This is a genomic window from Modestobacter sp. VKM Ac-2984 (assembly GCF_026967985.1).
Taxonomy (GTDB): Bacteria; Actinomycetota; Actinomycetes; order Mycobacteriales; family Geodermatophilaceae; genus Modestobacter.
The window spans coordinates 1-112,556 of record NZ_JAPVBJ010000012.1 but is presented as its reverse complement, the minus strand read 5'-3'; the positions used below and the strand labels follow the sequence as shown (position 1 = coordinate 112,556).

Genomic DNA, 112,556 nt, shown 5'->3' with positions numbered 1-112,556 from the left:
GGTCGGTGACGGGGCGGCCGTGCCGGACGGCGTCGTCGCCGCGGCGGGGGAGTCCGCGGAGGACCTGGAGACCATCGACGTCTTCACCGTCCACGAGCCGGTCGCCGCCGAGGAGCTGCACGAGGTGCTGCCCGGCCGGATCCGGCAGACGATCTCCGGGCACGTCCACCAGCAGAACGACAGCAGCGAGATCCAGGACGAGGACGGGGCCATCGACCTCGTCGAGGGCACGACGGGCGCGGGTGGTCTGGACAACATCGTGCGCGGCAGCGGCCGCCCGCCGATCGAGTTCAGCATCGTGTCGGTCGGGACCGACTGCCAGTTCACCCGGGTCATCCGCTTCTCGATCGAGTCGACGCAGCCCGTGCTGGTCGCTCCGCCCGAGGCGGACTCCCCACAGGACTTCGGCAACGACGTCACCTCCTCGACGGTCTACTTCCGCCCGCAGGACATCGAGCCCGACCGCAGCTGCGGCACCGAGCTCGGGATCAGCGACGAGCGCCCCTGGCCGCTGCCGGAGTGACCCTCCGCTGAGGCGCGCCCGCCCCGGCGGTCCCCCGGAAGGGTGGACTCCGGTGCCCTGAGCCGTCCCGGGCACCGTCCGGGCTCCCCGCGACCGGCCACGCCACTGATCATGATCGGTGCCGTACCGGTCCCGGTGCGGCCGGGACAGGAGGTGGTCGGTCGGTGTCCGCAGGCACCCTGCAGCGTGTCCAGGTGCGCGGCGAGCCCGCACCCACCCGGCGGTCCTGGCCCCGGCGGCTGGCGCGCCGCCTCGGTGCGCTGGCCGCGGTGCTGGTGGTCCTCGGCGTGGCCGTGGTCGGCGTCGGCTGGGCGCGCACGCCGTCGGTCGACGACGCTGCGGCCCGCGTCGCGGCGCACCTGGCCGAGAACGGCGCGCCCGCGTTGCAGGTGGAACCCGCACCGGCCTTCGTGCAGGCCCTGCTCGCCACCGAGGACGCCGGCTTCGCCAGCCACCCCGGGGTGAGCCCGACCGGTGCCGTCCGCGCGTTCTGGGGGCTGCTCTCCGGCACCGACCAGGGTGGGTCGACGCTGGTGCAGCAACTGGCCAAGAACGTGTACCTGGACGGCGAGAACGGCCCGGTGCAGAAGGCCGAGGCAGTCCTCCTCGCACTCGAGCTGGACGCCACGTACAGCAAGGACGAACTGCTGCGGATGTACCTCGACAACGGGTACTACGGGCACGGCTTCGTCGGGCTGCCCGAGGCCACCGAGGGCTACTTCGGGGTGCCGCCCGACCAGCTGAGCTGGGCGCAGGCGACGCTGCTCGCCGGCCTGTTCCAGGCGCCCACCGCCTACGACCCGCTGGTGCACCCCGACCGCGCCGCCCAGCGGCAGGCCCACGTGCTGGACCGGCTGGTCGACGAGGGCGCGCTCAGCCGCGACCAGGCCGACGAGGTCGCCGCCGACGACTGGGGTCTGGTCAGCAGCTGACGGGTCCTTCTTCAGTCGCCCTTGACGTTGACGACCTGCCGCAGCGTGTGCCGGACCTCCACCAGGTCGGCCGCGTCGGCCATGACCTGGTCGATCGGCTTGTAGGCGTCCGGGTGTTCGTCCAGGAACGCGTCGGAGTGCCCCCAGGCGATCCCGGTCATCCGCTGCTCCAGGTCCGCCCGGCTGAACAGCCGGCGGGCGGCGGTTCGCGAGTGGTTGCGACCCGCGCCGTGCGGGGCCGACATCAGCGCGGCCGGGTTGCCCAGCCCGGAGACGACGTAGGACGCCGTCCCCATCGAGCCGGGGATCAGCCCGGCCTGCCCCTTCCGGGCGCTGATCGCGCCCTTGCGGGACAGCCACACGTCACGCCCGTCGTGGTGCTCGCGCTCGGTGTAGTTGTGGTGACAGTTCACCGTCTCCAGCCGCTGGACGTCGTCGCCGAGGAACCGGCCCAGCTGGTCGGCGAGCCGGTCCATCATCTCCTCACGGTTGAGGAAGGCGAACCGCTGCGCCCAGCGCAGGGCCTCGAGGTAGGCGTCGAACTCCGGCGTCCCCTCCTCCAGGTACGCCAGGTCGCGGTCGGCCAGCTCGATGCCGAGTGCGCGGCACCGTTCCTGGGCCCGGCGGATGTGCACCGAGGCGAGCTTGTTGCCGACGCCGCGTGAGCCGGAGTGCAGGAACAGCCAGACCCGGTCCTGCTCGTCCAGCGACACCTCGATGAAGTGGTTGCCCGAGCCGAGCGACCCCAGCTGCAGCGGCCACGTGCTGGCGGCGCCGTCGGCCTGGGCGACGCCGGGCAGCGCCCGGAGCTCCGCCACCCGTGGCTCGGCGGTGGGCCGCACCGCCTTGTTGTACCGACCGGCCGACAGCGGCACCGAGCGGGAGATCTGCCCGTGCAGCACGGACAGGTCCCGGCCGGTCAGGTCGGCGGCGTCGAACTGGGTGCGCACGGCCATCATCCCGCAACCGATGTCGACCCCGACCGCTGCCGGGATGATGGCGCCGTCGGTCGGGATGACCGAGCCCACGGTCGCGCCCTTGCCGAGGTGGGCGTCCGGCATCAGGGCCAGGTACGGGTGGACGAACGGCATCGCCGCGGTCCGCTCGGCCTGTTCACGGGTGCTCGGCTCGAGGATGGACGCCCAGCTGAGCAGGCGTCCGCTGATGGTCTCCATGGTCCCTTCCGTCTCGTCGACCCCGGCAGGGATCGAGGTCGTGATCTCCGCCCCGGGTGGGGCCGGCTGGTGCCGCGCGGCCGGTGCAGTCAACGCCGCGACGGGGGTCGGCCGCACCCGGATTACCCGGCCCGGCGCATGGCACGCTGCTCGACGTGCCAGTCACGAGGAGCGCCGGGGTGCTGCTGTACCGGGTCGCCGGGGACGGCGGCGTCGAGGTGCTGCTCGGGCACATGGGCGGTCCGTTCTGGGCGAGGAAGGACGCCGGTGGGTGGTCGATCCCCAAGGGCGAGCACGGGCCGGGGGAGGAACCGCTGGACGTGGCCCGCCGGGAGTTCGCCGAGGAGCTGGGCTCGCCGGTGCCCGCGAGGCAGTTCCTCGACCTCGGTGAGCTGCGGGTGACCAGCGGCAAGCTGCTCACCGTCTTCGCCGGGGAGGGCGACCTGGATGCAGCGGCCTGCACCAGCAACACCTTCGACCTGGAGTGGCCGCCCCGGTCGGGCCGGGTCCAGCAGTTCCCCGAGATCGACCGGGCCGGGTGGTTCCCGGTCGCGGAGGCGCGGGCCAAGCTGGTCACCGGCCAGGTGTCGTTCCTGGACCGGCTGCTCGCGCGGCTGACCGTCCCGGGCTGACCCGGGTCCACCTGGGAGCGGAGGGTCTGGTCCTCCCCTGGGTGCAGGGGGGACGGCGAAGATCATCGCGCGGGCCGACGCGTGCCGGGGGCCCGCCACGGTCGACTGGGGGAGCACCGACCCCGGCCGAGGAGCACCCGATGTCCACACCGCACACCCCGACGTCCGCCCGTGGGCCGGCGTGGTGACGACGGCGTCCCGGCCGGGCCGGCTGCGCCCTGGGACACCGGGACCGCCTCCCCCGCAGAGGTCCCGGTGGCGCCGGGCGCTGCGCCGCGCCGGGCGGGCCGTGCTCGCGCTCGTCGTCGCGGGTCTGCTGTTCCTCGTCGCAGCCTGGCAGCTGACCCCCGACGTCGACGACGCCCGGGACCGGGTGGACGCCCGGCTGGCGGCCGCCGCTGCCCCGGCGTTGTCCGGCCCGCTCCCGGGGCGCTTGTCGGCGGCCGTGCTGGCCACCGAGGACAGCCACTTCCACGGCCACCCCGGCGTCGACCCGCGCGGTGTGGTGCGCGCGGCCCGGGGCGCGCTGACCGGCGTCGACCTGGGCGGGTCGACGCTGCACCAGCAGCTGGCCAAGAACCTCTACGAGAACGGGGCGAACGGGTTCACCGACCGCGTCTCCGCGGTGGTGCTGGCGCTCAAGCTGGACCGCGCCTGGAGCGAGGAGGAGGTGCTCCGGATGTACCTGGACGACGCGTACTTCGGGCACGGCTTCACCGGCGCCACGGCGGCGGCGCAGGGGTACTTCGGTGTGCCGCCCGGCGAGCTCGACTGGGCGCAGGCCGCGCTGCTGGCCGGCCTGCTGCAGGCGCCGAGCGCCTACGACCCGGTGCAGCACCCCGACCGGGCGGCCGCCCGGCAGGAGCACGTGCTGGACCGGCTGGTCGACGTCGGTGCGCTGACCCGCGCCCAGGCCGACGAGGTGGCCGCCGACCCCTGGGGACTGGTCGCCGGCTGACCGGCCGGTTTCCGGTGTCGAGCTCCCGGGCACCGCCGTCAGGAACGCACGCGACGACGGAGGGACATTCCATGCAGGTCGGCTACAAGCTCGCCACCGAGGCCTTCAGCCCCATGCAGATCGTCGAGCAGACGGTGGCAGCCGAGGAGGCCGGCTTCGACTTCGTCGAGCTCAGCGACCACTACCACCCGTGGCTGGAGGAGCAGGGCCACAGCGGGTTCACCTGGTCGATGCTCGGCAGCATGGCGGCGAAGACCGAGCGGATCGGCCTGGCCACCGGGGTGACCTGCCCGATCATCCGGTACCACCCGGCGGTCATCGCCCAGGCGGCGGCGACGGTGCAGCTCTTGTCGGGCAACCGGTTCACCCTGGGCATCGGGGCCGGGGAGCGGCTCAACGAGCACGTCGTCGGCGGCGGCTGGCCGGCGGTGCGGATCCGCCATCACATGCTGCGGGAGGCGCTGGAGATCATCAACCTGCTGTGGCAGGGCGGCTACCAGTCCTACGAGGGGACGTACCTCACGCTCGAGGACGCCCGCGTGTTCGACCTGCCCGACCAGCTGCCGGTGATCGCCGTCGCCAGCGGCGGTCCGGGGGCCTCCAAGCTCGCGGCCCAGTACGGCAGCGGGCTCTTCGCCACCGAGCCCAAGCCCGAGCTGGTCCAGGCCTACGCCGAGCACGGTGGCAGCGGGCCGAAGTACTGCGAGGTGCCGATGGCCTGGGCGCCGGACGAGGACGCCGCCGCGCAGGAGGCGCTGAAGACCAGCCGCTGGGCGCTGTCCGGCTGGAAGGTGATGAGCGAGCTGCCGAACCCGGTCAACTTCGACGCCGCCAGCAGCACGGTCACCGCCGAGGACATCAAGGGCCAGTTCTCCTGCGGCCCCGACCTCGACCGGCACGTGCAGCAGGCGCAGCCCTACGTCGACGCCGGCTTCGACCACATCGTCTTCCAGAACGCAGGTCCGGACCCCGACGGGTTCCTCGAGGTCTGCAAGAGCGAGCTCATCGATCGGGTGCGTTCGCTGACCCCGTCGTCCTGATCGCTGTGCGAGGTGCGCCGTGAGCCGGGAGGAGCGGTGGGAACGCCGTCTGGCGCTCCCGGTCCTGGTCGCGGCGCTGGCCTCGGTGCCGGCGATGTTCCTGACCTTCGCCGGCGGGCCGCTGGGCACCGCCGGCCGGTGGGTGGACATCGCCAGCGGTTTCGTGCTGGTCGGCGAGGCAGTGGTGCTGCTGGTGGTGGCCGAGGACAAGCGCGCCTGGATCCGCGGGCACGTGGGGTTGTTGGCGCTCAGCTTCGCCGTTTTGGTGGCGATCGTGCTCGCCGTCGGACCGGTCCAGCTGCTCCGGCTGGTCCGGGCGGTGGGCGCGCTCCGGGTGCTGCGGGCCGGCCGGATCGTGCGGGCCGCCCGGGAGCTCGCCGCCCGCCTGGGCTGGACGGGCCGGGCCTCCGGCGTCTTCGCGGCCGGCGCCGGCGTGTTGGCCGCGGTGTTCGTGGGGGTGGTGCTGGCTGACCCGACCTCGCGTTCCCGCTCGCTGCTCACCTGGGCGCTCGGGCCGGTCAGCCCACCGGTCGTCGTGGTCCTGTCGGTGATCGCCGGCGCGCTGCTGGGCGGGGCGACCTACCTGCTGGCCCGGGACAGCGGTCTGGGGGACGCGCCGGACGACGAGGACGAGGAGGAGGAGGAGGACGAGGACGGGGACTCTGACGCCCGGGACGCAGACGAGGGCCGGTCGGCGCCCAGCTGAACGAGACCGCCCGGGACCGGTTGAGCGCGCGCTGGGCGGGCAACGACAGAGGAACGCCTGTCGGACGAGAACAAGGAGAACACCATGGGACTGATGAGCAAGCTCACCAAGGGCGCTGTCGCCAAGAAGGCCATGACGGAGGCGAAGAAGCCGCAGAACCAGGCCAAGATCAAGAACGCCATCTCCTCGATGCGCGGCAAGAAGAGCGGCGGCACCGGCACCACCCGGCGCGGCTGACCCGGCGCATCCCCCCGTCGGAGCGGGGTCAGGGCCCGTACGGGTTCGGACCGACGTCACCGACGTTGCGGCTGATCGAGCTCAGCAGCTCGATCAGCCGCGCGCGGTCGGCCTGGCTCAGGTCCCCGACCGTGCGCCGCTCGAGTTCAGCCCAGATCTGCTCGACCCGCGGCCGCAGTGCCCGACCGCTCGCGATCAGCGACACGAGCACCACCCGCCGGTCGTCGGCTGACCGCGTGCGCCGGACGGAACCGGCCTCTTCCAGCCTGGACCAGGGCGACCTCGCCGCCGGCCGGGCGCTGGCGCCGGACCTGCACGACCTGCTCGGCTGGCTGCAGGCCACCGGCTGGGCGCCGGCCGGTGACCGGACGCGGCGGATCCCGCCGGTGATCGCGGGGTTCCTGCCACGTCGCGCCGCGTAGGGGACGAGGGGCGCGGTCGGCGGCCAGACTGCCGTCCGTGCCCCTCGACGACCTCGTCCCCGACAGCCCCGCCGCCGCCTCCGCGCTGCAGGTGGCCCGGCAGTTCCACTCGCCGGTGTTGCTGAACCACTGCCTGCGCGCCCACCTCTGGGCCGCCTCGTACGGCCGGGCACGGGGGATCGCCTTCGACGCCGAGCTGCTCTACGTCGCGGCGATGCTGCACGACATCGGGCTGGTGCCGGTGTTCGACAGCGCGACCGTGCCGTTCGAGGAGGCCGGCGGCGCGGTCGCCTGGGTCTTCGGCGCCGGCGCCGGGTGGGACGCCGACCGGTGCCGGCGCACCGCCGAGGTCATCGTCGCGCACATGGCCCCGGAGGTCGACGTCGCCGCCGACCCGGAGGGTCACCTGCTGGAGCTGGCCACCGGGCTGGACGTCTCCGGCCGCCGTCCCGACGACTGGCCGGCGGACGTCCGCGCGGAGGTGCTCGAGGCGTTCCCGCGGCTCGGGCTGGCCGAGGAGTTCCTCGGCTGCTTCACCGAGCAGGCGCGGCGCAAACCGTCGTCCCTGGCGGGCCAGTTCGTCGCCGGCGGCTTCGCCGACCGGGTCCGGGCCAACCCGCTGGACCGGCCGGCCGTCACCGGGCGTTGACCGGGGCGGCGGGGACGGGGCCCCGCCGCCCCGGGATCAGACGGTGATCCGGCCGGACGGCTGCTCGGTGAGCCGCCCGCTGGCCAGCGCGCCGGTCAGGACGGCGTCCAGCAGCGGCACCAGGGCGGCGGTGCGCCGGCGGTGACCGAAGACCTCGAGCGTCCGCAGCTGCAGCTCGTCGCGGGACAGGCCGTTGCGGGCCCGGCAGAGCGCCACCATGGCGTTGGCGATCTCCTGCGGCGCCACCTGGTCCAGCGGCCGGTCGGTGCTGCTGTCCTGACGGCGGAACCAGCTCCACGTCTCCCGATCGATCGAGGCCGGCCACAGGAAGTCGCCGTCGACGGCGGTGGCCGGCAGCAGCGCCAGCACCGCGTCCCGCCGGGCCTCGGTCACCCGGGACAGCCCGAACGCCGCCGCGGTGAGCCGGGTCAGCCGGTCCCGGTGCACCGGGCCCTCCGCCTTGATGCCCGCGGTGAGCACCCGGCGCACCAGCCGAGCGACGGTGGGATCGGTCAACCGGTCCAGCTGCCGCTTGTCGCCGGCCTGCCTCGGCGCCCAGGGGATGAACGGCTGCTCCTCGTCCAGTGGCGTGGTGGCCGCGCGGGTGACCCGGGCCGGCGCCTTCGGCGTCGGCCTGCCGACGGGCCTGGTCGGTGCTGCCGCAGCGGCCTCCGCCGGCTGCGGGGCCACCGGCTCGGCGACGGCTGCCGCCTCCACGACGGGTGCGGGCTCGACCACCACCGGCTCGACCGCGAGGGACTCGGGCTCGGCCAGGACGGGAGCGGGCTCGGGCTCGACCACGACGGGCTCGGGCTCGGGCTCCGCCACGACGGGCTCGGGCTCGACCGCCACGGGCTCGGGGGCGGGTTCGGGCTTGGGGACCAGGGCCGGCCGGGGCGCGAGCGGGCGGAGCGGGATGACGTCGGCGAGCGGGCCGTCGTAGGGCTCCTCCACCTCCTCCGGCGTCGCCGGCTCGGCCGCGGACGGCGCCGGGGAGGCCGCCTCCACCGCCGCCTCCAAGGCGGTGAGCACGGTCTCGCGGTCGGCCAGCCAGGTCGGCAGCCACACCCGCTCCACCGCCGGCCAGTGCATCAGTCCACCCAGCACCTCGACCGGGAGGCCGTCGCGGTCCCCGACCGTGCGGCGCCGCGCCCACTCCGGGCCGTCGAGCAGGACCGCCAGCACCGGGGCGTCCGGCGTCGTCCCGTGGGCGACGGTCAGGTCGATGCGGAAGTCCGACAGCCCGACGTCCGTGCGCACCACCATGCCGCGGGCACGCAACTCGGCGGCCACCTCGTCGCGGTGGGCGTCGTGCAGCTCCGCGGACCGGTCGGTGCGGGGGAGGGCGTCGGTGCCCCGGGCGGCCAGGTCGAGGTAGGCGCGCAGGCGCTGGACCCCCACCGATGCGGTCTGCCCGGCGGGCAGCTGTTCGGGGGCGAAGGAGCTGAAGACGACGACCTGCCGGCGGGCGCGGGTGACGGCCACGTTGAGCCGGCGTTCCCCGCCGCTGCGGCTCAGCGGCCCGAGGTCCAGCGGGACCCGGCCGCGCACGTCCGCGCTGAACCCGAGGGAGAGCAGGACGACGTCCCGCTCGTCACCCTGCACGTGGCCGACGTCCTTCACGACGAGCCCGTCGCCGGAGTCCAGCGCCTCGACCACGCGCTCGTCCCCGGAGTCGCGCAGCAGCTCCTCGATCAGCGTCCGCTGCGGTGCGTTCACGGTGATCACCGCGATCGACGGGATCGCCGTCGCGGCCAGGGAGAAGCGGCGCAGCACCTCGGCGACGACGGCACGGGCCTCCACCGGGTTCGTGTGCACGCCGGGGCCGAAGCGCAGGAACGTGCCGGCGACCTGCACCAGGGAGATGCCGTGGCCGTCCGGGGCGGCGGAGGCTGGGGTGTGCACCGGTGCCGGGAAGGAGGACAGCCGGTTGCCGTAGTGGTGGGCGTTGCTGAAGGCGATCAGCGACTCGTCCTGGCTGCGGTAGTGCCAGGACAGCCACTGCCGCGGCACCCCGGCCTGCACGCAGGCGGAGAGGATGCTCTCCTCGGCGCGGCTCTCGTCGGCGACCTGGCCCTCCTCGGCGATGCCGGCCGGATCGCCGGGGGACGCCGGCGGCAGCTGCTCGCTGTCCCCGACCACCACCGCCGCCCGGGCCCGGCCCAGTGCACCGACGGCGTCGGCGAGCCGGAGCTGGGACGCCTCGTCGAAGACGACCAGGTCGAACTGGCCGGCGACCGCGGGGAAGAAGCGCGCCACCGACTCCGGGCTGGCCAGCACGCACGGCAGGACCGCGGTGATCAGGTCGCCGTAGGTCGTCAGCAGCCCGCGCACGCCCAGGCCGCGGCCCTGCTCGGCCAGCTCACGCCGCAGGGCACCGACCTGGCCGTCGGCCGCAGCCGCGTCGAACGACCGGGCCGCCAGCACGCCGGCGGGCACGGCATCGACCAGGTGCGACCGCACGGCCCGCGAGGCCGCGGCGAACCGGGCGACGGTGCGCTCGTGCAGCCCGGCGTCGAACGCGTCCAGCCCCGTGGCCTGTTGCCGCTCGCCGACCGAGGCCTCGGCCAGTCCGCGGTCGAAGGCGTGGACCGCGTCGTCGGCGGGCACGGCACCGTGCAGCAGCTGCAGCCGGGCCTCGCTCAGCCCGGCCAGCCGGAGCGGCTCCAGGGTGTCCAGCAGGCTGACCCACCGGCGCAGCGACATCGGGTGCACGTACTCGACGCCCCGCTCGGGCCGGGTCATGGTCCAGCGCAGCACCAAGCCGTCCTCACCGCTCCAGGCGGCCAGTCGGGCCGAGTCGCTGGAGCAGACCGTCAGCAGCTGGCGGAGGGCGTCGCGCAGCCGGGCCACGGTGCGGGCGCCGGCCGCGTCGGCCACCGGGCCGGCGGTGAGGAACCGGCGCACCGCCGCCGGGAAGCCGGTGGCCCCGTCCACGGTGGCCGCGGCGCGGCGCAGCCAGCGCACCTCGGCGTCGAACACCGACCGGCCGGGCTCGGTGAAGGGGTTCCAGCCGGGCGGCACCTGCAGCCCCGGGATGCCGGCGGCCCGGGCGGCCAGGCCCTGGACGGCGGTCTGCAGCCGGCGCAGCGCGGCGGTCAGCTCGGGCACCTCACCGGGCTTGATGGAGCTCCCCGGGCGCGCCACCGGGGTCAGCTGGTCCCGGACGGCGGTCAGCTTGCCGCGCCGGGCCACCCAGCTCGCCGCCGCGGCCTCCTGGGCCTGCACGAACAGGTCGGCCAGCGGCAGGTCGAGGGCGGCCGGGGTGACGGCGTCCAGGCCGGGGTGCGGTGCGGCGACCAGGGCGGCGATCTCGCCGAGCAGGTCGTCGGTGGCCGCCGACCAGCGCGGCGTGCGCACCTCGTCGAGCACCGCCAGGCTGATCCGGGGGCCGCCGAGCAGGTGCACCAGGGCGTCCAGGTCCTCCGGGGTGCCGGTGGCGCGCAGCACCGCGGCCAGCCCACCCTCGCCCGGCAGCTCCCGGATCGCCGAGTCGACGGCGACCGCGGCCTGCTGGACCTCGGTGATGTCCACCTCGATGGTGTCGATGAACGCCCAGGCGTGCCCGGCCGACGGGCGGGCCAGCCCGGCGATGTCGGGCAGCAGCGCCAGCGCCCGGCGCACCTCGGTGACCACCTCGGCGGTGGCCCGGGCCGCGAAGCGGACGGTCACCGGCAGCGGGTCGACGCCGGATCCGGCAGCCAGCACGGCGGTGCGGGCGGAGTAACAGGACAGCCCGGCCGGGTTGTCGGCGTGCAGCTGCTCCGCGTAGCGCTGCAGGCTGCGCCGCGCGGACCGCAGTTCCTCCGCGTCGGCCGCCAGGCCCGCGGCGTCGACGTCCACCGCATGCTCCAGCGCGGCCCGGATCTGTGCCCGGACGACGGCGGGCCGGCTGCCCTTGTCGTGCAGGTCTAGCGCGAACGGGCCCATCCCGACCGCGTCGAGCCGGCGGGCGAGGACGTCGAGCGCGGCGCGCTTGCCGGCGACGACCAGCACCCGCTTGCCCTCGGCGACGGCCCGGGTCACCAGGTTGGCGATGGTCTGGGACTTGCCGGTGCCGGGCGGGCCCTCGAGCACGAACGTCCCTCCGGCGGCCGCCTCGGCGACCGCACGCAGCTGGGCGGCATCGCTCGGCAGCGGGCACTGCGCGGCGAGCTCGTCGAGGTCGATCGGGTCGGCGGGGGCGGGTGCCGGGTCGGCGAAGGCCTCGGTCGGGGAGTGCGCCAGGTGGGCGAGGAGAGGGCTGGACGCGAACTCGGCCCAGTGCTCGTCGAGGTCGCGCCACAGCCGGTGCGCCGCGACCGGCAGGACGGCCAGGTCCGCGGTCGCCTCGACCCGGTGGGGGAGCGCGGCGGCGGCCAACGCCTCACCGAGCGCCTGCAGCGTGGTGGCCAGGTCGACGTCAGCGCCGTCCTCGGCCGCAGCGGCCAGCCCCGGCACGGTCAGCCCGTGCACCCGGCGGAGCTGTTCCAGCAGACAGGCGTTCGGCACGCTGTTCCCGGTCTCGTCGACCGTGAGCCGGTACCCCCCGTCCGGGCCGGCCGGGGTGAGCAGGACCGGGACGAGCACCACCGGTGACCGCAGCGGGCGGCCGTCGACCTCCCAGACCAGGCTGCCCAGGGCCAGGTACAGGGCGTTGGCGCCGGTCTCCTCGACCACCGTCCGCGCCCGGTGGTCGAGGGCGCGCAGTCGGGACGGGTGGTCGGCACGGGGGACGTCGACGTGCACCGACCGGTGCTCGGTGAGCAGTTGCTGCGGCGGCAGGTCCCGGGCCACGCGCACCCCGCGCTCGGCGTGCGCCCCGGCGGTCCCGCCGTTGGGCAGCAGGGTCAGCGTCGCCCCGCTGGTGACCAGGTCCGCCAGCGCGGTCAGCGCATCGTGCGGCACCGCCAGCGGCAGCCCGGAGCCCTCGGTGAGGTCGAGCAGCCGGTTGCGCGGGCTCAGGTCGAGCAGCGCGTCCGTCCACTGCTGCACCCGCGGCGGCACGGGCGGGGAGTCGTCGGTCGCGGACGCCGCGGGCTCGTCGGTCGGCGCCGGGACCTCGGCCGGGTGCTGCGTGGGCTCCTGCTGCGTGCCGCCGTCCCCGCCGGTGCGACCTGCCAGCGGCCGGATCCCGTCGAGGCGGGCACGGTGGACGTCGGTGACGCCGAGGACCCGGGAGAGGTCGCCGGACAGCCAGGCGGTGTAGGCCGGACCGTGCAGGTCGGGGGTGGTGTTGCCGCGGTCGGTCAGCAGGGTGGTCTCGACCAGGCCGATCAGGCCCCGGTCGACCTGGTCGACCAGGGCCGTGACCTCCGTCGTCGCAGCCGTCTCGGCACTCCGCTCCTCCCGCCAGTAGCCCAGGAAGGCGTGCCCCTCCACCACCCAGAGCAGCGGGCGGAGGTGGGCGTGCTCGAGCGCAGCCGCGAGGGTGACGACGGTGTCCAGGCAGGTGCCGGCCCGGCCGTCGAGGACCTCGCCGGGGTCGCGGACCTGGTGGCCGGACGCCGTCCAGCCGGCCGACGGCTGGCGGTGCCGGACCTCGCGGCGGCGCACCGCCCAGGTGATCGCCTCGACCACCTCGTCGACCCGCTCGGGCCCGTCGGCGTAGCCGGTCAGGCTGTCGCTGCCGGTGCCCTCCTCGAGGAGGGCGGCAGCTTCGGCCACCAGGGTGTGGACCGCCGGGTGCTGCGGCTGCACGTGGGCGGCGAGCACCTCCAGGGCCGTCGGCAGGGGAGCAGCCAGCCACTGGGCGGCGCCCAGGACCGTCACCGGCACCCGGTGCTCGGCCAGCACCTGGTCCGCGGCTGCCAGCTCCACGTGCACCCAGCCCGGCCGGCTCTCCTGGCCCTGGCACAGGGTGGCCGGGTCCAGGGTGAGGCCGACGTCGTCGAGCACGGTGCTGCGGCCGGCCTCGAGGTCGACCAGCCGCTCGACGGTGGGGCCGAGGTCGCCCTGGGCGTCCCGCACGGAGAGCCGGAGGACCCCACCACGGAGGGTGGACGCGCTGCCGGCGAGGACGAGTCGGGAGACGACCGGCACGGCGTGGGCGGCGAGGGCGTAGCTGACCACCGGGCTGACCGTGAGCTCGACGGAGACCGACGGTGAGGACGCCGCCGCCGGGCCCTCGGTGCTCACCTGGAGGTCGGCAGCGATGCGCATGGAGTCTGTGTACCTGGTCGGACGGACCGTTCCGCTCAGGCGGGCCACACCCGTGGGACGGGTGTGACAGCAGTTGCCGGTCCGTGACGGAACACCCGTCAGCCGGGGTCCGGCGAGCCGGCGGAGCCCGGTCCGAGCTGGGCGCCGACGAGCGGCGTCAGAGCCGGGCGAGGGTGCTGCAGTCCGAGCAGAGGTCGTCGCAGAGCCCAGGCTCCGGCGGCCACGGCACCTGCTCGTCCCGGGCGACGTAGGCGCCGCAGAGAGCCGTGCGACCGCGGGCACCGCTGAGCCCCAGGGTGGCGTGCGCCGGTCCGATCAGCCGGGCTGTCTGGCCGGCCGGGTCGTTCAGCGACCCGACCATCATCACGGCGCGGGCCGTGCGGTACGGGAAGGCCATGGCGCCACGATCTGAGACGGTGGCGGCTCCGACGCGCGCAACACGCGCACCGTGTCCGCGGTGTCACCTCACCAGCCCCAGCGGCCCCGGACGCAGCAGCACCGCCACCGTCGGCCTCTCCCAGGCCGACGATGGCGGTACGGGACGTGCTGCGTGCGCGGACCAGTTGCCCGGTCCGGGGCGGTCAGGCGGTGAAGCCCGCCCGGTCCACCTTGCGGTGGTAGCGCTCGCCCAGCTTGCCACCGAGCACGGCCCCGAGCAGCGTGACCACCAGGACGGCGACCAGGGCGATGATGCCGGCGGTGGTGAGGGTGCCCTCGTCGATCGGGATGCGCGGCAGGTCCAGCTCGGAGAGCACGTTGTACTGCGAGCCGAGGACCGCGCCGGCGATGGCCAGGGCCAGCACCACCAGGAGGCCGATCACCCACACCGCGATGCCCTGCCGGGCACCGTCGAAGCGGGCCATCCGCCCGGCGACGTAGCCGCCGGCCAGGTAGGCCAGGAAGAGGATGACGAGCAGCGCGATGCCGCCGCCGACCCCGATGCCGCCGGCGTTGTCGGTGGCCTCCTCGACGGACGCGACGGTCTCGGTGAGGCCGACGGCCACCCCGGCGGCGGAGACGATGGCGATGAGCAGGACGGCGAGGCCGTTGGCGGACAGCCAGCCGAAGAAGGCGGCACCCCACTTGATGCCGCCGAAACGGTCGTGCTGACGGTCGACGGCGTCGCGGGCCACGCCCCGGCTGGCGCGGGCGCCGGTGTCGGGGGTCACCTCGTTGTTGCGGAAGCTGGTCGTCCGGTCGCCGAGCGAGGTGCCGCGGTCGGCCGGGTCGGAGGGAGTGGTGCTGCCGGTCATGGGGGCTCCAGGGAGGAGGTCGTCACGATCGGCGGGCGAGCAGCCGCGCGCCGATCGTGACGAGTGCAGGGCGACGGGCGGGCCGGCCCGGTCGCGGGGGTGGTGCGGGGGGTGCGGGAGCGACGGGGTGGTCCGCCGGGTGGGCGGACCACCCCGGTGGGTCACCGGCGGTCGGTGCCCCGGACGGCGTCGACGCCCTCGGTCTCGATCTGCTCCTTGCGGACCGTGTCGGTCACGGTCTCCTGCTCGGTGACCGTCTCGGTGTCCAGGCGCACGCGCTCGACCGGCACGGCCTCCTTGGCCACCACCGGGCGCTCGGCGTGCAGCACGACCTCGTGCTCCTCCTCCGAGATCGTCGGGCCGGCCAGCGCCTCGTCCCGGTTGGCGTCGGTGATCGGCTCGCGCTCGATCCGGACCTCCTCGTGGGAGACCGGGACGGTCGTCGTCACGTCCTCGGTGACGACGAACTTGCGCAGCCGGGCCTTGCCGGTCTCGACCCGCTCGGTGCCGACCCGGATCTGCTCCTCGGAGCGGGTCATCGCGTCGTCGGTCGTCGGGCCGGAGGTGTCGTGGCCCACGGTGTCGCGGCGGTCGGTGTCGCGGCGGTCGGTGTCGACGCGGGCAGTGTCCACGCGGCCGGTGTCGACCCGGGCGGTCTCGGTGCCGACGCCCACGCCGTAGTAGCGGTAGAGCTCGGTCTCCTCCTCCGGGCTGAGGTGACCCTGGTCGGCGTCGATCCGGGGAGCGTCCTTGACCTTGGACTTCTGGTAGGGGACGCGCAGGATCCCGTCGGCGACCGAGGCGTCGGCCAGTGGGACGAAGGTCTCCGAGGTGCCGAACATGCCGGTGCTGACCGTGGCCCACTCCGGGCTGCCGGTCTGGTCGTCGAGGTAGACCTGGCCGACCTTGCCCAGCTTGTCGCCGTCGGTGTCCACGGCGTTGGTGCCGATGATGGTGGTGATGTCCTGCTGGGTGATCACGCGTGCCTCCGGGGCTGGGTGGACTGGGGCGACCACGGTGGGGTTGCCGCCGGGAGCCTGTGTGCCCTGCCGTTTACGGCGTAAACGACTGCAGGCCAGATTCCGTGACCGGGCCGGAGCGCCCGTGCGCGATCAGAGGTCGCCGACGTCGCCGCCGGAGTTCCTCGCCTCGTGCAGCACCCGTTCCAGCCGGTCCAGGAGGTTCTCCAGGGACTCCTCGAACTCGGCCGCCGACCTGTCCTGGCCGAGCAGCGACTCGGTCCGCGCCAGGTTCGGGTACTCGCTCATGTCGGTCTCCTGCTGGGCCTGTTCGTCGCCCTCGGGCTGGTCCAGCAGGCTCACCTGGGCACCGATCTGGGTGACCTCGAGCAGCAGGTGGCCGAGCAGGAAGCTGGAGTAGGCCCGGTAGGCGGCCACGGCGGCCTGGTCGGAGAAGCCGCCCTCGCGCAGGGTGCCGAGGAAGGACTCGACCAGCCGGAGGCTCCGCAGCGGCGGGCGCACCCAGGGGGCGGCCGGGGGACGGCTGACCACGAGGGGGAACACCGCCGGGTGGGCGAGGGCGATGCGGCGCATGCCGTGGGCCAACCGGACCAGGTAGTCCTGCCAGCCGGAGTGGTCGACGATGTGGATGTCGTCGCCGTCCCGGTCGTCCCACAGCGTCTCGACGACCCGGTCGACGACCCCGTCGAGCAGGTCCTCCCGGCCGGGCACGTAGCGGTAGAGCGCCATCGCCTCGACGCCGAGGGAGGAGCCCAGCCGGCGCATGGTGAGGGCGGCCAGGCCCTGCTCGTCGATGAAGTCGATGGCGGCCTGCAGGATCTTCTCCCGGTCCAGACCGGCCGGGCGGGTCAGTTCCCCGGCTGCCTCGGGGCCCTCCTGCACGGCCACCAGGTCGGGATCACGCACGTCGTCGCTCGTCTGTTCGCTGATCGTGGGCACCGTCCACCTCCTCGTGTCGCCCTCCACTGTCCTCGCCGCCGCCCAGCTCCCGTGCGGCTGGCCCGGGCGGGTGGGTCACTGCGCGCGCCGATGTGCCGGCCGGCACTGCGGGCTCCTCGCCCGGCGTCGTCCGCATCCGAGTTGTACGGGACAGGGCGCAGGGGGGCAGCTCGGGCACGTGCTGCGTGTGGCCGACCACCGTGTGCGAGGCCACTCGGCTGTACACGAGACAATGGTCACGATCGCGTTACAGCCGCCCGGGTTCGGGAAATGCTGGTCCTCATGACCACTGTGCCTGAGGTCGCCACCACCCCCGAGGTGCTGGAGAGCGAGTTCTCGCTCACGACCGCCGTGACCCGGCTGGACTTCCTGAGCCGGCGCGACAACGTCGCCATCGACGGCCCGAACGACCGGTCGGACGACGCCGACGACTGGGCCAGCTTCAAGACCCTCGGCACTTCGCTGGACGTCGACGAGGCCCTGGAGCTGCTCGCCCTCGGCGAGGTCGTCGCCCGCAAGGCCCACGCCCACCGCCAGCTCGGCATCCGTGCTGCGCTGCGCGGCGGGGCCGACTGGGAGCAGATCGGCCGGGCGCTCGGCACCTCGCCGCGGGCCGCCTGGGAGCGCCACGTCAGCTGGCTGGACGGCCAGGAGAAGGCGCGCCGAGCGGGGGACGTCGACGCCCTCGACGCCGACGCCCTCGCCGCGGCCCGCGGCCTCGTCGGCCGCCGTCCCGCCTGACCCGCTACTCGAAGTACCGCCGGGGCACCTGGACCAGCATCTGGTCCAGGTGCCCTTCGCTCGCCCCGCGCTCGCGCAGCATCGGCAGCACGTCCTGCGGCACGTGGGTGAAGTTCCAGTTCGGCATCGCCTGGGTCATCGCGGTGCGCGCCTCGCCGGGGAACCAGTCGATGTAGCAGCTGGCGTCCTGGCTGAGCACCATCCGGTCGGCGTACCCCTGCTCGGCCAGCGCGACGATCGTGTCCACCCGCGCGCTGGTCGGGTTGTAGAGGTCCAGCCCGAACCGGTCCATGCCGAGGATGCAGCCGGCGTCGGCGAGCTCCTTGAGGTGGTCGAGGTCGTTGCTGTCGCCGGCGTGCCCGATGACCACCTTGGTCAGGTCGGCGCCCTCCTCGCGGAGCACCTGGACCGCGAGCCGGCCGGTCTGCGCGGCCGCCGAGGTGTGCACCGTGATCGGTGCCCCGGTCTCCCGGTGGGTGGCGGCGACGGCCCGCAGGGTGCGCTCGACGCCGGGGGTGAGCCCCTTGGTCTCGACGGCGCACTTGAGGAAGGCGGCGTACACGCCGGTGTCGGCGATGCCGTCGCGGACGTCCCGGGTGAAGTCGTCGACCATCGGGTCGGTCGGGGTCTCGATGAGGGTGCCCGGCCCGCGGTGGGCGTACTGGTGCGGCAGCTCGTCGTAGGTGTAGAGGCCGGTGGCCACGATGATGTTCAGCTCGGTCTGCGCCGCCACCCGCTGCACCCGCGGCAGGTAGCGGCCCAGCCCCCACACCGTCGGGTCGACGATCGTGTCGATCCCCAGGCCCTTCAGCTCGTTCAGCTTGGTGACGGCGTCGGCGACCCGTTCCTCCTCGTCCCACCAGTCGCCGGTGCCGTAGTTCTGCTGGTGCTCGGTGGAGAGCACGAAGACGTGCTCGTGCATGAGGGTGCGGCCGAGGTCGGCGGTGTCGATCGGGCCGCGGACGGTGTGCACGGTGGGCATGCGAGCTCCCTTGCTCGACGCGGGTCAGGTCACCGGTGCAGCACCGCGAACGTGGCGACGGCGTGTACCAGGCTGCGGCCATCCTGCTCGACGTCGGCCTCGCACACCGTCAGGTGCTGGCCCTGCTTGCTGACCCGGCCGGTGACCTGGAGGGTGCCGGGCCCGCCCGGGCGCAGGTAGGTGACGGTCAGCTGGCTGGTGGCCGGGACGCCGTCCTCCCCGGTGCGGCTGCGCACGGCGTGGCCCATGGCGGTGTCGACGAGGGTGGCCAGCACCCCGCCGTGCAGCGTGCCCGCCTCGTTGAGGTGTCGGTCGGTGATGTCCAGCCGCAGCTGCGCCGTGCCGTCCTCCGCCGTCCGGCCGTACACGCCCAGGGTCTCCACGAAGCTCGTGTCGCTCATCCACCGCCGCTACCCGGGGCGGGCGGCGGCACACGGTCGTCCGGTGGGATGGGCGGTCAGGTGGTCTGATGGGGCACCCGGCTCCAGGAGGACGACGTGCAGCAGGTGACGCTCGCCTACGGGCGCGGGGGGCTCCCCGTCGAGCTCCCGGACGACGCAGCGGTGATCACCCCCGTGCAGCACCCGGCCGCCCCGGACGTCGCCGCCGAGCTGCGCCGGGCGTTGCGCGAGCCGGTGAGCGGGCTGCCGCTGCGCGAGCGGGTGCGGCCGGGGCAGACGGTGGCGATCTCGGCCTGCGACGGCACCCGCGCCCAGCCCCGGCACCTGATGATCCCGGCGGTGCTGGAGGAGCTCGACGGCATCGTCCGGCTGGAGGACGTCGTCGTCCTGGTCGCCACCGGCACCCACCGGGCCAACACCGACGCCGAGCTGCGCGCGATGTTCGGCGACGAGGTCGTGGACACCGTGCGGATCGTCAACCACGACTCCCGGGCGAGCGACACGCACCGCTGGATGGGCACCTTCGGCGACGGCGTGCCGGTCTGGCTGAACGAGCAGTGGGTGGACGCCGACGTCCGGCTGACCACCGGCTTCGTCGAACCGCACTTCTTCGCCGGGTTCTCCGGCGGCCCGAAGATGGTCGCCCCCGGCCTGGCCGCCCTGGACACGGTGCTCGTCCTGCACGACGCGAAGCGGATCGGTGACCCGCGGGCGACCTGGGGCGTCACCCAGGGCAACCCGGTGCACGACGACGTCCGGGCGATCACCGCCGGCACCGACGTCACCTACTCCTTCGACGTCGTGCTCAACACCCGCCAGGAGGTCATCGCCGCGTTCGGCGGGGACACCCTGGAGATGCACGCGGTCGCGATCGAGCGGGCCCGCGAGGTGGCGATGGCGCCGGTGGACGCGCCGTTCGACGTCGTCGTCACCACCGGCTCGGGGTTCCCGCTGGACCAGAACCTCTACCAGTCGGTGAAGGGCATGTCGGCGGCCGCGCAGGTCACCCGGCCCGACGGGCTGATCGTCTGCGCCGCCGCCTGCGAGGACGGCTTCCCCGATCACGGCTCCTACCGGGAGGTGCTCACCTCGGCGGCGTCACCGGAGGCGCTGCTGGAGCTGATCTCCGCCCGCGAGCAGACCGTGCCCGACCAGTGGCAGGTGCAGATCCAGGCGCGCATCCAGTCGGCCCACCGGGTGGTCATGCACACCGACCACCTCACCGACGCCCAGCTGGCCGAGGCGCACCTGGCGCAGACCACGGACATCGCGGCCACCGTCGCGGAGGCGGTCGCCGCCGCAGGCCCCGGCGCCCGGGTCTGTGCGCTGCCCGAGGGGCCGCAGACCATCCCCTACGTCCGCAGCTGAGCCGTCCCCCTCCGGCGGGGGTCAGGGGGAGGGCAGGAGCAGGGCCCGGTCGGGGTAGCACCAGGCCCAGTGCTCGCGCGCCTCGGCGGAGGCGACCACCGGGTGCGCGGTGGCGGTGGCGTGCGCGGTGGCGTGCCGGTGCGGCGAGGAGTCGCAGCACGCCACGTGGTCGCAGCTCAGACAGCGCCGCAGGTGCACCCACTGCCCGCCGATCGGCAGGCAGTCCGCGCACGCCTCGGCCGGGCCGGACGCCGCCGGCAGCCCGGCGGCGTGCCCGCAGACGGCACCGGTCTCCACCCGCCAGCCGGGGGCGGCGCTCGCGGGCACGGGGACCTCCGGTCGCTGCCGTCGACGGGGACCGCCGGTGGGCGGCCGGCGGGGGCAGGCCCATCCAACCGGGCGGACGGGGACGGCGGTAGTCCCGACCGCCAGCTCTGGCACACCGGCGTGCGGCGCGGCAGGGTGGCGACATGGACGCCCCGCACACGACCACCGGAACCCGCCGATGACCGCCCCGGTCGAGACGCTCGGCTGGTGGGAGGACGGCGAGCGACTCCTCGGGACGGCGCTGGGCCGGCTGACCGACGAGGAGCTGGACGCGCCCTCGCTGCTGGCCGGCTGGACCCGGCGGCACCTCCTGGCGCACCTGGCCGCGAACGCCGACGCGCTGGTCAACCTGCTCACCTGGGCGCGTACCGGGGTGGAGACGCCGATGTACGCCTCGACCGAGGCGCGGGACGCCCAGATCGACGAGGCGGCGCAGCTGCCGGCGCCCGAACTGCGCGCGGCGGTGGTCGCGGCGACCGGCCGCTTGGCGGCCGCCATCCGGGGTATGCCCGAGGAGGCCTGGGCTGCGCAGGTGCGCACCGCCCAGGGGCGCCAGGTGCCGGCCGCGGAGGTGCCCTGGATGCGCTGCCGGGAGGTGTGGGTGCACGCCGTCGACCTCGACGAGGGAGTCGCCTTCACAGACCTCCCGGACGACGTGCTGGCCGCGCTGGTCGACGACGTGTTCCGGATGTGGGACCGCCGCGACACCGTGCCCGACGTCGCCCTGTTCGCCGGTGACCGTGAGTGGGGCACCGGTGCCCTGGCCGTCGCCGGCCCGCTGCCGGCGGTCGCGGCGTGGGTCACCGGACGCAGCACGGGGGAGGAGCTGCAGGCCGACGGGCCGGTGCCGACCCTGGCCGCCTGGCTCTGACCCGCCGGGGGACCCGCCGCGGGACCGGTCCGGGCCGGTCGGCAGGCTGAGCCCGTGGGGAGCGTGCAGGTCTGGGCGGTGAGCGCGGCCGGCGCTGCTGTGCTGCTCGTGGTGCTGCGGGACGTCTTCCACACCCTGTGGCACCCCAGCGGGCGGGGACAGCTGAGCCGGCGGGTGATGGCGGTCGTGTGGTGGGCCGGGCGGCGGCCCCGGGCACGAGGTCGGGCCAGCGTGCTGGCCGGGCCCCTGGCCCTGGTGGTCGTCGTCTTCGCCTGGGTGGCGCTGACGGCGGTGGGCTTCGCGCTGGTCTACTGGCCGCACCTGGCCGACGGTTTCGCGCTGGAGGGCGCACTGGAGCCGCAGCAGCGGCGCGGGTTCCTGGACGCGCTCTACGTCTCGCTGGTGACGCTGGTGACGCTGGGGACGCTGGGCTTCGGTGACATCGTGCCGACGGCGGACTGGCTGCGGATCGTCGTCCCGGTCCAGGCGCTGCTCGGCTTCGCGCTGCTCACCGCGGCGGTCAGCTGGGTGCTGCAGATCCATCCTGCGCTGGTCCGCCGCCGTGCCCTGGCGCTGCGGCTGTCCCTGCTGCGCCGGGTCGACTCCGCCGCGCTGCTCACCGATCCGCAGGGGCAGCTGGCCGCCCCGGTGCTGGCGGACCTGGCCGCTGACCTCGCGCAGGCCCGGATCGACCTCACCCAGTACGCCGAGACCTACTACTTCCGCGACAGCGAGACGGAGTCCTCGCTGCCGGCCGTGATCGAGGTCGCGGTCCTGCTCAGCGCCACCGCGCGCACGGCCCCACGAGCCGACGTGCGGGTGGGTGGCGAGCTCCTGGCGCACGCCGTCGCCGACTTCAGCCGGGTCGTGGACGCGCACTTCCTCAACGGCGGCGGCGGTTCCGTGGCCGACGTCCTGGCCGCCTACGCGGCCGACCACGGTCATGGGACGGCGCACCGCCGCTGACGGCGGCTCAGCTGGCCGGGCGCTCCCGTGGCATCGCCAGCGCAGCGAGCAGCGCCGCACCCAACACGGCCGCGCTGACGGCGAAGGCGACCTGGTAGGAGAAGGTGTCGGTGAGCCAGCCGGCGGCCAGCGGCCCGACCACCGCGCCCAGGTCGGCGACCATCTGGAAGACCGCCACCACCCGCCCGCCCCGGGCGGGGCTGACGTCACCGACCACCGCGGCCGGCACGCTGGCCAGCAGGGAGGCGCCCAGCCCGAAGGTGGCCATCGAGAGCAGGAACGCCGCGGTCGTCGGCGGCAGCGCCAGGACGGCGATCGCCGCGGTTGCCAGCCCCGACCCCAGCAGGAGCGAGGGCCGGCGGCCCCAGGTGTCCGACAGCCGCCCCGCCCGCAGCAGCCCGACGGCCTGGGCCACCGACCCGGCCAGCAGCCCGGCGCCGGCCCAGGCCACCGTCTTGCCCAGCTCCTCGGTCACGTAGAGCGGCACCAGCGAGTTGCGGACGCCGAACAGCACCCAGCCCACGCCGAGGTTGGCCACCAGCGCCGCGACGTAGGCCCGGGACCGCAGCGCCGCGCGCAGCCCCCCGCCGTCGGCACCCGCCGGGGGCACGGCCGCGGTCGAGGGCCCGCCGGCGTTGACCTGGTCGAGGGACGGCGGCACGCCGGTCGCCACCCCGGTCACCGGGGGCAGCGCGGACGGCCGCAGCAGGACCAGCGCGACGACCCCGGCGATCAGCAGGAAGCCGCCGTAGACGAAGAACGGCAGCCGCGGCGAGATCTCGGCCAGGAACCCACCGGCTGCCGGGCCGGCGATGCCGCCGAGGATGAAACCGCCCTGGTAGGTGGCCGCCGCCCGGCCGCGCTGCGCCGCAGGTGCCGTGCGCAGCAGCAGCGAGAGGGCGGCCACGGTGAACATCGCGCTGCCCACCCCGCCGGCGGCGCGCAGGGCGACGAAGAGCGGGAAGTTGCCGGCCAGGGCCGCCGCGGCGGTGGCGACCGCGACGATCGCCAGCCCGGCGGCGAGCACCGCCCGCTCGCCGATCCGCTCGACCAGCGACCCCCCGGCGAAGGCGGAGATGAACCGGAAGAAGGCGAAGGCGCTGATGGCGAACCCGACGGCCGTGGTGCCGACCCCGTAGTCGCGGACGAACAGCGGGATCGCCGGGGCGACGATGCCGAAGCCGAGCGCGACGACGAAGGCGACGATCGCCAGGACGCCGACCTCCCGGGGGAGGGGGGTGTCCTTGCCGCGTGGTCGCACGAGCGCTGATCCTCACACGCCGCCCGGCGCGCGACTGCGGGGCGTCAGGGGACGAGCACGAGCCGGCCCGCGACGTCCCCGGCGCGCAGCCGGTCCAGCGCCTCGTTGACCTCGGTCAGCGGCATCCGGCCGGCCACCGGCGGTGCGAGCTGCCCCGCTGCGGCCAGGGACACCGCCTGCTCCAGCTCGGCCAGCGTGCTGCCCACGCTGGCGATCACCCGTTGCTCGGCGACCACCATCCCCAGCGGGCTCACCGTCAGTGCGTCGGCGCTGTAGCCGACCAGCACCAGCCGGCCGCGGCGGCCGAGCACCGCCGTCGCCAGCTCCAGGGTCGCCGTCACCCCGGCGAGCTCGACGACGACGTCGGCGCCCTGCCCGCCGGGCAGCCGGGCCACCGTCTCGGCGAGCTCGGCGGGGGAGACCGCGGCCACGGCCCCGGCAGACCGGGCGGCCGACCGGCGGGCGTCGTCCCGGCTGACGGCCACGACCACGCCGCCGCGTCGCCGGGCCTCCTGCACCGCGGCCAGGCCCACGCCGCCGGCGCCGAGCACGACCACCACGTCACCGGGCTCGACCCCGGCCTCGGTCAGTGCGTGCACCGCGGTGGTGCCGGCGCAGCACAGCGGTGCGGCCGCCTCGAAGGAGAGCTCGTCGGGCAACCGGACCAGGCAGTGCGCCGGCACCACGAGCTGCTCGGCGAAGGCGCCGTCCGCGGCGAAGGCGAGCACGCCGCGCGGGGCCAGGCACAGGTTCTGCCGGCCGCGCAGGCACCAGCGGCAGCTGCCGCAGAACAGGTAGTAGTAGACGGCGACCCGGTCGCCCTCGGCCCAGCCGGTGACCGCGGAACCGACCGCGTCGACCGTGCCGGCCGCCTCGTGGCCCAGGGTCATCGGCGTCCGGGACGGGGCGTACAGGCCGTCGGTGAAGTGCAGCTCGGTGCCGCAGACCCCGGCCGCGCGCACCCGCACCCGCACCTCGTCGGGGGCCGGCTCGGGCACCGGGACGTCGTCCAGGGCCAGGGGTCGACCGGGTGCGTGGAATCGAGCAGCGAGCATCGAGCAGCTCCCTCCGCCGGCATGAACCGGATCAGGTGTGGACGGTCGGCGGTGGTCGTCCGCCTTCTCAGCCCGCGCCCGGGCTCCCGTGTGCGCCGCTGAAGCTACCGCAGGGGGGTGACCGGCTCGACGCGGCGCAGGAACGACCTGATCGCCAGGTGGTGCGAGAGCTGCTCGCGGTGCGCCTCGCACGCGGTCCAGGTCTTCTCCCGGTCGGGCGTGTGCACCTTCGGGTTGTTCCACACCAGGACGACGGACGCCGGCTCCCGGCAGCCCTTCGCCGAACAGATCACGCCGGCGTTCCCGGCCGGCCCGGTGTCCTCGGTCATGGGTCGAGTCTGAGCCGACGCACAGGAAACCGTCAGCAGGGGGTGCCAGGGTGCTCCCTGGCCGCGCTCCCTGACCCCGGGTGCGGCCACCAGCACCGGGGATCGGACGCCGGCGAACCGAAAAGGTGGTCGCCGGCGGGTGAGGTCCGGCTGGAGCCGGGTACCGCGCGGGCATGACTGACACCACGCCGACCACGCCGCTCGCCCTGGTGACCGGGGCGTCCAGCGGGATCGGCTTCGAGCTCGCCAAGCAGTTCGCCCAGCACGGCTTCGACCTGGTGATCGACGCCGAGGACGCCGGCATCGACACCGCGGCGGCGAAGCTGCGCGGCGAGGGCACCGAGGTGATCGCCGTCCAGGCCGACCTGCGCACCCCTGAGGGGATCGAGCAGCTGTGGGACCGGGTGCTGGGCCTCGGCCGGCCGCTGGACGCCGCCGCGCTCAACGCCGGCGTGGGCCGTGGGGGTGCGTTCGTCGACACCGACTGGGCCGAGGACCTGGCGGTCATGCAGCTCAACGTGGTCTCCACCGCCGCACTGCTGAAGCTCGTGCTCGTGCAGATGACCGGCCGCAACGCCGGGCGGGTGCTGGTGACCTCCTCGGTCGCGGCGACCATGCCCGGGGCCTACCAGCCGGTCTACAACGCCTCCAAGTCCTTCGTCCAGTCGCTGACCGAGGCCGTGCAGCAGGAGCTCAAGGACTCCGCCGTCACGATCACCTCGCTGATGCCCGGCCCCACGGACACCGACTTCTTCCCCCGGGCGGACCTGGAGGACACGGCCATGGGCGAGGGGCCCAAGGACGACCCGGCCAAGGTCGCCGCGCAGGGCTTCGAGGGGCTCATGGCCGGGAAGAAGGAGGTCCTCGCCGGCTCGCTGATGACCCGGGCGCAGGAGGCGATGAGCAAGGTCCTGCCCGACTCGGTGAAGTCCTCCGTGCACGAGGTGATCGCGAAGCCGCGCGACTGACACCCCGACGGCGTCGGCTCCCGGCCAGCAGCCGGTCCCACTGCCCGTGCGCGGCCGGGAGCTGGCAGAGTCGGGGCATGGACGACGTCGTCATCTGCTCCCCGGTCCGCACGCCCGTCGGTCGATTCGGCGGGGTCTTCGCCGGTCTGTCCGCCAACGAGCTCGCCGCCACCGCGCTGCGTGGGCTGGTCGAGAGAACCGGGCTGGGGGAGGGCGAGGTCGACGACGTCATCCTCGGCAACTGCAGCCCGAGCGGTGAGAACCCGGCGATCGGCCGGATCGCCGCGCTGGACGCCGGCCTGGGCGTGCAGGTCCCCGGCCTGCAGATCGACCGGCGGTGCGGCTCGGGCCTCCAGGCGGTGATCTACGCCGCGATGCAGGTGGCGGCCGGCGCCGGCAAGGTGGTCGTGGCCGGTGGTGTGGAGTCGATGAGCAACGTCGAGCACTACGCGCTGGGGCTGCGCACCGGCGCGAAGGGCGACGGCGTCATGCTGCACGACCGGCTGGCCCGGGCCCGCGAGACCGCCGGCGGCCTGCACCACCCGGTGCCCGGCGGCATGCTGGAGACCGCGGAGAACGTGCGGCGGGAGTACTCGGTCGACCGGCTCGAGCAGGACGCCTGGGCGCTGCGCTCCCAGCAGGCCGCCGGCGCCGCCATCCGCGAGGGCCGGTTCGCCGACGAGATCATCGGCGTCGAGGTGCCCGGCACCCGGAAGACGCCGGCCCGCACGGTCACCGAGGACGAGCACCCCCGCCCCGACACGACCATGGAGGACCTGGCCGGTCTGCGGCCGGTCATGGGCCGGGTCGACCCGGAGGCGACGGTGACCGCCGGGAACGCCTCCGGCCAGAACGACGGCGCCGCCGTCTGCGTGGTGACCACCCGTGCCGAGGCCGATCGCCGCGGCTGGCAGCCCTTCGTCCGGCTGACCGGTTGGGCCGTGGCGGGCGTGCCGCCGGAGACGATGGGCATCGGCCCGGTCCCGGCCACTGCCGCGGTGCTGAAGCAGACCGGGCTGACGCTGGCCGACATGGACCTCATCGAGCTCAACGAGGCGTTCGCCAGCCAGGTGCTGGCCTGCCTGGGGGAGTGGGGCCTGGGCGCGGACGACCGCGAACGGGTGAACGTCAACGGGTCCGGCATCTCCCTGGGACACCCGGTGGGCGCGACCGGTGCCCGGATCCTGGCCACGCTCGCCCATGAGATGCGCCGCCGGGAGGCCCGCTACGCACTGGAGACGATGTGCATCGGCGGCGGGCAGGGGCTCGCCGCGGTGTTCGAGCGGGTGGGCTGACCGCCCTCCGGCGGGTACCGCGAACGGTGCCGACTACTTAGGTAAGGCTGCCCTCATGTAAGAAGAGCGCATGCCCCCATCCCGTTCGCGCATGCGACGCACGTCCGCCACCTCGCTGGCCCTTCCCGTCCTCGCGGTCGCCGTCCTGGCCGGCTGTTCGTCGGAGTCCGACGAACAGCCGGCCGCGGCCGCCACCGGCTCGGCCGGTGACTCCGCCTTCCCGGTCATCATCGAGCACGCCTACGGGACGACGGAGATCCCCGAGGAGCCCGAGCGCGTGGTCTCCCTCGGCTACACCGAGCAGGACGCGATCCTCGCCTTCGGCGTCGTCCCGGTCGCCGTCCGGTACGCCTTCGGCCCCGAGGACGACGTCTTCTTCCCGTGGGCCGACGAGGCGGCCGGGGACGCCGACCCGGAGATCCTGCCGCGCGCCGAGGTCGACCCGGAGCAGATCGCCGCGCTCGACCCGGACCTGATCATGGCCGTCACCGCCGGCCTGACCGAGGACGAGTACGAGACGCTGAGCGCGATCGCCCCGACGGTCGTGCAGCCGGAGGAGTTCATCGCCTTCGGCACCCCGTGGCAGGAGCAGACCAGGATCACCGGCGAGGCGCTCGGCCAGCCCGACCGCGCCGAGGAGCTCATCGCCGACGTCGAGGAGCAGATCGCGGCGGCGCGGGCCGAGCACCCGGAGCTGGAGGGGAAGACGGTCACCCTGTCCGGCCCGGCCTACGAGGGCGAGTACCCCTTCCACACCTCCGCCGACACGCGCACCCGGTTCTTCCTGGACCTGGGCATGGTCGTCGACCCGGCCCTGGACGCCGCGGCGCAGAGCGAGTTCTACGGGACGGTCAGCCGGGAGGAGGCCCGGATGCTCGACGCCGACGTGCTGGTCTTCCAGTCCGGCTCCGACACCGAGCGCGCGGGGATCGAGGGCGACCCGGTGCTGTCCGGGCTCCCCGCCGTCGCCGAGGGCCGGTCGATCTTCATCGAGGGCGAGGACTACGCGGCCCTGCAGTTCGCCAGCGCCCTGAGCCTGCCCTACCTGCTGGACGGCTTCGCCCCGGAGCTGTCCGAGGTGGTCGGCTGAGCTGGTCGCACCACCGGGCCGCCGTGGTCACTTCCCCGCGGCGGCCCGATGGTGGGTCAGGCCGGCGGTGCGGTCGTCCCCCGCTCGACGAGCACCGGCGGCACGACCTCGGCCCGGGGCGCCGGCTCGGCTGACCTGCCAGCGGTCAGCTGGGCGAGCAGCAGGCCGGCGGCGCAGGTGGCCAGCTGCTCGGCGCGGTTGTCCACGGTGGTGACCGGCGGGGACCACCACAGGTAGAACGGCTCGTCCTCCGTGCAGATCACCGACAGCTGGTCGGGCACCACCAGGTGGCTGTCCCCGACCACCGGCAGTGCGCCGAACGACGCCTCGTGGTTGGTCACCAGCAGGGCCGTCGGCGGTTCGGCCAGGTCGAGCAGCTGCCTGGCGGCCCACCGGCCGAAGTCAGGTGTGAAGGGCCCCCGGCAGACCAGTTCGTCGCGGACCGGGACGCCGGCGGTGGCCATCGCGGCCAGGAAGCCGGCGTGGTGCAGCCGGCCGGAGGTCACCTCCGGTCGGCCCTCGATCGCGGCGATCCGGGTGTGCCCCAGCTGGAGCAGGTGGTCGGTGGCCATCCGGGCGGCGGTCTCGTAGGCCGACATCACCGACGGGGCCAGCGAGCCCGGTACCTCGCGGTTCATCGTCACGACCGCACGGCCCTCCTGCACCAGGACGTTGACCAGGTCGGTGTTCGCGCCGGAACCGGCGATCACCACGCCGTCGAAGTGGTGCTGGCGGGCCATCTGCAGGAACGCCGCCTCACGCGCCGGGTCGCCGCCGGTGGTGCAGACCAGCACCTGGTAGTCGTGTTCGGCGGCCCAGCCCTGCAGGGTCTCGGCGATCGTGTGGAACGTCGCCGTCCGCAGGCTGTTGACGACCAGTCCGATCAGCCCCGTGCGCCGGGTGCGCAGGGCGCTGGCGGTGCGGTTGGGTTGGTACTGGAGGGCAGCGGCGGCCGCCTCCACCCGGGCGCGCGTGCTGGGCAGCACGGCCGGGTGGCCGGAGAGGGCGCGACTCGCGGTGCTGGTGCTGACCCCCGCGGCCGCGGCCACGGAGTTCAGCGTCGCGGGCACAGCGCGCTTTCTACCGAAGTGGAGAAAGGGTGAAACCGCTGCCCCAGGCGCAGGCGGCAGGTGTAGGTGTGCAGGAGGCGAGGACACATCCAAACATGTGTCTTTCGATGTAGGCGGCGATGTGTCCTCGCTGGGTGTCCTGGTCTGGCCCCTCGTGGAGCCCAGGACGTCGAATCCCCGGCGTGCCGCACGAGGAGAGCAGCACGCGGCTCGTCGCCGGGCTGCCCGGTTGCCCCGCCGGCCTGCGGGCTGTGTGATGGGCATCACGTCCAGTACGCCCGGATGGACCATCGCGTGACCGCCAGCGTGTCGAGACGAGGAGCCCTCGTGTGCCAGCTCCGCACCACCCCACCACGGTCAGTCCAGCTCGGCCCGAGGAGTACGACGTGAGCGGCCCCGTGCGCTCGTCCGGGCAGGGCATCGCACGGTCCGTACCGGTGGCGGCGTCGACCACCGGCGGCGATCCCGATGCCGAGCCGGAGCGGATCGCCGAATCGGCTACCGGGCTGGACATGATCCTGACCGACGCTGCGCTCGGGCCGCTGCGCCGGTTGGTACCACCGGTCAGCAGCAGTCTCCGCTTCACCGCGGCGCTCGCCCGCCGTCCGCGCACCGTGCTCGGCCACACCGGCCGGCTCGTCGGGGAGTGGGGTCGCATCGGGCTCGGCCGTTCCGAGGTGGCGCCGAACGCCAAGGACAAGCGTTACGTCGACCCCGCATGGTCCGGCAACCCGGTGCTGAAGCGGGCCATGCAGGCGCACCTGGTGACGGCGCAGACGGCGGCCCGACTGGTCGACGACGCAGCCCTGCCCTGGGCCCACGACGAGCGGATCCGGTTCTCCGTGACCAACATCGTCGAGGCCCTGGCGCCCAGCAACAACCCGGCGTTGAACCCCTCGGCGTGGAAGACGGCGATCGACACGGGCGGGCGCAGCGCGGTGTCCGGCACCAGGCGGCTGGTCCGTGACCTGTCCTCGGCGCCCCGGGTGCCCTCGATGGTCGAGCCGGACGCCTTCGAGGTGGGTAAGGACCTGGCGCGCACCCCCGGCGTCGTCGTGTTGCGGACGCCGGTCTTCGAGCTGATCCAGTACCGGCCCACCACGCCGACGGTGCACGCCGTCCCACTGGTGATGGTGCCGCCGACGATCAACAAGTTCTACATCGCCGACCTCGCCGAGGGTCGCAGCATCGTCGAGCACGTCGTCGGCGGTGGGCAGCAGGTCTTCATGATGTCCTGGCGCAACCCCGACGCCAGGCACGCCGACTGGGGCCTGGACACCTACGGGCAGGCGGTGCTGGACGCCATGGCCGCGGCCGAGCGGATCGCCGGTGCGGAGCAGACCGGCCTGATGTCCTTCTGCTCCGGCGGCATCATCACCGCCATGGTGCTCGGCCACCTGGCTGCCGTCGGCCAGCAGGACCGCGTCGCGTCGGCCACTTTCGCGGTGACCGTGCTCGACCAGGCCCGGGGCGGCACGGTGGGGGCGTTCCTGGACGAGAAGTCCGCCGAGGCGGCCACCCGGGCGTCGGCGAAGAAGGGGTACCTGGACGGCGCGACGCTGGCGGAGGTCTTCGCCTGGCTGCGGCCCAACGACCTGATCTGGAACTACTGGGTCAACAACTACCTGCAGGGCAAGCCGCCGGCCGCGTTCGACATCCTCTTCTGGAACGCCGACACGACCCGGATGACCGCGGCGCTGCACCAGGGCTTCCTGGAGATGGCCGTGAGCAACTCCCTGACGAAGCCGGGGGCCGCCACCATGCTCGGCACGCCGGTCGACCTGTCCGCGGTCACCGTCGACGCCTACGTGGTCGCCGGGATCGCCGACCACCTCTGCCCCTGGCAGTCCTGCTACGCGACCACCCAGCTGCTCGGCGGCGACAGCCGCTTCGTGCTCTCCACCAGCGGGCACATCGCCTCGTTGGTGAACCCGCCCACCAACCCCAAGTCGACCTGGCGGACGGCCTCGCCCAACGTCCCGGACGCCGACGAGTGGCTCGCCTCGGCACAGACCGAGAAAGGGTCGTGGTGGACGGACTACACCCGGTGGGTGGCGGAGCGGTCCGGCGAGGAGGTCCCCGCCCCGACGGAGCTCGGCGGCGGGCGGCCCACCCTGGGCACAGCACCCGGCACGTACGTGTTCGACAAGTGAGCGGGGGACCGGAGCTGCGCACCTTCACCGTCGGGGGCCGGACGCTGCGCGTCTCGGTCCGGCCCGGCGACGGCACCCTGACGCCGCTGTTGCTGCTGAACGGCATCGGCGCCAGCCTGGAGGTCCTGCAGCCCTTCGTCGACGCGCTCGACCCGCGGCGTGAGGTGATCCGCTTCGACGTCCCGGGCGTGGGTGGCTCCCCGAAGCCGGTCCTGCCCTACACGATGATGACGTTCGCGCCGGTCGTCGCAGGGTTGCTCTCCCAGTTGGGCCACCGGGAGGCCGTCGACGTCCTCGGCTTCTCCTGGGGTGGCGGCCTGGCACAGCAGTTCGCCGTGCAGCACCGGCGGCGTTGTCGGCGGCTGGTGCTCGCCGCCACCGGGACGGGATCGCTCATGGTGCCGGCGCACCCACGGGTGCTGTCCAAGATGCTCACCCCGCGGCGGCACCGCGACCCCGACTACGCCCGCGACATCGCGGGGGAGATCTACGGCGGCACGATGCGGCAGCACCCCGAGCGTGCCGCCGAGGCGCTGCACGCCCAGTCGCGGCTGGGTCCGCGGCGCGGCTACTACTACCAGCTGGCGGCCGGCGCCGGCTGGACGAGCTTGCCGCTGCTCCGCATGATCCAGCAGCCGACGCTGGTCCTGGCCGGGGACGACGACCCGATCATCCCCGAGGTGAACCCCCGCCTGATGGCCCGGCTGATCCCGGGTGCGGAGCTGCACCTCTACCGCGGCGGACACCTCGCCCTGGTCACCGAGGCACCGGAGCTGGCGCCGGTCGTGGACCGCTTCCTGAGCTGACCCGGGGGCTGGGACCGGGTCTGGTCGGCGCCTCCGCCGTCGTGTCGTACCCCCGCCGTACGGTCGCGGCAGCTCCTCCACCCGGGGGAGGGGACGGGGGCAACGGTGTACGAGTCCGACGGCGCGCTGGTGGTCAGTGCCAGTGACCTGACCGGCTTCATCGAGTGCGAGCACCTCACCCGGCTCTCCCTCGAGGTCGCCCGCGGTTCCCGGAGCCGGCCGCCGGCGGTCGACCCGATGACCGAGCTGGTCGCCGCCCACGGCATGGCGCACGAGGAGCGGCACGTGCAGCGCCTGCGGGACCGGGGCCTGTCGGTCGTGGAGGTCACCGGGCCGTCGGGGAAGGACGCCGCCGGCCTGCACCGGGCCCAGGCCGAGACGCTCGCCGCGATGCGCGCCGGCGCGGACGTCGTCTACCAGGCCACCTTCTTCGACGGCACCTGGCGCGGGCACGCCGACTTCCTGCTCAAGCGCACCGACCGGGTCAGTGACCTGGGGGCCTGGGCCTACGACGTCGCCGACACCAAGCTGGCCCGCCGGATCAAGGTGCCGGCCCTGCTGCAGATGGCGCTGTACGGCGACCTGCTGGCCGGGCTGCAGGGCGTGCCGCCCGAGCTGCTCACGGTGGTCACCGGCGACCAGCAGGAGCTGGTGTTCCGGTACTCCGACGCGGAGGCCTACACCCGGGCCGCCCGCACCCGGTTCCTCGCCCGGCTCGCTGACGGGGAGCTGGCGCCGCCGTACCCGAACGCGCACTGCGGCGTCTGCCCCTGGCGGGAGACCTGCACCGCGCGCTGGCGCGAGGAGGACTCGCTGTCCCTCGTGGCCTTCATGCGCCGCGACCACGCGACCGCGCTGGTCGAGGCCGGTGTCCCGACCGTCACCGCGCTGGCCACCCGCACCCCCGACGAGCTGCCCGACGCCATCGGCCGCAGCTCGCGGGAGCGGCTCACCCAGCAGGCCCGGCTGCAGGTGCAGGAGCGCGAGTCCGGGCTGCCCACCTACGAGTTCCTGCCGCGCGAGCCGGGGCGCGGCTTCGAGCTGCTGCCGCCGCCGAGCGCCGGCGACCTGTTCTTCGACATCGAGGGCGATCCCTTCGCCGGCGACGCCGGGCTGGAGTACCTGTGGGGGGTCCTGGACACCGCCGGGGAGTTCACCGCCTTCTGGGGCTGCGACCCGGCCGCTGACGACCAGTCCGCTGCCGAGCGTCTCGCGTTCGAAGCGCTGGTCGACCACCTGACCGCAGCCCACGCCGCGGACCCGGCGATGCACGTCTTCCACTACGCGCCCTACGAGCCGACCCGGCTCAAGACGCTGTCGGCCCGGTTGCAGACCCGGGAGGCCGAGGTCGACCGGCTGCTGCGGGCCGACGTCCTCGTCGACCTCTACGCAGTGGTGCGCCAGGGGCTGCGGCTGAGCAAGGAGTCGTACTCGATCAAGCAGGTGGAGGACTACTACCGCGGGCACACCCGCGTGCACGGCGCCGACGTGTCGGACGCCGGGGAGAGCATCGTCGCCTTCGAACGCTGGCTCGCCACCCGCGACCAGGCGCTGCTCGACCAGATCGAGGCCTACAACCGCGACGACTGCGTCTCCACCCGGGAGCTGCGCGACTGGCTGGAGGCCCGGCGCACCGAGCTGCTCGCCTCCGGTGCGCGGCTGGTCCGGCCGGAGGACGGCGACCCGGACGGCTCCGCGGAGAACGCCGCGGCTCAGGAGCTGCGCGAGGAGCTGGAGCTCCGGCTGACCGCCGGGCTGCCCGACACCGACCGGACCCCGGAGCAGGAGGCCACCTGGCTGCTGGCCCAGCAGCTGGGCTGGCACGCCCGGGAGGCTCGCTCGGCCTGGTGGGAGTACTTCCGGCTGCGTGACCTGGCCGCGGACGACCTGGAGCGGGAGACCCCGGCGCTGGGCCCGCTGGAGGCGCCCGAGCTGGTCGGTGCGGCGCAGCGGTCACAGCACTGGCGCTACCGGTTCCCGCCGCAGGAGACCAAGGTGTCGGCCGGCAACCGGTACGAGCACCTGCTGCCCGCCGCGGACGGGAAGCGGCTCACCAGCTCGGTCGTCGACATCGACCCGACCGCCGGCTGGGTGGTGCTGGCGCGCGGCGCGGCCGCCGCCCTCGAGCACCCGACCGGTCTGCTGCCCACCTCGCCGCCGAGCGACAAGCTCTTCCGGGCCGCGCTCACCGACCTCGGCGAGCAGGTGGCGGGCAGCGGCATCGACGCCCCGGGTCCCGTCCGATCGGCCCGTGACCTGCTGCTGCGCCGGCCGCCACGGCTGCTCGCCGGGGCACCGCAGCGGGAGCCCGGGGAGGAGTCGGCGGCCGCGGTGCGCCGGCTGGCCGGGCTGCTCGACGGCGGAGTGCTGGCGGTCCAGGGCCCGCCGGGAGCGGGGAAGACGTACACCGGCGCCCGCGCCGTCGTCGACCTGGTCCGCGCCGGCAAGCGGGTGGGCGTGACCGCCTCCAGCCACAAGGTGATCGGCAACCTGCTCGACGCGGTGATGGCGGCCGCCCGGGAGGCCGGGGTGCCGGTCCGGGCGCTGCAGAAGGCCGATGAGCTGCAGCGGTGCCGCGACGCCGACGTGCAGTGCGTCGGCTCCAACGGCCAGGTCGTCGACGCCCTCGACGGTGGGGACGTCGACCTGGTGGCCGGGACGTCGTGGCTGTTCGCCCGTCCGGAGCTGGCCGGCCGGCTGGACGTGCTGGTCGTCGACGAGGCCGGGCAGCTGTCCCTGGCCAACACGCTGGCGGTGAGCCGGGCCGCGACCAACCTGGTGCTGCTCGGTGACCCGCAGCAGCTGCGCCAGCCCGGCCGGGGCATCCACCCCGACGGCGCCGACGTCTCCGCACTGCAGCACGTACTGGGCGAGCAGGAGGTGCTCACCGCCGACCGGGGGGTGTTCCTGGACCGCAGCTGGCGGATGGCGCCGGCGCTGTGCCGGGTGGTCTCCGGGCTGTCCTACGGCGGGGAGCTGCAGCCGGCGCCGGTCACGGCCGACAACGAGCTCGACGCCCCGGCCCGGTGGGCGGCACCGGCCGGGATCGGCTGGGTGCCGGTGGTGCACGAGGGCAACGGCTCCGCCTCCCCGGAGGAGGCGGCCGTCGTCGCCGAGCTCGTCGCCGGGCTGATGGGCCGGAGCTGGCGGACCGGCGGGGTCGAGCGGGTGATGGGGCCGGCCGACGTCCTGGTCGTCACGCCGTACAACGCGCAGGTCAACCAGGTGCGCAGCGCACTCGCCGCGGTCGGGCTGGGTGAGGTGGAGGTCGGCACGGTGGACAAGTTCCAGGGCCGGGAGGCGGCGGTGGCCGTCTTCACCCTGGCCGCCTCCAGTGGTGCCCACGTGCCCCGGCGGCTGGACTTCCTGCTCGACCGGCACCGGCTGAACGTGGCGCTGTCCCGCGCCAAGACCGTCGCCTACCTGGTCGGCAGCCCGGCGCTGCTCACCTCACCGGTGCAGACGCCGGAGCAGCTGCGGCTGGTCAACGGCCTGTGCCGGCTCGTCGAGATCGCCACCGCGGCGGCCCGGCCCGCACCGCAGGCCCCGGCCGTCGCCCAGGTGTGAGTGCGGCGGGGGTCGACCTCCGGCGCGCCCCGGACCCCTCGTCAGCTCCGGTGCGGGCCCGCTTCCGCCGGCGCGGCCGGCGGGACACCGCGCCGGAGCTCGCCGTCCGCCGGCGCCTGCACGCCCGAGGCGTCCGCTACCGAGTCGACGTCCGGCCCTGCCGGGAGACCCGCGCCCGCGGTGACCTGGTGTGGAAGGGCCGGCGCCTCGTCGTCTTCATCGACGGATGAAGGACCTCTCTGCCCCCACCGCTCGCAAGCTCGCGGCGGGCCCCTGCAGAGAGGCCGGGTGGGCGGCGAAGTTGACCGCCAACCTCGTCCGGGACCGGCGCACCGACGCGGTGCTGACCGAGCTGGGGTGGCGGGTCCTCCGGTTCTGGGAGCACGAGGACCCGGAGTCGGTCGCGGACGTCATCTGCGCCGCGCTGGGGCGGGCGCCGCACACCCGGTGAGCCGCTCCGTGCCGCCGATCTCTGTCGAGACGTTCCCTCGGCAGCCTGGTTAGGCTAGCCTCACCATTGTCCGGCTGCGCACGAGTCGGTCACGACGAGCACGGGAGAAGCGATGTCCACGGCGATGCCCGGACGTGCCGGAACGGCGGTTCTCGAGAGCCCGGCCGAGCCGCAACCGGTGGTCCAGCAGCCGGTCACCGCGCCGGAGTACCGCTTCTTCGCCGTCACGGTGCAGCGCGTCGAGCGGCTGAGCCCCAGCTTCCTGCGGATCACCCTCACCGGCCCGGAGCTCACCGGCTTCGGTGCGGCAGGCGCCGACCAGCGGATCAAGCTGGTGCTCTCCCGGGACGGCGCCCCGGTGACCGACCTGCTCACCGACGGCCCGGGCTGGTACGCGGACTACTGCGCCCTCCCCGACGACCGCCGCCCGTACCTGCGCACCTACACCGTGCGCGCCGCCCGCCCCCAGCTCGGCGAGCTGGACGTCGACGTCGTCCTGCACGGGGTCGAGGACGGGCACCCCGGCCCGGCCGCCAGCTGGGCCGCCGCCGCCGTCCCGGGCGACCCGATCGTGGTGCTCGGCCCCGACCGGCCCGGTCCGGGCGGGGCGGCCTCCGGCCGGCCCTGGGGCGTCGAGTGGGCCCCGCCGGCCGACGGCACCCTGTTCCTCGCCGGGGACGAGACCGCCGTCCCGGCGATCAGCGCGATCGTGGAGTCGCTGCCCGCCGGCCGGCGCACCGTCGCCGTGCTTGAGGTCCCCGAGGCCGGGGACGTGCTGTCGCTCACGGTGCCGCCGGGGGTCGAGGTCCGCTGGCTGGTCCGCGGCGGACGCGCCCGCGGCGAGGCGCTCGGCCCGGCCGTGCACGCTGCGCTCTGCGAGCTCGGCGTCGCCGCGCGCACCGCAGGGCAGGACCCCGAGGACGTCGACCTGGAGGGCGGCATCCTCTGGGAGGTGCCCGAGCGCCGGCCCGACGGCTGCTACGCCTGGCTGGCCGGGGAGGCGGGCATGGTCAAGAAGCTGCGCCGCCGGCTGGTCCGCGACCTCGGCGTCCCGCGCACCGCGGTGGCCTTCATGGGCTACTGGCGGCTGGGGGCGGCAGAGGGCAGCTGACCTCGCTACGGTCGGTGCTGTGCTCCGTCTCCTGCTCCTGCTGCTCCTCGTCTGGGTCGCCGTGACCGTGATCGGGATGGTCGTGGAGGGCCTGTTCTGGCTGGCCATCGTCGGGCTGCTCTTCTTCGTCGCCACCGCGGTGCTCGGCGCCTCACGACGCCGATGACGGTTCTGCTGGTCGACGTCGCCAACACCGTCGGGTCCCGGCCCGACGGCTGGTGGCGCGACCGGGCCGGCGCCACCGCCCGGCTGCTGGAGCAGCTGGCCGCGCTGCCCGGCCGGGACCTGGCCGGCCCGGACGGCGAACCGGTCCTGGTGACCGCGCTGGTCGCGGTGGTCGAGGGCCAGGCCCGGGAGGTCGAGGCCCCGGCCGGACTCCGGCTGGTCCGGGCGCCCGGGAGCGGCGACGACGCGCTGGCCGCGACCGCCGCCGACCTCGCCGACGGCGACGACGACCTGCTGGTGGTCACCGCGGACCGGGGACTGCGGGAGCGGCTCCCGGACACCGCCCGGGTCTCGGGACCCGGCTGGCTGCTGGCCGCGGCCGAGGAGTCCGGCCCGGCGACCTGAGCCGCGCGACCGCCGCGCCGGGACCGGGCAGGCTGGGGCCATGACCTTCCCCCTCAGCCCGCCGGCCGCGGTGCGTGCCGCCTCGGGCCTGGCCGCGAGCGCGCTCGCCGCCGTCCGCCCCGATCAGCTCACCGCACCCACGCCGTGCGGCGACTACGACGTCCGCGCGCTGGTCGACCACCTGGCCTGGGCCGCCCTGCTGTCCCAGCGCGCCGCAACCGGGATGCCGCTGGAGCACGACGGGAGCAGCCTGCGGCCGGCCCCGTTCCTGGACGGCGTCCCGGTCGAGCAGTGGGCCGGCGCCGTCCCCGTCGAACTGGACACCGCGGCCGACGCCTGGGCCGACCCCGCCGCCTGGGAGGGGGAGACGCTGCTGGGCGCCACCCCGATGCCCGCCGGCGTCGTCGGCCCGCTGATGCTCGCCGAGTTCGCGCTGCACGGCTGGGACCTGGCCCGGGCGGTCGGCGCGGGCTACGGGGTCCCGGCCGAGCTGGGGGAGGCGGTGCTGGCGGCGGTCGCGCCGCTGGCGCCGATGGGCCGGGACGGCGGCTGGTACGGACCCGCGGTCGCGGTACCGGCCGACGCCCCGGCCTTCGACCGGGCGCTCGGGCTCACCGGCCGCGACCCCGGCTGGCGAGCCTGACCGATCAGTCGAGGACCTTGACCACGCGCAGCCGGGTGGAGCGCCGGCGTCCGGGCAGGCAGGCGGCGAGGGCCAGGAGCACGGCCACGCCGTCCTCGATCAGCGCGGCCTGCCAGTCCGGCATCAGGTCCGCTGCCCAGCGCCGCCAGGCCAGGCCGCCGAAGGACCCGGCGGCGGCACCGGCGGCCCCGGCCAGCACCGGCAGCGCCGCGTTCTGCCCCTGACGCCGGGCCAGGAGCCCCGCGCCGCCGGCCCCGCTGGCCAGGCGTGAGGGGAGGACCGCAGGACTGGTCCGCGGCGGGATGCCCGGCTGCTTGTCGGCGTAGACCTCGCCGCCCACGGAGAGCAGGGAGCCCAGCTTCTTGACGACGCCGGTGTCGGCGGCGGTGAGCGTCGGCGCGGCCAGCCCGAGGGAGCTGCGGCACCCGGCCGCCGTACCGAGCAGCAGTGACCGCGCGACCAGCCCGGCCGACGCGCGCTGCTTCACCAGGACCCGCTCCTTGCGCGTCGGCAGCCCGGAGACGACGGCCTGCACCGCGGCGCCGTACGCGAGGTGGGGCACCGCGTCGGCCGCCCACTCCGAGGCCGTCCAGGTGCGCGGATCGGTCACGCCCAGCGCCGCCGTCGGGCCGTCGGTGGCCGCCATCGCGGCAGCACCGGTGACGACCGCGCCGACCGGTCCGGGCATCCGCACCCCGCCGGCGCGGGCCAGGCTGGCCAGCAGGCCGACGCCGAGGCCGTTGCCGATCCCCAACAGCGCACCGAGGCCACTGGTCCGGGCCTCCCGCGCCGCGCCCCTGCCGGGCACGTCCACCCCGGCGGCGGAGGCGAGCGCAGCGGCGGTCCGGTCCGGCACGCTGCTGGCCGGACGGCCGCGACGCAGCATGTCGACGTAGGTGACGGCGTTGAGGGCGGTGGTGCCGGCGGCGCCGGCGAGCAGCCCACGAGCGAAGGTCCCGGTCATGTCCTGACCCTCGGTCCCCGGCGCTGGTCCGGCAACCGCAGGGGCGGTCGGGACGTGCGTTGCGACACCGTGCGCGCTCTCACGCCGGCTGGACACCGGATGGACACGCATTGCGCACATCCGAGTGGCACCGTGGAACCCAGCGCCCGAGGTCGTGTGCTCCCCGACCCCCGCCAGCCGTTCCGCGGTGCTGCGCGCCCACTCCCCGAAGGTCTCCCATGGTCATCTCTGTGCCCTCGCGTCCCCCTGCCCAGGCTCCGGGTCTGCTCCGTTCGGCGTTCGCCCGGGCGCTCCCACCGACCGCCCCACCCTCGCTGCGCCGGCTGCGGGTCGCCGTCGCCCTCCTCTTCGGTCTCGACGGCTTCGTGTTCGGCAGCTGGGCCGCCCGGGTCCCCGACGTCAGCGCCGCCACCGGCGCCGGTCACACCGCCCTGGGCATCGCGCTGCTGTGCCTGTCGCTCGGCGCACTCGCCTGCATGCAGGCCACCGGCGCGCTGTGCGCCCGGTTCGGCACCGGACGGCTGGCGGCGCTGGCCGGCGTGGCGGCGAGCGTGAGCGCCGTCCTGCCCGGGCTGGCCGGCACCGTCCCGGCGCTGTGCGCCGGGCTGTTCCTGTTCGGCGCCGTCACCGGTGCGGTGAACGTCGCCGCCAACAGCGTCGGCGTGGAGGTCGAGGCCCGCGCCGGGCGGCCGCTGCTGTCCGGCCTGCACGCCGCGTTCAGCGGCGGCGGCCTGGTGGGTGCCCTGGTCGGCGGGCTGGCCTCCGCCGTGATGGGGGTCGCGCCGCACCTGGCGGGCGTGGCGATCGTCGGCCTGGTCGCGATGGCCTGGGCCGGGCCGGTGCTCGTCCGCGGCGATGCGCCCCGGCCCCTGCCGGCGGCCGACCCGCTCGCCCCGGACACCGGCGGTGCACCTCCTGGCCCCCGTCCCACGGGCGTCCTGGTGCTGCTGGGTGCGGTCGCCGGGGCGACCGCGTACGGCGAGGGCGCGCTGAGCGACTGGGGTGCACTGCACCTGCGCGAGCAGCTGGCCGCCGCCCCCGCCCTGGCGGCGGCCGGGTACGCCGGCTTCTCCTCGGCGATGGCCGCCGGCCGGCTGGCCGGTGGGCGGCTGGTCCTCGCCCTGGGTGAGCGGCGGCTGCTGGTCGGCGGGTCACTGCTGGCCGCGGCCGGCGCGCTGACCGCGGTGACGACGACGTCGCTGCCGGTCGCGCTGGCCGGCTTCGTGCTCGTCGGTCTCGGGCTGGCCAACGTCTTCCCGCTGGCCATCGCCCGGGCCGGTGCCCTCGGTGGGCCCTCGGGCGTCGCGCTGTCCACCACGGTCGGGTACACCGGCCTGCTCGGTGGTCCGCCGGTGATCGGCTTCCTCGCCGAGCACGCCGGGCTGCCCGCCGCGCTGGGCACGGTGGCGTTGATGGCGGTGCTGGCCGCGGTGCTGGTGCTCGGCATCGAGGGCGAGCAGGTGCGGCGCCCGGTGCTGCCCCGCCGGGGATGGACCTACCCGGTGCTGTTCGGCCGGCGTCCGGTGGCGGTCGTGCTGCGCCCGGTGGGCGTGGTGCTCCGCCCGGCCGCGGCCCGGGTGAACGTCGGCGCCTGCAGCTACGTGCGCGACCTGCAGCTGCTCGAGGTCGGCTGACCGCAGCCAGGTCACGGGGGCCCCGCGGGGCCGGGTGTGAACAACGTGTTCCAGCACGTCGCACCCCGTTGACCGGCGGGGGCGAGGGGGACACGCTGGCCGCGCCTGATGCTCCCGCCTGATGCGGGGGCCATGAGCCGGAGGCCTGCAGATGACCGTCGAACCCGCGCCCGCCCGAGCAGCACACGGACCGGGGCGGGGGGTCGAGGCGGAGGCGGTCGACGTCGGCTACCTGGAGAAGCGGCAGCTCCGCGGCGGCACCGCCGGTTGGGTGCTGCTGGCCGGCCTCGGCGTCGCCGCGGTCATCTCCGGCGACTACGCCGGCTGGAACTTCGGGCTGGCCGAGGGCGGCTTCGGCGGGCTGCTGATCGCCGTCGTCCTGATGGCGGTCATGTACTCGGCGATGGTCTTCGGCCTGGCTGAGCTGGGCTCGGCGCTGCCGACCGCCGGGGGCGGCTACACGTTCGCCCGGCGGGCGCTGGGCCCGTGGGGCGGCTACGCGACCGGCGTCGCCGTGCTCATCGAGTACGCGATCGCCCCCGCGGCCATCGCCACCTTCATCGGCGCCTACGTCGAGTCGCTCGGCCTGTTCGGCATCACCGACGGCTGGTGGGTGTACCTCGCGGCCTACGGCCTGTTCATCGGCATCCACCTGCTGGGCGTCGGTGAGGCGCTGAAGGTGATGCTGGTGATCGCCGCGGTCGCCGTCGCCGGCCTGGTGCTCTACCTGGTCGGGGCCGTCCCCGCCTTCGACGCGGCCAACCTGACCGACATCGCGCCCACCGACGCAGCCGGTGCCTCGGAGTTCCTGCCGTTCGGCGTGATGGGCGTCTGGGCGGCCTTCCCGTTCGCCATCTGGTTCTTCCTCGCGGTGGAGTGCGTGCCGCTGGCGTCGGAGGAGGCCAAGGACCCGGCCCGGAGCATGCCCCGGGGGATCGTCGCCGCGATGGGCCTGCTGCTGGTCCTGGCGGTGCTGATGCTGGTGTTCACCGCCGGTGCCGGGGGGTCGGAGGCGATGTCGGCCAGCGGGAACCCGCCGGTGGAGGCGCTCGAGGTCGCGGGGGCCTCCAGCGGGCTCACGACGGTGATCAACTACGCCGGGCTGGTCGGCCTGGTCGCCAGCTTCTTCTCGATCATCTACGCCTACTCCCGGCAGACGTTCGCGCTCTCCCGCGCCGGCTACCTGCCTCGCGCCCTGTCGGTGACCAACTCCCGCAAGGCGCCGACGCTGGCCCTGCTGGTGCCCGGCGCCATCGGCTTCGCGCTCTCGCTGACCGGCCAGGGCGCGATGCTGCTGAACATGGCGGTCTTCGGGGCCACGGTCTCCTACGTGCTGATGATGGTGAGCCACATCGTGCTGCGCCGCCGCGAGCCGGAGCTGCACCGGCCGTACCGCACGCCCGGCGGCACGGTCACCACCGGCGTGGCCCTGGTGCTCGCCGCCGCGGCGGTGCTGGCGACCTTCCTGGTCGACCCGGTCGCCGCGGGCTGGACGTTGGCGGCGTACGCGGTGTTCCTCGGGTACTTCGCCCTCTACAGCCGCCACCACCTGGTCGCCTCGGCACCGGAGGAGGAGTTCGCGCTGCTGGCCGCCGCGGAGGAGGACGTGCGATGACCGTCCGCCGGACGACGCTGGGCGGGCACACCCACGAGTTCCGCTCGCTGACCGACGTGCTGGCGAAGGCGACGCCGGCCCGCTCCGGTGACGTGCTCGCCGGGGTGGCGGCGGAGTCGCAGGCCCAGCGGGTCGCCGCCCAGCACGTGCTGGCCGACGTCCCGCTGACCACCTTCCTGACCGAGCCGGTGGTCGGCTACGACGAGGACGACGTCACCCGGCTGATCCTGGACACCCACGACCCGGCCGCCTTCGCCCCGGTCGCCGCGCTCACGGTCGGCGGGTTCCGCGACTGGCTGCTGGCTCGGGCGGCCGAGCGGGACGAGGTGGCGATCTCCTCCCTGGCCCGCGGGCTCACCCCGGAGATGGTGGCGGCGGTGTCCAAGGTGATGCGCAACGCCGACCTGATCGCGGTCGCCCGCCGGACCAGGGTGGTCACCGGCCTGCGCAGCACGCTCGGGCTGCCCGGCCGGCTGGCGTCCCGGCTGCAGCCCAACCACCCCACCGACGACGCCGTCGGGGTGACCGCCTCGATCCTGGACGGGCTGCTGCATGGCTGCGGGGACGCCGTCATCGGGATCAACCCGGCCACCGACTCCCCGGCGCAGACGATCGCGCTGCTGGAGCTGGTCGACGCGGTGATCAGCCGCTACGAGATCCCCACCCAGTCCTGCGTCCTCGCGCACGTGACCACCACGCTGCGGGCGCTGGAGGCCGGGGCGCCGGTCGACCTGGTCTTCCAGTCCGTCGCCGGCACCCAGGCCGGCAACCGCGGCTTCGGCGTCACCCTCGACCTGCTCGCCGAGGCCCGGGCGGGCGCGCTGGAGCTGGGCCGGGGCACGGTGGGCAGCAACGTGACCTACTTCGAGACCGGGCAGGGCTCGGCGCTGTCGGCCGACGCGCACCACGGCGTCGACGGCCCGGTCGACCAGCAGACCCTGGAGTGCCGCGCCTACGGGGTGGCCCGGCACTTCGACCCGCTGCTGGTCAACACCGTCGTCGGGTTCATCGGGCCGGAGTACCTCTACGACGGCAAGCAGGTGATCCGGGCCGGGCTGGAGGACCACTTCTGCGGCAAGCTGCTGGGCCTGCCGATGGGCGTGGACGTCTGCTACACCAACCACACCGACGTCGACGGCGACGACACCGACACCCTCACCCTGCTGCTGGGCGCGGCGGGCTGCTCGTTCGTCATCGCCGTCCCGGGCTCGGACGACGTGATGCTGCACTACCAGTCGCTGTCGTTCACCGACGTGCTCACCGCCCGGTCGGTGCTCGACCTGCGGCCGGCCCCGGAGTTCGAGGCGTGGCTGGCGATGATGGACCTGCTCGACGACGCCGGCCACGTCCGCGAGCTGACCCCCGAGGCGCCCGCGGCCCGCGCCCTGCTCGCCGCCGCCCGTCCATGACCGACCTCCAGGGCCGGAGTCGCGACTTCGGCCCCTCGGACGACCCGTGGGCGGTGTTGCGGGACGCGACCCGGGCCCGGGTGGCGCTGGGCCGGGCCGGGGACGGGCTGCCGACGTCCCGGGAGCTGGAGTTCCGCGCCGCGCACGCGGCCGCCCGCGACGCCGTGCACACCGCCCTGGACGCCGACCGGGTGCGCGCGGCGCTGACCGGGGCCCGGGTCGGGCTCGACGTGCTGGAGGTGCACAGCCAGGCACCCGACCGGGCCACCTACCTGCAGCGCCCGGACCTGGGCCGGCGGCTCGCCCCGGACACCGAGCTGCCCGGCGGCGCGTACGACCTGGCGCTGGTGCTGGCCGACGGGCTGTCCCCGCGGGCCGTGCACGAGCACGCGGCCGGCACGGTGGCGGCGGTGCTGGACCGGCTGCCCGGGTGGTCGGTCGCCCCGCTGGTCCTCGCGCACCAGGCGCGGGTGGCCCTCGGCGACCCGGTGGGCGAGGCGCTGGGCGCGGGGATCGTCGTCGTCGCCGTGGGGGAGCGGCCGGGGCTGAGCTCCGCGGACAGCCTCGGTCTGTACCTCACCCACGGGCCGCGGCCCGGGCGGGCGGACTCCGAGCGCAACTGCATCTCCAACGTCCGGCCACCGCACGGCCTCGGCTACGCCCAGGCCGCCGACACCCTGGTCGCGCTGCTCCAGGCCTCCCGCCAGCTGGGCGCCTCCGGCGTCGTCCTCAAGGACGAGGGGACGACGCTCCCCCCGGGCGCGGGCTGAAGGACCCTCTCTCCCCCCACCCCTCGCGAGCTCGGGGCGGGCCCCTGAGAGAGGGCCGTCAGAAGCGGCGGAGGGGCCCGACCCGCATCACCGTGCTGAGCAGCGCCTCCATCGGGTGGCGCTGCGGCCGCTCGACCTCGGCCGGCCAGTCCGGGACGAGGTCCGGGTCGGCGTCGGCGGTCGCGACCTCCGCCACCCGGCCCTGCAGCCGGGCGCGCACCTCCTCCGGCGTGTAGGACCGGCGGTGGCGTTCGTGGCGGAGCAGGACGGTGCCGGTCGCGGCAACGCCGACGATCCCGGCGACTCCGAGCAGCTTCGAGAGGCGCATGAGCCGTTACGGTAGTGGTGTGGCTCACTCCCGCGCTGTGTTCCGCACCTCCTCCGCCCGCGTCCTGCCGCTGCACGACGCCGTCGAGCTCACCCGGACCGGCGACGTCTGGGTCTTCCGGGGCACCTCACTGGCCGACCGGGCCATCCGGACGGTCACCAACGCCCCGGTCAACCACGTCGGCATGGCCGTCGTCCTGGAGGACCTGCCGCCGTTGCTCTGGCACGCCGAGCTGGGGCACTCCCTGGCCGACGTGTGGTCCGGCCGGCACCAGCGCGGGGTCCAGCTGCACGACCTGTCCGACGCGGTCTGCGTCTGGAAGAAGCGGTACGGCCAGCAGGCCTGGCTGCGCCAGCTGGTCGGCCCGGCCGACGACGGCGGGGTGCCGCGGGAGATGGAGGACGCCGTGCTGCGCACCATCGCCCGGCTCGACGGCAAGCCGTTCCCCACCACCCGGCACCTGGCCCACGGCTGGGTCAACGGCAAGCTGCGCCGGCACCAGACGAACGACACGGTCTTCTGCGCCGAGCTGGTCGCCACCACCTACACGGCGATGGGCCTGCTGCCGAAGAACCGGCCGCTCAACGCCTACGACCCGGGCAGCTTCTGGTCCGGCGACGACCTGCCGCTGGTCGACGCCGAGCTGGGCCCGGAGATCCAGGTCGACGTCCCGGAGGGGCCGCCCTGCGACTGAGGCCGGCTCAGACCCGGACCCAGCGCTCCACGAGCGCCACGATCGCGCCCTGCTTGGCGGCCACGTCGGCGGAGTCGCCCAGCGTCAGGACGGCGCGGTCGGTGTCGGCCCAGCGCAGCAGCCCGGTGTCGTCACCGAACGCGAAGCCCGCGGTCTCCTCGGGCTTCACGCCGCGGTGGAAGACCAGCTGCAGGTGGTCTTCCGGGAACAGCCGGAAGGTCACCCGGTCCACGCCCCGGGCGCAGAAGCTCGGCGCCCGCCACTTCACGTGCTCGGTGAGCTCGGCGTCCGAGGCCATGATCGCCGCGCGGAGCCGGCGGACGTCGTCGGCGCGTGGGTGGTCCAGGGTGTCGAGGAACTCCTCGACCGTCGGCTGCGCCATGTGCCCAGCGTGCCTCATCCGCAAGGCCGGTCAGGGCGCGCCGGGCCGCCCGAGGACGTCGGCGGTCACCAGCCGGCCGCTGACCAGGTCCGCCGCCACCGAGTCGACCGAGCGCCCCGTGGCCCAGGCGTGCGCCCGCAGCACGTCCAGCGCGGCGTCGGCGGCGGCGTCCAAGGACAGGCTGAGCGACCCGACCGCCCGCCAGACGACGGCCCGGCGGACCGCGGCCGGGCTGCGCAGCCAGCCGGGTCCCTGGCCGTCCGACCGGGGCGACCACACGAGGGCATCGCTGAGCGCGTCCGACACCAGCTGACCCACGGCGAGGGCGACGGACACGTCGAGCCGCCGGACGTCGTCGGGGTCGGTGAGGAAGAGGTCCAGCGCCCCCGCCCCGGCCAGCGCCCCCGGGACGGGCAGGGAGACGACGCCGCGGTAGGGGGTGGTGGACACCAGCGCGTCGGCGAACGCGGGCCACCGCCGGCGGAGCTCCTCCTCGCCGGCGAGCACCGGCTCACCCGAGGCGTGCGCCAGCAGGCAGGGGCCGGTGCCCACGGTGAACTGCAGCCGCTCGGCCCGGCCGGCCTCCGGAGAGCTCGCGCCCAGCGGGCAGCGTCCGCGGGTGCCGGTCAGCACGCTGAGGCCGGCGCCGTCCACGGTGAGCACCCGGGCGGCGGTCCGGGCCAGCCGATCGGGGAGCAGGTGCCCGTCGTCGTCCGCCGCCGCGGTCGCCTCCTCGGCGGCGGCCGCGGCGGCGAAGCGCTGGGCCAGGGTCATGCCCCAGACGTGCCGCGGCGGTGGCCGCAGCAAACCGGTCAGCGGCGCGCCGTGGCCGGGGTGTGCTCGGCGGCCGCACCGGCCAGCCGCAGCACGCTGTCGCGCTCCTCGGCCAGCGCCGGGTCGTGGGTCACGCAGACGACGAGCCTGCCGGCCAGGGCCCGGCGCAGGTCGGCCACCAGGGCGGCGGCCGTCGGCGGGTCCAGGTGGGCGGTCGGTTCGTCCAGCAGCACGACGTCGCGGTCGGCCAGCAGCGCCCGGGCCACCGCCAGCCGCCGGCGCTCGCCCCCGGACAGCGAGGTGCCGCCCGCGCCCACCGGCGTGTCCAGCCCGGCCGGGAGGCCGGCCAGCAGCGCGCCGAGCCCGGCGTCGGTCAGGGCCCGGCGCATCGCCGCCTCGCCGTCGTCGCCGGTGAGCTCACCGCGGGGGCGGGCCAGCGCGAGGTTGGCCCGCAGCGTCGCGTCGAAGACGTGCGCGTCCTGCGGGCACCAGGCGATGGCGGCCTGCACGTCGACCCGGGTCAGCCGGTCGGCGGGCACCGGGCGGCGCCCGTCGCCCAGGACGTAGTCGCCGGCGGCCGGGCGCAGGGAGGCCATCAGCACCGACAGCAGCGTCGACTTGCCCGAGCCCGACGGGCCGGTGACGACGAGCCAGCCGGACCCGGCGGTCGCGACGACATCCAGGTCGCGCAGCACTCCCGGGCGGCCCGGCCAGCCGGCGGTCAGGTGCTCCAGCGCCAGCTCGCGCACCGGCCGCGGCGGGCTCAACCGGTCGGCGGGTGCGGGGTCGGTGGCCACCGGCTCGGCGAGGACGCCGTCGATCCGGGCGCGCGCGTCCCGCCAGGCCAGCCGGTGGCGCTGCGCGGCCCCCAGTGCGGTCAGCGGCTCGAGCAGCGCCAGGGGCGCCAGCGCGAGGATCGCCGCAGTGGGTGCGGAGAGCTCCCCGGCGCGGACGCTCACCGCAGCGACGGCCAGCGCGCCGACGGCGGCGGCTCCGGTGGTTAGCACCGCCAGCGCGTCGCCCAGCGCGGTGGCCGTGGCGCCGGCCTGGGCCGAGCGGCCCTGCCGGCGGCCCAGCGCGTCGAGCCGGTCGACGGCCGTGCCGGTGAGCCCGTGCGCGCGCAGGTCACCGGCGGCCTCGAGCGTCGCGCTGGTCTGCCGCAGGGTGACCGTGCGCAGCTCGGCGGCGTGCCGGGCGCCGCCCCGGTCGGCCCAGCGGTGCACGCCGAGCAGGCCCAGCACCGCAACGACGACCAGCGCGGCCACCAGGGCACCGGCCCGCGGGTCGAGCAGGGCCAGCACCGCCGCCGTCCCGGCGAGCACGACGCCGGAGACCAGCGGCGGGGTGACCACCCGGACGGAGAGGTCCTGCAGCAGGCCGACGTCCCCGACGACCCGGGCCAGGGCCCGGCCGGGGGTGCGGTCGGCGGCCGGGCCCTGCGCGACCAGGGCGCGCCACACCTGCAGTCGGGTGCCCGACGCCAGCTGGAAGGCGGCGTCGTGGCCGGCCAGCCGCTCCAGCCAGCGCAGCAGTGCCCGGCCCAGTCCTGATGCCCGGACGGCGACGATCGCCACCATCAGGGTGAGGATCGGCGGCTGCTCGGCGGCCCGGACGATCAGCCAGCCCGAGACCGCGGTCAGCGCGACGCCGAAGGCGCTGGAGGCGGTGCCGGCGGCGACCGCCTTCAGCACGGCGCGCCGCGGCCAGCCGAGTCCTGCCGTGCCACGGTCCGCCTCGGGCGCGGCTGCGGGCTCGGCGACGGCGGCCGGCAGCGCACCGGCGTCAGCGGTCCCCGTGCGCGCGGGGGCGGGGACGCTGGTGAGCGGTGGGAGTGCGGTGCGGCCGGCGAGCTCGACGGTCCGGTCGGCGAGGGCGGCCAGCGCCGGTGAGTGGGTGACCAGCACGGTGCACAGCGACCCGCGCAGCCGGACCAGCAGCTCGGCGACCTGCGCGGTGCTCGCCGCGTCCAGCGACGCCGTCGGCTCGTCGAGCAGCAGCACCCGGGCCCCCCGCTGCACCCGGACCAGCGCCCGGGCCAGCGCAACCCGCTGCAGCTCGCCGGGGGAGAGGGTGCGGCAGGCGCGCTCGCGCAGGTGGCCGGCGTCCAGCCAGGCCAGCGCGGTGTCGGCCAGGTCGGTGGCCGACTCCTCCGGCACGTCCCCGGCGTGCCGGCGCAGTTCATCGAGGACGGTGTCGGCGACGGTGTGCGGGAACTGGGGGACGACGGCGACGTCGTCGGGCCGCAGCACCACCCCGTCGACCTGCGCGGTCGCCCCGTCGAGGAGCTGCCCGGCCAGGACGGCGAGCACGGTGGACTTGCCGGACCCGCTCGGCCCGCGCAGGGCCACCAGCTCACCCGGTGCCACCTCGAACGAGGCGCCGTCGACGGCGGGCAGGTCGCGGCCGGGGAAGGCGACGGTGAGCCCGTCGACGGTGATCCCGCGCAGCTGTCCGGCCGGGGTCGCGCTCAGCACCGGCCGGGGGGCGGGGGCGGCGAGCACCGCACGCGCGGCGGCGGCGGCCTCGGCGGCGTCCTCGGAGGCGTGGTGCGCCGAGCCCAGCGCCCGCAGCGGCGCGAACGCCTCCGGGGCGAGCAGCAGGGCGAGCAGGCCGACGTCCAGGCCGATGTCCCCGTGCACCAGCCGCACGCCGACGGTCACCGCGACCAGCGCGACCGACAGGGTGGCCAGCACCTCGAGGACCAGGGAGGAGAGGAAGGCGATCCGCAGGGTGGCCAGCGTGCGCCGGCGGTGGGTCTCGCCGAGGTCGGCCAGGGTCGAGAGCTGGTCGGCGGCGCGGCCCAGCCCGACCAGCACCGGCAGGCCGCGGACCAGCTCGGCGACGTGGCCGGCGATCCGGTCCAGCGCCCGGGCCGCCTCGACGGTCCGGTCCCGGGTGTGCAGCCCGACCAGTGCCATGAACAGCGGCACCAGCGGCAGGGTGAGCGCCACCAGCAGCGCGGAGAGCCAGTCGGTCACCCCCAGGACGACCAGCAGCACCGGCGGGACGACGATCGTCTGGGCGAGCGCCGGCAGGTAGGTGGCCAGCGCCGGGCCCAGGTCGTGCAGCCGGGTGGTGGCCAGCACCGCTGCCGGCCCGCTGCCGCCGGCGGCGGCGACCGCCTCACCCTCGCCGTCGAGCAGCCGCGTCAGCAGCCGGCGGCGCAGCGTGTCCTCGGCCCGCCGGGCGTCCCGGGTGGCCAGCACGCTGCCCAGCCCGCCGGCGGCCGCGCGGATCCCGACGCCGAGCAGCGCCACGAGCAGCGACGTCCCGGGGGTGGCGCCGTCGGCGACGTCCGCGACGGCGCGGGCCAGCCCGGCCGCCAGCAGGACGACGCCGACGGTCTGCCCGAGCGCGGCGACTGCGGCCCGCACCAGCGCCCCGGTCAGCCCGGGCACCCCGGCGAGCGCCCCCAGCGGCCCCCGCCCCCGCTCTGCACCACCAAAATGGCCATTGTGGTGGCTGTCAGGCGGGGTCATGCGCTCACCTGCTCCTCGGCGGCGGTCTGCGGGGTCTCCGGGTCGGCGGTCAGCCGCTTGCGGAAGACCCAGTAGGTCCAGGCCTGGTAGCCCAGCACCACGGGCAGCCCGACGCCGGCGGCCCAGGTCATCACGGTCAGCGTGTAGTCGCTGACCGAGGCCTCGGCGATGGTGACGTCGAAGGCCGGGTCGATCGAGGAGACGACGACCACCGGGTAGACGGCGCCGAAGATCGTCGCCGCCGAGGCGAGCATGACGACGGCCCAGGCGGTGAAGGCCGGGCCCTCCCGGTCGACCCGGATGCTCGCCCAGGCGACCAGCACCGCCAGCGCGGCGACCAGCCACAGCACCGCGGTGACGGCGGTGCCCTCGCGCAGCTGCACCAGACCGGCCCAGGCCAGCAGCGGCAGCGCGGCGACGAGCGACCAGCGGCGGGCGAAGGCGCGCGCGGCCAGCCGCACCGGACCCTCGGTCTTCAGCGCCAGGAAGACGGCACCGTGCACCATCGAGTACGCCAGCACGGCGACCCCGCCCAGCAGCGCCGACCAGGTCACGCCGGCGAAGGCGCCGCCGACCCGGACGCCGTCGCCGTCGATCGGCAGGCCCAGCGTGGTGCCGCCCAGCGCCGCGCCGATGCCGAGCGCGGCGATCAGTGAGCCGGCGGTGATCACGTTGGTCCAGGTGCTGTCCCACTGCGCGGTGTGGTGCGAGTGCCGCCACTCGAAGGCCACGGCCCGGATGATCAGGCCGAAGAGCACCAGCACGAACGGCAGGTACAGCGCCGGCAGCCAGGTGGCGTACCAGCCGGGGAAGGCAGCGAAGACCGCGCCGGCGGCGGTGATCAGCCAGACCTCGTTGCCGTCCCAGAGCGGGCCGATGCTGCGCAGCATCAGGTGCCGGTCGGCGGGCTTGCGGCCGATCACCGGGAGCAGGGCGGCGACGCCGAAGTCGAAGCCCTCCAGCAGGAGGAAGCCGGTCCAGAGCACCGCGACCGCGGCGAACCAGAGTGTCTGCAGGTCCATGTCCGTGTCTCTCTGTCTCGGGCCGGGTCAGTACGCGAAGGAGAGGACGCCGTCGTCCTCGGGCCGCCGGGTGCTCGCGCTCCCGGGGGTCACGTCGGAGTCCGGATCGCCGTCAGGGGTGTGGCCCGGGGTCGGGGCACCGTCGCTGGTGGTCACCCCGCGGCGGACGAAGTTCACGATCAGCCAGAGCTCCACCACGGCCAGGGCGCCGTACACGAGCGTCAGGGTGATCAGCGACGTCCAGACCTCGGCGGCGCTGATGCCGGGGGAGACGGCCTGCGCGGTGAAGAAGTAGACCTGGTCCTCGCGCGGCACGTCCGGGTTCGGGTAGACGACGAAGGGCTGACGGCCCATCTCGGTGAAGATCCACCCGGCGGCGTTGGCGACGAACGGCGCGCCCACCGCGAGCAGCGCGCCGTAGACGCCGATCTTCGACGTCGGCACCCGGCCCCGGCGGGTGGCCCACAGTGCGTAGGCCGCCACCCCGGCCGAGAGCATGCCCATGCCGATCATCAGCCGGAAGTTCCAGTAGGTGACCGCCAGCAGCGGCGTGTAGTCGATCGGCTCGCCGGCCTTGTCCCCGAAGGACGGGTCGTCGGGGTAGGTCGCCCCGTAGGCCGCCGCGTACTCCTCCTGCAGCTGGTTGACCCCGGGCACCGCGGTCTCGAAGTCACCGTGCGCCAGGTAGGAAAGCAGGGCCGGGACGGTCCAGGAGTGGACGTCGTCGCACTCGTTGCTGCCCAGCTTGCCGAAGGCGAAGACCGAGAACGGCGCCGGCGCCTCGGTCTCGCAGAGCGCCTCGGCCGAGGACATCTTCAACGGCTGCTGCTGGTACATGAGCTTGGCCTGGTAGTCCCCGGTGATCGCGACCAGCACGAACGCGATGAGGGAGGCGTAGCCGCCGATCCGCACCGAGCGGCGCCACACGGCGTGGTCGACGTCCTCGGGGGAGGCGCCGGCCAGCCGGCGCTTGCGCAGGTGCCACAGGCCGATGCCGACCAGCAGCGCGGCGGCCACCATCAGCGCGCCGACGATGGTGTGGCTGAACGCGGCCAGCGCGGTGTTGTTGCTGAGGACGGCGAGGAAGTCGACCTGCTCCGGCCGGCCGGTGGCGTCGTCGGTCACGACCCCGACCGGGTGCTGCATCCAGGAGTTGGCCGCGATGATGAAGTACGCGCTGACGATCGAGCCGATCACCGCTGCCCAGAGCGCGGCGAGGTGCACCTTCTTCGGGATCCGGCCCCAGCCGAAGATCCACAGGCCGAGGAAGGTCGACTCGAGGAAGAAGGCCAGCAGCGCCTCCAGTGCCAGCAACGACCCGAAGACGTCGCCGACGAAGCGGCTGTAGGCGCTCCAGGCCAGACCGAACTGGAACTCCTGGACCAGCCCGGTGGCCACTCCGAGGACGAAGTTGATCAGGTAGATCCGGCCCCAGAAGCGGGTCATCCGGAGCCACTCGGGCTTGTCCGTCCGCACCCACATCGTGTGCATGACCACGAGCAGGATCCCGAGCCCGATGGTCAGCGGGACCATCAGGAAGTGGTAGACGGTGGTGATCCCGAACTGCCAGCGCGCTACGTCCAGGACGTCCACGGCTTGGTGCCTCCCTGCCTCGTACGATCGGCGCGTAGTCTTCTACACCTCGTAGAACTCATTTCTACGCCTCGTAGAACTTCTCGTCCACGACCCGCAGAGACCATCGGTTGTGAGACGCCGGACAGAGGAGGGACCAATGGCCTCACTTGGTGAGTTGGAGCGCACACTCATGGACCGGCTGTGGGCGGCCGCCGGTCCGGTGAGCGCCACGGAGCTCCAGCGGGAGCTCGCCGACCGCGGGCTCGCGCTGACCACGGTGCACACGGTGCTGAGCCGGCTGGAGCAGAAGGGGTTCGTCGTCCACGACGACCAGCGCCCCCGGCGCTTCGCCCCCCGAGCCACCCGCGAGGCGCACGCGGCCGAGCTCATGCACGAGGTGCTCGGCCAGGCGGGTGACCGGCAGGCGGCGCTCGCCCGGTTCGTCGGCAGCGTCGACGCCGAGGACGCCGCGATGCTGCGCGCCCTGCTCGCCGGCGGGGACGGGGCCGGCTCGGACGCCGCCGGCGCCCGCTGAGCGTGCTCCCGGCGACCGCAGTCGCGCTCGGCGTGCTCGCGGCGCTGCTCGCCTGGCCGGTGCCGGCGGCGCTGGCCCGGGCGCGCTGGCCCCGGCGGGACCCGCTCGCGGCGCTGGTCTGCTGGCAGGCGATCGGGCTGGCCGGCGGCCTGTCGATCATCGGGGCGCTGCTGGTGCACGGGCTCGCCCCCTGGGGGCACTCGCTGCCCGAGGCGTGGTGGCACTGGGTGACCTGGCAGCCCAGCACCGAGCCGGTCCGCGGTGACCACTGGGTCGCCCAGACCCTCGCCGCGGTGCTGGCGGTGGAGCTGCTGGGGGTGCTCGCGCTCTCCGGCGTCCGCACCGCGCGCACCCGGCGGCGGCACCGTGCGCTGCTGGAACTGCTCGTCCGGCCGGGTGGCGTCCCGGCGGAGAGGGCGTCGGCGGGGGAGACGTTGCTGCTCGACCACCCCGCCCCGGTGGCCTTCTGCATCCCCGGCGCCCGCCCGCTGCTGGTGCTCTCCTCCGGGATGGTGGCCGAGCTGGACGGCGCCCAGTTGGACGCCGTCGTCGCGCACGAGCGGGCGCACCTGCGCGAGCACCACCACCTGCTGCTGCTGCCCTTCGTCGCCTGGCGGGCGGCGCTGCCGGTGCTGCCGGCGGCCGACCGGGCGCACGACGGGGTCCGCGACCTGGTGGAGATGCGCGCCGACGACGTCGCCCTGCGGTCGCTGTCCGGGCCGGACCCGCGGCGCACCCTCGCCGTCGCGATCGTGGCCGCCGCCGGAGGAGCGGGGGGTCAGGTGCCCGACGGGGCGCTCGCGGTCACCGGGGGACCGGTCGCGGTCCGGGTGCGGCGGCTGCTCGCCCCCGCGGACCCGCTGCCCGCTCGGGCACGCTGGGCGGCGCTGAGCAGCGCCGTCGCGCTGCTCCTCGTCCCCACTCTGTTGTTGCTGCTCCCGGCCGTGGTGTAGGCACGGAGCGGCTCGGCCCCCGCTCGCCTAGCGTCGAGGGATGGACGCAGCAGTGCTCACCGGGCCCGGCACCCCCACCTTCGCCTCGTTCGACGAGCCGGTCGCCGGCCCGGGGCAGGTGGTCGTGGACGTCCGGGTGGCGGGGGTCAACCCGGTCGACGTCGCCACCGCCGCCGGCGCCTTCGTGACCAAGCCCCCGTTCCCCTCGGTCGCCGGGCGGGAGGGGGTCGGCACGGTCGAGGGACGGCGGGTCTACTTCAACGGCTGCGTGGCGCCGTTCGGCTCGATGGCGCAGCGCACGCTGGTGCCGGCCGACGCGCTGTTCGACGTGCCTGACGGGCTCGACGACGGGCTCGCGGTCGCCCTGGGCATCGCCGGGCTGGCGGCGTGGCTGCCGCTGCAGTGGCGGGCCCGGCTGCAGCCGGGAGAGACGGTGCTGGTGCTGGGGGCCAGTGGGGTGCTGGGCACGATCGCCGTCCAGGCGGCGAAGGTGCTCGGTGCCGGCCGGGTGGTCGCCGTGGCCCGGGACGGGGAGTCGCTGCGGCGGCTGGCCGGCCTGGGCGCCGACGCCACCGTCGAGCTCGCCGGTGACGAGTCCGTCGCCGCGATGACGGAGCGGATCCGGGTGGCGGCCGACGGCGGGGTCGACGTGACCATCGACCCCGTCTGGGGTGAGCCGGCGCTGGCGGCGATGGCCGCTGCCCGGCGGGGGATGCGGCACGTGCAGATCGGCCACTCGGCGGCACCGGCGGTGGAGGTGGCCGCGGGCGGGTTCCGGGAGGCGATGGTCGACCTGCTCGGCTACACCACCCGGCACGTGCCGCCGGACGTCGTCGCCCGGGGCTGGGCCGAGCTGACCGGGCACGCCGCGGACGGGCGGATCGCGGTGGAGGTGGAGCGGGCACCGCTGGCCGACGTGGCCGCGGTCTGGGCGCGGCAGACCTCCTTCGCCCACCGCAAGCTGGTGCTGGAGCCCTGACCCGGCTCGCTCAGCGGCGCTGGTCGCGGAGCTCCTGGCGGACGGCGTCCCGTTCGTCGCGGGCGTGCTCGGCGTCGGCGACGGCCTCGGCCAGGTCGTCCTGCAGTTGCACGATGACCTGGGCCGAGCCGAGCAGGTGGCCGTCGTCCAGCAGCACCCGCACCCGGGCGGCCACCTGGAGCTGGTGCCGGGAGTAGCGGCGGTGGCCGCCGGGGGAGCGGTGCGGGTGCAGCACGCCCGACGAGTCCAGGCTGCGCAGGAACGCCGCCTGGACGCCGAGCAGGTCGGCGGCCTGGCTCATGGTGAGCACCGGGTGGTCGGGGTCGTCCAGGGGCTGCAGCGGGTCGGTGCTCATCGGTCCTCCGGAAGACGACGGGAGGGGCGGGACCGTGGGTCCCGCCCCTCCCGGGTTGCTGTCGATCAGCTGTCGACGGCCGGCTTCTCGCCCTCGATGGTGTGCGCCTCCACCGCGGCCGGGGTGTCTGCCCGGGTCACGGTGATCTTGCGGGCCTTGGCCTTCTCGGCGACCGGGATGCTCACGGTGAGCACGCCGTCGTGGTAGCTCGCCTCGAGCCGGTCGGTGTCCAGGCTGCGGCCCAGCACCAGCTGCCGGGTGTAGCTGCCGAACGGGCGCTCGGCGACCTGCCACTGCGCGTTCTCGATCTGCGGCACCGACCGCTCGGCGCTGATGGTCAGCGTGGTGCCCTCGACCGACAGGTCGATCGAGCCCGGGTCGACGCCGGGCAGGTCGAAGTGGGCCACGAAGTTGTCGCCCACCCGGTAGGCGTCCATCGGCATGCCGGCGAGTGGCCGGGCGGTGGTGGTGCCGGATCGGCCGGTCAGCTGGTCCAGCGCGCGGAAGGCGGCGGACGTCGCGGCGAAGGGGTCGTAGGAAGTCAGCATCATGGCTGCGTACCTCCGGATGTCGTGCTGGTCCGATGTTCTGATGTCGCCGCCTCTGGTGAACCTCCAGCGGCAACTGGAGATTACCTCAGGCGCGTGCCAGAGTAAACGCCTCCGATGGAGAAATGTTCCAGCCGTCGCTGGAAGTTCTCTCCGCGCCGGGCAGGTCGCTCAGTCCGCGCTGCGATCGGGTGGGTCGAAGGTGACGTGCACCGTCTCGAAGCCCTTGGTCCGCTGGGCCTGCGCCATGCCGGTGTAGCTCCGCCGGTCGCCGGGGGTGAGGTCGACGTCGTCGGTGAACGGGGTGAGCAACGCCCGCGGCCAGAGCCGGTTGACCCGCACCACGTTGATCTCCACGCACAGGACGCCGACCACCGCGGCCAGGTACAGGAACGCGAGCAGGCCGAGGACCAGGGCGAAGACGCCGTTCGTGGCGCTCGCCGTGGTCATGACCCGGCTGACGTAGGTGACCCCGAAGGTCTGCAGCAGCTGCCACAGCACCGCGGCGAGGAACGCTCCCGGGAGCACCTGGCGGACCGTCAGGGGGCGGGCGGTGGCCAGTCGGAAGGCGAACACGAAGACGGCGGCGTTGATCAGCACCGACCCGAGCACGGTCAGGACCCGGGACCCCCCGCCCATCGAACCGGCGTGGCCGGCGGAGAAGGTGGCCAGGGCGGTCGTCCCGATCACGGCGAGCCCGGCGGTGGCGACCAGCAGCAGGCTCAGCCCGCGGGCGAGGAACGGGTTGGGCCGGCTGTTGCGCGGCACCGCCCAGGCGGTGTTCATCGCGTACTGGATCGCCTGGGCGACGCCGAGGGCGCCGTAGAGGGAGCCGAGGATGCCGACGATCACCCCGAGGACGCCGCCGCTGAGGCCCCGCGGCTCACCGAGTTGTTCGCCGACCACCGGGAACTGGCTCACCGCCGAGTCGAGCAGCTGCTGCTGCAGTTCGGGGTTGTCGACGAGGACGTTGCTCAGGATCGTCGAGAACAGCAGCAGCAGTGGGAACAGTGAGACGAAGGCGTAGTAGGTGATCAGCGCGGAGAGGTACGGACCGGAGTCGTCCACGTACTTGTAGACGACGGCGATCGGGAACCCAGCCGCACGGCGCCGGCGCTGCAGCCGGTCGAGCTTCTCGACAACGGACACCGCGGCAGTGCATCACGACCCCCGGGTGGTCGCACCACGTGGAGCTGAGGACGGCAGTCCCGGTCGTCGCCCCTCGGCCGTGGTGGGGCGCGTGGCTCAGTGTGCGACGGCGTGGCCTCGCTGGGCGAGCCAGGCGGTGGCCAGGTCGCGTGCCCGCCGCACCGGGTCGCCGGCGTGCAGCTCGGGGGTGGTCCACTCCCGAGCCGAGCGGGCCAGTGCGCCGTCGTAGCAGAGCAGCAGGGTGGCGGTGGCCTCCTCCGGGTCGGCCAGACCGGCGGCGACGGCGAGCTCCCGCAGTCGGTCGGTCAGCAACCGGGAGTCGGCCCGCAGCCACGGCTGGCCCGGGTGGTCCGGCGGCAGTTCGGTGGCCGCCGCCAGGAACCCGCAGCCGCGACGACTGCCCTCCCGCTCCCGGTACCGGTCCAGGGCGTCGAAGAGCGACAGCAAGCGGTCGACCGGCTCGGTGCGTTCGGCGAGCACCTCGTCCCAGGTCTGTCGCCACACCTCGAACCGCTGCTCCAGGTAGGCCGCCACCAGCCCGTCCTTGCCGGCGAAGTGCGCGTACATCGTCGCCGGGGCCACCTGTGCGCGAGCCAGGACCGCATCCACCCCGGTCGCGGCGATGCCGGACTCGTAGAACAGCTCGCCGGCGGCGGCGAGCAGCCGCTCTCGAGCCGACCGGGTCGCGGCGCGCGGTGTCATGGGCCTATCGTAACGATCGTTATGATGAAACGATCGTTACAGTCGCCCGTGCCCCTCCGACCGGCTGCCCTGGTGGTGCCCGGGCTGGCGGTCATCGCGGTCACCTACGGGTTGGCCCGCTTCGGCTTCGGCCTCTACCTGCCGCAGTTCCGCGCGGCGTTCGGGCTCTCCCCGGGCACCGCCGGCGCCATTGCCGCGGCGAGCTACGTCGCCTACTGCCTCGCCGCCCTCGTCGCCCAGCGGCTGGCCGGGCGGGGGCGCGCGCGGTGGGCGCTGTGGCTGGCCGGGAGCACGGCGGCGCTCGGGTCGCTGCTGGTGGCTGCCGCCTGGTCGGTCCCGGTGCTGGCGGTCGGCGCGCTCGTCGCGGGCAGCGGTGCGGGGGCGGCCAGCCCGGCACTGGTCGCTGCCGTGGCGGCGACCGTGCGGCCGGACGCCGAACCGCGGGCGCAGGCCCTGGTCAACAGCGGTACCGGCGCCGGGGTCGTCGCCGGTGGACTCCTCGTGCTCGCCGTGCCCGATGCCTGGCGCCCGGCTTGGGCGGGGTTCGCGGTGGCGGCCGTGCTGGTCACCGTGTGGGCCGACCGGGCCAGCCACTGGCCCACCGCGCCGGAGACCCGGCCCGACGCGCCGCTGCGGGACCTCGTCCGGCCGTTGGTCGCCGCCGTCCTTGCGGGTGCGGGGTGTTCCGCCGTCTGGACGTTCGGGCGGGATCTGATGACCGGGGCCGGCGCACTGCCCGACGACACGACCGGTCTGCTGTGGTGCGTGCTGGGTGGTGCCGGCCTCATCGGCGGGCTGAGCGGCGACCTGGTGCTGCGGATCGGTCTGCGCGGTGCCTGGCTGTGCTCGACCGGGACAGCGGCTGCGGCCACCCTGCTGCTCGCCGCCCTGCCCGGTGCGCCGGCCGCCGTGGCGGTCGCACTGGCCGGCTTCGGCACCGCCTACGTCGCGCTGAGCGGGGTGCTCATCGTCTGGGGTGGGCGCCGGCTCCCCGCCGCGGCACCGAGGGCAGCGGCGGTGCTGTTCATCGGCCTCACCCTGGGCCAGGCGGCCGGCGCCCTGGCGCTCGGCGTGATCGCGGACGCGACCAGCAGTCGGATCGCGTTCGTGGTGGCTGCGGCCCTGGTCCTCGCGGCGGCGCCGGCCGCTGAACCGGCGGCGCTCAGGCCGGCAGCTGTGTCGGGAGGTCCACGCCGGTGAGCTCGGCGGAGGCGGCCCACAGGCGGCCGGCCAGCACCGGGTCCGAGGCGGCGGGGCTGCGGCCGGCGAGCGTCGGCGCGCCGCGCATGGTGGTGCCGTCCGGTCCGGCGAAGCCCGCACCGGGCAGGTCGGCGACGGCGGCGAACAGCGTGGGCAGCGCACCCTGCTGGGCACTGGTGGCCAGGGCCCGGTTGGCCACCGCCATCGCGGCGTCCTTCACCCGGTTGCCCGTGCGGCCCTGCAGGTTGGTGGCCGCCCAGCCCGGGTGGGCCGCCAGCGCACGCACCGTCGAGCCGGCCGCGGTGAGCCGACGCTGCAGCTCCAGGGTGAACAGCAGGTTGGCCAGCTTGGACTGCGCGTAGGCGCCGGTGGCCGAGTAGGTCCGGCGTTCCCAGTTCAGGTCGTCGAGCACGATCTCCCCGGACCGGTGCAGCATCGAGGAGACGGTGACCACCCGGTCGGTCACGTGCGGCAGCAGCAGCATGGTCAGCGCGGCGTGCCCGAGGTGGTTCGTGCCGAACTGGAGCTCGAAGCCGTCGGCGGTGCGCCCGGCCGGCACCTGCATGATCCCGGCGTTGTTGACCAGGACGTCGAGGTCGCCGGTCCACGCCTCGGCGAACTCGCGCACCGACGCCAGGTCGGCCAGGTCGAGCCGGCGCACCTCCACCTCGCCCGGCAGGTCGGCCGCCGCCTCGGTGCCGCGGGTGGTGTCCCGCACGGCCAGCACCACCCGGGCCCCGGCCACGGCCAGAGCGCGTGCGGTCTCCAGCCCCAGGCCGCTGTTCGCGCCGGTCACGACGACGGTGCGGCCGGTCTGCGCGGGGATGTCGGCGGTGCTCCAGGAGGCCATGCCCCGACTGTAGGCAGCGACTCCCCGGCCGGCAGGGCGCCGGCTGGGGGCAGGCGGACGCCGAGGGCGCCGCCGGCCGGACGCGACGACGCCGTCCGCGGCGTCAAGCCGGGGATCGGCCGACCGGCCACCTAGCCTGTCCGGGTGTCGGCCCACTCCCACGTCCACGGACCCGAGGGCGAGGTCCGCCCCCCCGACCCCGCCGCGGTCGCCCGTCGCCGCACCGCCGTCCGGCTGATGCTGCTGGTGCTGGTGCCGGTCGGCATCGCCACGCTGGTCGGCCTGGTGGCGCTGTGGCCCAGCAGCGAGCAGACCGCGGCGCAGCGGGCGGCGGAGTCGTTCCAGCCGCCGGGGACGACGTATCCGGAGGCGACCATCGTCTCGCTGGAGACCTACGAGTGCGCCGCGGCGACCGGCAGCGCCCCCGCGCAGGTGTGTGCCCAGGCGGTCCTGGTCGTCGCCGAGGGCGACAGCTCCGGCGAGTACGTGCAGGTCGAGCTCTCCTCGGAGGTCGTGGCCGAGGGCATCGAGGTGGGCGACGAGCTGGTGCTCAACCGGGACCCCGGCATCGAGACCGGGGAGGTCTCGTACCAGTTCCAGGACTTCCCGCGCAGCACCCCGATCATCACCCTGGCGCTGGCGTTCACGCTGGTGGTGGGGGCCGTGGCCCGGTTGCGCGGGCTGCTCGCCCTGCTCGGTTTGGGGTTCGCGTTCTTCATCCTGCTGCAGTTCATGCTGCCCGGACTGCTGGCCGGCTCCTCGCCGATCTGGATCAGCCTGGTCGGCTCCTCGGCGATCATGTACGTCGTCCTGTACCTGGCCCACGGCTTCAACGCCCGGACGACGACGGCGCTGCTGGGCACCCTGTTCGGGCTCGCGCTGAGCGCCGTGCTCGGGACGATCGCCGTCGCCGCCGCGCACCTCACCGGCCTGGCCAACGAGGAGGCCGTGCAGCTGCTCCAGTTCGACCCGACCCTGGACTTCTCCGGCCTGGTGCTGGCCGCCCTCGTCGTCGCCGGGCTGGGCATCCTCAACGACGTCACCATCACCCAGGCGTCGGCGGTCTGGCAGCTGCACGAGGTCTCGCCGGAGATGAGCTGGGTGCAGCTGTTCCAGCGCGGCATGGCGATCGGACGCGACCACATCGCCTCGACGATCTACACGATCGTCTTCGCCTACGCCGGCGCCGCGTTGCCGCTGCTGCTCCTCTTCGACATCTACGAACGCCCGTTCTGGACGACGCTGACCGGCTCGGTGGTCGGTGAGGAGGTCGTCCGGACGCTGGTCGGCGGGATCGCCCTCGTGCTCGCCGTGCCGGTGACCACGCTGATCGGGGCCCTGGTGGCGGCGGCCGCGACGTCGGCGACACCCGCGGCGGCGGCGCTGCCGGACGACCGCACCGAAGGTGCCACCCGATGACCCCCGCGGGAACCGGGGGCGGGATGCTCCTGCGGTGACTGCCGACCTGCTGGCCGCCGCGGCCGCCGCACCCGGGTTCATGCCATCGGACGAGGGCCGGGCGCTCTACGCCGCGGCGCGGGCGGTCCAGGTGCCCGGGCCGCTGCTGGAGATCGGCAGCTGGCAGGGCAAGTCGGCGCTGTACCTGGCCGCCGCCGCCCGCGAGACCGGCCGGCAGGTGGTCACCGTCGACCACCACCGCGGGTCGGAGGAGCACCAGCCCGGCTGGGAGTACCACGACCCGTCGCTGGTCGACCCGCTCGTCGGCCGGATCGACACCCTCCCCGGCTTCCGGCGCACCATCGCCGCCGCCGGCGCCGAGGACGTCGTGGTCGCCGTCGTCACCCGGTCGGAGGTGCTGGCACCGCTGTGGTCGACCCCGCTGGCGCTGCTGTTCCTCGACGGCAGCCACACCGAGGAGTCCGCGCGCCGCGACCAGGACGCCTGGGTGTCCAAGCTCGCCGTGGGCGGCACGCTCGCCGTGCACGACGTCTTCCCCGACCCGGCCGACGGCGGGCAGGCCCCGTTCGGGGTCTACCAGCGGGTGCTGGGGTCGGGGGAGTTCACCGAGCTGCCCGGCACCGGCTCGCTGCGGCTGCTGCGGCGCACGGCGTCCTGACGGAGCGGGGCGCACGCCTTCCTGACGGAGCGGGGGTGCTGGACCATGACGGGATGACGGTGATCGACGACCTGACCCGCACCCGGGCCGAGACGCTGGCGCAGATCGACGCGCTGACCCGGGAGTTCGACGAGGTCGTGGCCGCGTCCCGGTCGTCCAACGCCGACGACGAGCACGACCCGGAGGGCGCGACCATCGCCTTCGAGCGTCAGCAGGTCGCGGCGCTGCTGGACCAGGCGCGCAGCCGGCTGGCCGACGTCGACGCGGCGCTGGTCCGCGCCGCAGCGGGGGAGCACGGCCGGTGCGCCCAGTGCGGCCGGCCGATCGCCCCGGAGCGGCTGGCTGCCCGTCCGCACGCGCGCACCTGCATCTCCTGCGCCCGCTGAACCAGCGCCCGGACGGCGATCAGGGCAGTGCGCCGACCTCCGCCAGTTCGTCGAGCACCTCGGGGAACTCGGCGAAGGCGTCCTGGACGTCCTCCGGCGTGGCGATCGACCAGGCGTTCGCGCGCAGGTACTCCCGCAGCGCCGCGTCGAACGTCTCGGCGCCCACCTGGGCCCGGGCGTCCACCAGGGTCGTCCCGCCGACGATGTACACCGTGTCGTAGTAGGCGGAGCTGGGCCGCCGGAACTGCTCCCAGTACTGGATCGGCTCACCCACGCCGTGCCGGCGGGACCCGGGCAGGTCGGCCATGCTGGCCGAGCCCTCGCCGTGCACGACCATCTGCGCGAAGGTGGCGAACGACTCGTCCAGCCAGGGGTGCACGCCCTGGTTGTTGCCGACCAGGCCGTAGAACCACATGTGCGCCAGCTCGTGGGTCACCAGGGCCCGGCGGAAGTCCGGGTCCACGTCGCCGAACTGGACCGCGCCGGGGAACTCGATGCCGCTGGTCTGGCTGGACAGCACCGAGACCCAGAGGTCGTCGTAGGGGAAGGGGCCCAGCAGCTCGACGAGGGCTGCCATCGACTCCTCGAGCTGGGCCAGCCACTCTGCCGTGGTCGCCTCCGCCACGCCCTCGTCCAGGCCCACGTGGACCCGGACGCCGCCGATCTCGGCCGACTGCACGTCCAGCTCCCCGACGGTGACCGCGACGTCCCGCACCGAGGGGGCGGTGAACTCGTGCACCGTGGTGTCGCCGGGCCCGTCGGAGGTGCCGACCGCCTCGCCGGTGCCGAGCACCTCGTACCGGGAGTCCGCGACCACCTCCAGCGAGGCCAGCTCGAAGTCCTCGCTCACCGCCATCTCCCCGGCGACGGCGACGCCCGGGCTGCGGTCCCATCCCCGCCCGCGCTCCCAGGCGAGCAGCGGGAATGCGGTGGCGAACCAGGCGGCGTCGACGTCGGTGGAGGTGCCGACCCGCTCGTTGACGTCGGGCCCGAGCTCCACCTCGAACTCGATGTCGACGGTGATCTCGTCGCCGGCGTCCGCGCACTCGGCCAGCGGCACCTCCAGCAGGGTGCCGGCGGGCGCGCTCTCGGGAGCCCCGGCCGGCACGTCGCGCGCCTCGGCCGGCTCGCCGTCGACCCGCACCTCGGACACGGTCAGCCCGCTGCCCGCCCGCGCGGTGGCCGGCTTGTTGGGCCAGGAGCGGAAGACCAGCACGCAGGTGTTCAGGTCGGGGGTGAAGACCACCCGCTCCTCACCGGCGACCGTCTCCAGGTCCTCGGCGACGTCGAAGCGCAGGTCGACCACCGGCCGGTCGGCCCACGGCTCGGCCCAGCCCTCGGCCTCCGGGGCGTCGGTGGGTGGGGGCTCGGGATCGGGGGAGCCGCCCGTCGTGCAGCCGGCGAGGAGCACGGCTCCGGCGAGCGCAGCGGCCGCGGCCCGTCGACGACCCGCGTGCATCACTGCCCCTTCGAGACGGACGACGGGTCCTCCCGTCGCCGTCCATCGTCCCGGTTGTGCGCAACGGGTGCCAACCCGCTGTTCTCGGCCGTCGGTGGCTTCGCGCACACCGACGGCCGAGGCGGGCGTGACGCATGTGACGAATGAGCCAACTGTGGACTGAGCGTGACCTTACGGATGCACAAAGTGCGTGTAACGATCAGTTCCGTAATCACCGCACCCCGTCCGCACCCCGTGTGGCGGACGCTCGAAAGGGTCTCTTCTTGTCCAGACGTCACACCCGGAGCGGCCGTGGCAGCCGCTTCCTGTCCGCCCTCACCACCCGCCGGGGGCGGCGGGCACGTGCCGGCGTGGCCGCCGCCTTCCTGTGCGTGAGCGCCATGTTCGGAGCCACCAACGTCGCGGACTCCACGCCCGCCGCCTCGCCGGCGAGCAGCGAGCAGCCGCAGGCGGAGACCGCGGTCCAGCTCGACGCGGTCCGGGCCGAAAAGGCCCCCCGGCACGCCGACCGGGCCCGTCAGCGCACCCAGGCGCCGGCTCCCACGACGGCCGCCCCGGCCCCAGCCCAGGCTCCGGCCCCGGCCCCCGCCCCCGTCGCCAGCACCCCGGCCCCGGCCCCGGCCCCCGCTCCGGCCCCGGCCCCCGCTCCGGCTCCGGCCCCCGCTCCGGCTCCGGCACCCGCTCCGGCCCCGGCCCCGGCCGCCGACACCCCGGCGCGCACGGCGCCCACGGCACCCCTGACCAACCGGACGACGTCCTTCAGCGCCGCGGGGTACACCGCGGACTACCGGGTCTTCGCCGAGGGCATCGACCCGGCGAAGCCGATCGGCCTGCTGGTGTACGCCGACGGCACCGGCGAGTACGGCGTCGAGAACCCGACCCAGTCCTACGCCATCGGCGGGTCGAAGGGGCTGGCCGCGGTGGCCCGGGAGCGCAACATGGTGCTCGTGGCGCCGTTCAGCCCGAACCGCTCCTGTCAGTGCTGGGAGCGTGGGGACGCCGCCGGGTACGCGACGTACCTGGCGGCGCTGATCGCCGACGCGAAGGCCCAGTACGGCGCGGGTGAGCTCTGGTTCGCCGGCTACTCCTCGGGCGCGCAGGCGGCGACCCGCTTCGTCTTCCCCGCCCACCCGGCGCTCTGGTCCGGCGGCGGTGGGGTCATCGCCATCGGCGGCGGTGGCGCGCCGGCGGCGCGGGCCAGCATCCCTGCCGACGTCAAGGGCAAGGTCGCCCTGCGCTGGGACACCGGTGCCCAGGACACCGGCGCCGGCGGTGGGTTCAACGCACTCTCCGGGCCCTACGGCGCGCAGGCCGGGCAGCAGTGGTACTCGGCTCAGGGCCTCAACACCCGGCTCGTCGCCCCGGCCGGGGTGGGCCACAACCGGTCCGGGCAGTTCGGCACGATCGTGGCCGGCTTCCTCGACGAGGGCTGAGCCGACCGCAGGACCCGCCAGCACCGCAGGCCGCCGTGGGGAGCGCGAGCTCCGCACGGCGGCCTGCGGTGTTCAGCGGGTCGGGGTGACCTGACCGATCCGCATCACCCGGTCGACGAGGTCCTGGGTGAGGTCGGCCCGCAGGTCCGCGGGCACGGGCAGCCCGACGTCGGTGAACCAGTCCGGGGTCGCCTCGGGGTGCGGCCCGACGACGCCGACCGCGCCGGCGCCGAAGGGGGCGACCACGGCCGCGGGCAGCCCGTTCTCGTAGGTGGCCAGCACCTCGGCCGGCCCGCGGGTCGGGTCGAGGTCGAACCAGGCGCCGTCCTGGAAGAACACCTGGCGGCGGCGACCGTCCCAGACCACCGTGGCCACCGCGTCGTCGGTGTGGGTCGGCCACGCGCCGGGGGAGGAGACGAACTGGTCGGCGTCCCCGGGCAGGAGCCCGAAGCCGGGGGTCTCCCCGGCGAGGTAGCCGCCCAGGCAGAAACCGAGGTAGCGGCCGCCACCCGCGACGTACTCCTGGACCGCCGGGGCCTGCTTGCGGAGCTTGCGCCACGCCTTCTTCAGTTCACCGCCGCCGGGCTGGGCGTAGAGCACGGCGGAGGCGAGCACCGCCGGTTCCAGGGCCAGCCGCTCCTTGGGCCCGACGAAGCGGACGTCGAGGTCCCACCGGCTCCGCGCCAGCGCCTCGGCCACCGCCTCCGGACACCCGTCCGTGGCGGCCGGGCCCCGGTAGACCAGCGCCAGCCGCCGGTCACCGCCACGCCCGAACACGCTCAGCTGCCGGCCGTCGTGGCCGGTGCCCGGTGCGCTCCCGGTGAGCCCAGCACCTTCCGTCGCACGGCGTCGGTCGCCCGCCAGACGAGCTCCTCCAGCGGCCCGCGCAGGTGGCTCCGGTTCCAGACCAGGGCGAAGGTCAGCAGCAGGACGACCTGGACGACGAGGTTCAGCACGCCACGGGGGATCGGTGCGGCCACCAGCAGCAGGTGGACGCTGTAGAGCGTCAGCGTCATGCTGCCGCCGGCGGCCAGCGGGCGCAGCAGCGGCTGCAGGCCCCGGCCGAGCAGCAGGCACCCACCCAGCACGGCCAGCGCCACCCCGATCGTGAAGGCGAGGTCCAGCGGGCTGCCGCTGTGCGGCGCCGTGGCCACCAGCCACCACGGGCTGTTCGTCGGCGTCGTCCCCGAGGGCCCCCAGGTCAGGGTCTCCTGGTAGAGCTCGAAGTCCATGGTCTGCACGGCATCCGCGCGGAGGAGGTCACCCCGCCCGCCGACGGTCAGCAGCAGCATCGACAGCAGGCTGGAGGCCAGGGCGAGCGCCAGGCCGAGCAGCGTGATCTGGCTGACGACGCGCCGCGAGGCGAGCACCGCCCGGCCGACGGCCATCCCGGCCAGCAGGTAGGCGATCCAGACCAGGGCGGGGAACACCCCGGTCAGGGTCAGCTGGAGCAGCAGGCCCAGCGGGTCGGTGACCAGGTCGGTCAGCGTCGGGTTGGCCACGGCGACCGGGGTCAGCTCGAGGCGCAGCCCATAGCTGACCAGCGGCATGACGAGCGCTGCGAGCGCCGCCGCCACCACCAGCCCGCGGGTCGACAGCCGCAGGAACGGGATGGCCAGGGCGAAGAGCACCCCGTAGTAGGCCAGGATCACCGCGGCGTCGCCGGTGCCGACGACGTACCCGAGCGCGAGGCCGATCGCCGCGATGATCACGGCCCGGGTCAGCAGGGACAGCGCGCCGGCCCGCCAGGCCAGACCGCGTGGCGGACGGCGCCGACCGGTGGAGAAGGCGATGCCGACGCCGGCGAGCAGGGCGAACAGCGCCGAGGCCTTGCCGTTGGAGAGCAGCCACGCCAACGACACGTCGCCGTCGTCGGTGGCCGCGGGGATCAGGTGCACCGACATCATGCCCACGAGGGCGATGCCGCGAGCGGCATCGATCCCGATCAGACGTGCTCGGGGGCGCGGGGTCGCCGGAGCGCCCTCGGCCGGGGTGCCGGCGACGTCACCGGCCGGTGCCGGTGCGCAGCTGTGCGGCAGCGCCGCCACGGTGGCACCGGGTTCCGGGGGCAGTGGGGCCACGATGTTCTGGTGCTCGCTGGTCTGGGGCACGGTCACGCCTCCCGGCTGTTCGACGCGGTGCTGAGCTGCCGGCTCTCGGTGGTCGGGTTGTCGACCGCCGGGTCGAGGGCAGTGGTGTCGAGCGCCGGGTCGTCCCGGACCGGCAGCGTGCTGGCCGGGGCGCGGCCCACCTTCTGGGCCGGGATGCCGCTCCACGCGGTGCCGGCCGGCAGCACCTCGCCCTTCATGACCAGGGAGAGGTCGGCGATGGTGGCGTCCTCCTCCACCGTGGAGCCGTAGAGGACGACGGACTTGTCCCCGACGCTGGCCCGGTCCCGGATGATGACGTGGTCCATCTTCATCACGCGGTCCTCGAAGAGGTGGGTCTGCAGCGAGGCGTTGGTGCCCACGGAGACGTCGTCGCCCAGGGTCACCAGGTCGAACTCGGTGAGGTAGGTGGTGTCGATCAGCGTCCGCCGGCCGATCTTCGCCCCGTAGAGCCGCAGCAGCGGGCCGAGCAGCGGTGTACCGGTCAGCCAGGTCAGCAGCGCCGGGACGGCGGCCGCCTCGTAGATGCCGGTGACGAACTCGGTCCGGCGCACGAAGCCGCTCCACAGCGGCTCCACCCGCGTCTTGTACCGGCCGACGAGGACCCACTTGAGCAGTGCGACCCCCACCACGACGGCGAGGCTGGAGAGCAGCGCGATCAGCGGCGCCACCACCACGGTGACGAGCACGCCCTGGTTCGCCGCGAGCACCGAGGCGCCGTACAGCGTGCCGAACATGGCCAGGGCCAGGATCGAGCTGGGCAGCACGATGCGCAGGAACTCGATGGCGTAGCGGGCACGCACCCGGCGGCGGCTGGGCGTGAAGGTCTCCGCCTCGGTGTAGTTCTCGTACATCTCCCGGCGCGGCAGGTTGATCGGCGGGGAGCCGAGCCACGAGCTGTCCGCCGGCACGCCTCCGGTCGGCGGCACGCTCCGGACACCGATCAGCGAGCCGTCACCCAGGTGCGAACCCGAGGGGATGTAGGCGGCGTTCCCGACGAAGGCGCGGGCGCCGACCTCGGTGACCTGGAAGGCCACGTGCCCGTTGGCGTAGGTGGCGCTGCCGACGCTGGCCATGTCCGCCACGAAGCTGCCCTCGCCCAGGGTGAGCAGGTCGGGGTCGATGTTCGCGATGGTGGAGACCTCGGCGCCGCGGCCGACCTTGGTGCCCATCGCACGCAGCCAGATGGAGGTGTACAGCGTCGCGTACATGCTGTTGTTGAGCATCAAGCTCATCTCGAGGAGCTTGTCGCCCAGCCACTTCTCCAGCCCCAGCTTGGAGCGCAGGTGGTGCACGCCCGGCGGCGTCTCCGTGAGGGCCAGCCGGCGGCAGCCCAGGATGAGCGCACACGAGGCGGCCACGAAGACCGGGCCGGAGAGCGCCGTGGCCAGGAGGCCAGCGCCCAGCCCGAAGGTCAGCAGCACCCACCAGACGAGCGCGACCACGGGGAGCAGCACGAAGAAGGGCAGCAGCTCCAGGAGGGTGATGCCCGCGGCGAAACCGGTCCGGAGCTGACGCGTCCAGGTGGTGGGCGCGGCGGTGCAGCCGGTCATCAACCCGAGCACCGGGTCGGCGGGCTCGGTCGAGGCCCGCGCCGGTGAACCGGCCCAGGTCGCGCCGGCGGGGACGATCTCACCGGCGGGCAGCAGCGACTGCTCACGCAGGACCCCGCCGTCCTCGACCGCCGAGCCGGCCTCCAGCAGCGACTGCGAGCCGAGGGTCGCGCGGGCACCCACGGAGACGACGCCGAGGGAGAGGACGCCGTCGGCGACCCGGTGGCCGTGCAGCTGGGTGCCGTAGCCGATGGTCGCGCCCGGGCCGATGTCCAGCATCGCCGGGAGGCTGATCTCCGACGTCCCGATGTGGCAGTCGTCGTCGATCCGTGCGCCGGCCAGCCGCAGGTAGGTGGCCGCCCACGGGGATCCGCTCAGGACCGTCAGCGGGGAGATCACCATGAGCTTCTGCACGGTCCAGACCCGCAGGTGGGTCCAGCTCCACAGCGGGTGGTCACCGGGCTGCAGCCCCCGGGACAGCAGCCGTGAGCCGACGACCGGGAGCACCCAGCGGACGAGGAGGAAGAACGCAGGCAGGGCGAAGGCCAGCTGGACGACCAGCGCAGCCGAGGGCTCCCCGTCGTTCAGCGCGTAGACCAGCGCGGCAGGGAACAGGAACAGCAGGACGATGCCGTAGAAGGTGGCGAACTGGGCCGACCCGAAGGCGGCGACCCGGCGGCGGGAGGACTGCACCGGGCGGCGCAGGTGCGGCTCCGCGGCTGCCTCACCGGACCGGGCGTCGTCCTCCAGGTGTGCGGCGAGGGAGCGAACCGTCGGGTGCCGGTAGAGCTCGAGGATGGACAACCCGGCGCCCAGGTCGCTGGAGCGCATCGTGGAGATGATCCGCGCCGCCAGGAGCGAGTGACCACCGAGCGCGTCGAAGAAGTTGGCCTCGACCGACACGGACCCGCCCGGCAGGCCGAACGCCTCTTCCCAGATCCCGGCCACCCAGGCCTCGGTGGGGGAGTCCGGGGCCACGTACGCCCCGGTGTCCCGCATCAGGCGCGGGCCCTGTGGCTCGGGCAGCGCCTTCCGGTCGGCCTTGCCGCTCGGCAGCATCGGGATGGTGGAGACGACGTCGAGGAAGGCCGGGACCATGTAGGGCGGCAGCTGCTCCAGGAGCAGGTCGTGCAGCTCGGCGACGAGGTCTGCGGTGTCGTCCCCGGGGCGGGGGATCACGTAGGCGGCGAGCTCGCCGCCGCTCTCCGGCGCCGGCAGCAGCGTGACGACCGCGGCCGTGACCCGGTCGTGCTGCAGGAGCATGCCCTCGATCTCCTGGAGGTCGACGCGGTGGCCGCGGACCTTCACCTCGCTGTCCGCGCGGCCGAGGTACTCCAGCTCACCGTCGGGGAGGAAGCGCCCCAGGTCACCGGTGCGGTACAGCCGCTCACCGGGGAAGCCGTGCGGGTCGGGCAGGAAGCGGTCGGCCGTCAGGTCGGGCCGGTTGACGTACCCGAGTGCCACCCCGGGGCCACCGACGCAGATCTCGCCGATCTCGCCGTTGCCCACCGGCCGGCGCTCGTCGTCCAGCAGGGTGACGCGGTAGGTCGGCAGCGGCCGTCCGATCGTCACCGGCTTGCCGGGGTAGAGCTCGGCCATCGTGCAGGTGACGGTGGTCTCCGTCGGGCCGTAGGTGTTGAGGATGCGACGACCGGGGCCCCAACGGTCGACGAGCTCCCGCGGGCAGGCCTCGCCGCCGACGTTCACCGTGCGGATCAGGGGGAGGGTGCGGTCCAGCGTGGCCAGCACGGTGGGGACGCAGTAGATCATCGTGATCTCCTGCTCGGCCAGGAAGTCGGCCAGCCCCGAGCCGACCCGGCGTCCGTCCGTGGGGCCGGCGACGAGGGTCGCGCCCACGGCCCAGGTCGGCCAGATCTCCTCGATGGAGAAGTCGAAGGCGATCGTCATGCCCTGGTAGACCCGGTCGGTCGGCTCGACGCCGTACAGGACCGGCACGATGCCGATGAAGTTGCAGATGCTCGACTGGGCGATCTCGACGCCCTTGGGGCGGCCACTGGAGCCCGAGGTGTAGATGATGTAGCAGACCGGGTCGCCGCCGGTCTCCAGGTCAGGGCGCCAGCTCGGGGCGGCCGCGAGGTCGCCGCCCAGCTCGTCCAGGAAGAGCGGCGGGCAGGGGAGCCCGCTGCAGGTCGCGGCGAACGAGGTGGTGGTGACCACCAGCGCGAGATCGGAGTCCTCGGCCTGGAACTGCACCCGGTCTGCCGGGGCCGCCGGGTCGATCGGGACGAAGGTCGCTTCCGTCTTCGTCACCGCGAGCAGGGCGACGTAGGTGTTCACCGAGCGGTCCAGCAGGATCCCGACCCGGGCCCCGGACCGGATGCCGAGCCCCAGCAGGTGGTGCGCCAGGCGGTTGGCCCGCTGGTCGAGGTCGGCGTAGCTCAGTCGCTCGCCGTCGCACTCCAGCGCCGTCGCCGAGGGGTGCTCGTCGCACGTCCGCTCGAAGAACTGGGACAGCCGGGTGGTGTCCTGCTGCGCTCGAGGCGGGACACCCGCGACGTTCTGGGAGAAGGAGAAGCGTCGGGTCGCGGAGTCGACCCCCGGGTCCCTGGGGGTGGTGAAGCCCGGGATGAAGTCCTGGCTCTCGCTCTCCGTCGACATGAACTCGCTCTCACAGTTGACAATCAGGAATTGCGACCGACGCTAAGGAGAAACACGGGGTCATGCCACCCGTTCTGGGTGAACTCACAGTTCTTTGTTCAACTTTCACGCACTGTGTTCGAATGGGTGCTCTCCGTCGAGGAATTTCCAAACACAGAGACGCGAACAAATTCCCATTGCGGTCAACCGACTCCGGTGAGTGAGGGGTCGTGCTGGCGGCCCTGGCAAGGAGATCGGAGGGCTGGGATGGTGCGCACGGGCCTGCGTCGAGCGCCGTTGGTCGTGGTGGCCAGCCCGGACGAGGTCCTCGCCGGCGCCGACGTCGGCCTGCTCGGCGCTGCCGAACGGGCGCGCAGCGCCGCGCTGGAGGACCCCGCGGACCGGGCCGCCTACGTCGCCGCGCACCTGCTCGTGCGCCGGTGCGCTGCGGCGCTGACCGGACGGCCCCTCATCGACCTGGCGGTGCACCAGTGGTGCACCGACTGCAGGACGGCGGGGCACGGGCGCCCGACCCTCGTGGACCTCCCCGACGTGCACGTCAGCTGGTCCCACAGCCGGGGTGCGGTGGTCGCCGCCGCCGCCTGGCGCCCGGTGGGCGTGGACGTCGAGGAGTTCCCGGCGGAGGGTCAGGCAGCCGGACGGTTCCCCGGGCTGGCCCCCGCCGAGCAGCAACAGGTGCGGTCGGCGGTGGACCCGCCGCTGCTCGCCCTCCGGCACTGGGCGCGCAAGGAGTGCCTGGTGAAGACCGGGACGACGACGCTGGCCGGGATGGGGCGGGTCGACCTGTCCCGGCTGACCGAGCGCCGCGACCGGGCTGGGCGGGCGGTGAGCCGGTACCGCGGGCTGTACCTCACCGACTGGTGCGACCCGGCGCGGCGGGTCCTGGTCGCGGTCGCCGGTGGGAGCGCACCGGTCGTCCGTGCGCTGCCCGACCTGGCCGCCGCTGGCGCGCAACCGGGCGCTGAGTGAACGGCGACACAATTCTTCTGCCATTGTGCTCACCATCTGTGAGCGGTCCCTGACGCAATTGCGTGGCCAACCCGCGTGTCGGCAGAATGGTCTGTTCCCCGGTGCGGCGCACCTCATCGGCGAACATGCTCGCCACGAGGTGCGCGATCTGTTCGGCCACCCCCGCGCCCGGGCCGCGCCAGAGCCGTCGCCCCACCGAGGACGTCCGGCCGTCTATCCAGAGGAAGTGTGTGTGCGCACGCGAATCGCGTTGTTGGTCCTCCTGATCGCCGGGCTGCTGCCCGCAGGGACGGCGATGGCAGCGCAGCCGGTCGCGCTCGACGCACCGATCACCGACGAGGCCGGCGTGCTGGGGGCGGACGCCGCGGCGGCCGAGGACGCCGTGGCCGAACTGGTCTCCCAGACCGGGATCGAACTGTCCGTCGTCTTCGTCCCCTCCTTCGACGGCGAGGAGGACGACGCCGACTGGGCCGAGCTGACCGCGACGGAGTCCGAGCTCGGCGACGAGGAGGTGCTGCTGGCCGTCGCGACCGACGAGGCCGAGTACGAGTGGTGGGTCGGGGACGCGTCGACGTTGCAGCCGGACGCCGTCGAGGCCCTGATGAGCGAGGACGTCGAGCCCGCGATCGTCGAGGGTGACTGGTCCGGCGCGGTGGTGGCGCTGGCCGACGGGCTGCAGTCCACCGACGTCGTCGACCCGGCCATGCCGTCGTGGTCGTCGGCGAGGACGGCCGTGGTCGTGGTCGTCCTCGTCGGCGTGCTGGCCGCCTTCTACCTCGTCTCCCGGCGCGGCTCCCCGGAGGACCAGCAGCCCGAGGCCGCACCGGCCCGGCAGAGCTGAACGGCCGGGGCGCCGCTCAGCTCACGTAGCGGCGGGCGGTGGAGCTGCGCTGGGCGTGCTCCAGGGCGGCGAACCGCGCCTCCGCGTGCGGGGGGAGGACCCGTCGCTCGCGCAGCACCCAGGGCAGCCCACGGACGGCGGCGAGCAGCCCCCGGGCGGTCACCCGGTCGCGCGGGACGGTGCGCAGCAGGTGCACGGTGCGGCGCAGCGCGGGCCGGAACGGCCGGCGCAGCCACGTCGTCCACAGCGTGTTGCGGATGCCGTCCTGCCTGCGCTGGTGCGGGTCGCGGGCGGTGCTGGCCTGGTGGTGGATGGCGATCGTCGGCAGGTAGCAGAGCTCCCAGTCCGCCGCGGCCAGGTCACCGGCCATGAGCTCCTCCTCCCCGCCCAGCCACAGCCGTTCGGAGAAGCCGCCGACCTCGGTGAACGCCTCCCGTCGCAGCACGCTGGCACCGGCCAGGAAGCTGCCCAGCGCGGGCCCGGGCAGCCAGTCGGCGCCGACGACCGGGGAGTCGCGCAGCTCGGCGACGATCGGGTCCTCGACGCCGCCGGGCTCGACCAGGATCCGGGCGGTGACGACGGCCAGCCGGGGGTGGGCCTCGAGCGCGTCGGCGGCGGCGCGCAGCGAACCCGGGTCCCACCAGGTGTCGTCATCGCAGAAGGCGACGTAGGGGGTGTCCAGCCGGGCCACGCCCAGGTTGCGGCCGACCGCGCCCAGGTTCTCCGGGCTGGCGATCAGCTCGACCCAGGGGTGTCGGGTGCGGACCGCCTCGGCGGTGCCGTCGGTCGAGCCGTTGTCGACGACGACCACCTGCGGCTGCTCGGGCAGCTCCCGCAGCCGGGACAGCGCCAGCAGCAGCTCGTCCCGGCGGTCGTGGGTGATCACGACGACGGCGACGCGTGGGTCGGGGCCGCCGGCTGCGGCCGCAGCTCCGCTCGTCATGCCCCCAGCTCCCGGACCCCGGCCATCACGTGCCGGGGGAGCACCCGCCGGTTCCGCAGGGCGGCGGGGACCCGGGGGACCGCCCCGGCGAGTCCCCGCCAGCCCGGGCGTCCGGCGCGCACCACCCGGACCAGCTGGCCGGCGACGTCGCGGAGCGGGTAGCGCATGAGGGCGGTGAGGACCCGGCTGCGCCAGATGCCCGCCTGCCGGGCGCTGCTGGCCTCCCGGTGGGTGGAGGGGTGGTGGTGCACGGTGACCTCGTCGACGTAGGCCAGCCCCCAGCCGGCCGCGGCCAGGTCCAGCGCCAGCCGCTCCTCCTCGCCGGGGAAGCGCACGACCCGGTCGAAGCCGCCGACGGCGGTGAACGCCTCGGTGCGCACCAGTGCGGCGCAGGCGACGAACCCGAGCAGCGACGGGCCCGGCAGGTCGGGCTCGGTGCCCAGCGGGCTGTCGGCCATCTCGGTGCAGACGGGGTCGAGCTCCTCGGCGGAGCCCACCAGGATCCGGGCGGCCAGCAGCCCCAGCCGCGGGTGCGCGCGCATGATCTCGACCCCGCGCGCCAGGTCGCCCGGCGCCCACCAGGAGTCGTCGTCGGTGAAGGCCACGAACGGCGTGCCCGCGCGGGCGACGCCGAGGGTGCGGGCGACGGCGCCGGTGTTGCGCTCCAGGGGCACGACGGTGACCTCCGGGTGCGCGGCCCGGACCGCGGCCACCGTGTCGTCGGTGGAGGCGTTGTCGACCAGCACCACCGGCGCCTCGTGCCGGGGGAGGCTGGCCAGCAGGTCGTCGCGGCGGTTGCGGCTGGCGACCACGCAGGTCACCGCGGAGGCGCTGCTGCTGAGGTCTGTGTGCACCTGGTGATCGTGCCCGACCGGGCGAGGCGTCAACGCAGCGCCTCCGTCACGGACCGGTCCAGCGCGGCCGGGTCGGCGAACAGCGCGGCGGCCGGGCCGGTGCCGGCGATGGCGTCCGCGGCCAGCACCACCGCCGCCGCCGTCCAGGTGGTGCGCTCGACCGGCCAGCGGGCGTCGTCGGCGTACACCAGGCCGGTCCAGTACGAGCCGTCCTCGGCCCGCAGGTGCTGCATGGCGGCCAGCTGCTCGATCGCGTCGGCCGGCCGGCCGGCCGCGGCCAGCGCCAGCGCCAGCTCGCAGGTCTCCGCGCCGGTCACCCACGGCCGGTCGGCGACGCACCGCACCCCCAGCCCGGGGACGACAAAGGTGTCCCAGCCCGCGGCCAGCCGGGCCTCGGCCGCCACGCCGGTGAGCGCACCGGCCAGCACCGGGTAGTACCAGTCCATCGAGTACCGCGACCGGTCGGCGAACGCTTCGGGCCGGTCCCGCAGCGCCCGGCCGAGGTCGGCGGCGGCCAGCTCCCAGTCCGGCTGGGCCGCACCGACCAGGTCGGCCAGGGCGATCCCGGCACGCAGCGCCTGGAACAGGCTCGCGTTCCCGGTGAGCAGCGCCGTGTCGTCGGGTGTGCCGTCCGGGCGCAGCGCCCAGCCGATCGCCCCGTCGGCCAGCTGCATCCTCGTCACGAGGTCGAGTGCCCGGCGCACCGTGGGCCACAGCCGGTCGACCACCCCGGCGTCGCCGGTGCTCAGCCAGGAGTGCCAGAGGCCCACGGCGAGGTAGCCGGCGTGGTTGCTCTCCGCCCCGGGGTCCGTGGCGGCGCCGTCCCGGTACTCCGCGGCCCAGGAGCCGTCGGCGCGCTGTCGCCCGGCCAGCCAGGCGTAGGCGGCGACGGCCCGGTCGTGCTCCCCGCCGACGTCCAGCGCCATCGCCGCCTCGACGGAGTCCCAGGCGTCCAGCTGGCCACCGCAGAACCAGGGCAGGGCACCGTCGGCGGACTGCTCGGCGGCGATCGCCGCCACGGTCTGGCGCACCTGGTCGGCGGTGAGCACGCCGGGGACCTCGGGCAGCGCCGGTGCGGCCTCAGGCACTCGCGAGGGCCCCGTCGGCGGCGGCCGTCCCACCTGCAGCCGTCTCGCCGGCGGTGGACGCCGGCTTGTCGGCGTAGAGCACCAGGCTCTTGCCGAACACCGGGTCCAGCAGCCGCTCGGCGGTGCGGGTCAGCCAGGGGCGGTGCATGAGGTCCCAGACCAGCAGCCGGTGGTAGGCGCGGACCAGTGCGGTGTCCCGGTCGACCCCGACCGCGCACTTGAGCCACCAGAACGGGGCGTGCAGGGCGTGGGCGTGGTGGGTGTCGGTCGGTCGCAGCCCGGCGGCGGCGAGCCGTTCCCACAGCTGGTCACCCCGGTAGATGCGGATGTGGCCGCCCTCGTTGGCGTGGTAGCTGTCCGACAGCGCCCAGCAGATCCGCTCGGGGCCGTACCGGGGCACGCTGACGGCGACCCGCCCACCGGGCTTGAGCACCCGGGCGATCTCGGCCAGGGCCGTGCGGTCGTCGACGATGTGCTCGAGCACCTCCGAGGCGATCACCCGGTCGACGCTCGCATCGGGCACCGGCAGGGCACGCAGGTCGCCGCGCGCCACCCCGGCCGACGCACCCGCCGGTGCCTCGCCGGCGGCAGCGATCGCACCCAGCCACTCGGCGGTGGTGGCCACCTCCTGCTGCCCCCAGTCGACCGCGAGCACCGACGCCCCGCGCCGGTAGGCCTCGAACGCGTGTCGGCCCTCGCCGCACCCCAGGTCCAGGACCCGCATGCCCGGCCGGACGTCGAGCAGGTCGTAGTCGACGGTCAGCACCGGCCGCTCCCCGGGGTGTCGGTGGCCGCCCGGCGGTCCAGCACCTCGCCGTACCACTCGGCCGTGCGCTCGGCGGTGCGCCGCCAGGTGTAGGAGCTGAGCACCCGGGCCCGCCCCGCCCGGCCCAGCTGGTCCCGCAGCGACGCGCGGTCCAGGACCAGCCGCAGCGCCTCGGCCAGGCGGCCGACGTCGCCCGCGGGCACCTGCACCCCGGCGTGCGAGCCGACGACCTCCGGCAGGGCACCCGCGTCGGTCGTGACCAGCGGCGTGCCGCAGGCCATCGCCTCCACCGCCGGCAGCGAGAACCCCTCGTACAGCGACGGGACGGCCACCACGGTGGCGGTCTGCAGCAGCCGGACCAGCTCCTCGGTCGGGATCGAACCGGTGAAGTGCGCCGCGTCGGCCAGGCTCAGCCGGTCCAGCGCCTCGGCCGCGGGACCGCCGGGACGGGCCGTGCCGATCACGGTGAGACGCACGTCCTGTTCCGTGCGCAGCTTGGCCAGCGCCTCCAGCAGGTGGACCAGGCCCTTCAGCGGGACGTCGGCGCTGGTCGTCACCACGATCCGGGCGGTCTCCCGGGCAGCCGGCTCCGCCGGCGGTCGGAACACCTCCGGGTCGATGCCGACCGGGATGACCTCGATGCCGGCAGCCGGGACGCCCATGTGCCGGGTGATGTCCCGGCAGGAGCTGTCGGAGACGGTGGTCAGGCCGTCGAGCCGCTGAGCGACCCGGGCCTGCATGGTGGTGAACCCGTACCAGCGACGCAGCGTCAGCCGCCGGCGCAGCCGGGTCTCCGCGGCGAGCTCGAGGTCGCGGTCGATGGCGACCGGGTGGTGCACCGTGGCGACGGTCGGCAGCCCCCGGCGGCGCAGCTGCAGCAGCCCGTAGCCCAGCGACTGGTTGTCGTGCACCAGGTCGAACTCCGTGGTGCGGCGCCCCAGCACCCGGGCGGCACGCAGGCTGAAGGTGAGCGGCTCGGGGAAGCCCGCCGTGCACATGGCCAGCCACTCGGCCACGTCGATCGGGCTGGTGAACTCGCTGGGCCGCGGCGTCCGGAACGGGTCGGGCTCGCGGTAGAGGTCCAGGCTGGGCACCCGGGTGAGCGGCACGCCGTCGGCCAGCTCGGGGTAGGGCTGCCCGCTGAGCACCTCGACCCGGTGTCCCAGCTCGCACAGCTCCCGGGACAGGGCCCGGACGTAGACGCCCTGCCCGCCGCTGTGCGGCTTGCTGCGGTAGGACAGCAGTGCAATCCGCAACGACCGTCCCATGACCGGACTGTAACGAGGGCCCCTGGACTGGCTGCTGCCCGGACCGGCCTGGCAGGGTGCGCTCATGCTGCGCCACGTCGTGCTGTTCACCTGGACCGAGGACACCTCTCCGCAGACCCGGGAGGCGACCCTGGCCGCCCTGCGCCGCCTGCCGCAGGAGGTCGGCGGCATGACGTCGTTCGCCGTGGGGCCGGACGCCGGGCTGGTCGAGGGCAACGCCCACGCCGCCCTGGTGGCCGACTTCCCCGACGTCGAGGCGTTCCGCGCCTACGCCGCCGACCCCCGGCACCTCGCGGTCATCGCCGAGCACGTGAAGCCGATCCTGGCCAGCCGCTCGGCGGTCCAGTACGAGGTCTGACGCCTGCGGGGGAGCCGTCCGGGTGCGCTGCATGCCCGGAGGGTGCCGCGGGGGGTGCGCGCCCGGCCGGTCCCCGTCCACAGCCACCACCGTCGTCCACAACCTCGGTCCCGCGGGTCCCGACCGGGGCCGGGCGCCCCAGGGTCGAGCCCATGGCCGACCCCCAGCAGCCCCTGACCGTCCGCCTCTCCGAGCCCGGGGAGGTGGTCGCGGCGCTGCCACACCTGCTCGGCTTCCGGCCCCGTGAGTCGCTGGTGCTGGTGAGCCTGCGTGGGCCGCAGGGCCGGCGGCTGGGCCTCACCGCCCGGGTCGACCTGCCGCCGCCCGAGCACCGCCGGCAGGTCGTCTCCGGTCTGGTGCGCTCGCTGCTCACCGACCGGCCGGGTGCAGCGTTGCTGGTGGTCGTCTCCGAGGCCGCGGACGAGGCCGCTGTGCCGGTCGGTCCGCTCGACGCCCCCCACCTGGACCACCTGGACCTGGCTCATCGGGACCTGTCTCATCGGGACCTGGCTCATCGGGACTTGGCCCATGAGGTCGTGCTCGCGCTGGATGCCGTGGGCGTGCCGCTCCGTGAGGCGCTCCTGGTCCGCCGGGACCGCTGGTGGTCCTACGACTGCACGGCCGCGTGCTGCGCACCGGAGGCAGGCACCCCGCTGCCGGCCGGGACCAGTGAGCTGGCCGCGGCGAGCGTGGTCGACGGGCGGCTGGTGGAGGACGAACGCGCCGCGCTGGCCCGGCGGATCGCACCGGTCGGCTTCCTGGCGGCGGAGGCGATGGCCCGGGCCTGCGACGAGGTGGGCGACGAGCTGGCCCGGCGCACGGCGGAGCTGGGCTGGGACGTCCTGGTCGAGGAGGGCTGGGCGGCGGTGCGGGCGGCGGTCGAGGCCGCCGGTCCCGAGGTACGGGGTGGGCGGCTGTCGGACCGGGAGGTGGCCCGGCTGGCCTGGGGCCTGCGCGACCACGACCTGCGGGACCGGGCTCTCACGCTCTCCCTGGGGGACGCGGCGGCCGCCGCCGAGGTGGTCTGGACCGAGCTGACCCGTCGGTCGCCGGCGCCGCTGGACGCGGCGCCGGCGACCCTGCTGGCGGTCAGTGCATGGGTGCGCGGTGACGGGGCGCTGGCCAACGTCGCGCTGGAGCGAGCCCTGCACAGCGAGCCCAGCTACACCTTCGCCGGGCTGCTGCGCTCAGCCCTGGACGCATGCCTGAGCCCGGCGGAGATGCGCCGGCTGATCCGGCAGGCGACCGGGCCGCTCGACGCCCGGTGGTGACGCGGCGGACCGGTCGCACGGCCTCAGACCAGCTCGGGGCGCCGCCACTCCTCGCCCAGCACGTGCTCGGCCAGGAACGCCAGCACGGTCTCGTACCAGACCGCCGCGTTCCCCGGCGTGAGCACCCAGTGGTTCTCGTCCGGGAAGTACAGGAACTTCGACGGGACCCCGCGCTTCTGCAGGTCGTACCAGAGCCGCAGCCCCTCGCCGATCGGCACCCGGTAGTCCTTGTCGCCGTGGATGACCAGCATCGGCGTCCGGATCGCGTCGGCGTAGCGGTGCGGGGAGTTCTGCTCGTACCGCTTCGGCTCGGTCAGCGGGTCCCCGAACTCCTTCTCCCAGTAGTACGAGGCATCGGTCGCTCCCGTGAACGCGTCCAGGTGCCACAGGCTGGCGTGGGTGACGATCGCCCGGAAGCGGTCGGTCTGGGTGGCGATCCAGTTGGCCATGTAGCCGCCGAACGAGCCGCCCATCGCCGCCGTCCGGGTCTGGTCGATCTCCGGGAGCGCCTCCGCGGCGTCCACCGCCGCCATCAGGTCGGTGTAGGGGGCGTCACCCCACTCGCCCCAGCCGCGGCGGACGAAGTCCTGGCCGAACCCCTGCGACAACGCCGGGTTGGGCAGCAGCACGGCGTACCCCCGGGCGGCCAGCACCCACGGCGTCCAGCGCCAGGACCAGGAGTTCCAGCTCATCAGCGGGCCGCCGTGCACCCACAGCACCAGCGGCGCCGGGCTCGCCGCGTCGGCGCCCTCGGGGAGCACCAGCCACGACTGGACCCGGGTGCCGTCGGCGGCGGTGGCGTCCAGTTCGCGCAGCGTCCCCGGGAAGCTGCTGATCGTGCCCGGGTTGGGCAACGCAGCCGGGTCCTGCCCGGGCGCCTGCGGGTCCAGCCGCACCGGCACCGGCGGGGTGTCGTACCCCGAGCGCAGCGCGTACAGCGCGCTGCCGTCCCGGGCGACCTGCAGGTCGCTGTAGGCGCCCTGGTCGGTCAGCCGCGCCGGGGTGCCGCCGTCCAACGACACCCGGTAGACCGCGTGCCGACCGTCGTCGTCGGCCAGGAAGTACACGGCCGTGCCGTCGGCGGAGAACTGCGGCGCGCTCGGCCAGCGGTCGAACCCGGGGGTCAGCTCGCGGGTCTCGGCGGTGGCGACCTCGACCAGCAGCAGCGTGTGGTCCGGCGGCTCGGCGTAGGTGGAGGCGGACTCCCGCGCGCAGACCACCCGCCCGGAGTCGGGGGAGAACCGGGCGGCGGAGACGTCGGCCTGCGGGTCGTCGACGAGCACCCGGGTCTCCCCGGTCGCCACCTCGATGAGCAGCAGCCGTGACCGCCGTCCGGCCGGGCCGTCGGGCACCTCCTCGCTGCGCGCCACGAACCGGCCGTCGGGGGAGACGGCCAGGTCGGTGCCCGAGCCCAGCGGCGGGCCGGCGTCCGGGGTCAGGTCCCGCCACTGCGGGGTGGTCGGTGCACTGCCGGCGACGTCCTCCGCCGGCAGCGCGCCGATCCAGAACAGGTGCGGCACCGCCGGCCCCAGGTCGTGGTCCCAGTAGCGCACCGGGTAGCTCTCGTGCAGCAGTGCGCTGACCCCGGCGTCCTTGCGCCGGGTGCGGCGCTCCTCGTCGGCCTCGGCGTCCGCGGCGCCGGGCATCGTGCTGGCGACGACGACCACGTCGCCGGTGTCCGCGGCCACGGCGACGCCGGACACGCCGGAGCTGCGCTTCAGCACCAGCCGGGCCTCGCCGCCGTCGGCCGGCAGCGCCCACAGCGCCGGCTTCGGGTCGCCGCCGCCCTCGGGCGCGGCCGGGTCGGGCCGGGTCGAGGTGAACAGCACGTCGCCGTCGGGGGTGAACACCGGGGCGGACTCACCGGTCGCGCCGCGGGTCAGCCGGCGGGCGTCCCGCTGACCGGTCGGGTCGACCTCCCAGAGCGCGGACTGCCACTTCTTGCCCTCGGCGTCCAGCGTGGCCACCGAGGTGACGAGCCGACGGCCGTCGGGGGAGAGGGCCAGGCCGCTGAGCCGGGGGAGGGCGATGAAGTCCGCGATCCGGTGGAACGGGCTGGGCGGGGTGTCGTCGCTCTGCTCGACGGGAGCTGCGGTGTCGCTCACCGGGGGCCTTCTCTCTGCGCGTCCGGAAGGGGCGCACCGCAGCCTAGTGAGCTGCCTGCCCGAGCTCATGAGCCCGGCGAAGGACCCGGTGCCGTCCCCGGGACGACGAGAGCCGCGGCCCCGGGAAGGGGCCGCGGCTCTCGAGCGCGCGATGTGGCAGGGAGGTCAGACGCCGGCGGTGGCCTCGGTGACCTCGGCTGCCTCGGCCGGGGACAGCTCCTCCTCGACCGCGCTGACGAACACGTGCTGGGCGACCCCGGGCTGCAGGGCGACCCCGTCGACCAGCACCGTGCCGTTGGTCAGCGTGGCGGTGACCGTCGAGCCCGGCCGCACCCCCTGGTCGGCCAGCGAGCGCAGCAGCGGGGCGTCCTCCTGCAACTGCTCGCTGATCCGCCGGACGACGACCTGCCGGCCCTCGGGGGTCGCGCTCGTCGAGAGCAGGGTCAGGGCGTCCAGGACCGCCGAGGTGTCGCCACCGAGGGCGTCCAGGCCGGGGATCGGGTTGCCGAACGGCGAGACCGTGGGGTTGCCGAGCAGGCTGAGCAGCTTGCGTTCCACCGCCTCGCTCATCACGTGCTCCCAGCGGCAGGCCTCCTCGTGGACGTCGGCGTAGTCCAGGCCGATGACGTCCACGAGCAGGCACTCGGCCAGCCGGTGCTTGCGCATCACGGCCGTGGCGAGCTCACGGCCTTCGTCGGAGAGCTGGAGATGCCGGTCGCCCTGGACGGAGAGGAGCCCGTCCCGCTCCATCCGGGCCACCGTCTGGCTCACGGTCGGGCCGCTCTGGTGCAGGCGCTCGGCGATCCGGGCCCGCAGCGGGACGATCCCCTCTTCCTCCAGCTCGAAGATGGTCCGGAGGTACATCTCCGTGGTGTCGATGAGGTCGTTCACGTCCACTCCTCCGTCAGGTTCCACCGATCTTACGAGGCAGGAGCCACTCGACGGGTGGATCTCCGCCGGGACGGGTCCGGTGGGCGCGCTGCCCGGGCCGCAGCGGTAGCGTCGGGCCGGTGATGGAGCTCGCCCGCTCGACGAGGAGCACCGCAGCGCCCCGCCCCGGCCGGGCGCACCCGGAGGGGCGTCCGTGAGCGACGCCGTGACCGTGGTCTGGGACGACGCCCTGCTCGGCTACACCATGGGCGGCGACCACCCCATGCACCCGGTGCGGCTGGACCTGACCATGCGGCTGGCCGACTCCCTCGGCGTCCTCGCCTCCCCGCGGATCGAGGTGGTGCAGCCGGAGCCGGCCGGCCCGGACCTGCTCACGCTGGTGCACGACCCGGCCTACCTGGAGGCCGTCCGCCGCGCCCCGGACGACCCGTACGGCGCCGGCCACGGCCTGGGCACCCCGGACAACCCGGTGTTCCCCGGCATGTACGAGGCGGCGGCCCTGATCACCGGCGGCAGCGTGCTCGCCGCGGAGCTGGTCTCCAGCGGCCGGGCCCAGCACGCGGTCAACATCGCCGGGGGTCTCCACCACGCCATGCGCGGCCAGGCCTCGGGCTTCTGTGTCTTCAACGACGCCGCGGTGGCGATCGCCTGGCTGCTGGGCCAGGGCTGGGAGCGGATCGCCTACGTCGACCTGGACGTGCACCACGGCGACGGCGTCCAGGCCGCCTTCTACGACGACCCCCGGGTGCTCACCGTCAGCATCCACCAGACCCCGCTCACGATCTTCCCGGGCACCGGCTTCCCCGAGGAGACCGGCGACCCGAAGAAGGCGCTGGGCAGCGCGGTGAACCTGGCGCTGCCCAACGGCACCGACGACTCGGGGTGGCTGCGGGCGTTCACCGCCGTGGTGCCCAGCGTGGTGCGGGCGTTCCAGCCGCAGATCCTGATCACCCAGTGCGGCTGCGACGCCCACCACGAGGACCCACTGGCCGACCTCGGGCTGACCGTCGACGGGCAGCGGGCCTCCTACCGCGCCGTGCACGACCTGGCGCACGAGGTGTGCGACGGCCGGTGGATCGCCCTGGGCGGCGGGGGCTACGGCTTGGTCCGCTGCGTGCCGCGCGCCTGGACCCACCTCCTCGCCGAGGCCGGCGGCGACCGGCTGGCGCCGGACACCGAGATCCCGCAGAGCTGGCAGGACGACGTCCGGCGGCGGGGCCTGCGCACGCCGCCACCGGGCTCGATGACCGAGGGCGGCTACGTGGGCTTCCACCGCTGGGACCCGTTCACCGAGAACCGGGTCGACCGCGCCGTCCTGCGCACCCGTACCGCCGCCTTCCCCTACTTCGGACTCGACCCGGACGACCCCCGTGATTAAGGACCATCCAGCCCCCCGCCACTCGCGAGCTCGTGGCGGGCCCCTGCTGGACGGCCGGGAGGACCAGTGACCGCCGGTGAGGAACTGACCGTGCCGCCGCCCCCGCCCCCGCACTGGGAGGCCGACGTCGTGGCCGCCGACGGCGGCACCGTGCACCTGCGCCCGATCACCCCCGAGGACGCCGACGGGATCGTCGGGTTGATGGACCGCAGCTCCGACCAGACCCGCTACTACCGGTTCTTCGGGCCGATGCGGCGGCTGTCGGACAAGGACCTGCACCGCTTCACCCACGTCGACCACGACGCCCGGGTGGCGTTCGTGGTGCTGCTGGGCGACCGGCTGGTCGGCGTCGGCCGGTACGACCGCTACCCGGGCACCGACGACGCCGAGGTCGCCTTCCTGATCGAGGACGCCCACCAGCGGCGCGGGCTCGGGTCGGTGCTGCTGGAGCACCTGGCCGCGGCTGCCCGGGAGCGGGGGATCAAGCGGTTCGTCGCCGAGGTGCTCAGCCAGAACAGCCAGATGGTGCGGGTCTTCCTCGACGCCGGCTACTCGGCCAAGCGGTCCTACGAGGACGGCGTGGTGCACCTGACCTTCCCGATCGCGCCCACCGAGCAGTCCCTGGCCGTGGCGCACGAGCGCGAGCAGCGCAGCGAGTCCCGCTCCATCGGCCGGCTGCTCAACCCCGGCTCGGTGGCGGTCGTGGGCGCCAGCAACGACCCGGCCAAGGTCGGCCACGCGGTGCTGCACAACCTGCTCGAGTACGGGTTCGACGGGCCGATCTACCCGGTCAACCCGGCGGTGCGGCACGTCCGCGGCGTGCCGGCGCACGCCTCCATCGAGGCCATCCCCGACGACGTCGACCTCGCGGTCCTGGCCGTGCCCGCCGACGAGGTGGCCGCGGTGGTCGAGGCCTGCCGGCGCAAGAACGTGCGCGGGCTCGTGGTCATCTCCGGCGGCTTCGGGGAGACCGGGCCCGAGGGGCGGGCCGCCGAGCGGGCCCTGGTCGCCTCGGCCCGGGCGTCCGGGATGCGGGTGGTCGGGCCCAACTGCCTGGGCATCGTGAACACCGACCCGGACGTGCGGCTCAACGCCAGCCTGGCCCCCGACGTGCCCGGCCGGGGGCGGGTGGGCTTCTTCGCCCAGTCCGGTGCGCTCGGGGTGGCGCTGCTGGAGCGCGCCCGGGCCCGGGGGATCGGGCTGTCCAGCTTCGTCTCCGCGGGCAACCGGGCCGACGTCAGCGGCAACGACATGCTGCAGTACTGGGCCAGCGACCCCGGCACCGAGGTCGTGCTGCTGCACCTGGAGAGCTTCGGCAACCCCCGCAAGTTCGCCCGGCTCGCGCGCGGGGTCGGCCGCACCAAGCCGGTGGTGGCGGTCAAGAGCGGCCGGCACGTGAGCATGACCGCCGGACTGGCCGGCACCAGCGTCGCCGTCCCCGAGCAGTCGGTGGCCGCGCTGTTCGCCTCCGCCGGCGTCATCCGGGTCGAGACGCTCGCCCAGCTCTTCGACGTCGGCACCCTGCTGGCGCACCAGCCGCTGCCGGCCGGTGACCGGGTCGCCATCGTCGGCAACTCCACCGCCATGGGGGTGCTCGTCGCCGACGCCGTCCTGGAGCAGGGGCTGGAGTTGGCGCACGAGCGGCCGGTGGACATCGGCACCCAGGCCGCGCCGGAGGACTTCCGGGCCGCGCTGCAGGCCGCGCTGGACGACGAGGGCGTCGACTCGGTGGTCGCGGTCTTTCTGCCGCCGCTGCTGCAGGGGGAGCAGCCCTTCGGTCGGGTGCTCCGAGAGGTCTCCCGCACGGCGGAGAAGCCGCTGGTGGCGAACTTCCTGTCCAGCGAGGGGATCCCCGCGGAGCTGGTCATCCGGGACGAGCACGGCATGCCGGGCCGCGGCTCGGTGCCGTCGTTCTCCACCCCGGAACGCGCCGTCATGGCGCTGGCGAAGATCAGCGAGTACGCCCGCTGGCGGCGGCGCCCCCTCGGCGTCGTCCCGGAGCTCGGCGGCATCGACGAGGCCGCCGCCCGGGAGGTGGTGGAGTCCACGCTCGCCGCGGCGCCGGAGGGCCGTGCCCTCTCCGACGAGGAGACGATGGCGCTGCTGGGCGCCTACGGGGTGCCGATGCTCGGCACCCGCCGGGTCGAGGACGCCGAAGCGGCCGTCGCCGCTGCCGAGGAGATCGGCTACCCCGTCGTGCTGAAGTCGACGGCGCCGTGGCTGCGGGACCGCCGCGACCTCGGCGGCATGCGGTTCGACCTGGCCGACGCCGAGGACGTGCGCAGCGCGTTCGCCGCCATCCCGGCCGGTGACCCGGTGATCGTCCAGGAGCAGGCGGCGCCGGGGGTGGCCACCGTGGTGGACATCGTCGACGACCCGTCGTTCGGCGCGCTGGTGAGCTTCGGGGTGGGCGGCGTGGCCACCGACCTGCTCGGCGACCGGGCCTACCGCACGCTGCCGCTGACCGACCTGGACGCCGCCGAGCTCGTCCGCGGACCCCGGGCCTGGCCGCTGCTGAACGGCTACCGGGGGAGCGCCCCGGTCGACACCGCCGCGCTGGAGGACCTGCTGCTGCGGGTCGCCCGGCTCGGCGACGACCTGCCAGAGGTGCTGTCGCTCACCCTGGAGCCGGTGATCGTCGGCCCCGCGGACGCGTGGCACGGCGGCCGGTCGCTGGTGGTCGCCGGCGCCACGGTCCGGATCGGCCAGCCGACGGCCCGCGTCGACGCCGGCCCGCGCCGCATGTTCCGGCCTGGCGTGTGATGACGAGAGCCCGCCGCCCCGATGGGGTGGCGGGCTCTCGGCCGTTCCGTCGAGACGTCAGCCGAGGTAGTCCCGGAGGGCGTCGGCGCGCTGGGGGGCACGCAGCTTGGTCATCGTCTCGCGCTCGATCTGGCGGACCCGCTCGCGGGAGAGCCCGAAGCGCTTGCCGATCTGCTCCAGGGTCCGGGGCTGCTCGCCGTCCAGGCCGAACCGCATGATGACGACGTCCCGCTCGCGGTCCTCCAGGGTCTTCAGGACGTTGCGCACGTCGCCCTTCATCATCTGGAAGGCGACGGCGTCCTCGGCGACCGCGGCGTCGGCGTCCTCGATGAAGTCACCGAGCCGGGACTCCTCGTCGGCACCGACGGTCTGGTCGAGGGAGACCAGGTCGCGGGAGTACTCCAGCAGCTCGGTGATCCGCTCGGGCGTCAGGTCGAGCTCGAGACCGAGCTCCTCGGCGGTGGGCTCGCGCTCCAGCTCCTGGTGGATCCGGCGGCGGGTGCGCACCACCTTGTTGACCTGCTCGGCCAGGTGGACGGGCAGCCGGATCGTCCGGCCGGAGTCGGCCATGGCCCGGGTGATGGCCTGACGGATCCACCACGTCGCGTAGGTCGAGAACTTGAAGCCCTTGGTGTAGTCGAACTTCTCGACGGCCCGGATGAGCCCGACGTTGCCCTCCTGGATCAGGTCCAGGAACGTCATGCCGTGGCCGGTGTAGCGCTTGGCCACCGAGACGACCAGGCGCAGGTTGGCCTCCAGCAGGTGGGCCTTGGCCGCCTTGCCGTCAGCGGCCAGCAGCTTGTAGTCCCGCTTGAGCGCGGGGGTCAGCTGCCGCTCGCCCAGCAGGCGGTCGGCGTAGAGCCCGGCCTCGATCCGCTTGGCCAGCTCGACCTCCTGCTCGGCGGTCAGCAGCGCGGTCTTGCCGATGGTGTTGAGGTAGACGCGCACCAGGTCCGTCGACACCAGGCCACTGGTGTCCGGGGCACGGCGCGGGGAGCGCACCTCGAGGGTGTCGGTGGGGGAGGACTGCAGCACGGTCACGATGAGTCTTCGTCCTTGCTTCGGGGTCCGGATGCGCCGCGTCGTCGATGTGCGGTGCACCCCGGTCGAGGTCGGAGCGTCGGCCCGGTGTCACCGGGTGGCTCTCCGGCCGTTCTGTCCGTGTGGTACATCGTGTGCAACGGACCCGGGTGGGTCGGTGTTCCGAGGCGGACCAACTCACAGGCAACGTCCAGGTGCGGCGCTCCGCGAGCGGGTGACGACGGAGTGGTACCCCCCGACCTGGGGGCCTAGACGTCCAGCTGCAAGGTCATCGGGCCCTCGTTCACCGAGGCGACCGCCATCCGCACCCCGAACCGTCCGGTGGCGACCTCCGTGCCGCGCCGGCGCAGGTCGGCCACCACCTCCTCGACCAGCGGCTCGGCCAACTCGCCCGGGGCGGCGTCCGCCCAGGACGGACGGCGGCCCTTGCGGGTGTCGGCGTAGAGGGTGAACTGGCTGACCACGAGCACCGGCAGGCCCAGGTCGCCGACGGAGCGGGCGCCGTCGTCGGTGGGGAACACCCGGAGCTCGTGCAGCTTCCTGGCCATCGCCCGTGCCCGGTCGGCGTCGTCGTCCCGGCCGACCCCGACCAGGGCCAGCAGGCCTGCGCCGATGGCGCCGACGACCTCGCCGACCACCGTCACCGACGCCTGGCTGACCCGGGTCACCACCGCACGCACGGCACGATCCTGACCGACGGTCCGCCCCGGCCGGGGCGGGGGTGTGCCGAGCGTCGGCTGGGCTGCCGGGGGTGCGTGCCCCACACTCCTTGCGGCCCGGAGCACCGGCGCCCGTGCACGGCGCGGCCGGACCGGCCACCATGACGACCCAGACGGCACACGCGTGCCAACCGACCGGAAGGACCTCCCGTGGCGGGTGGACTCGTAGCTCTCCTCGACGACGTGGCCGTGCTGGCGCGCGCCGCAGCCGCCTCGATCGACGACATCGGGGCGGCAGCCGGGCGCGCCAGCATGAAGGCGGCCGGTGTCGTCGTCGACGACACCGCGGTCACGCCGCAGTACGTGCACGGGCTGAACGCCGACCGCGAGCTGCCGATCATCCGGAAGATCGCCCTCGGGTCGCTGCGCAACAAGCTGCTGATCATCCTGCCCGCGGTGCTGCTGCTCAGCGAGTTCCTGCCCTTCCTCCTCACCCCGATCCTGATGGTCGGTGGGGCCTACCTCTGCTACGAGGGGGCGGAGAAGATCTGGCACCGGCTGAGGCCGCACGAGGAGACCCACGCCACGGTCGAGGACGCACTGCCGGACGAGAAGACCATCGTGTCCGGGGCGGTGCGCACCGACTTCATCCTGTCGGCCGAGATCATGGTCATCTCGCTGAACGAGGTGGTCGACCAGGGCTTCTGGTCGCGGGCGATCATCCTGGCCGTCGTCGCGCTCGGGATCACGGTGCTGGTGTACGGCGTCGTCGGCCTGATCGTGAAGATGGACGACGTCGGACTGCGCCTGTCCCAGCTGCCCCGGAAGGGCCTCGCCCGGTTCGGCCGCGGGTTGGTCAAGGGGATGCCGAAGCTGCTCAGCGCGCTCACCGTGGTCGGGACCGCCGCGATGCTGTGGGTCGGCGGGCACATCCTGCTGGTCGGCACCGACGAGCTGGGCCTGACGTTCCTCTACGACGCCGTGCACCACCTGGAGGAGGCGGCTGCAGAGGCGACCGGGGCGCTCGGGTCGGTCGTGGGATGGCTGGTCAACACCCTCGGCAGCGCCCTCCTCGGGCTCGCCGTCGGCGCCGTGGTCGTGGCCGTCCTGGCCCTCACGCTGCACCGCCGCGAGCAACCCGCCAGCGAGAACGGGACGCACTAACGCGGGTCCGCCTGCGCCGGTGGGCCGGCGGCGCAGGCGACGGGCGGCGGTGACGGTCTCGTGACGATGCGTCCGGTGCTGATTCGTTTCCCTGGACGTGTGGAACGGCTCTGCCAGTTCGTGAGCACCGTGATCACGAGGAGGCAACAGCGTGCACGCGATCGATGCGACGACGACCGACGGACGGCGATGGGGGGCCCGGCTGGCAGCCGTGGTCGGCGCGGGGGCCCTGCTCTGCACCGGTCAGGCGCTCAGCGGCGACGCTGCGCAGGCGGCCGAGTGCCCGGCCCCGATCCGCACCGTCCTGGACACCACGCCGGCCACGGCCGAGCGCACCGTCGCGCTGACGTTCGACGACGGACCGCTGCCGCAGAACACCCCGGACGTGCTGGACGTGCTGCGGGCCAACGGCGTCAAGGCCACGTTCTTCGTGCGCGGGGACCAGGCCGCCGCGCACCCGGACCTGGTGCAGCGGATCGTCGACGAGGGGCACGCCATCGGGAACCACACCTGGTCGCACCCCGACCTCAGCCAGCTCACCCCGGCGGCCCGGACCGCCCAGATCGAGCGGGCGACGCAGACGGTCGTGGACGCCGTCGGGACGGAACCGTGCTTCTTCCGCGGGCCGTTCGGCATCCACCACGATCCGGCGATCGCCGGCCTGGCCTGGGAGCGGGGGATGACCGTCGCCGACTGGTCGCTGGACACCCGCGACTGGTCGACCCCGGCGAGCTGGAGCCCGTCGTTCCAGCAGCAGATCATCGACCGCGCCACGTCGCCGCGCAGCGCACACCCGATCGTGCTCATGCACGACGGGGGCGGCTACCGGCAGAACACCGTGGCCGCGCTGGACGACGTCATCTCCTACTACGCCTCCCGCGGCTACACCTTCACCGACCCGGCGGGCCGCGCGTTCCCCTCCGGGTCGGGCCACAGCGGCACCTACGTGGTGCAGCCCGGTGACACGCTGAGCTCGATCGCGGCGGGGTACAGCGCGACGTGGCAGGAGATCTACCAGGCCAACCGCGCCACCATCGGCCCGGACCCGAACATGCTCCAGGTCGGTCAGCGGCTGACCATCCCCGGTGCCGGCGGCGGCTCCGGTGGCGGTGGCGGTGGCGGTGGTACGCCGGCTCCGCCCGCCAGCGAGTCGACGACCTACGTCGTGCAGCCCGGCGACACGCTGGGCTCGATCGCGTCGGGCTACGGCGCGACCTGGCGGGAGATCTACGAGGCCAACCGCGCCACCATCGGGCCCAACCCGAACGTCATCCAGGTCGGTCAGCGGCTCACCATCCCCGGTACCGGCGGCGGCTCCGGCGGGGGTGGCGGTGGTACGCCGGCTCCGCCCGCCAGCGGGTCGACGGCCTACGTCGTGCAGCCCGGCGACACGCTGGGCTCGATCGCGTCGGGCTACAGCGCGACCTGGCGGGAGATCTACGAGGCCAACCGCGCCACCATCGGGCCCAACCCGAACCTCATCCAGGTCGGTCAGCAGTTGACCATCCCCGCCGGCTGATCCGGCCCCCGGACCCGGCGGCGGCCGACCGCCGCCGGGCAGGAGGATCCGCCCGCATCCTCATGCGAGAGACTGCCGGGGTGCCAGAGCTCCGTGCCGTCCCGGCGTACCCACCGGGCGGGGCCCGTCCGCACGTCGGAGCGAGCCCCGCCCGATGGTGACCGCTGCCCAGGCGACCGGGAGCGGCGTGCCGCTCGCCGCCCTGGCAGCCGCCGGCGCCCTGGTGCTCGTGCAGGTGCTCGTGCCGCAGATGCGTCGGCGGGTGTCGCCCGGGTCAGCCCGGTTCCAGTCGCTCGCCGGCGGACTGGCGATCGCCTACGTCTTCGCCCGGCTGCTCCCCGACCTGGCGCAGCCGGCCGCGGGGGCTCCGACTGGTACATCGCAAGGGCTGCTCGGGCTGCTGGCCGACCGAGCGTTCCTCGTGGCGCTGGCCGGGCTGCTGCTGTACTACGCGGTGCTCGACTGGGCCCAGGACCAGGACGCCCGGGAGCAGCGGCAGCGGGGCGGCGTCCCGACCCCGTGGCCGTTCTGGGCGAGCGGCGCGCTGTACCTGGTGTTCAACCTCTTCGCCGGCTACCTGCTCGTGCACCAGGTGCGCCCCGGGCCGACCGAGCTGGCCCTCTACACGGTCGCCCTGTCCGCCCGGTACCTCGTCGGGGAGGTCGCGCTGCGCGACCAGGACCCGCGCGCCTACGACCGGGTGGGCCGATGGGTCCTGGCCGCGGCCGTCCTGGTGGGGTGGGGGATCGGCGCCACGGTCGACCTGGGCGATGCGGCGGTGCGCGTCTTCTCCGCGCTGCTGGCCGGATCGATCGTCCTGACCAGTCTCAAGCAGCAGCTGCCCGGGTCCGGGCGGGCCCACTTCCCCCTGCTCGGGGGCGCCTGCATCGCCTTCACGGCCCTGCTGCTGGCCCTCTAGCCCGGTCCCGGGTCGGACTTCAGGAGCCGATCAGGGCTGGTCGGACCCCGACGTGGGCAGGTCCTGGCAGTCCCGCAGGGCGGAGCCGTCGAACTCGGGGACGGGTCGGGCCAGCGCCTCCTCCAGCGTCTCGGCCTCGCCGTTCTCCTCGATGTCCTCGATGAGCCACTCCATCTCGGCGATCTCCTTCTCCTGGGCGACGATGATGTCGACGGCGAGCTGGCACACGCGGATGTCGTCGATGTCGGCGCGCTCGGAGCGGGTGATGGCCAGTGAGTGGTGCGGGATCATGGCCTGCATCCAGTTCACGTCGTCCACGGTGACCTGGCTGCGGTCGAGGGCGATGCCGCCGCCCAGCAGCAGCAGGCTCACCGCCACGATCGCGATGTTGCCCTTCATGTCCTTGTACATGTTGAGCATCCAGGCCAGCATGACCAGCCCCATGGTGCCGCCCATGGTGAGCGCCATGAGGACGCGGCTCTCGCTGAACTGGACGTGGCTCCACTCCCAGGTGGAGGCGAACATGGTCCAGTACATGACCACCATGGCCGTCAGGATCATGGCGCCGAAGCGCAGGTACATCTTCGTCTGGTGCGACATCCCGCCGCCGTTCTCCTGCTCGGTGCCCTTGACGTCCTTCTGCGTGGCCATGTCCGGGTTTCCGTCCTGTCGTCGATGGGAGGGGTCCGTGCGCGTGCTCGCATGGCCGCGTGCCCGTACGGACGTCCGGGCAAACGAGCCGCCGGCATGCTCGGCGGACAGCTCCGACCTGCCCCTGGACGGCGATCGGCGCGCTCGCTCGGCACGTACGGGCGGCCGTCGTACCGTCTGGTGGGGGAGGTGGTCGGGGTGCGACGGGTCTGGACGGCGCTGCTGCTGCTCGCGGCGGTCTTCGGCGTGCACGGGGTCCAGTGCACGACGGTGGGCCCGTCCCTGGAGCACGCGTCCGTCACGCACGCGCTGACTGCCTCCGCGGACGTCCCGGCAGCGGCGGCCCAGGTCGCCGTCGCCGCTGCGATGCCCGGCCATCACCACGCAGCCCCGCAGGGGGCTGACGAGGCGGGGGTCACTGGGTCGCTCGCCCCGTGGCACGACGGGCACGTCCTGGCTGTCTGTCTCGCGGTCCTGCTGGCCGGGCTGACGGTCGTGGGCGCGCTGGCCCGGCTCCGCGGCCTGGCGGCTCGGCTCGTCCGCGGATCGCCCAGCTCTCCTCACCGGACGACCGGGTGGTCGTGGCAGCCCCGACCACCTGACCTCGCCGAGCTCTGTCTCCTGCGGATCTAGGCCGAACTGCTGCGCCCACCCCGACAGCCCACGCTGCTCCGGGGTCTCGCACGCATGCCCGCATCCCTCAGGACAGGAGACCCAGCATGACCCGCACCAACGCTCGATTCGCCCGCCTCGCCGGGGGGCTGGCGGCTGCCGCCGCCGTCCTCGTCGGCTGCTCGGCCGCAACCGACCCGGCCGCCGTCGGCGGCAGCTCGGCCGCCGAGAGCCCCCTCGACGCAGACGCGGCGCACAACGACGCCGACATCGCCTTCGCCCGGGAGATGATCCCGCACCACCAGGGCGCGCTGATGATGGCCGAGGGCGCCATCGACCGCGCCTCCGACTCCCGGGTCGTCACCCTGGCCGAGCGCATCGAAGCGGCTCAGAGCCCGGAGATCGACCTCATGGCGGGCTGGCTCGAGGAATGGGGCGAGCCCCTCCCGGAGTCCGGCCACATGGACGGCATGGACGGCATGGACGGCATGGACGGCATGGACGGCATGGACGGCATGGACGGCATGGACCACGGGTCCGGGGCGATGGGCAGCGACATGGGGATGGGGCAGATGCCCGCCGCCGGACCGGAGTTCGACCGCAGGTGGCTCGAGGCCATGGTGGAGCACCACGAGGGCGCCGTCGAGATGGCGCAGACGGAGGTCGAGGACGGCCGCGACCCCGCGGTCATCGACCTCGCCCGCGCCATCAGCCAGACGCAGACACGGGAGATCGAGGAGATGGAGCAGTTGCTCACCGAGCTGGGCGGCTGACCCGAGTCACCTCGTGGACCACGAAGAAGAAGGAGCACAGCTGTGACACCACCGATCCAGCCCCGCCCCGTCCCGAGCCTCCGCCGACGGAGCGCGCCCGCCGTCCTGCTGCCCGTCGCGGTCCTGCTGGCGGCCTGCACGTCGGGGACGCCGCAGTCGGGCGCGGCTCCGCCGGCGCCTGCCACGTCGTCCGCGGAGATCAGCCACGTGCACGGAGTGGGGATCGACCCGGCCGACGACGCGCTGTTCGTCGCGACGCACGAGGGCCTGTTCGAGGTGGTCGACGGGGGATCAGCTGCACTGGTCAGCCCGGTCATGGACCTGATGGGGTTCACGGTCGCCGGGCCCGGGCACTTCCTCGCCTCCGGCCACCCCGGCCGGACCGTCGACCTCCCTCAGCCCATGGGGTTGATCGAGTCGACCGACGGCGGTCGGACCTGGAGCCCGGTGTCCCGGCAGGGCCAGTCGGACTTCCATGCCCTCACCACCAGCGCCGCCGGCGTCCTGGGCTACGACGGCACGCTCGTGCGCAGCAGCGACGGCACGACCTGGGAGGAGGTGACCATCCCGACCGAGCCGCACACGCTCACGGCGTCGCCGACCGGGGAGCTGGTGCTCGCCACGACGGCCCAGGGGCTGCTCCGTTCCACGGACGGCGGCGGGACGTGGGCCCTGGTGGACGACGCCCCGCTCCTCCAGGTGGTGGACTGGGCCGGGGCGGACGCCGAGGTCGCCGGGGTGGACCCCTCCGGCGTCGTCTGGACCAGCAGCGACGGCGGTGTCACCTGGCGCCAGGGAGCTCGGCTGGGGTCTGCGCCGCAGGCGGTGGCGCTGGCGGTCGGCGAGGACGGCGTCCCCCGGGTCGTCGTGGCCACCGCCGAGGCCCTCGTCGAGTCCGTCGACGGGGGGCAGACGTTCGACGTGGTCGTGGAGTGGTGAGGGGCGTGCCCGCCGGCACCTGACCGTGAAGGCGCGGACGTCCCGGCCCGCACGAGGCCGGCCGGGGCGTCCGGGTCGCGGTCACCGCAGTTCGAAGCGGTCGGGCTCCGTGGCCGTGACCCAGGCGGTGATGGAGTCCTGCACGACCAGCTCCTGGGCGTCATCGGCCGAGTGGACCTCGACGATGCCGCGTGGTCCGGTCAGCCGGTGACTGGGAGCCGGACGACCAACCGGGCGCCGGGCGCGGCGTCCTCGACGTGGACCTCGCCGCCGTGCTGCCGGACGACGTCGCGGACGATCGCCAGACCCAGGCCCGTCCCGCCGACATCGCGACTGCGGGCGTCGTCGAGGCGGGTGAAGCGGTCGAACACCCGTTGACGCTGCTCGACGGGGATGCCCGGGCCGTCGTCGGCGACGGTGAGCAGCGCCCGGTCGGTGGCGACCAGCCCGACGGACACGGTGGTGCGGGCGTGCCGCAGCGCGTTGTCGAGCAGGTTCTGCACGACGCGCGCGAGCGCGTCCCGGTCTCCGGTGACCCGGGCAGCGGAGACCGCGGACGTGTCGACGTGCAGCGTGGTGTGCCGACGGGCGCGCGCCGCCGCCTCCAGCACGAGGTCGTCGAGGTCGACCTGGTCGCGGGCGAGGGGGACGCGGGCGTCCATCCGGGCGAGCCGCAGGAGGTCGTCGACCAGCCGGGACAGTCGCTGCGCGTCCTCGGTCAGGGCGGGGAGCTGGTCCCGCCAGGACGGGTCGTCGTGCAGTGCGGCGACCTCCAGCTGGGTGCGCAGGGAGGCCAGGGGGCTGCGGATCTCGTGGGCGGCGTCGGCGACGAACTCCCGCTGCCGTCGGGTCGCACCCTCGGCCCGGCCGAGCAGGGCGTTGAAGGTGGCGGCCAGCCGGGCGAGCTCGTCCCCGCCGGCAGGTACGGCGAGCCGCCGATCGAGTGCATCGCCGGGGATGTCGGCGGCTTCCCGGCGCAGCGCCTCGACCGGGCGCAGCGCCCGCCCGGCCAGCAGCCAGGTCAGGACGGCGAGGACGGCGACCACCGCCGGTGCGCCGATGGTGAGCGCGGAGGTCAGCTCCTCGACGCTGTCCTCGACGTCGTCCAACGGCAGCCCGACCTGGACGACGACCCGTTCCCCGTCTGGCGCGGGGGCCGGCAGGGTGAACACCCGGTAGACCTCGTCCTCCTCGCCGGGGAGCGCCAGTCCGTCCTGGGTGACCACCTCCGGTCCGGTGTCCGCCGGCGCTGTCAGCAGCGGCCGGCCGCCCGGCACCCCGACGGAGGAGGCCAGCACGGCTCCGTCGGCGTCGAGGACCTGGACGACCTCGTCGTCGCCGACGGCGAGCAACGACTCCGTCGACCGGCCGGAGCCGATCGCCGCGGCGATGCGCTCGGCCCGGTCGCGCGCGGCCTCATCGACGCCCCCGACCAACGCCGACTCCAGTCGGACGACGAGCAGGACGGCGGACAGCGAGATCGCCACGACGACGACCGCGACCGCGGCCGCGGTCAGCCGGGCGCGCAGGGAACGGCGGCGGACCCACCCGGTGCGGCCGGGCGGCCGTCGGGCGATCATCCGCCGGCGGCGTCGATGCGGTAGCCGACGCCGCGCACGGTCTCGATGCTCTTCCGCCCGAAGGGGGCGTCGATCTTGCGCCGCAGGTAGCCGATGTAGACCTCGACGATGTTGGGGTCCCCGGCGAAGTTCTCGTCCCAGACCTCGCTCAGCAGCTCGGACTTCGGGACCGCGTCGCCGGCCCGTCCCATCAGGTGCTCCAGGAGCGCGAACTCCCGGGCCGTCAGCGCCAGCTCGGTCTCCCCCCGCCAGGCCTTGTGGGCGGCAGTGTCCAGGACCAGGTCCGCCACGACGAGCCGCGCCGGGCGCTCCGGTGACCCACGGCGGGCCAGCGCGCGCAACCGGGCGACCAGCACGACGAAGGGGAAGGGCTTGGTCAGGTAGTCGTCGGCGCCGAGGTCGAGCGCGTCGGCGATGTCGTACTCGCCGTCCTTCGCCGTGAGCATCAGCACCGGCGTCCACACCTGGCGTGCGCGCAGTTCACGCAGCACGTCATAGCCGGAACGACCCGGCAGCATGATGTCCAGGACGATCACCGCGTGGCCGCCGCTCAGTGCACGCTGCAGGCCGGTCACCCCGTCGCCCGCGACATCGACACCGAACCCCTCGGCGCGCAGCCCCCGGGCCACGGCGGCCGCGAGGTTCGCCTCGTCCTCCACCACCAGTACCCGCACGTCCACCCTCCTCGCCGGCAGGTTCCGTTCTGCCACGTCCGTGCTGAGAACCAGCTGAGAGGGGTGGTCTGCTCTCAGCATCGCCTCAGCTGGTCCGGTCGACACTCGGGACATGCCCCGATGCGGGGCTGCCACAGATCCCAGGAGGAGACATGAGGAAGACCACCCGGTGGATCATCGGCGGCGGCGCGACCGTGGCGCTGCTGGCCGGCGGCGGCGGCGTCGCCCTGGCCGTCAACGACGGCGAGGACGACCGCCCGGACGTCGCCCTCACCGGCGACGCCCTCGAGCAGGCCAGTGAGGCCGCGCTCGCCCACGTCGGCGAAGGTGCGGTCACCGACGGCGAGGTCGGCGACGAGGAGGGCTACTACGAGGTCGAGGTCACCCTCGAGGACGGCGGCGAGGTCGACGTCCACCTCGACGAGGACTTCACCGTGCTCGGCGACGAGCGCGATGGCGACGAGTCCGACGATCAGGACGAGCAGGTCACCGGCCGTGATCGTGACGAGGCCGCCGCTGCGGCCCTCGAGGCGGCCGGCGGCGGCACGGTCACCGAGGTCGAGATCGCCGACGACGGCGACGCCGGTTACGAGGCCCAGGTGCAGCTCGACGACGGCACGGTCGTCGAGGTGGCCCTGGACCGGGACTTCACCGTCACCGCCGTCGAGAACGACGACGACTGACGTCCGTGGTTCGCTGGGCCGGGCTGACTGAGTTCGGCCTCGCACCTGCGCGGACGCCCCGGCCCGCACGAGGCGGACCGGGGCGTCCGGGTGGAGATGGCTACCGCAGGTCGTAGCGGTCGAGCTCCATGACCTTCACCCAGGCAGCGGCGAAGTCCTGGGCGAACGACTCCTGCATGTCGTCGCCCGAGTAGACCTCGACGATGCCGCGCAGGATGGAGTTGGAGTTGAGCACCAGGTCCACCGCGGTCGCCGTGCGGACGACGTTCCCGTCGGCGTCCAGGCCCTCGTAGACGTCCTCGTCCTGCACCGAGGTACGCCACTGGACGCCCAGGTCCAGCAGGTTGCGGAAGAAGTCCTGCGACAGGACGCCCGGCCGGTCGGTGAACACGCCGTGCTGCACGCCGCCGGTGTTGGCCCCGAGCACCCGCAGGCCGCCGAGGAGCACCACCATCTCCCGCGCGGTCAGCTCGAGCATGTAGGCGCGGTCGATCAGCAGCGTCTCCGGCTCGAGCTTGCTACCCGGCTGGAGGTAGTTGCGGAAGCCGTCGGCCCGCGGCTCGAGCCAGCGGAAGTTCTCGACGTCGGTCTGCTCCTGGCTGGCGTCGGTGCGACCCGGGGAGAACGGCACGGTGAGCTGCACGCCGGCGTCGGCCGCGGCCTTCTCCACCGCCGCGGTGCCACCGAGCACGATCAGGTCGGCCAACGAGACCCGCTTGCCGGTCTGCGACTCGAAGGCGCTCTTCACCTGCTCCAGCACCGGCAGCACGTCGGTGACGCCCTGGTTGGCCGCCCAGTTGACCTGCGGCTCCAGGCGGAGCCGCGCACCGTTGGCCCCACCGCGCTTGTCGGTGCCGCGGTAGGACGCCGCCGCCGACCACGAGGTGTGCACCAGCTGCGACACGGTCAGCCCTGAGTCGAGCAGACGGGCCTTGAGGTCGGTGATCTCCGCCTCGCCCACGAGCTCGTGATCGACGGCCGGGACCGGGTCCTGCCAGATGAGCTCCTCGGCCGGCACGTCCGGGCCGACGTAGCGGCTCTTCGGGCCCATGTCGCGGTGCAGCAGCTTGAACCACGCCCGGGCGTAGGCGTCGGCGAAGTACTCGGGGTCGTTGTAGAACCGCTCGGAGATCTCCCGGAAGCCCGGGTCGGCCATGAGGGCGAGGTCGGTGGTCGCCATCATCGGGGCGCTCTTCTTGCCCTCGATGTGCGCGTCCGGGACGAGCTCCTGCGCCTCGGGGTTCTTCGGCTTCCACTGCTTCGCGCCGGCCGGGCTCTCGGTGAGCTCCCAGTCGTAGCTGAACAGCATCTCGAAGTAGGTGTTGTCCCAGGTCGTCGGCGTCGGCGTCCATGCGCCCTCGAGGCCGCTGGTGATGGTGTCGGCGCCCTTGCCGGTGCCGTACTGGCTGACCCAGCCGATGCCGTTGCCGTGCACCGGGCAGCCCTCGGGCTCGGGGCCCACCAGCTCGGGGTTGCCCGCGCCGTGCGTCTTGCCGAAGGTGTGGCCGCCGGCGATCAGCGCGACGGTCTCCTCGTCGTTCATGCCCATCCGGCTGAAGGTGACGCGGATGTCGTGGGCGGACGCCAGCGGGTCCGGCTTGCCCTGCGGGCCCTCCGGGTTGACGTAGATCAGGCCCATGGTGACGGCGGCGAGGTGGCCGTCGTCCAGGTCCAGCGGGGCGTCATCGGCGTACCGCTCGTCGCCGAGCCAGGTGTCCTCCGGCCCCCAGAAGACCTCACCGGGCTGCCAGTTGTCGGCGCGGCCGAAGGCAAAGCCGAAGGTCTTCAGGCCCATGTCGTCGTGGGCGACGTTGCCGGCGAGCACCAGCAGGTCGGCCCAGGAGAGCGTGCGGCCGTACTTCTGCTTGACCGGCAGCAGCAGCCGGCGGGCCTTGTCCAGGTTGGCGTTGTCCGGCCAGCTGTTCAGCGGGGCGAAGCGCTGCCCGCCCTCGCCGCCGCCTCCGCGGCCGTCGGCGATGCGGTAGGTGCCCGCGGAGTGCCAGGACATCCGGATGAAGAGCGGGCCGTAGTGGCCCCAGTCGGCCGGCCACCAGTCCTGCGAGGTGCGCATGACCTCGACGACGTCGCGCTTGACCGCCTCGACGTCGAGCGTGGCCACGGCGGCCTTGTAGTCGAAGTCCGCGCCGAGCGGGTCGGAGTCCTTGGAGGTCTTGTTCAGCACCTGGACGTCGACCTGGTTGGGCCACCAGTCGCGGGTGGTGCGGGGGCGTCCGTTGGTGGCCGGCTCCGGCGCCTTGATCGCCGGGTTCTCGCTCTCGCTGGTGCTCTCCGACTGCGCCTTGGCGACCTCGGTCTTGTCGTAGTCGGCCGTGCTGACCTGGGACTTGTCGTGTTCGGTCACGGGTTGCCTCTCTCTGCGGGACGGGCGGTGGTGGACGGGACGGCCGATGCGGTGGCGCAGGAGCGGCACCGGCCCCAGTAGATGACCTCGGCCTCGTCGACGACGAAGTCGGGTGGAGCATCGCCGGACGGCGTCAGGCACGGCGCCGCACCGGTGGCGCAGTCGACGTCGACGATCACACCGCACTCACGGCAGACCAGGTGGTGGTGGTTGTCGCCGACGCGCGCCTCGTAGCGGGCGACCGACCCCTGCGGCTGGATGCGCCGGACGAGGCCGCGGTCGGTGAGCACCCGCAGGACGTCGTAGACCGCCTGGTGGGAGACCGCGTCCAGGCGAGTGCGCGCGGCGTCGATGAGGGCATCGGTGTCCAGGTGCGGGTGGGCGTGCACGGCGTCCAGGACGGCCAGACGCGGGCGGGTGACCCGGAGACCGACGGCGCGCAGGTCTCGTTCGAGCGAGGCGGCGTCGGGCACGAGGTGATCCTGGCCTGTCTTCCTTGAACAAGTCAAGAAACGCCGCGCCGGGACCGGTGGAGACCCACCTCGTCCAGGACCTCACGCACGTCCTGCGCCGGCAGCCGGGACCGCCGTCCCTGGCGGGCTGGCCGGGAGATCCGCCGGCCCGTGGACCAGGAGGTGCTCGGCCTGGTCGTCGCCTGGCTGACGTCGGTGCTGCCGGGGTGTCCCCTCGCGGATCAGCCCGCACCCACTCCTCGCGGAGAGGGCCGCGCCTGACGGCGGGCCGCACGGCCGGCCTGATCCGGCCCGCGTCGAGACGCCCCGGACGACGTCCGACCAGCTGCCCGGTCGGGCCCAGCTGGCGCTGCTGATCGCGAGCTGCTGGACCACCATGGGTGTCCAGGAGTCGTGCGGCAGTGGTGATCGTGACGCCGGGGGGCGGAGTGCTCATGGAGGACGACCTGCGGAAGCGGTCGACGGAGGAGGTCTTCGCCGATCATCTCCGGCTGGCCGGTGAACACCGCCTCGAGGACGACATCGCCCGCAACGTCGCACCCGACTGTGTCGTGCTGGAACGGCGGGGCGTGTTCCGCGGCCACGACGGAGTGTGCGCACTGGCGCGGCTGCTGGCCGAGGAGCTCTCCGACGCGCCGTACACCTACACCACCGAGCTGGTCGACGGACGGCTCGCCTTCCTGGAGTGGACCGCCGAGAGCGACCACGCCCGGGTCAGGGACGGCGCCGACTCCTTCGTCATCGAGAACGGCTGGATCGTCGCCCAGACCATCCACTACACGGTCGAGCCGACCTGACCAGCGGGTCCGGACCCCAGGGCCTCCGCCTCGCGGACGACCCGGCGTCCCGGCTCCTCCGTGCGGAGGGCCAGACGGCTGACGACCGGACGACCAGGCGCCGGTCAGCAGGGGGCGACCGCGGGGACGTCGGGCACCGATGGGTCCAGCCGGTGGGCCGCGCGCTGTCCGCGGCCGGCCAGAGGCGCCAGGCCGGTGGCGCCGCCGAGACCGAAGTCGGCTGGCATGTTGACGTAGACGGTCTCGTGGCGGTCCAGGACGTACGTCTCGTGGAAGATGCCGACATCGCCGTTGTCCCGGACCCGCCGGTTGAACTCCCGCCAGGCGGGCAGGTGGGCCTGGTCGCGGGCGCGGGCGTAGCGGTCGAGGTCTTCGGCGCTGCGCCAGTACTGGACGGTGAGCACGGTGCGCCCGCTGAGGTAGGTGCGGTGGGCGAGAAGGCCGAGGTCGGGGCGCGCGACCAGTTCCTGGAGCATCCGGGGCATCGCCGTGGCGACCGGCAGCCACTGCCGGATCTTCCACGGTCGGTTGATCCGCATGCCGATGAGGAAGGCGACCGTCCCGGGCGGCGCCTCGGCGGTCACCCGGCCGGCGAGTGGTGTCCTGCTCATCGTGGTTCTCCTGTCGTTGGGCCTCGGACGGACGGGGGTGCCACATGATGTGGACATCGGCAACATGGACACCCCAGCACGCAAGGTGGACACTGTCAACATGCTCGAAGGTCCCAGCGCCGCGCGTCGCTACCACCACGGCAACCTGCGGGCCGCGTTGATCGACACCGCCGTCGACCAGGCCCGCGCCGGAGGCGCCGACGCCGTCGTGCTGCGCGACGCCGCCCGCCGCACCGGGGTCTCGCACAACGCGGCGTACCGCCACTTCGCCGACCGCGACGACCTGCTCGCGGAGGTCTCCGAGCGAGGCATGGCCGAACTGGAGCAGAGGATGCGCGACCGGCTGGCCGACCTCCCCCAGGACGACAACGGTGAGCCGGCGTCCGCGCGGCTGCGGGCGGTGGGCCGGGAGTACGTGCGCTTCGCGCTCGCCGAGCCGGGGCTCTTCACCACGGCCTTCGCCTGTGCCCGGCCGGAGGACGGCGCACCGGGGGAGGGCCCCTACGGAGTGCTCTCCACCGTGCTCGACGAGCTCGTCGCGACCGGTGTGCTGCCCGCCGAGCGACGTCCCGGCGCCGACGTCACCTGCTGGGCGGCGGTGCACGGGTTCGCTGTGCTCTGCCTGCAGGGCCCCCTGGGGGAACTGGCCGAGCGGGAGCGGGAAGCGCAGTTGGACGGCCTGCTCGAGCGGTTGTCGCGGGGGCTCTAGGTGTACTGACCACCTCCCGGTCGAGGAGGGTGCTATCAGCGCCGACTGCCGTCACGTCCCGTTGGCGTCCGTCGAGTGCGCCGTCCATCGACGGACCGCGCTGCGGCAGCCGATCGCACCCGGACCGGGGCACGGCACCGTCTCAGGCGTGCCGACGATCCGGATCACCCAGGACGACGCCGCCGACGAGCTGCTCAGCCGCGACCCGCGCGCTCTGCTGATCGGCAGTTGCTGGACCAGGACATGCGTGGACGAAGCGGTGAGAGCGTCGCCTTCGCCGGCGCCCGGATCCGCTAGGAGCTCGGGCCGCTGTCAGAGCCCCAGGTACCTGGCGACGGCGAGTTCGACCTCGCTCGTCGCTGCTGCGGGCGAATGCATCAGGATCGCGATACGGCACCATCTTCGCCGTGCCGACGATCCGCATCGCCCAGGACGACGCCGCCGACGAGCTGCTCAGCCGCGACCCGCTCGCACTGCTGATCGGCATGCTGCTGGACCAGCAGTTCCCGATGGAGCGGGCCTTCGCCGGGCCGCGGCTGCTGGCCGACCGGATGGGCGTGCAGACGCTGTCGGCGGCCCAGCTGGCCGAGTGCGACCCCGAGGTGCTGCAGCGGCACTTCGCCGGCCCGCCGGCGGTGCACCGCTACCCCGGGTCGATGGCCGGCCGCACCCAGGAGCTCGCCCGGGCGCTGGTCGAGCGGTACGACGGCCGGGCCGACGCCGTCTGGGCCGACGCGCCCGACGGCGCCACCCTGCTCCGCCGGCTGCGAGAGCTGCCCGGGTTCGGCGCCCAGAAGGCAGCCATCTTCCTGGCGCTGCTGGGCAAGCAGTGCGGCGTCACCCCGCCGGGCTGGCGGGAGGCCGCCGGCGACTACGGCCAGGAGGGGTCGCGCCGGTCGGTCGCCGACATCACCGACCCGGTGTCGCTGGCGGAGGTGCGCAGCGTCAAGCAGGCTGCCAAGCAGGCCGCCAAGGAGGCCCGCGGCGCGAAGGCCGGCAGCGACTGAGGCCCCGCACGGACGGCTCGCCGGACCGCTGCATCGCGCACGATCGAGTGGCACCATGGGACCCAGGAGCCGGGGGCTCCGGGGGCCGGTCGAAACACCCAGACGCGCGATCCAGCCGACCACCGCCGCCCTTCCCCCGGCCGGTCCAGGGAAGGGCGTCCGTGGCCTCCAGCCAGTCCAGCAGCCGCAACGAGCCGGTCCTCATCACCGAGGCCGAGCCCAGCCAGGTCGACCAGCACGCCGCTCGCAAGAAGCGCTACGCGATCACGATGGCCATCCGTGGCATCAGCCTCGTCCTCGCCGCGATGACGTACACCTACTCCATCTGGTTGATGGCGGTCTTCGCCGTCCTCGGCACGGTGCTGCCGTGGGTCGCCGTGGTCATGGCCAACGACCGGCCGCCGAGGAAGAAGATCGACATGAACCGCTACCGGCCACCGGCGCCGGACCGGATCCTGGAGTCCGGCAGCAGCAAGGCCCGCGTCATCGACATGTGAGTCAGCGGGCGCCGGGCCGTCCCACCACGGTGGCGGCCCGGGCCAGCCCGGCCTCCAGGGCAGCTGCCGGGTCCGGAGTTCCGCCTGCGGCCGTCCACGCCGCGAGCACCCCGGCGGTGAGGGCGTCACCGGCGCCCGTGGTGTCCACCACCGTCGCCGCGTGCGCCGGCCGGTGCACGAGCAGCTCGCCGGCCGCCCACAGCGCACCGTCGGCGCCCAGGCTGACCACCACCACCCGGTACCGGGCCGCCAGCTCCCGCGCGGCCGCCTCCGGGTCGGTGCACCCGGTCAGCAGCCGGGCCTCGTCGGCGTTGGGCAGCAGCAGCGTCACCGCCGCGGTGTCGGCGAGCCACCGGTCGACCCCGTGACCGGTCAGCGGGCCGATCGAGGCCGGGTCGACCGAGGTCGTGCAGCCGGCGAGCTGCGCGGCCGCCAGCGCCGCCAGCCCGGCGGCGCGCGGAGCGGCGTCCAGCAGCGTGTAGCCCGACAGGTGCAGGTGCCCGCCGGGTACGGGAGGCGGCACGTCGGCGGGCCGCAGCGCCAGGTTGGCGCCGCGATCGGCCAGCATGCTCCGTTCCCCGCCCGGCTCCACCAGGCTGATGACCGTCCCGGTCGACGCCGCGTCCACCGCACGCACCGCGAGGTCCACTCCCGCGGCCGCCAGCTCACGGCACAGCGACTCCCCGGCGACGTCGGCGCCCACGCAGCCGGCGAGCAGCACCGGCGTGCCGAGCGCTGCCAGGTGTGCGGCCACGTTCGCCCCGGCGCCGCCTCCCCGCGTGCTGATCGACGCCGGCCGATCCGATCCCGGTGCCGGCGGACCGGCGAGCAGCACGACGACGTCGGTGCAGACGTCGCCCACGACGACCACCGGGGGAGCGGTCACGGCCGGGTTCAGCCGGCGAGCGCGGCGAGCTCGGCCGCGATCTGACCGGCCAGTTCGGCGTTGCGCAGCACCAGTCGCACGTTGACCTCCAGGCTCGCGCCGCCGCTGGCATCGTGCAGGTGTCCCAGGACGAACGGCGTGACGTCCTTGCCCCGTGCGCCGGCGGCGTCCGCCGCAGCCAGCGCGTCGGCGATCACCCGGTCGTGCAGCTCGGTGTCCAGCTGTTCGTCGACCGGGAGCGGGTTGGCCACCACCACCGCGCCGGGCACGAGCTCGCGGCGGGCGGCGAACACCCGGGCCGCTTCGCCGGCGGAGGCCACCGACCAGTCGACCGGGGAGCCGGAGTCGGTGACGTAGAAGCCGGGGAACCGGTTCGTGCGCCAGCCGACGACGGTGACCGACAGGGACTCCAGCCGCTCCAGCGTCGCCGGGACGTCGAGGATCGACTTGACCCCGGCGCAGACGACGACCAGTGAGGTGCGGGCCAGAGCCACCAGGTCCGCGGACTCGTCGAAGGTCTCCGCGGCGTGCCGGTGCACCCCGCCGAGCCCGCCGGTGGCGAAGACGCCGATCCCGGCGCGGGCGGCGAGCAGGGCGGTGCTGGAGACCGTGGTCGCGCCGCTGTGCCCCAGCGCCAGCGCGACCGGCAGGTCACGGACGCCGAGCTTGGCGAGCTCCGGGTCGGCGCACACCCGGTCCACCTGCGCCGCGGTCAGCCCGACGTGGGGCACGCCGTCCACTACGGCGATGGTTGCCGGGACGGCGCCACCGGCGCGGACGGCGTTCTCGACCTGGTCGGCCGCCGCCCGGTTCTGCGGGCGGGGCAGGCCGTGCGCCAGCAGCGTGCTCTCCAGTGCCACCACCGGCCGGCCGGCGATGAGCGCGTCGGCCACCTCGGGGGAGAGGACGGACGGACTGATGGGGGAGCTCGGCACCCTGCCATCATGGTGGGCAGCCCGTCACGGACCGGATCCCGGCCCGAAACCGAGAACTGAGGGAGCAGCTCATGAGCAGCGCCGACATCCTCGAGCGCCCGGACGTCCGCGAGTCCGACACCGGCAACGCCAACGAGGTCTTCCACTACGTCAAGAAGAACAGGATCGCCGAGAGCGCGGTCATGGGGACGATGGTCGAGGCGCTGTGCGGCGAGGTCTTCCCGGTGACCAAGACCCCCAAGCCCGGCAGCCCGGTGTGCCCGGCCTGCAAGGAGGTCTACAACCAGCTCAAGAAGTGATTCGAGGGCCGGCTACCGCAGGCCGAGCTTCTGCGCCTCGAGCTCGATCTTCGCCGCCCGCCGGCGCTGCCGGCGCTGGTCGTGCCGGGGGCGCGGAGCCGGCCACCACGCCTCGATGGTGGCGTTCAGCTCGGCGCCCAGGAGCAGCGACATCCCGAGCAGGAAGCAGAACAGCAGCGCCGCGATCGGTGCGGCCAGCGCACCGTAGGGCAGGGCCACGGTGAGGATGTCGGCCACGTAGCTGCGCAGCAACACCGCGGCGCCGATGAAGAAGGCGACCGCGAAGCACCCGCCGAGCAGGTGCCTGGTCCAGGGGAGCCGTCGCGGCAGGATGACGTGGTAGAAGCTGGTCAGTCCCAGGACCAGGGCGATCACCACCAACGGCCAGTACACGGCGTTGACCAGCAGCGTGGCGGTGTCCTGCCACTCGGTGGGCATGAGCTGCACCAGGGTGCCCCGGCCCAGCACCAGCAGCGGCAGGGTCAGCACGGCGAGCACCAGGCCGATGACGAACAGCCACAGCGCCATCAACCGGGTACGGATCGGCCCCCGCACGTCCCGCTGGTCGTAGGCGATGACGACGGTGTTGAGGAACGTCGCCGTGGCCGAGGAACCGGCCCACAGTGAGACCACGAAGCCGAGGCTCACGATGTCCAGCCGACCCGGCCCGAGGATGTCGTCGAGCGTCGGTTGGACCAGCTCGTTCACCACCCGAGGGGTCAGCGCCTCGGTCGCGGCGCTGAGCAGCTCGGCCTCGATCTGGGCCACCGGGGCCGTGCCGATCCAGGAGCTGAGGTAGCCCAGCGAGCCCAGCAAGCCGATGAGCAGCGGGGGGATCGAGAGGATCTGCCAGAAGGCCGCCTCCGCCGACAGCCCCAGGATCCGGTCGTTCCAGGCCTTGGCCAGCGTGCGGCCGAGCACCTGGAGCGGCACCCGCAGGAACGTCGGCAGCCGGGCGGCCAGCCCCCGCCGGGGCGGTCTGTCGGTGCGCCCGGGCTCCTGCTCGGTGGGCTGGTCGGTGGCCGGTGCCGGGTCGGTGGCGTCGGCCTCCCGTTCGCCTGCGCGCTCCGCTGAGCTGCGACGGACGACGGAGGCCACGGGTCCAGTGTGCACGGCCGGGATGTCCCCGGTCCCTCGGCGTCCGTCCTCCGGCGTCAGCCGGCCGGGGCCGGCGGCGGGGTGGTCGGCACCGTCCCGCCCGCTGCTGCGTCGGCAGCCGGGTCGGCGGGCGGCTCGGGCGGGGGCACGCAGGTGATGATCGCCTCGGCCGCGTAGCGGGTGTCGAAGTCCTCGCGACGCAGCTCAGCCTCGCTGGCGAGGTCCCGGAACACCCGGGTCACGGTGATGTCGAAGCCGCGCGCCCCGGACTGCGGGATGCAGTTGCCGTCGTCCACCTTCTCCTGGACGGCGGGCTCCCGGATGTTGCGGCGCGCGCTGCTGATCGACTCGATGTCGTAGTACTTCGTGCCCCAGAAGGTGACCGTCAGCGAGCTGGGGGTCCACTCGGTCTGGACGTAGATGCCGGTGTCGGTGTCATTGCGCCACTTGAGGTCGATCTGCCCCTCGTAGACCGTGGCCTCGCGTCCCGCCGGGTAGCGGCTGATGTAGAAGCTGTGCGGCTTGTGGTAGACGTCCTCCAGCCCGGCGAAGAACACGGCGTTGAACATCGTGGTCGCGAACTGGCTGATCCCACCGCCCACCGCCTGGGACAGCTCACCGCCGCTGATCACCGCTGCCGGGACGTAGCCCTGCGCCGTGCCGCGGGGACCGGTGTAGCCGTTGAGGCTGAAGGTCTCGCCCGGCCGGACGAGGGCACCGTCGACCTCTTCTGCCACGACCCGGATGTTCGTACCACTGGCCTGGTTGGTGAACTCGGTGGTGAACGAGCTCACCTTCTCGGTGATCCCCAGCGCCTGCGCCTGCTCGGTCGTGAGGGACGCCGGCACCGGGCCGAGCACGCCGGTGACCGTGCGCGGGGCCGGCTCGGAGAGCACCGGGAGCAGCTGGTCGGCCAGCTCGACCGGGTTGATGCCCTGGCCGTCGACCGACGGGACGATGGCGATCGTGTCCCCGGAGACCTCGAACCGGGCGTCCTGGGCGGGGGAGCCGAAGACGCCGAAGTCCTCGCCCACCTCCGCCTGGAGCGCAGCCGGGTCGATGCCGGCGGCGAGGGTGCCGTCCTCCTGCGGGGTGAACGTGAGCGACGCGGCGATCGCGGTGACCGGGATCTCCACGGACTCCGGGCCGTCGGGGCCGACCACGGTGACCGGCGCCGAGAGAGCCGGGGTCACCGTCTCCTGCAGCACCCGCTCGGCCTCCTCGGCCTGGACCTGGACCTCGGTGACGTCGACCGGCAGTTCGATCGGCTCGTCGACCGCACCACCTGCGGCCAGCGTCGCGGTGATCGCCTCGGCGGCGCCGGCCCGGTCGAGCGTGCGGCCGTCGACCGGCTCCACGATCGACGGCTCGGTGCCGTTGATCGTGATCGTGGCGTCGACCGGCGCCCGGTCGACGGTGGCGGCCAGCTGGTCGACCTGCGCCGCCAGAGCGGTCTCGTCACCGGTGAGGACGGCGTCGACCTCGCGGTCGCCGAACAGCGAGGTGAACCGGGTCCACGGGTTGAGCGGCTGGTCGTCGACGGCGTCGACGGTGGCCGGCACGTCCAGGGCGATCCCGGCCGTCGCCGGGTGCAGCACGCCCGTCACGTCGTCGGCCACCACGGGGTGGTCCGCGGCGACCTTGGGCGCCAGGTCGCCCTCCAGCCGCTGCGCGGCGGCAGCGGGGGAGAGGCCGCCCACGTCGACACCACCGACGACCGTCCCGCGGGGCACGTCCCCGCCGGCGAGGGCCAGGTCGGCGCCGTAGAGGACGCCCAGGGCGAGGAGCGCGGCCGCCGGGACGAGCACTCGGCGTCGCCGCCAGGCAGGGCCCTCGCCACTCGCGTCCCCGCCGGAGGAGGGGTCCGCCGGCGGCGGTCCGCCGGGCCCGCCCTGGTCGGCGGCGGACGAGGACCCGGCCGGGGGCGCCGGGCGCGCCCCGTCGCCAGGACCGGTCCCGGGTGCCGGGGGCGGGGAGTCCACCCGGGTGACGACGGCGGTGTCCTCGACCGCCGACCCGGCCACGGGGGCATCCGAGATGGTCGGGGAGTCGGCCGGCGAGGTGGTCTCAGCCACCGGTGCGGGTGGCGAGGTGACCGGGGGCTGCCCCGGTGCGGCGGGCGGCGGGGCGACGTCACCGTCGACGGGCGGACCGATCACCTGGGTGTCCCCGGGCTGCGGGGTGTCCCCGGGCTGCGGGGTGTCCCCGGGCTGCGGGGTGTCCCCGGGCGGTGGGGCGCTAGCGGGCTCCACGGCGTCCGACGGCTCTGCGGCGTCCGTCGTCTCTGTGGCGTCTGCGGGCTGCTGGGCCTCAGTGTCCTCAGCGGCGCCGGCGGGTGCCGGCGGGTCGGCCGCGACCGATGCGTCGGCATCCACGGGCCCCGCGGTGGGCGGGGCCGGCGGTGCGGGGGGCCCCGGGCGGCTGCTGCCGACGGTGCCGTCGGGTTGCAGGCGCACGGTGTCCGAGACCCCGCGGGGTTCCTGCGGCATCGGTCGATCTCCGGCTCGAGGGGGACCGGCATCCGGTCCTGAGGACGACGAAGCCGCCGACTCCCCGTCTCCGCGGTGCGGGTTCGGACTGTCGGCGGCTTCGTCGGGTGAGGGCTTCATCGCTGGCGCGACGATAGTTGCCCCACTCAGTTGGAGAGGCGCGCCTCGCCGTCGGTCTCGATGATGTCGGCTGCGATGTCGCGGAGCTTGTCCTCGTACTCACGTGCGTGGTGTCCACAGAAGACGAGGTCACTCCCACTCGGGAGGACCACGCGCACCTTGGCCAGAGCACCGCAACGGTCGCAGTGGAAGGGAACGACGAGTTCTTCGGTGGGCGGGGTCGTCGTCAGCGTCTGGGTCATCTGGCTCATCACTCGCTCTCTACCGCACGGACCCGCGGCTGCGGATCGGCCTCCTGCACAGCGCCAGGATGGCCCCTCGTGTTCCCGTTCCGGCTCCTGTTGTGCACGGACTCGCCGAATGAGATGCGGCCGTGACACTCGAGGTGCGGATGGAGCGGGTCAGCAGGGGACGTCACTGGTTCGGAACTGGGTCCGGATGGAACACGTGCTTGGTGGTGCTGTCACCGGCTGTCGGTGTGTGGGTCCGCTGCTGTTCTGACATCGCCCACGTTACGCCGTCTACCCGATGCGTGCCGTCGTACACCGTCCCGTCACCCGTTGGGAGCGGTGCGGACGCTCCCGGCGCCGGACACGCCAGCGGCCGGTGACCCATCGGGTCACCGGCCGCGGAGGCACTGTCCGGTCCCGTCCCGCGGCTCACCTGGAGCTCGCGACGACGGGGCCCCTGCTAGTCCAGGTAGTCGCGCAGCACCTGGGAGCGGCTGGGGTGGCGCAGCTTGGACATCGTCTTGGACTCGATCTGCCGGATCCGCTCCCGGGTGACCCCGTAGACCTGGCCGATCTCGTCCAGCGTGCGGGGCTGGCCGTCGGTGAGCCCGAACCGCAGCCGCACCACACCGGCCTCGCGCTCGGACAGCGTCTGCAGCACGGAAGTCAGCTGGTCCTGCATCAGGGTGAAGCTGACCGCGTCGACGGCCACGACCGCCTCGGAGTCCTCGATGAAGTCACCGAGCTGGCTGTCGCCCTCGTCACCGATCGTCTGGTCCAGGCTGATCGGCTCCCGGGCGTACTGCTGGATCTCCAGCACCTTCTCCGGGGTGATGTCCATCTCCTTGGCCAGCTCCTCCGGGGTGGGCTCGCGGCCCAGGTCCTGGAGCAGCTCGCGCTGGATGCGGCCGAGCTTGTTGATGACCTCGACCATGTGCACCGGGATGCGGATGGTGCGGGCCTGGTCGGCCATCGCCCGGGTGATCGCCTGCCGGATCCACCAGGTGGCGTAGGTCGAGAACTTGTAGCCCTTGGTGTAGTCGAACTTCTCCACCGCGCGGATCAGCCCGAGGTTGCCCTCCTGGATCAGGTCCAGGAACGCCATCCCGCGGCCGGTGTAGCGCTTGGCCAGGGACACCACCAGGCGCAGGTTGGCCTCCAGCAGGTGGT

Annotated in this window: 107 protein-coding genes and 1 riboswitch (1 of these 108 running past the window's edge); of the genes, 56 read left to right on the top strand and 51 right to left on the bottom strand. The window is 74.4% G+C overall.

Annotation, left to right across the window (positions count from 1 at the left end; genetic code table 11):
* Together O2W16_RS21125 and O2W16_RS21120 are read left to right on the top strand one after the other, a co-directional pair.
* On the top strand, window positions 1-523 hold the 3' portion of the coding sequence (locus O2W16_RS21125; RefSeq protein WP_269160812.1) for a metallophosphoesterase. It extends 1,388 nt beyond the left edge of the window; 523 of the gene's 1,911 nt are visible here — the last part of the coding sequence; its start codon lies beyond the left edge, outside the window; the stop codon is at window positions 521-523.
* Between the two features lie 164 nt (window positions 524-687).
* Window positions 688-1,455, top strand: coding sequence for a biosynthetic peptidoglycan transglycosylase (locus O2W16_RS21120; RefSeq protein ID WP_269160811.1), 768 nt, complete (start codon window positions 688-690; stop codon window positions 1,453-1,455).
* 11 nt (window positions 1,456-1,466) lie between these two features.
* Here the strand turns inward: O2W16_RS21120 and O2W16_RS21115 are convergent, their stop codons facing one another.
* Complete coding sequence (locus O2W16_RS21115; RefSeq protein WP_269160810.1) at window positions 1,467-2,630, bottom strand: RtcB family protein; 1,164 nt, start codon at window positions 2,628-2,630, stop codon at window positions 1,467-1,469.
* A gap of 155 nt (window positions 2,631-2,785) precedes the next feature.
* Between O2W16_RS21115 and O2W16_RS21110 the strand changes: the two genes are divergently transcribed.
* From O2W16_RS21110 to O2W16_RS21090, 5 genes are all read left to right on the top strand, one after another.
* Window positions 2,786-3,262, top strand: a complete 477-nt coding sequence (locus O2W16_RS21110) for an NUDIX domain-containing protein (RefSeq protein WP_269160809.1) — start codon at window positions 2,786-2,788, stop codon at window positions 3,260-3,262.
* 289 nt (window positions 3,263-3,551) lie between these two features.
* Entirely contained in the window at window positions 3,552-4,220 is a 669-nt protein-coding gene (locus O2W16_RS21105) for a biosynthetic peptidoglycan transglycosylase (protein ID WP_269160808.1), read from the top strand.
* A 71-nt stretch (window positions 4,221-4,291) separates the two neighbouring features.
* Window positions 4,292-5,260, top strand: coding sequence for a TIGR03557 family F420-dependent LLM class oxidoreductase (locus tag O2W16_RS21100; RefSeq protein WP_269160807.1), 969 nt, complete (start codon window positions 4,292-4,294; stop codon window positions 5,258-5,260).
* A gap of 19 nt (window positions 5,261-5,279) precedes the next feature.
* Window positions 5,280-5,966, top strand: coding sequence for a hypothetical protein (locus O2W16_RS21095; RefSeq protein WP_269160806.1), 687 nt, complete (start codon window positions 5,280-5,282; stop codon window positions 5,964-5,966).
* A 93-nt stretch (window positions 5,967-6,059) separates the two neighbouring features.
* Window positions 6,060-6,203, top strand: a complete 144-nt coding sequence (locus O2W16_RS21090) for a hypothetical protein (protein WP_269160805.1) — start codon at window positions 6,060-6,062, stop codon at window positions 6,201-6,203.
* A gap of 28 nt (window positions 6,204-6,231) precedes the next feature.
* Here O2W16_RS21090 and O2W16_RS21085 read toward each other — a convergent pair whose 3' ends face one another.
* Complete coding sequence (locus tag O2W16_RS21085; RefSeq protein WP_269160804.1) at window positions 6,232-6,408, bottom strand: hypothetical protein; 177 nt, start codon at window positions 6,406-6,408, stop codon at window positions 6,232-6,234.
* A gap of 31 nt (window positions 6,409-6,439) precedes the next feature.
* Here O2W16_RS21085 and O2W16_RS21080 point away from each other — a divergent pair, with 31 nt between their 5' ends.
* Together O2W16_RS21080 and O2W16_RS21075 are read left to right on the top strand one after the other, a co-directional pair.
* Entirely contained in the window at window positions 6,440-6,625 is a 186-nt protein-coding gene (locus O2W16_RS21080) for a hypothetical protein (RefSeq protein ID WP_269160803.1), read from the top strand.
* A 37-nt stretch (window positions 6,626-6,662) separates the two neighbouring features.
* The gene (locus tag O2W16_RS21075; protein ID WP_269160802.1) at window positions 6,663-7,274 is read left to right on the top strand and encodes an HD domain-containing protein; all 612 of its coding nucleotides are present in this window, start codon (window positions 6,663-6,665) and stop codon (window positions 7,272-7,274) included.
* Between the two features lie 36 nt (window positions 7,275-7,310).
* Here O2W16_RS21075 and O2W16_RS21070 read toward each other — a convergent pair whose 3' ends face one another.
* The 5 genes from O2W16_RS21070 to O2W16_RS21050 form a co-directional block, all read right to left on the bottom strand.
* Window positions 7,311-13,415, bottom strand: a complete 6,105-nt coding sequence (locus O2W16_RS21070) for a DUF4011 domain-containing protein (protein WP_269160801.1) — start codon at window positions 13,413-13,415, stop codon at window positions 7,311-7,313.
* A 157-nt stretch (window positions 13,416-13,572) separates the two neighbouring features.
* On the bottom strand, window positions 13,573-13,812 hold the full coding sequence (locus tag O2W16_RS21065; protein ID WP_269160800.1) for a hypothetical protein: 240 nt from the start codon (window positions 13,810-13,812) through the stop codon (window positions 13,573-13,575).
* Between the two features lie 184 nt (window positions 13,813-13,996).
* A complete protein-coding gene (locus tag O2W16_RS21060) occupies window positions 13,997-14,668 on the bottom strand; it encodes a hypothetical protein (protein ID WP_269160799.1) in 672 nt (223 codons plus the stop codon).
* A 161-nt stretch (window positions 14,669-14,829) separates the two neighbouring features.
* Window positions 14,830-15,648 carry a PRC and DUF2382 domain-containing protein gene (locus O2W16_RS21055; RefSeq protein ID WP_269160798.1) on the bottom strand — a complete coding sequence of 273 codons (819 nt, stop codon included), beginning with the start codon at window positions 15,646-15,648 and terminating at the stop codon, window positions 14,830-14,832.
* A 132-nt stretch (window positions 15,649-15,780) separates the two neighbouring features.
* Entirely contained in the window at window positions 15,781-16,587 is an 807-nt protein-coding gene (locus O2W16_RS21050) for a TetR/AcrR family transcriptional regulator (protein WP_269160797.1), read from the bottom strand.
* Between the two features lie 282 nt (window positions 16,588-16,869).
* Between O2W16_RS21050 and O2W16_RS21045 the strand changes: the two genes are divergently transcribed.
* The gene (locus O2W16_RS21045) at window positions 16,870-17,328 is read left to right on the top strand and encodes a hypothetical protein (RefSeq protein WP_269160796.1); all 459 of its coding nucleotides are present in this window, start codon (window positions 16,870-16,872) and stop codon (window positions 17,326-17,328) included.
* A 4-nt stretch (window positions 17,329-17,332) separates the two neighbouring features.
* On the opposite strand, the gene O2W16_RS21040 is transcribed toward O2W16_RS21045, so the two are convergent.
* A complete protein-coding gene (locus O2W16_RS21040) occupies window positions 17,333-18,310 on the bottom strand; it encodes a phosphotriesterase family protein (protein ID WP_269160795.1) in 978 nt (325 codons plus the stop codon).
* 29 nt (window positions 18,311-18,339) lie between these two features.
* Complete coding sequence (locus O2W16_RS21035) at window positions 18,340-18,711, bottom strand: PaaI family thioesterase (RefSeq protein WP_269160794.1); 372 nt, start codon at window positions 18,709-18,711, stop codon at window positions 18,340-18,342.
* A gap of 96 nt (window positions 18,712-18,807) precedes the next feature.
* On the opposite strand from O2W16_RS21035, the gene larA reads away from it, so the two are divergent.
* Window positions 18,808-20,079, top strand: a complete 1,272-nt coding sequence (gene larA, locus O2W16_RS21030; RefSeq protein ID WP_269160793.1) for a nickel-dependent lactate racemase — start codon at window positions 18,808-18,810, stop codon at window positions 20,077-20,079.
* A 21-nt stretch (window positions 20,080-20,100) separates the two neighbouring features.
* On the opposite strand, the gene O2W16_RS21025 is transcribed toward larA, so the two are convergent.
* Window positions 20,101-20,406: a UBP-type zinc finger domain-containing protein gene (locus O2W16_RS21025; protein WP_269160792.1), complete on the bottom strand. Its 306-nt coding sequence runs from the start codon at window positions 20,404-20,406 to the stop codon at window positions 20,101-20,103.
* A gap of 178 nt (window positions 20,407-20,584) precedes the next feature.
* On the opposite strand from O2W16_RS21025, the gene O2W16_RS21020 reads away from it, so the two are divergent.
* Together O2W16_RS21020 and O2W16_RS21015 are read left to right on the top strand one after the other, a co-directional pair.
* Window positions 20,585-21,277: a maleylpyruvate isomerase N-terminal domain-containing protein gene (locus O2W16_RS21020; RefSeq protein WP_269160791.1), complete on the top strand. Its 693-nt coding sequence runs from the start codon at window positions 20,585-20,587 to the stop codon at window positions 21,275-21,277.
* Window positions 21,278-21,331: 54 nt separating this feature from the next.
* Window positions 21,332-22,243 carry a potassium channel family protein gene (locus O2W16_RS21015; protein WP_269160790.1) on the top strand — a complete coding sequence of 304 codons (912 nt, stop codon included), beginning with the start codon at window positions 21,332-21,334 and terminating at the stop codon, window positions 22,241-22,243.
* A gap of 7 nt (window positions 22,244-22,250) precedes the next feature.
* Here the strand turns inward: O2W16_RS21015 and O2W16_RS21010 are convergent, their stop codons facing one another.
* The 3 genes from O2W16_RS21010 to O2W16_RS21000 all read right to left on the bottom strand — a co-directional run bounded on the left by O2W16_RS21010 (window position 22,251) and on the right by O2W16_RS21000 (window position 24,888).
* Window positions 22,251-23,504 carry an MFS transporter gene (locus O2W16_RS21010; RefSeq protein WP_269160789.1) on the bottom strand — a complete coding sequence of 418 codons (1,254 nt, stop codon included), beginning with the start codon at window positions 23,502-23,504 and terminating at the stop codon, window positions 22,251-22,253.
* 44 nt (window positions 23,505-23,548) lie between these two features.
* Window positions 23,549-24,559 carry an alcohol dehydrogenase catalytic domain-containing protein gene (locus tag O2W16_RS21005; protein ID WP_269160788.1) on the bottom strand — a complete coding sequence of 337 codons (1,011 nt, stop codon included), beginning with the start codon at window positions 24,557-24,559 and terminating at the stop codon, window positions 23,549-23,551.
* Window positions 24,550-24,659: riboswitch (TPP riboswitch) on the bottom strand. (Overlaps the previous gene by 10 nt.)
* Before the next feature lie 4 nt (window positions 24,660-24,663).
* Complete coding sequence (locus O2W16_RS21000; RefSeq protein WP_269160787.1) at window positions 24,664-24,888, bottom strand: hypothetical protein; 225 nt, start codon at window positions 24,886-24,888, stop codon at window positions 24,664-24,666.
* Window positions 24,889-25,061: 173 nt separating this feature from the next.
* Between O2W16_RS21000 and O2W16_RS20995 the strand changes: the two genes are divergently transcribed.
* The 3 genes from O2W16_RS20995 to O2W16_RS20985 all read left to right on the top strand — a co-directional run bounded on the left by O2W16_RS20995 (window position 25,062) and on the right by O2W16_RS20985 (window position 28,241).
* A complete protein-coding gene (locus tag O2W16_RS20995) occupies window positions 25,062-25,856 on the top strand; it encodes an SDR family NAD(P)-dependent oxidoreductase (RefSeq protein WP_269160786.1) in 795 nt (264 codons plus the stop codon).
* Window positions 25,857-25,933: 77 nt separating this feature from the next.
* Window positions 25,934-27,151 carry an acetyl-CoA C-acetyltransferase gene (locus tag O2W16_RS20990; RefSeq protein ID WP_269160785.1) on the top strand — a complete coding sequence of 406 codons (1,218 nt, stop codon included), beginning with the start codon at window positions 25,934-25,936 and terminating at the stop codon, window positions 27,149-27,151.
* 91 nt (window positions 27,152-27,242) lie between these two features.
* Entirely contained in the window at window positions 27,243-28,241 is a 999-nt protein-coding gene (locus tag O2W16_RS20985; protein WP_269160784.1) for an iron-siderophore ABC transporter substrate-binding protein, read from the top strand.
* Window positions 28,242-28,297: 56 nt separating this feature from the next.
* On the opposite strand, the gene O2W16_RS20980 is transcribed toward O2W16_RS20985, so the two are convergent.
* Window positions 28,298-29,311 carry a LacI family DNA-binding transcriptional regulator gene (locus O2W16_RS20980; RefSeq protein ID WP_269160783.1) on the bottom strand — a complete coding sequence of 338 codons (1,014 nt, stop codon included), beginning with the start codon at window positions 29,309-29,311 and terminating at the stop codon, window positions 28,298-28,300.
* A gap of 386 nt (window positions 29,312-29,697) precedes the next feature.
* Between O2W16_RS20980 and O2W16_RS20975 the strand changes: the two genes are divergently transcribed.
* The 9 genes from O2W16_RS20975 (at window position 29,698) to O2W16_RS20935 (ending at window position 38,612) form a co-directional block, all read left to right on the top strand.
* A complete protein-coding gene (locus O2W16_RS20975; RefSeq protein WP_269160782.1) occupies window positions 29,698-31,464 on the top strand; it encodes a PHA/PHB synthase family protein in 1,767 nt (588 codons plus the stop codon).
* On the top strand, window positions 31,461-32,270 hold the full coding sequence (phaZ, locus tag O2W16_RS20970) for a poly(3-hydroxyalkanoate) depolymerase (RefSeq protein WP_269160781.1): 810 nt from the start codon (window positions 31,461-31,463) through the stop codon (window positions 32,268-32,270). The genes O2W16_RS20975 and phaZ overlap by 4 nt, the downstream gene beginning before the upstream one ends.
* A gap of 105 nt (window positions 32,271-32,375) precedes the next feature.
* Window positions 32,376-35,837: a TM0106 family RecB-like putative nuclease gene (locus O2W16_RS20965; protein ID WP_269160780.1), complete on the top strand. Its 3,462-nt coding sequence runs from the start codon at window positions 32,376-32,378 to the stop codon at window positions 35,835-35,837.
* A gap of 50 nt (window positions 35,838-35,887) precedes the next feature.
* On the top strand, window positions 35,888-36,067 hold the full coding sequence (locus tag O2W16_RS20960) for a hypothetical protein (protein WP_269160779.1): 180 nt from the start codon (window positions 35,888-35,890) through the stop codon (window positions 36,065-36,067).
* 71 nt (window positions 36,068-36,138) lie between these two features.
* Complete coding sequence (locus tag O2W16_RS20955) at window positions 36,139-36,288, top strand: DUF559 domain-containing protein (protein WP_269160778.1); 150 nt, start codon at window positions 36,139-36,141, stop codon at window positions 36,286-36,288.
* Between the two features lie 178 nt (window positions 36,289-36,466).
* A complete protein-coding gene (locus O2W16_RS20950; RefSeq protein ID WP_269160777.1) occupies window positions 36,467-37,399 on the top strand; it encodes a siderophore-interacting protein in 933 nt (310 codons plus the stop codon).
* Between the two features lie 19 nt (window positions 37,400-37,418).
* Complete coding sequence (locus tag O2W16_RS20945) at window positions 37,419-37,565, top strand: hypothetical protein (RefSeq protein WP_269160776.1); 147 nt, start codon at window positions 37,419-37,421, stop codon at window positions 37,563-37,565.
* The gene (locus tag O2W16_RS20940; RefSeq protein ID WP_269160775.1) at window positions 37,562-37,969 is read left to right on the top strand and encodes a hypothetical protein; all 408 of its coding nucleotides are present in this window, start codon (window positions 37,562-37,564) and stop codon (window positions 37,967-37,969) included. Before O2W16_RS20945 ends, O2W16_RS20940 begins: the two co-directional genes overlap by 4 nt.
* A 40-nt stretch (window positions 37,970-38,009) precedes the next feature.
* Window positions 38,010-38,612 carry a TIGR03086 family metal-binding protein gene (locus O2W16_RS20935; RefSeq protein ID WP_269160774.1) on the top strand — a complete coding sequence of 201 codons (603 nt, stop codon included), beginning with the start codon at window positions 38,010-38,012 and terminating at the stop codon, window positions 38,610-38,612.
* 4 nt (window positions 38,613-38,616) lie between these two features.
* On the opposite strand, the gene O2W16_RS20930 is transcribed toward O2W16_RS20935, so the two are convergent.
* Window positions 38,617-39,576, bottom strand: coding sequence for a hypothetical protein (locus O2W16_RS20930; protein WP_269160773.1), 960 nt, complete (start codon window positions 39,574-39,576; stop codon window positions 38,617-38,619).
* A gap of 218 nt (window positions 39,577-39,794) precedes the next feature.
* Here O2W16_RS20930 and O2W16_RS20925 point away from each other — a divergent pair, with 218 nt between their 5' ends.
* The 4 genes from O2W16_RS20925 to eutC all read left to right on the top strand — a co-directional run bounded on the left by O2W16_RS20925 (window position 39,795) and on the right by eutC (window position 45,004).
* Window positions 39,795-41,210, top strand: a complete 1,416-nt coding sequence (locus tag O2W16_RS20925) for an MFS transporter (protein ID WP_269160772.1) — start codon at window positions 39,795-39,797, stop codon at window positions 41,208-41,210.
* A gap of 151 nt (window positions 41,211-41,361) precedes the next feature.
* Window positions 41,362-42,825: an ethanolamine permease gene (gene eat / locus O2W16_RS20920; RefSeq protein WP_269160771.1), complete on the top strand. Its 1,464-nt coding sequence runs from the start codon at window positions 41,362-41,364 to the stop codon at window positions 42,823-42,825.
* Window positions 42,822-44,234, top strand: coding sequence for an ethanolamine ammonia-lyase subunit EutB (locus tag O2W16_RS20915; protein WP_269160770.1), 1,413 nt, complete (start codon window positions 42,822-42,824; stop codon window positions 44,232-44,234). Before eat ends, O2W16_RS20915 begins: the two co-directional genes overlap by 4 nt.
* Window positions 44,231-45,004, top strand: a complete 774-nt coding sequence (gene eutC, locus O2W16_RS20910; RefSeq protein ID WP_269160769.1) for an ethanolamine ammonia-lyase subunit EutC — start codon at window positions 44,231-44,233, stop codon at window positions 45,002-45,004. Before O2W16_RS20915 ends, eutC begins: the two co-directional genes overlap by 4 nt.
* A gap of 58 nt (window positions 45,005-45,062) precedes the next feature.
* On the opposite strand, the gene O2W16_RS20905 is transcribed toward eutC, so the two are convergent.
* The gene (locus tag O2W16_RS20905) at window positions 45,063-45,332 is read right to left on the bottom strand and encodes a hypothetical protein (protein ID WP_269160768.1); all 270 of its coding nucleotides are present in this window, start codon (window positions 45,330-45,332) and stop codon (window positions 45,063-45,065) included.
* Window positions 45,333-45,351: 19 nt separating this feature from the next.
* Between O2W16_RS20905 and O2W16_RS20900 the strand changes: the two genes are divergently transcribed.
* On the top strand, window positions 45,352-46,026 hold the full coding sequence (locus O2W16_RS20900; protein WP_269160767.1) for a hypothetical protein: 675 nt from the start codon (window positions 45,352-45,354) through the stop codon (window positions 46,024-46,026).
* A 7-nt stretch (window positions 46,027-46,033) separates the two neighbouring features.
* Here the strand turns inward: O2W16_RS20900 and O2W16_RS20895 are convergent, their stop codons facing one another.
* The 5 genes from O2W16_RS20895 to O2W16_RS20875 are packed head-to-tail and all read right to left on the bottom strand — an operon-like array spanning window position 46,034 to window position 53,276.
* Window positions 46,034-46,408, bottom strand: a complete 375-nt coding sequence (locus O2W16_RS20895; RefSeq protein WP_269160766.1) for a DUF1801 domain-containing protein — start codon at window positions 46,406-46,408, stop codon at window positions 46,034-46,036.
* Between the two features lie 30 nt (window positions 46,409-46,438).
* On the bottom strand, window positions 46,439-47,182 hold the full coding sequence (locus tag O2W16_RS20890) for a GAF domain-containing protein (RefSeq protein WP_269160765.1): 744 nt from the start codon (window positions 47,180-47,182) through the stop codon (window positions 46,439-46,441).
* A gap of 38 nt (window positions 47,183-47,220) precedes the next feature.
* A complete protein-coding gene (cydC, locus tag O2W16_RS20885; protein WP_269160764.1) occupies window positions 47,221-50,661 on the bottom strand; it encodes a thiol reductant ABC exporter subunit CydC in 3,441 nt (1,146 codons plus the stop codon).
* Complete coding sequence (gene cydB, locus O2W16_RS20880; protein ID WP_269160763.1) at window positions 50,658-51,683, bottom strand: cytochrome d ubiquinol oxidase subunit II; 1,026 nt, start codon at window positions 51,681-51,683, stop codon at window positions 50,658-50,660. Before cydB ends, cydC begins: the two co-directional genes overlap by 4 nt.
* A gap of 27 nt (window positions 51,684-51,710) precedes the next feature.
* Window positions 51,711-53,276 (bottom strand): cytochrome ubiquinol oxidase subunit I, encoded by a 1,566-nt coding sequence (locus tag O2W16_RS20875; protein ID WP_269160762.1) that lies wholly within the window; start codon window positions 53,274-53,276, stop codon window positions 51,711-51,713.
* Window positions 53,277-53,433: 157 nt separating this feature from the next.
* Between O2W16_RS20875 and O2W16_RS20870 the strand changes: the two genes are divergently transcribed.
* Genes O2W16_RS20870 through O2W16_RS20860 form a run of 3 tightly spaced genes read left to right on the top strand, consistent with a single transcriptional unit; the run spans window position 53,434 to window position 55,725 of the window.
* Window positions 53,434-53,793 (top strand): BlaI/MecI/CopY family transcriptional regulator, encoded by a 360-nt coding sequence (locus O2W16_RS20870; protein WP_269160761.1) that lies wholly within the window; start codon window positions 53,434-53,436, stop codon window positions 53,791-53,793.
* Window positions 53,794-53,795: 2 nt separating this feature from the next.
* Window positions 53,796-54,746, top strand: a complete 951-nt coding sequence (locus O2W16_RS20865; RefSeq protein ID WP_269160760.1) for a M56 family metallopeptidase — start codon at window positions 53,796-53,798, stop codon at window positions 54,744-54,746.
* 40 nt (window positions 54,747-54,786) lie between these two features.
* Window positions 54,787-55,725, top strand: a complete 939-nt coding sequence (locus O2W16_RS20860; RefSeq protein WP_269160759.1) for a quinone oxidoreductase family protein — start codon at window positions 54,787-54,789, stop codon at window positions 55,723-55,725.
* 10 nt (window positions 55,726-55,735) lie between these two features.
* On the opposite strand, the gene O2W16_RS20855 is transcribed toward O2W16_RS20860, so the two are convergent.
* The 4 genes from O2W16_RS20855 to O2W16_RS20840 form a co-directional block, all read right to left on the bottom strand.
* Window positions 55,736-56,080, bottom strand: a complete 345-nt coding sequence (locus tag O2W16_RS20855; protein WP_269160758.1) for a helix-turn-helix domain-containing protein — start codon at window positions 56,078-56,080, stop codon at window positions 55,736-55,738.
* Between the two features lie 65 nt (window positions 56,081-56,145).
* Window positions 56,146-56,631 carry an Hsp20/alpha crystallin family protein gene (locus tag O2W16_RS20850; RefSeq protein WP_269160757.1) on the bottom strand — a complete coding sequence of 162 codons (486 nt, stop codon included), beginning with the start codon at window positions 56,629-56,631 and terminating at the stop codon, window positions 56,146-56,148.
* Between the two features lie 168 nt (window positions 56,632-56,799).
* Window positions 56,800-57,777: a YihY/virulence factor BrkB family protein gene (locus O2W16_RS20845; protein WP_269160756.1), complete on the bottom strand. Its 978-nt coding sequence runs from the start codon at window positions 57,775-57,777 to the stop codon at window positions 56,800-56,802.
* 96 nt (window positions 57,778-57,873) lie between these two features.
* Window positions 57,874-58,479 carry a TetR/AcrR family transcriptional regulator gene (locus O2W16_RS20840; protein WP_269160755.1) on the bottom strand — a complete coding sequence of 202 codons (606 nt, stop codon included), beginning with the start codon at window positions 58,477-58,479 and terminating at the stop codon, window positions 57,874-57,876.
* A 48-nt stretch (window positions 58,480-58,527) separates the two neighbouring features.
* Between O2W16_RS20840 and O2W16_RS20835 the strand changes: the two genes are divergently transcribed.
* Window positions 58,528-59,679, top strand: coding sequence for an MFS transporter (locus O2W16_RS20835; protein WP_269160754.1), 1,152 nt, complete (start codon window positions 58,528-58,530; stop codon window positions 59,677-59,679).
* Here O2W16_RS20835 and O2W16_RS20830 read toward each other — a convergent pair.
* A complete protein-coding gene (locus tag O2W16_RS20830) occupies window positions 59,642-60,529 on the bottom strand; it encodes an oxidoreductase (RefSeq protein WP_269160753.1) in 888 nt (295 codons plus the stop codon). The two genes, O2W16_RS20835 and O2W16_RS20830, sit on opposite strands and share 38 nt — an antisense overlap.
* A 144-nt stretch (window positions 60,530-60,673) precedes the next feature.
* Between O2W16_RS20830 and O2W16_RS20825 the strand changes: the two genes are divergently transcribed.
* The 3 genes from O2W16_RS20825 to O2W16_RS20815 are packed head-to-tail and all read left to right on the top strand — an operon-like array spanning window position 60,674 to window position 62,992.
* Window positions 60,674-61,948, top strand: coding sequence for a YibE/F family protein (locus tag O2W16_RS20825; protein WP_269160752.1), 1,275 nt, complete (start codon window positions 60,674-60,676; stop codon window positions 61,946-61,948).
* Between the two features lie 34 nt (window positions 61,949-61,982).
* Window positions 61,983-62,606 (top strand): class I SAM-dependent methyltransferase, encoded by a 624-nt coding sequence (locus O2W16_RS20820; RefSeq protein WP_269160751.1) that lies wholly within the window; start codon window positions 61,983-61,985, stop codon window positions 62,604-62,606.
* A gap of 53 nt (window positions 62,607-62,659) precedes the next feature.
* Entirely contained in the window at window positions 62,660-62,992 is a 333-nt protein-coding gene (locus tag O2W16_RS20815; protein WP_269160750.1) for a TraR/DksA family transcriptional regulator, read from the top strand.
* 19 nt (window positions 62,993-63,011) lie between these two features.
* On the opposite strand, the gene O2W16_RS20810 is transcribed toward O2W16_RS20815, so the two are convergent.
* Window positions 63,012-64,451, bottom strand: coding sequence for a M1 family aminopeptidase (locus tag O2W16_RS20810; RefSeq protein ID WP_269160749.1), 1,440 nt, complete (start codon window positions 64,449-64,451; stop codon window positions 63,012-63,014).
* Between the two features lie 350 nt (window positions 64,452-64,801).
* Here O2W16_RS20810 and O2W16_RS20805 point away from each other — a divergent pair, with 350 nt between their 5' ends.
* The gene (locus O2W16_RS20805) at window positions 64,802-65,884 is read left to right on the top strand and encodes a hypothetical protein (protein ID WP_269160748.1); all 1,083 of its coding nucleotides are present in this window, start codon (window positions 64,802-64,804) and stop codon (window positions 65,882-65,884) included.
* A gap of 72 nt (window positions 65,885-65,956) precedes the next feature.
* Here the strand turns inward: O2W16_RS20805 and O2W16_RS20800 are convergent, their stop codons facing one another.
* From O2W16_RS20800 to O2W16_RS20790, 3 genes are read right to left on the bottom strand one after another with little or no spacing between them, the layout of a single operon-like run.
* Window positions 65,957-66,661, bottom strand: coding sequence for a BPL-N domain-containing protein (locus O2W16_RS20800; protein WP_269160747.1), 705 nt, complete (start codon window positions 66,659-66,661; stop codon window positions 65,957-65,959).
* A gap of 2 nt (window positions 66,662-66,663) precedes the next feature.
* Window positions 66,664-68,001 (bottom strand): heparan-alpha-glucosaminide N-acetyltransferase domain-containing protein, encoded by a 1,338-nt coding sequence (locus tag O2W16_RS20795; RefSeq protein WP_269160746.1) that lies wholly within the window; start codon window positions 67,999-68,001, stop codon window positions 66,664-66,666.
* Window positions 67,998-72,164, bottom strand: coding sequence for a Pls/PosA family non-ribosomal peptide synthetase (locus O2W16_RS20790; protein WP_269160745.1), 4,167 nt, complete (start codon window positions 72,162-72,164; stop codon window positions 67,998-68,000). Before O2W16_RS20790 ends, O2W16_RS20795 begins: the two co-directional genes overlap by 4 nt.
* A 246-nt stretch (window positions 72,165-72,410) precedes the next feature.
* On the opposite strand from O2W16_RS20790, the gene O2W16_RS20785 reads away from it, so the two are divergent.
* Complete coding sequence (locus tag O2W16_RS20785; RefSeq protein WP_269160744.1) at window positions 72,411-73,133, top strand: 4'-phosphopantetheinyl transferase family protein; 723 nt, start codon at window positions 72,411-72,413, stop codon at window positions 73,131-73,133.
* Between the two features lie 232 nt (window positions 73,134-73,365).
* The gene (locus tag O2W16_RS20780) at window positions 73,366-73,974 is read left to right on the top strand and encodes a TPM domain-containing protein (protein WP_269160743.1); all 609 of its coding nucleotides are present in this window, start codon (window positions 73,366-73,368) and stop codon (window positions 73,972-73,974) included.
* A gap of 16 nt (window positions 73,975-73,990) precedes the next feature.
* On the opposite strand, the gene O2W16_RS20775 is transcribed toward O2W16_RS20780, so the two are convergent.
* Genes O2W16_RS20775 through O2W16_RS20755 form a run of 5 tightly spaced genes read right to left on the bottom strand, consistent with a single transcriptional unit; the run spans window position 73,991 to window position 78,893 of the window.
* Window positions 73,991-74,917: a glycosyltransferase family 2 protein gene (locus tag O2W16_RS20775; protein WP_269160742.1), complete on the bottom strand. Its 927-nt coding sequence runs from the start codon at window positions 74,915-74,917 to the stop codon at window positions 73,991-73,993.
* Window positions 74,914-75,771 carry a glycosyltransferase family 2 protein gene (locus tag O2W16_RS20770; protein WP_269160741.1) on the bottom strand — a complete coding sequence of 286 codons (858 nt, stop codon included), beginning with the start codon at window positions 75,769-75,771 and terminating at the stop codon, window positions 74,914-74,916. Before O2W16_RS20770 ends, O2W16_RS20775 begins: the two co-directional genes overlap by 4 nt.
* Before the next feature lie 29 nt (window positions 75,772-75,800).
* Entirely contained in the window at window positions 75,801-76,859 is a 1,059-nt protein-coding gene (locus O2W16_RS20765) for a prenyltransferase (protein ID WP_269160740.1), read from the bottom strand.
* Window positions 76,852-77,625 (bottom strand): class I SAM-dependent methyltransferase, encoded by a 774-nt coding sequence (locus O2W16_RS20760; protein ID WP_269160739.1) that lies wholly within the window; start codon window positions 77,623-77,625, stop codon window positions 76,852-76,854. Before O2W16_RS20760 ends, O2W16_RS20765 begins: the two co-directional genes overlap by 8 nt.
* On the bottom strand, window positions 77,619-78,893 hold the full coding sequence (locus O2W16_RS20755; protein ID WP_269160738.1) for a glycosyltransferase family 4 protein: 1,275 nt from the start codon (window positions 78,891-78,893) through the stop codon (window positions 77,619-77,621). Before O2W16_RS20755 ends, O2W16_RS20760 begins: the two co-directional genes overlap by 7 nt.
* Before the next feature lie 64 nt (window positions 78,894-78,957).
* Between O2W16_RS20755 and O2W16_RS20750 the strand changes: the two genes are divergently transcribed.
* Together O2W16_RS20750 and O2W16_RS20745 are read left to right on the top strand one after the other, a co-directional pair.
* Window positions 78,958-79,251 (top strand): Dabb family protein, encoded by a 294-nt coding sequence (locus O2W16_RS20750; protein ID WP_269160737.1) that lies wholly within the window; start codon window positions 78,958-78,960, stop codon window positions 79,249-79,251.
* 152 nt (window positions 79,252-79,403) lie between these two features.
* Window positions 79,404-80,522, top strand: a complete 1,119-nt coding sequence (locus O2W16_RS20745) for a DUF4192 domain-containing protein (RefSeq protein ID WP_269160736.1) — start codon at window positions 79,404-79,406, stop codon at window positions 80,520-80,522.
* Window positions 80,523-80,545: 23 nt separating this feature from the next.
* Here the strand turns inward: O2W16_RS20745 and O2W16_RS20740 are convergent, their stop codons facing one another.
* Window positions 80,546-82,627: a S9 family peptidase gene (locus tag O2W16_RS20740; RefSeq protein ID WP_269160735.1), complete on the bottom strand. Its 2,082-nt coding sequence runs from the start codon at window positions 82,625-82,627 to the stop codon at window positions 80,546-80,548.
* Window positions 82,628-82,792: 165 nt separating this feature from the next.
* The gene (locus O2W16_RS20735) at window positions 82,793-83,518 is read right to left on the bottom strand and encodes a metal-dependent transcriptional regulator (protein ID WP_269160734.1); all 726 of its coding nucleotides are present in this window, start codon (window positions 83,516-83,518) and stop codon (window positions 82,793-82,795) included.
* A 193-nt stretch (window positions 83,519-83,711) separates the two neighbouring features.
* Here O2W16_RS20735 and O2W16_RS20730 point away from each other — a divergent pair, with 193 nt between their 5' ends.
* Window positions 83,712-84,896: an acetoin utilization protein AcuC gene (locus O2W16_RS20730; RefSeq protein WP_269160733.1), complete on the top strand. Its 1,185-nt coding sequence runs from the start codon at window positions 83,712-83,714 to the stop codon at window positions 84,894-84,896.
* Between the two features lie 66 nt (window positions 84,897-84,962).
* Window positions 84,963-87,659, top strand: a complete 2,697-nt coding sequence (locus O2W16_RS20725; RefSeq protein ID WP_269160732.1) for a bifunctional acetate--CoA ligase family protein/GNAT family N-acetyltransferase — start codon at window positions 84,963-84,965, stop codon at window positions 87,657-87,659.
* Window positions 87,660-87,716: 57 nt separating this feature from the next.
* Here the strand turns inward: O2W16_RS20725 and sigB are convergent, their stop codons facing one another.
* Window positions 87,717-88,700, bottom strand: coding sequence for an RNA polymerase sigma factor SigB (gene sigB / locus O2W16_RS20720; protein WP_269160731.1), 984 nt, complete (start codon window positions 88,698-88,700; stop codon window positions 87,717-87,719).
* Between the two features lie 248 nt (window positions 88,701-88,948).
* Window positions 88,949-89,380, bottom strand: a complete 432-nt coding sequence (gene dtd / locus O2W16_RS20715) for a D-aminoacyl-tRNA deacylase (protein ID WP_269160730.1) — start codon at window positions 89,378-89,380, stop codon at window positions 88,949-88,951.
* Window positions 89,381-89,569: 189 nt separating this feature from the next.
* Here dtd and O2W16_RS20710 point away from each other — a divergent pair, with 189 nt between their 5' ends.
* From O2W16_RS20710 to O2W16_RS20700, 3 genes are all read left to right on the top strand, one after another.
* Window positions 89,570-90,523 carry a DUF808 domain-containing protein gene (locus O2W16_RS20710; RefSeq protein ID WP_269160729.1) on the top strand — a complete coding sequence of 318 codons (954 nt, stop codon included), beginning with the start codon at window positions 89,570-89,572 and terminating at the stop codon, window positions 90,521-90,523.
* 151 nt (window positions 90,524-90,674) lie between these two features.
* Window positions 90,675-92,042 (top strand): LysM peptidoglycan-binding domain-containing protein, encoded by a 1,368-nt coding sequence (locus O2W16_RS20705; protein ID WP_269160728.1) that lies wholly within the window; start codon window positions 90,675-90,677, stop codon window positions 92,040-92,042.
* Window positions 92,043-92,196: 154 nt separating this feature from the next.
* Window positions 92,197-92,961 (top strand): hypothetical protein, encoded by a 765-nt coding sequence (locus tag O2W16_RS20700; RefSeq protein WP_269160727.1) that lies wholly within the window; start codon window positions 92,197-92,199, stop codon window positions 92,959-92,961.
* A 30-nt stretch (window positions 92,962-92,991) separates the two neighbouring features.
* Here O2W16_RS20700 and O2W16_RS20695 read toward each other — a convergent pair whose 3' ends face one another.
* A complete protein-coding gene (locus O2W16_RS20695) occupies window positions 92,992-93,612 on the bottom strand; it encodes a DUF305 domain-containing protein (protein WP_269160726.1) in 621 nt (206 codons plus the stop codon).
* A 198-nt stretch (window positions 93,613-93,810) separates the two neighbouring features.
* Here O2W16_RS20695 and O2W16_RS20690 point away from each other — a divergent pair, with 198 nt between their 5' ends.
* The 3 genes from O2W16_RS20690 to O2W16_RS20680 all read left to right on the top strand — a co-directional run bounded on the left by O2W16_RS20690 (window position 93,811) and on the right by O2W16_RS20680 (window position 95,936).
* Complete coding sequence (locus O2W16_RS20690; protein WP_269160725.1) at window positions 93,811-94,245, top strand: DUF6153 family protein; 435 nt, start codon at window positions 93,811-93,813, stop codon at window positions 94,243-94,245.
* Between the two features lie 86 nt (window positions 94,246-94,331).
* Window positions 94,332-94,997 (top strand): DUF305 domain-containing protein, encoded by a 666-nt coding sequence (locus O2W16_RS20685; protein ID WP_269160724.1) that lies wholly within the window; start codon window positions 94,332-94,334, stop codon window positions 94,995-94,997.
* Between the two features lie 42 nt (window positions 94,998-95,039).
* On the top strand, window positions 95,040-95,936 hold the full coding sequence (locus O2W16_RS20680; RefSeq protein ID WP_269160723.1) for a F510_1955 family glycosylhydrolase: 897 nt from the start codon (window positions 95,040-95,042) through the stop codon (window positions 95,934-95,936).
* Window positions 95,937-96,136: 200 nt separating this feature from the next.
* Here O2W16_RS20680 and O2W16_RS20675 read toward each other — a convergent pair whose 3' ends face one another.
* Together O2W16_RS20675 and O2W16_RS20670 are read right to left on the bottom strand one after the other, a co-directional pair.
* Window positions 96,137-97,516: a sensor histidine kinase gene (locus tag O2W16_RS20675; protein ID WP_269160722.1), complete on the bottom strand. Its 1,380-nt coding sequence runs from the start codon at window positions 97,514-97,516 to the stop codon at window positions 96,137-96,139.
* The gene (locus tag O2W16_RS20670; RefSeq protein ID WP_269160721.1) at window positions 97,513-98,190 is read right to left on the bottom strand and encodes a response regulator transcription factor; all 678 of its coding nucleotides are present in this window, start codon (window positions 98,188-98,190) and stop codon (window positions 97,513-97,515) included. Before O2W16_RS20670 ends, O2W16_RS20675 begins: the two co-directional genes overlap by 4 nt.
* 152 nt (window positions 98,191-98,342) lie before the next feature.
* Between O2W16_RS20670 and O2W16_RS20665 the strand changes: the two genes are divergently transcribed.
* Window positions 98,343-98,873 (top strand): PepSY domain-containing protein, encoded by a 531-nt coding sequence (locus O2W16_RS20665; protein ID WP_269160720.1) that lies wholly within the window; start codon window positions 98,343-98,345, stop codon window positions 98,871-98,873.
* Between the two features lie 100 nt (window positions 98,874-98,973).
* Here O2W16_RS20665 and katG read toward each other — a convergent pair whose 3' ends face one another.
* A complete protein-coding gene (gene katG / locus O2W16_RS20660; protein ID WP_269160719.1) occupies window positions 98,974-101,235 on the bottom strand; it encodes a catalase/peroxidase HPI in 2,262 nt (753 codons plus the stop codon).
* The gene (locus O2W16_RS20655; protein WP_269160718.1) at window positions 101,232-101,708 is read right to left on the bottom strand and encodes a Fur family transcriptional regulator; all 477 of its coding nucleotides are present in this window, start codon (window positions 101,706-101,708) and stop codon (window positions 101,232-101,234) included. The genes katG and O2W16_RS20655 overlap by 4 nt, the downstream gene beginning before the upstream one ends.
* Before the next feature lie 434 nt (window positions 101,709-102,142).
* Here O2W16_RS20655 and O2W16_RS20650 point away from each other — a divergent pair, with 434 nt between their 5' ends.
* Complete coding sequence (locus O2W16_RS20650) at window positions 102,143-102,505, top strand: nuclear transport factor 2 family protein (RefSeq protein WP_269160717.1); 363 nt, start codon at window positions 102,143-102,145, stop codon at window positions 102,503-102,505.
* Between the two features lie 104 nt (window positions 102,506-102,609).
* Here the strand turns inward: O2W16_RS20650 and O2W16_RS20645 are convergent, their stop codons facing one another.
* Window positions 102,610-103,116 (bottom strand): DUF4188 domain-containing protein, encoded by a 507-nt coding sequence (locus tag O2W16_RS20645; protein WP_269160716.1) that lies wholly within the window; start codon window positions 103,114-103,116, stop codon window positions 102,610-102,612.
* Between the two features lie 100 nt (window positions 103,117-103,216).
* On the opposite strand from O2W16_RS20645, the gene O2W16_RS20640 reads away from it, so the two are divergent.
* The 3 genes from O2W16_RS20640 (at window position 103,217) to O2W16_RS20630 (ending at window position 105,329) form a co-directional block, all read left to right on the top strand.
* Window positions 103,217-103,825: a TetR/AcrR family transcriptional regulator gene (locus O2W16_RS20640; RefSeq protein ID WP_269160715.1), complete on the top strand. Its 609-nt coding sequence runs from the start codon at window positions 103,217-103,219 to the stop codon at window positions 103,823-103,825.
* A gap of 407 nt (window positions 103,826-104,232) precedes the next feature.
* Window positions 104,233-104,832: an HhH-GPD-type base excision DNA repair protein gene (locus tag O2W16_RS20635; RefSeq protein ID WP_269160714.1), complete on the top strand. Its 600-nt coding sequence runs from the start codon at window positions 104,233-104,235 to the stop codon at window positions 104,830-104,832.
* A 161-nt stretch (window positions 104,833-104,993) separates the two neighbouring features.
* On the top strand, window positions 104,994-105,329 hold the full coding sequence (locus tag O2W16_RS20630) for a DUF3099 domain-containing protein (protein ID WP_269160713.1): 336 nt from the start codon (window positions 104,994-104,996) through the stop codon (window positions 105,327-105,329).
* 1 nt (window position 105,330) lies between these two features.
* Here the strand turns inward: O2W16_RS20630 and O2W16_RS20625 are convergent, their stop codons facing one another.
* Both O2W16_RS20625 and O2W16_RS20620 read right to left on the bottom strand, forming a co-directional pair.
* Window positions 105,331-106,215, bottom strand: a complete 885-nt coding sequence (locus tag O2W16_RS20625) for a carbohydrate kinase family protein (protein WP_269160712.1) — start codon at window positions 106,213-106,215, stop codon at window positions 105,331-105,333.
* 8 nt (window positions 106,216-106,223) lie between these two features.
* Window positions 106,224-107,150 carry a pseudouridine-5'-phosphate glycosidase gene (locus O2W16_RS20620; RefSeq protein ID WP_269160711.1) on the bottom strand — a complete coding sequence of 309 codons (927 nt, stop codon included), beginning with the start codon at window positions 107,148-107,150 and terminating at the stop codon, window positions 106,224-106,226.
* Window positions 107,151-107,221: 71 nt separating this feature from the next.
* Here O2W16_RS20620 and O2W16_RS20615 point away from each other — a divergent pair, with 71 nt between their 5' ends.
* On the top strand, window positions 107,222-107,449 hold the full coding sequence (locus O2W16_RS20615; protein ID WP_269160710.1) for a DUF3039 domain-containing protein: 228 nt from the start codon (window positions 107,222-107,224) through the stop codon (window positions 107,447-107,449).
* Window positions 107,450-107,461: 12 nt separating this feature from the next.
* On the opposite strand, the gene O2W16_RS20610 is transcribed toward O2W16_RS20615, so the two are convergent.
* The 4 genes from O2W16_RS20610 to rpoD all read right to left on the bottom strand — a co-directional run.
* A complete protein-coding gene (locus O2W16_RS20610) occupies window positions 107,462-108,547 on the bottom strand; it encodes a YihY/virulence factor BrkB family protein (RefSeq protein ID WP_269160709.1) in 1,086 nt (361 codons plus the stop codon).
* 56 nt (window positions 108,548-108,603) lie between these two features.
* Window positions 108,604-110,706 carry a VanW family protein gene (locus O2W16_RS20605; RefSeq protein ID WP_269160708.1) on the bottom strand — a complete coding sequence of 701 codons (2,103 nt, stop codon included), beginning with the start codon at window positions 110,704-110,706 and terminating at the stop codon, window positions 108,604-108,606.
* A 476-nt stretch (window positions 110,707-111,182) separates the two neighbouring features.
* Entirely contained in the window at window positions 111,183-111,407 is a 225-nt protein-coding gene (locus O2W16_RS20600) for a DUF7455 domain-containing protein (protein WP_231558401.1), read from the bottom strand.
* 439 nt (window positions 111,408-111,846) lie between these two features.
* A partial coding sequence (rpoD, locus tag O2W16_RS20595) for an RNA polymerase sigma factor RpoD (protein ID WP_269160707.1) occupies window positions 111,847-112,556 on the bottom strand: 710 nt, incomplete at its 5' end.

What these genes read in the sequence shown, in the direction of transcription:
- O2W16_RS21115 (WP_269160810.1), bottom strand. Translation starts at nt 2,630, where the DNA reads ATGGAGACCATCAGCGGACGCCTGCTCAGCTGGGCGTCCATCCTCGAG.
- O2W16_RS21100 (WP_269160807.1), top strand. Translation starts at nt 4,292, where the DNA reads ATGCAGGTCGGCTACAAGCTCGCCACCGAGGCCTTCAGCCCCATGCAG.
- O2W16_RS21090 (WP_269160805.1), top strand. Translation starts at nt 6,060, where the DNA reads ATGAGCAAGCTCACCAAGGGCGCTGTCGCCAAGAAGGCCATGACGGAG.
- O2W16_RS21070 (WP_269160801.1), bottom strand. Translation starts at nt 13,415, where the DNA reads ATGCGCATCGCTGCCGACCTCCAGGTGAGCACCGAGGGCCCGGCGGCG.
- O2W16_RS21065 (WP_269160800.1), bottom strand. Translation starts at nt 13,812, where the DNA reads ATGGCCTTCCCGTACCGCACGGCCCGCGCCGTGATGATGGTCGGGTCG.
- O2W16_RS21060 (WP_269160799.1), bottom strand. Translation starts at nt 14,668, where the DNA reads ATGACCGGCAGCACCACTCCCTCCGACCCGGCCGACCGCGGCACCTCG.
- O2W16_RS21045 (WP_269160796.1), top strand. Translation starts at nt 16,870, where the DNA reads ATGACCACTGTGCCTGAGGTCGCCACCACCCCCGAGGTGCTGGAGAGC.
- O2W16_RS21040 (WP_269160795.1), bottom strand. Translation starts at nt 18,310, where the DNA reads ATGCCCACCGTGCACACCGTCCGCGGCCCGATCGACACCGCCGACCTC.
- O2W16_RS21035 (WP_269160794.1), bottom strand. Translation starts at nt 18,711, where the DNA reads ATGAGCGACACGAGCTTCGTGGAGACCCTGGGCGTGTACGGCCGGACG.
- O2W16_RS21020 (WP_269160791.1), top strand. Translation starts at nt 20,585, where the DNA reads ATGACCGCCCCGGTCGAGACGCTCGGCTGGTGGGAGGACGGCGAGCGA.
- O2W16_RS21005 (WP_269160788.1), bottom strand. Translation starts at nt 24,559, where the DNA reads ATGCTCGCTGCTCGATTCCACGCACCCGGTCGACCCCTGGCCCTGGAC.
- O2W16_RS21000 (WP_269160787.1), bottom strand. Translation starts at nt 24,888, where the DNA reads ATGACCGAGGACACCGGGCCGGCCGGGAACGCCGGCGTGATCTGTTCG.
- O2W16_RS20995 (WP_269160786.1), top strand. Translation starts at nt 25,062, where the DNA reads ATGACTGACACCACGCCGACCACGCCGCTCGCCCTGGTGACCGGGGCG.
- O2W16_RS20990 (WP_269160785.1), top strand. Translation starts at nt 25,934, where the DNA reads ATGGACGACGTCGTCATCTGCTCCCCGGTCCGCACGCCCGTCGGTCGA.
- O2W16_RS20985 (WP_269160784.1), top strand. Translation starts at nt 27,243, where the DNA reads ATGCGACGCACGTCCGCCACCTCGCTGGCCCTTCCCGTCCTCGCGGTC.
- O2W16_RS20940 (WP_269160775.1), top strand. Translation starts at nt 37,562, where the DNA reads ATGACGGTTCTGCTGGTCGACGTCGCCAACACCGTCGGGTCCCGGCCC.
- O2W16_RS20935 (WP_269160774.1), top strand. Translation starts at nt 38,010, where the DNA reads ATGACCTTCCCCCTCAGCCCGCCGGCCGCGGTGCGTGCCGCCTCGGGC.
- O2W16_RS20930 (WP_269160773.1), bottom strand. Translation starts at nt 39,576, where the DNA reads ATGACCGGGACCTTCGCTCGTGGGCTGCTCGCCGGCGCCGCCGGCACC.
- O2W16_RS20925 (WP_269160772.1), top strand. Translation starts at nt 39,795, where the DNA reads ATGGTCATCTCTGTGCCCTCGCGTCCCCCTGCCCAGGCTCCGGGTCTG.
- eat (WP_269160771.1), top strand. Translation starts at nt 41,362, where the DNA reads ATGACCGTCGAACCCGCGCCCGCCCGAGCAGCACACGGACCGGGGCGG.
- O2W16_RS20915 (WP_269160770.1), top strand. Translation starts at nt 42,822, where the DNA reads ATGACCGTCCGCCGGACGACGCTGGGCGGGCACACCCACGAGTTCCGC.
- eutC (WP_269160769.1), top strand. Translation starts at nt 44,231, where the DNA reads ATGACCGACCTCCAGGGCCGGAGTCGCGACTTCGGCCCCTCGGACGAC.
- O2W16_RS20905 (WP_269160768.1), bottom strand. Translation starts at nt 45,332, where the DNA reads ATGCGCCTCTCGAAGCTGCTCGGAGTCGCCGGGATCGTCGGCGTTGCC.
- O2W16_RS20895 (WP_269160766.1), bottom strand. Translation starts at nt 46,408, where the DNA reads ATGGCGCAGCCGACGGTCGAGGAGTTCCTCGACACCCTGGACCACCCA.
- O2W16_RS20890 (WP_269160765.1), bottom strand. Translation starts at nt 47,182, where the DNA reads ATGACCCTGGCCCAGCGCTTCGCCGCCGCGGCCGCCGCCGAGGAGGCG.
- cydC (WP_269160764.1), bottom strand. Translation starts at nt 50,661, where the DNA reads ATGACCCCGCCTGACAGCCACCACAATGGCCATTTTGGTGGTGCAGAG.
- cydB (WP_269160763.1), bottom strand. Translation starts at nt 51,683, where the DNA reads ATGGACCTGCAGACACTCTGGTTCGCCGCGGTCGCGGTGCTCTGGACC.
- O2W16_RS20860 (WP_269160759.1), top strand. Translation starts at nt 54,787, where the DNA reads ATGGACGCAGCAGTGCTCACCGGGCCCGGCACCCCCACCTTCGCCTCG.
- O2W16_RS20855 (WP_269160758.1), bottom strand. Translation starts at nt 56,080, where the DNA reads ATGAGCACCGACCCGCTGCAGCCCCTGGACGACCCCGACCACCCGGTG.
- O2W16_RS20850 (WP_269160757.1), bottom strand. Translation starts at nt 56,631, where the DNA reads ATGATGCTGACTTCCTACGACCCCTTCGCCGCGACGTCCGCCGCCTTC.
- O2W16_RS20840 (WP_269160755.1), bottom strand. Translation starts at nt 58,479, where the DNA reads ATGACACCGCGCGCCGCGACCCGGTCGGCTCGAGAGCGGCTGCTCGCC.
- O2W16_RS20830 (WP_269160753.1), bottom strand. Translation starts at nt 60,529, where the DNA reads ATGGCCTCCTGGAGCACCGCCGACATCCCCGCGCAGACCGGCCGCACC.
- O2W16_RS20815 (WP_269160750.1), top strand. Translation starts at nt 62,660, where the DNA reads ATGACGGTGATCGACGACCTGACCCGCACCCGGGCCGAGACGCTGGCG.
- O2W16_RS20810 (WP_269160749.1), bottom strand. Translation starts at nt 64,451, where the DNA reads ATGCACGCGGGTCGTCGACGGGCCGCGGCCGCTGCGCTCGCCGGAGCC.
- O2W16_RS20790 (WP_269160745.1), bottom strand. Translation starts at nt 72,164, where the DNA reads ATGTCGACGGAGAGCGAGAGCCAGGACTTCATCCCGGGCTTCACCACC.
- O2W16_RS20785 (WP_269160744.1), top strand. Translation starts at nt 72,411, where the DNA reads ATGGTGCGCACGGGCCTGCGTCGAGCGCCGTTGGTCGTGGTGGCCAGC.
- O2W16_RS20775 (WP_269160742.1), bottom strand. Translation starts at nt 74,917, where the DNA reads ATGACGAGCGGAGCTGCGGCCGCAGCCGGCGGCCCCGACCCACGCGTC.
- O2W16_RS20755 (WP_269160738.1), bottom strand. Translation starts at nt 78,893, where the DNA reads ATGGGACGGTCGTTGCGGATTGCACTGCTGTCCTACCGCAGCAAGCCG.
- O2W16_RS20750 (WP_269160737.1), top strand. Translation starts at nt 78,958, where the DNA reads ATGCTGCGCCACGTCGTGCTGTTCACCTGGACCGAGGACACCTCTCCG.
- O2W16_RS20745 (WP_269160736.1), top strand. Translation starts at nt 79,404, where the DNA reads ATGGCCGACCCCCAGCAGCCCCTGACCGTCCGCCTCTCCGAGCCCGGG.
- O2W16_RS20700 (WP_269160727.1), top strand. Translation starts at nt 92,197, where the DNA reads ATGGTGACCGCTGCCCAGGCGACCGGGAGCGGCGTGCCGCTCGCCGCC.
- O2W16_RS20695 (WP_269160726.1), bottom strand. Translation starts at nt 93,612, where the DNA reads ATGGCCACGCAGAAGGACGTCAAGGGCACCGAGCAGGAGAACGGCGGC.
- O2W16_RS20685 (WP_269160724.1), top strand. Translation starts at nt 94,332, where the DNA reads ATGACCCGCACCAACGCTCGATTCGCCCGCCTCGCCGGGGGGCTGGCG.
- O2W16_RS20675 (WP_269160722.1), bottom strand. Translation starts at nt 97,516, where the DNA reads ATGATCGCCCGACGGCCGCCCGGCCGCACCGGGTGGGTCCGCCGCCGT.
- O2W16_RS20665 (WP_269160720.1), top strand. Translation starts at nt 98,343, where the DNA reads ATGAGGAAGACCACCCGGTGGATCATCGGCGGCGGCGCGACCGTGGCG.
- O2W16_RS20650 (WP_269160717.1), top strand. Translation starts at nt 102,143, where the DNA reads ATGGAGGACGACCTGCGGAAGCGGTCGACGGAGGAGGTCTTCGCCGAT.
- O2W16_RS20645 (WP_269160716.1), bottom strand. Translation starts at nt 103,116, where the DNA reads ATGAGCAGGACACCACTCGCCGGCCGGGTGACCGCCGAGGCGCCGCCC.
- O2W16_RS20640 (WP_269160715.1), top strand. Translation starts at nt 103,217, where the DNA reads ATGCTCGAAGGTCCCAGCGCCGCGCGTCGCTACCACCACGGCAACCTG.
- O2W16_RS20615 (WP_269160710.1), top strand. Translation starts at nt 107,222, where the DNA reads ATGAGCAGCGCCGACATCCTCGAGCGCCCGGACGTCCGCGAGTCCGAC.
- O2W16_RS20600 (WP_231558401.1), bottom strand. Translation starts at nt 111,407, where the DNA reads ATGAGCCAGATGACCCAGACGCTGACGACGACCCCGCCCACCGAAGAA.